103 protein-coding genes and 1 riboswitch (2 of these 104 only partly in view) are annotated in these 114,056 nt (G+C 69.2%); of the genes, 36 read left to right on the top strand and 67 right to left on the bottom strand.

The features are described 5' to 3' along the window. From ABZY89_RS01055 to ABZY89_RS01040, 4 genes are all read right to left on the bottom strand, one after another. On the bottom strand, positions 1-95 hold the beginning of the coding sequence (locus tag ABZY89_RS01055) for a UvrD-helicase domain-containing protein (protein ID WP_355223935.1). Its footprint begins 3,193 nt before the window's first position; 95 of the gene's 3,288 nt are visible here — the first part of the coding sequence; its start codon is at positions 93-95; its stop codon lies off the left edge, out of view. Then, on the bottom strand, positions 95-3,487 hold the full coding sequence (gene recC, locus ABZY89_RS01050) for an exodeoxyribonuclease V subunit gamma (RefSeq protein ID WP_355223934.1): 3,393 nt from the start codon (positions 3,485-3,487) through the stop codon (positions 95-97). The genes ABZY89_RS01055 and recC overlap by 1 nt, the downstream gene beginning before the upstream one ends. Positions 3,488-3,601: 114 nt before the next feature. Beyond that, positions 3,602-4,198, bottom strand: a complete 597-nt coding sequence (locus ABZY89_RS01045; protein WP_355223933.1) for a hypothetical protein — start codon at positions 4,196-4,198, stop codon at positions 3,602-3,604. Positions 4,199-4,254: 56 nt separating this feature from the next. Next, a complete protein-coding gene (locus tag ABZY89_RS01040) occupies positions 4,255-4,818 on the bottom strand; it encodes a hypothetical protein (RefSeq protein WP_355223932.1) in 564 nt (187 codons plus the stop codon). A 141-nt stretch (positions 4,819-4,959) separates the two neighbouring features. On the opposite strand from ABZY89_RS01040, the gene ABZY89_RS01035 reads away from it, so the two are divergent. From ABZY89_RS01035 to ABZY89_RS01025, 3 genes are all read left to right on the top strand, one after another. After that, positions 4,960-5,421 (top strand): hypothetical protein, encoded by a 462-nt coding sequence (locus tag ABZY89_RS01035; protein WP_355223931.1) that lies wholly within the window; start codon positions 4,960-4,962, stop codon positions 5,419-5,421. A 24-nt stretch (positions 5,422-5,445) separates the two neighbouring features. After that, positions 5,446-6,789 carry a hypothetical protein gene (locus tag ABZY89_RS01030; RefSeq protein WP_355223929.1) on the top strand — a complete coding sequence of 448 codons (1,344 nt, stop codon included), beginning with the start codon at positions 5,446-5,448 and terminating at the stop codon, positions 6,787-6,789. A 117-nt stretch (positions 6,790-6,906) separates the two neighbouring features. Further along, positions 6,907-8,805: a DUF5107 domain-containing protein gene (locus ABZY89_RS01025; protein WP_355223927.1), complete on the top strand. Its 1,899-nt coding sequence runs from the start codon at positions 6,907-6,909 to the stop codon at positions 8,803-8,805. Positions 8,806-8,811: 6 nt separating this feature from the next. On the opposite strand, the gene ABZY89_RS01020 is transcribed toward ABZY89_RS01025, so the two are convergent. The 3 genes from ABZY89_RS01020 to ABZY89_RS01010 form a co-directional block, all read right to left on the bottom strand. Then, entirely contained in the window at positions 8,812-9,309 is a 498-nt protein-coding gene (locus tag ABZY89_RS01020; protein WP_355223926.1) for a PGPGW domain-containing protein, read from the bottom strand. A 56-nt stretch (positions 9,310-9,365) separates the two neighbouring features. Next, positions 9,366-9,740, bottom strand: coding sequence for a DUF805 domain-containing protein (locus ABZY89_RS01015; protein ID WP_355223925.1), 375 nt, complete (start codon positions 9,738-9,740; stop codon positions 9,366-9,368). A 166-nt stretch (positions 9,741-9,906) separates the two neighbouring features. Then, positions 9,907-11,748, bottom strand: coding sequence for a phosphoenolpyruvate carboxykinase (GTP) (locus ABZY89_RS01010; RefSeq protein ID WP_355223924.1), 1,842 nt, complete (start codon positions 11,746-11,748; stop codon positions 9,907-9,909). A 332-nt stretch (positions 11,749-12,080) separates the two neighbouring features. Between ABZY89_RS01010 and ABZY89_RS01005 the strand changes: the two genes are divergently transcribed. Together ABZY89_RS01005 and argJ are read left to right on the top strand one after the other, a co-directional pair. Then, positions 12,081-12,542, top strand: coding sequence for a hypothetical protein (locus ABZY89_RS01005; RefSeq protein ID WP_355223922.1), 462 nt, complete (start codon positions 12,081-12,083; stop codon positions 12,540-12,542). 49 nt (positions 12,543-12,591) lie between these two features. Next, entirely contained in the window at positions 12,592-13,740 is a 1,149-nt protein-coding gene (gene argJ / locus ABZY89_RS01000) for a bifunctional glutamate N-acetyltransferase/amino-acid acetyltransferase ArgJ (RefSeq protein WP_355223920.1), read from the top strand. Between the two features lie 18 nt (positions 13,741-13,758). Here the strand turns inward: argJ and ABZY89_RS00995 are convergent, their stop codons facing one another. The 10 genes from ABZY89_RS00995 to ABZY89_RS00950 form a co-directional block, all read right to left on the bottom strand. Further along, positions 13,759-14,433 carry a CbiX/SirB N-terminal domain-containing protein gene (locus ABZY89_RS00995; protein ID WP_355223918.1) on the bottom strand — a complete coding sequence of 225 codons (675 nt, stop codon included), beginning with the start codon at positions 14,431-14,433 and terminating at the stop codon, positions 13,759-13,761. Further along, positions 14,430-15,545: a uroporphyrinogen-III synthase gene (locus tag ABZY89_RS00990; protein WP_355223916.1), complete on the bottom strand. Its 1,116-nt coding sequence runs from the start codon at positions 15,543-15,545 to the stop codon at positions 14,430-14,432. The genes ABZY89_RS00995 and ABZY89_RS00990 overlap by 4 nt, the downstream gene beginning before the upstream one ends. 41 nt (positions 15,546-15,586) lie before the next feature. Next, complete coding sequence (gene nirD / locus ABZY89_RS00985; protein ID WP_355223914.1) at positions 15,587-15,937, bottom strand: nitrite reductase small subunit NirD; 351 nt, start codon at positions 15,935-15,937, stop codon at positions 15,587-15,589. Further along, positions 15,934-18,591: a nitrite reductase large subunit NirB gene (gene nirB, locus ABZY89_RS00980; RefSeq protein ID WP_355223912.1), complete on the bottom strand. Its 2,658-nt coding sequence runs from the start codon at positions 18,589-18,591 to the stop codon at positions 15,934-15,936. Before nirB ends, nirD begins: the two co-directional genes overlap by 4 nt. Beyond that, a complete protein-coding gene (locus ABZY89_RS00975) occupies positions 18,588-20,033 on the bottom strand; it encodes an FAD-dependent oxidoreductase (RefSeq protein WP_355223911.1) in 1,446 nt (481 codons plus the stop codon). The genes nirB and ABZY89_RS00975 overlap by 4 nt, the downstream gene beginning before the upstream one ends. Before the next feature lie 8 nt (positions 20,034-20,041). Next, positions 20,042-22,081, bottom strand: coding sequence for a molybdopterin oxidoreductase family protein (locus tag ABZY89_RS00970; protein WP_355223909.1), 2,040 nt, complete (start codon positions 22,079-22,081; stop codon positions 20,042-20,044). 213 nt (positions 22,082-22,294) lie between these two features. Beyond that, entirely contained in the window at positions 22,295-23,032 is a 738-nt protein-coding gene (locus ABZY89_RS00965) for an ABC transporter permease (protein ID WP_355223907.1), read from the bottom strand. After that, positions 23,029-23,742 (bottom strand): heme ABC exporter ATP-binding protein CcmA, encoded by a 714-nt coding sequence (ccmA, locus tag ABZY89_RS00960; RefSeq protein WP_355223906.1) that lies wholly within the window; start codon positions 23,740-23,742, stop codon positions 23,029-23,031. Before ccmA ends, ABZY89_RS00965 begins: the two co-directional genes overlap by 4 nt. 44 nt (positions 23,743-23,786) lie before the next feature. Further along, complete coding sequence (locus ABZY89_RS00955) at positions 23,787-24,383, bottom strand: TetR family transcriptional regulator (protein ID WP_355223904.1); 597 nt, start codon at positions 24,381-24,383, stop codon at positions 23,787-23,789. Positions 24,384-24,392: 9 nt separating this feature from the next. Then, positions 24,393-25,595: a heparan-alpha-glucosaminide N-acetyltransferase domain-containing protein gene (locus ABZY89_RS00950; RefSeq protein ID WP_355223902.1), complete on the bottom strand. Its 1,203-nt coding sequence runs from the start codon at positions 25,593-25,595 to the stop codon at positions 24,393-24,395. A gap of 74 nt (positions 25,596-25,669) precedes the next feature. Here ABZY89_RS00950 and ABZY89_RS00945 point away from each other — a divergent pair, with 74 nt between their 5' ends. Next, positions 25,670-26,875: an MFS transporter gene (locus tag ABZY89_RS00945; protein ID WP_355223901.1), complete on the top strand. Its 1,206-nt coding sequence runs from the start codon at positions 25,670-25,672 to the stop codon at positions 26,873-26,875. Between the two features lie 144 nt (positions 26,876-27,019). On the opposite strand, the gene ABZY89_RS00940 is transcribed toward ABZY89_RS00945, so the two are convergent. The 5 genes from ABZY89_RS00940 to ABZY89_RS00920 form a co-directional block, all read right to left on the bottom strand. Beyond that, positions 27,020-27,790, bottom strand: a complete 771-nt coding sequence (locus ABZY89_RS00940) for a sugar phosphate isomerase/epimerase (RefSeq protein WP_355223899.1) — start codon at positions 27,788-27,790, stop codon at positions 27,020-27,022. A 10-nt stretch (positions 27,791-27,800) separates the two neighbouring features. Continuing rightward, positions 27,801-28,757 carry a Ppx/GppA phosphatase family protein gene (locus ABZY89_RS00935; RefSeq protein ID WP_355223898.1) on the bottom strand — a complete coding sequence of 319 codons (957 nt, stop codon included), beginning with the start codon at positions 28,755-28,757 and terminating at the stop codon, positions 27,801-27,803. A gap of 59 nt (positions 28,758-28,816) precedes the next feature. Further along, on the bottom strand, positions 28,817-30,079 hold the full coding sequence (locus ABZY89_RS00930; protein ID WP_355223896.1) for an MFS transporter: 1,263 nt from the start codon (positions 30,077-30,079) through the stop codon (positions 28,817-28,819). 162 nt (positions 30,080-30,241) lie between these two features. After that, positions 30,242-30,673 carry a nuclear transport factor 2 family protein gene (locus ABZY89_RS00925; protein WP_355223895.1) on the bottom strand — a complete coding sequence of 144 codons (432 nt, stop codon included), beginning with the start codon at positions 30,671-30,673 and terminating at the stop codon, positions 30,242-30,244. Then, positions 30,670-31,260, bottom strand: coding sequence for an NAD(P)H-dependent oxidoreductase (locus ABZY89_RS00920; RefSeq protein WP_355223893.1), 591 nt, complete (start codon positions 31,258-31,260; stop codon positions 30,670-30,672). The genes ABZY89_RS00925 and ABZY89_RS00920 overlap by 4 nt, the downstream gene beginning before the upstream one ends. Before the next feature lie 134 nt (positions 31,261-31,394). Between ABZY89_RS00920 and sigJ the strand changes: the two genes are divergently transcribed. The 5 genes from sigJ (at position 31,395) to ABZY89_RS00895 (ending at position 35,369) form a co-directional block, all read left to right on the top strand. Continuing rightward, positions 31,395-32,285 (top strand): RNA polymerase sigma factor SigJ, encoded by an 891-nt coding sequence (gene sigJ / locus ABZY89_RS00915; protein WP_355223891.1) that lies wholly within the window; start codon positions 31,395-31,397, stop codon positions 32,283-32,285. A 36-nt stretch (positions 32,286-32,321) separates the two neighbouring features. Further along, positions 32,322-33,083 (top strand): hypothetical protein, encoded by a 762-nt coding sequence (locus ABZY89_RS00910; RefSeq protein ID WP_355223889.1) that lies wholly within the window; start codon positions 32,322-32,324, stop codon positions 33,081-33,083. Between the two features lie 88 nt (positions 33,084-33,171). Beyond that, a complete protein-coding gene (locus ABZY89_RS00905) occupies positions 33,172-33,828 on the top strand; it encodes a VOC family protein (protein ID WP_355017503.1) in 657 nt (218 codons plus the stop codon). 119 nt (positions 33,829-33,947) lie between these two features. Beyond that, on the top strand, positions 33,948-34,538 hold the full coding sequence (locus tag ABZY89_RS00900; protein WP_355223887.1) for a class I SAM-dependent methyltransferase: 591 nt from the start codon (positions 33,948-33,950) through the stop codon (positions 34,536-34,538). A gap of 66 nt (positions 34,539-34,604) precedes the next feature. Next, positions 34,605-35,369 carry a M15 family metallopeptidase gene (locus ABZY89_RS00895; RefSeq protein ID WP_355223885.1) on the top strand — a complete coding sequence of 255 codons (765 nt, stop codon included), beginning with the start codon at positions 34,605-34,607 and terminating at the stop codon, positions 35,367-35,369. A gap of 5 nt (positions 35,370-35,374) precedes the next feature. Here ABZY89_RS00895 and ABZY89_RS00890 read toward each other — a convergent pair whose 3' ends face one another. Then, entirely contained in the window at positions 35,375-36,535 is a 1,161-nt protein-coding gene (locus ABZY89_RS00890; RefSeq protein WP_355223883.1) for an FAD-dependent oxidoreductase, read from the bottom strand. Positions 36,536-36,563: 28 nt separating this feature from the next. After that, the gene (locus ABZY89_RS00885; RefSeq protein WP_084100324.1) at positions 36,564-37,601 is read right to left on the bottom strand and encodes a LacI family DNA-binding transcriptional regulator; all 1,038 of its coding nucleotides are present in this window, start codon (positions 37,599-37,601) and stop codon (positions 36,564-36,566) included. A 223-nt stretch (positions 37,602-37,824) separates the two neighbouring features. Here ABZY89_RS00885 and radA point away from each other — a divergent pair, with 223 nt between their 5' ends. Both radA and disA read left to right on the top strand, forming a co-directional pair. Beyond that, a complete protein-coding gene (gene radA / locus ABZY89_RS00880; protein ID WP_350660180.1) occupies positions 37,825-39,210 on the top strand; it encodes a DNA repair protein RadA in 1,386 nt (461 codons plus the stop codon). An 88-nt stretch (positions 39,211-39,298) separates the two neighbouring features. Continuing rightward, on the top strand, positions 39,299-40,381 hold the full coding sequence (disA, locus tag ABZY89_RS00875; RefSeq protein ID WP_141801687.1) for a DNA integrity scanning diadenylate cyclase DisA: 1,083 nt from the start codon (positions 39,299-39,301) through the stop codon (positions 40,379-40,381). Between the two features lie 101 nt (positions 40,382-40,482). Here the strand turns inward: disA and ABZY89_RS00870 are convergent, their stop codons facing one another. Continuing rightward, the gene (locus ABZY89_RS00870; protein ID WP_355017497.1) at positions 40,483-41,202 is read right to left on the bottom strand and encodes a hypothetical protein; all 720 of its coding nucleotides are present in this window, start codon (positions 41,200-41,202) and stop codon (positions 40,483-40,485) included. Between the two features lie 80 nt (positions 41,203-41,282). On the opposite strand from ABZY89_RS00870, the gene ABZY89_RS00865 reads away from it, so the two are divergent. Further along, entirely contained in the window at positions 41,283-42,149 is an 867-nt protein-coding gene (locus ABZY89_RS00865) for an A/G-specific adenine glycosylase (protein ID WP_355223881.1), read from the top strand. A gap of 137 nt (positions 42,150-42,286) precedes the next feature. On the opposite strand, the gene ABZY89_RS00860 is transcribed toward ABZY89_RS00865, so the two are convergent. From ABZY89_RS00860 to ABZY89_RS00825, 8 genes are all read right to left on the bottom strand, one after another. Further along, positions 42,287-44,875, bottom strand: a complete 2,589-nt coding sequence (locus tag ABZY89_RS00860) for an ATP-dependent Clp protease ATP-binding subunit (RefSeq protein WP_355017495.1) — start codon at positions 44,873-44,875, stop codon at positions 42,287-42,289. A gap of 216 nt (positions 44,876-45,091) precedes the next feature. Further along, positions 45,092-45,442, bottom strand: a complete 351-nt coding sequence (locus ABZY89_RS00855) for an Lsr2 family protein (protein ID WP_355223879.1) — start codon at positions 45,440-45,442, stop codon at positions 45,092-45,094. A gap of 96 nt (positions 45,443-45,538) precedes the next feature. Continuing rightward, positions 45,539-46,321, bottom strand: coding sequence for a type III pantothenate kinase (locus tag ABZY89_RS00850; protein WP_355223877.1), 783 nt, complete (start codon positions 46,319-46,321; stop codon positions 45,539-45,541). Positions 46,322-46,332: 11 nt separating this feature from the next. Further along, positions 46,333-47,262, bottom strand: a complete 930-nt coding sequence (nadC, locus tag ABZY89_RS00845; RefSeq protein WP_355223875.1) for a carboxylating nicotinate-nucleotide diphosphorylase — start codon at positions 47,260-47,262, stop codon at positions 46,333-46,335. Further along, positions 47,262-48,938, bottom strand: a complete 1,677-nt coding sequence (locus tag ABZY89_RS00840; protein ID WP_355223873.1) for an L-aspartate oxidase — start codon at positions 48,936-48,938, stop codon at positions 47,262-47,264. Before ABZY89_RS00840 ends, nadC begins: the two co-directional genes overlap by 1 nt. Before the next feature lie 9 nt (positions 48,939-48,947). Beyond that, positions 48,948-49,373 carry an aspartate 1-decarboxylase gene (panD, locus tag ABZY89_RS00835; RefSeq protein ID WP_008354878.1) on the bottom strand — a complete coding sequence of 142 codons (426 nt, stop codon included), beginning with the start codon at positions 49,371-49,373 and terminating at the stop codon, positions 48,948-48,950. Further along, entirely contained in the window at positions 49,370-50,236 is an 867-nt protein-coding gene (gene panC / locus ABZY89_RS00830) for a pantoate--beta-alanine ligase (protein WP_355223872.1), read from the bottom strand. The genes panD and panC overlap by 4 nt, the downstream gene beginning before the upstream one ends. Beyond that, the gene (locus ABZY89_RS00825) at positions 50,236-51,186 is read right to left on the bottom strand and encodes a DUF2520 domain-containing protein (RefSeq protein ID WP_355223870.1); all 951 of its coding nucleotides are present in this window, start codon (positions 51,184-51,186) and stop codon (positions 50,236-50,238) included. The genes panC and ABZY89_RS00825 overlap by 1 nt, the downstream gene beginning before the upstream one ends. A gap of 332 nt (positions 51,187-51,518) precedes the next feature. On the opposite strand from ABZY89_RS00825, the gene ABZY89_RS00820 reads away from it, so the two are divergent. Genes ABZY89_RS00820 through ABZY89_RS00810 form a run of 3 tightly spaced genes read left to right on the top strand, consistent with a single transcriptional unit; the run spans position 51,519 to position 55,656 of the window. After that, the gene (locus tag ABZY89_RS00820) at positions 51,519-52,934 is read left to right on the top strand and encodes a bifunctional cytidylyltransferase/SDR family oxidoreductase (RefSeq protein WP_355223868.1); all 1,416 of its coding nucleotides are present in this window, start codon (positions 51,519-51,521) and stop codon (positions 52,932-52,934) included. A 4-nt stretch (positions 52,935-52,938) separates the two neighbouring features. Next, positions 52,939-54,072, top strand: a complete 1,134-nt coding sequence (locus ABZY89_RS00815) for an acyltransferase (protein ID WP_355223866.1) — start codon at positions 52,939-52,941, stop codon at positions 54,070-54,072. A 9-nt stretch (positions 54,073-54,081) separates the two neighbouring features. Then, a complete protein-coding gene (locus ABZY89_RS00810; protein WP_355223864.1) occupies positions 54,082-55,656 on the top strand; it encodes a TylF/MycF/NovP-related O-methyltransferase in 1,575 nt (524 codons plus the stop codon). 36 nt (positions 55,657-55,692) lie between these two features. On the opposite strand, the gene ABZY89_RS00805 is transcribed toward ABZY89_RS00810, so the two are convergent. Further along, complete coding sequence (locus tag ABZY89_RS00805) at positions 55,693-57,630, bottom strand: glycosyltransferase (protein ID WP_355223862.1); 1,938 nt, start codon at positions 57,628-57,630, stop codon at positions 55,693-55,695. Positions 57,631-57,777: 147 nt separating this feature from the next. On the opposite strand from ABZY89_RS00805, the gene ABZY89_RS00800 reads away from it, so the two are divergent. Continuing rightward, a complete protein-coding gene (locus ABZY89_RS00800; protein WP_355223861.1) occupies positions 57,778-60,135 on the top strand; it encodes a hypothetical protein in 2,358 nt (785 codons plus the stop codon). Between the two features lie 75 nt (positions 60,136-60,210). On the opposite strand, the gene ABZY89_RS00795 is transcribed toward ABZY89_RS00800, so the two are convergent. The 5 genes from ABZY89_RS00795 to ABZY89_RS00775 are packed head-to-tail and all read right to left on the bottom strand — an operon-like array spanning position 60,211 to position 66,481. Beyond that, the gene (locus ABZY89_RS00795; protein ID WP_355223859.1) at positions 60,211-63,780 is read right to left on the bottom strand and encodes a CDP-glycerol glycerophosphotransferase family protein; all 3,570 of its coding nucleotides are present in this window, start codon (positions 63,778-63,780) and stop codon (positions 60,211-60,213) included. 59 nt (positions 63,781-63,839) lie between these two features. Continuing rightward, on the bottom strand, positions 63,840-64,265 hold the full coding sequence (locus ABZY89_RS00790) for a hypothetical protein (RefSeq protein WP_355223858.1): 426 nt from the start codon (positions 64,263-64,265) through the stop codon (positions 63,840-63,842). Then, on the bottom strand, positions 64,265-65,011 hold the full coding sequence (locus tag ABZY89_RS00785) for an SDR family NAD(P)-dependent oxidoreductase (RefSeq protein WP_355223856.1): 747 nt from the start codon (positions 65,009-65,011) through the stop codon (positions 64,265-64,267). The genes ABZY89_RS00790 and ABZY89_RS00785 overlap by 1 nt, the downstream gene beginning before the upstream one ends. Then, positions 65,004-66,233: an AMP-binding protein gene (locus tag ABZY89_RS00780; RefSeq protein WP_355223854.1), complete on the bottom strand. Its 1,230-nt coding sequence runs from the start codon at positions 66,231-66,233 to the stop codon at positions 65,004-65,006. The genes ABZY89_RS00785 and ABZY89_RS00780 overlap by 8 nt, the downstream gene beginning before the upstream one ends. Beyond that, positions 66,230-66,481 (bottom strand): acyl carrier protein, encoded by a 252-nt coding sequence (locus tag ABZY89_RS00775; protein WP_355223853.1) that lies wholly within the window; start codon positions 66,479-66,481, stop codon positions 66,230-66,232. Before ABZY89_RS00775 ends, ABZY89_RS00780 begins: the two co-directional genes overlap by 4 nt. A 52-nt stretch (positions 66,482-66,533) precedes the next feature. Between ABZY89_RS00775 and ABZY89_RS00770 the strand changes: the two genes are divergently transcribed. Together ABZY89_RS00770 and pseI are read left to right on the top strand one after the other, a co-directional pair. Next, complete coding sequence (locus ABZY89_RS00770) at positions 66,534-67,070, top strand: GNAT family N-acetyltransferase (RefSeq protein ID WP_355223851.1); 537 nt, start codon at positions 66,534-66,536, stop codon at positions 67,068-67,070. 82 nt (positions 67,071-67,152) lie between these two features. Then, positions 67,153-68,208 carry a pseudaminic acid synthase gene (gene pseI / locus ABZY89_RS00765; protein ID WP_355223849.1) on the top strand — a complete coding sequence of 352 codons (1,056 nt, stop codon included), beginning with the start codon at positions 67,153-67,155 and terminating at the stop codon, positions 68,206-68,208. A gap of 13 nt (positions 68,209-68,221) precedes the next feature. Here pseI and ABZY89_RS00760 read toward each other — a convergent pair whose 3' ends face one another. Continuing rightward, positions 68,222-69,280: a spore coat protein gene (locus tag ABZY89_RS00760; protein ID WP_355223848.1), complete on the bottom strand. Its 1,059-nt coding sequence runs from the start codon at positions 69,278-69,280 to the stop codon at positions 68,222-68,224. A 111-nt stretch (positions 69,281-69,391) separates the two neighbouring features. On the opposite strand from ABZY89_RS00760, the gene pseB reads away from it, so the two are divergent. The 4 genes from pseB to ABZY89_RS00740 all read left to right on the top strand — a co-directional run bounded on the left by pseB (position 69,392) and on the right by ABZY89_RS00740 (position 73,487). After that, a complete protein-coding gene (pseB, locus tag ABZY89_RS00755) occupies positions 69,392-70,426 on the top strand; it encodes a UDP-N-acetylglucosamine 4,6-dehydratase (inverting) (protein WP_355223846.1) in 1,035 nt (344 codons plus the stop codon). After that, positions 70,426-71,547, top strand: a complete 1,122-nt coding sequence (locus tag ABZY89_RS00750) for an aminotransferase class I/II-fold pyridoxal phosphate-dependent enzyme (RefSeq protein WP_355223845.1) — start codon at positions 70,426-70,428, stop codon at positions 71,545-71,547. The genes pseB and ABZY89_RS00750 overlap by 1 nt, the downstream gene beginning before the upstream one ends. Further along, positions 71,544-72,266: a glycosyltransferase family protein gene (locus ABZY89_RS00745; protein ID WP_355223843.1), complete on the top strand. Its 723-nt coding sequence runs from the start codon at positions 71,544-71,546 to the stop codon at positions 72,264-72,266. The genes ABZY89_RS00750 and ABZY89_RS00745 overlap by 4 nt, the downstream gene beginning before the upstream one ends. A gap of 75 nt (positions 72,267-72,341) precedes the next feature. Then, positions 72,342-73,487, top strand: coding sequence for a hypothetical protein (locus ABZY89_RS00740; protein WP_355223842.1), 1,146 nt, complete (start codon positions 72,342-72,344; stop codon positions 73,485-73,487). Positions 73,488-73,510: 23 nt separating this feature from the next. Here ABZY89_RS00740 and ABZY89_RS00735 read toward each other — a convergent pair whose 3' ends face one another. Then, positions 73,511-75,823, bottom strand: coding sequence for a hypothetical protein (locus ABZY89_RS00735; RefSeq protein WP_355223841.1), 2,313 nt, complete (start codon positions 75,821-75,823; stop codon positions 73,511-73,513). A gap of 73 nt (positions 75,824-75,896) precedes the next feature. Here ABZY89_RS00735 and ABZY89_RS00730 point away from each other — a divergent pair, with 73 nt between their 5' ends. From ABZY89_RS00730 to ABZY89_RS00710, 5 genes are read left to right on the top strand one after another with little or no spacing between them, the layout of a single operon-like run. Next, entirely contained in the window at positions 75,897-76,895 is a 999-nt protein-coding gene (locus ABZY89_RS00730; protein ID WP_355223839.1) for a glycosyltransferase, read from the top strand. Continuing rightward, positions 76,892-77,896 (top strand): NAD-dependent epimerase/dehydratase family protein, encoded by a 1,005-nt coding sequence (locus ABZY89_RS00725; RefSeq protein WP_355223837.1) that lies wholly within the window; start codon positions 76,892-76,894, stop codon positions 77,894-77,896. Before ABZY89_RS00730 ends, ABZY89_RS00725 begins: the two co-directional genes overlap by 4 nt. Continuing rightward, the gene (locus ABZY89_RS00720) at positions 77,893-78,651 is read left to right on the top strand and encodes a class I SAM-dependent methyltransferase (protein WP_355223835.1); all 759 of its coding nucleotides are present in this window, start codon (positions 77,893-77,895) and stop codon (positions 78,649-78,651) included. The genes ABZY89_RS00725 and ABZY89_RS00720 overlap by 4 nt, the downstream gene beginning before the upstream one ends. 59 nt (positions 78,652-78,710) lie before the next feature. Continuing rightward, entirely contained in the window at positions 78,711-79,550 is an 840-nt protein-coding gene (locus tag ABZY89_RS00715; RefSeq protein ID WP_355223834.1) for a hypothetical protein, read from the top strand. Next, a complete protein-coding gene (locus ABZY89_RS00710; RefSeq protein WP_355223833.1) occupies positions 79,547-81,181 on the top strand; it encodes a hypothetical protein in 1,635 nt (544 codons plus the stop codon). Before ABZY89_RS00715 ends, ABZY89_RS00710 begins: the two co-directional genes overlap by 4 nt. Before the next feature lie 12 nt (positions 81,182-81,193). Here the strand turns inward: ABZY89_RS00710 and ABZY89_RS00705 are convergent, their stop codons facing one another. The 8 genes from ABZY89_RS00705 to folP form a co-directional block, all read right to left on the bottom strand. Continuing rightward, the gene (locus ABZY89_RS00705; RefSeq protein WP_355223832.1) at positions 81,194-83,488 is read right to left on the bottom strand and encodes a glycosyltransferase family 2 protein; all 2,295 of its coding nucleotides are present in this window, start codon (positions 83,486-83,488) and stop codon (positions 81,194-81,196) included. 9 nt (positions 83,489-83,497) lie between these two features. Continuing rightward, positions 83,498-83,866 (bottom strand): hypothetical protein, encoded by a 369-nt coding sequence (locus ABZY89_RS00700; protein ID WP_355223831.1) that lies wholly within the window; start codon positions 83,864-83,866, stop codon positions 83,498-83,500. Next, positions 83,857-84,537, bottom strand: a complete 681-nt coding sequence (locus ABZY89_RS00695; RefSeq protein WP_355223830.1) for a hypothetical protein — start codon at positions 84,535-84,537, stop codon at positions 83,857-83,859. Before ABZY89_RS00695 ends, ABZY89_RS00700 begins: the two co-directional genes overlap by 10 nt. A gap of 225 nt (positions 84,538-84,762) precedes the next feature. Further along, positions 84,763-85,356: a hypothetical protein gene (locus tag ABZY89_RS00690; RefSeq protein ID WP_355223828.1), complete on the bottom strand. Its 594-nt coding sequence runs from the start codon at positions 85,354-85,356 to the stop codon at positions 84,763-84,765. A 15-nt stretch (positions 85,357-85,371) separates the two neighbouring features. Continuing rightward, positions 85,372-85,809: a DUF3180 domain-containing protein gene (locus ABZY89_RS00685; protein WP_355223826.1), complete on the bottom strand. Its 438-nt coding sequence runs from the start codon at positions 85,807-85,809 to the stop codon at positions 85,372-85,374. Between the two features lie 82 nt (positions 85,810-85,891). Next, positions 85,892-86,458: a 2-amino-4-hydroxy-6-hydroxymethyldihydropteridine diphosphokinase gene (gene folK / locus ABZY89_RS00680; protein WP_355223824.1), complete on the bottom strand. Its 567-nt coding sequence runs from the start codon at positions 86,456-86,458 to the stop codon at positions 85,892-85,894. Beyond that, positions 86,455-86,847: a dihydroneopterin aldolase gene (folB, locus tag ABZY89_RS00675; protein ID WP_355223822.1), complete on the bottom strand. Its 393-nt coding sequence runs from the start codon at positions 86,845-86,847 to the stop codon at positions 86,455-86,457. The genes folK and folB overlap by 4 nt, the downstream gene beginning before the upstream one ends. Continuing rightward, on the bottom strand, positions 86,844-87,650 hold the full coding sequence (gene folP / locus ABZY89_RS00670) for a dihydropteroate synthase (protein ID WP_355224078.1): 807 nt from the start codon (positions 87,648-87,650) through the stop codon (positions 86,844-86,846). Before folP ends, folB begins: the two co-directional genes overlap by 4 nt. 105 nt (positions 87,651-87,755) lie before the next feature. Between folP and ABZY89_RS00665 the strand changes: the two genes are divergently transcribed. Then, positions 87,756-89,276 (top strand): polysaccharide pyruvyl transferase family protein, encoded by a 1,521-nt coding sequence (locus ABZY89_RS00665; RefSeq protein ID WP_355223820.1) that lies wholly within the window; start codon positions 87,756-87,758, stop codon positions 89,274-89,276. Here ABZY89_RS00665 and folE read toward each other — a convergent pair. Together folE and ftsH are read right to left on the bottom strand one after the other, a co-directional pair. Next, complete coding sequence (gene folE / locus ABZY89_RS00660) at positions 89,273-89,911, bottom strand: GTP cyclohydrolase I FolE (protein ID WP_201451186.1); 639 nt, start codon at positions 89,909-89,911, stop codon at positions 89,273-89,275. The two genes, ABZY89_RS00665 and folE, sit on opposite strands and share 4 nt — an antisense overlap. Positions 89,912-89,921: 10 nt before the next feature. Beyond that, positions 89,922-91,985 carry an ATP-dependent zinc metalloprotease FtsH gene (gene ftsH / locus ABZY89_RS00655; RefSeq protein ID WP_355223818.1) on the bottom strand — a complete coding sequence of 688 codons (2,064 nt, stop codon included), beginning with the start codon at positions 91,983-91,985 and terminating at the stop codon, positions 89,922-89,924. A 159-nt stretch (positions 91,986-92,144) separates the two neighbouring features. Between ftsH and ABZY89_RS00650 the strand changes: the two genes are divergently transcribed. After that, positions 92,145-92,930, top strand: coding sequence for a hypothetical protein (locus tag ABZY89_RS00650; RefSeq protein WP_355223816.1), 786 nt, complete (start codon positions 92,145-92,147; stop codon positions 92,928-92,930). A gap of 33 nt (positions 92,931-92,963) precedes the next feature. Here ABZY89_RS00650 and hpt read toward each other — a convergent pair whose 3' ends face one another. The 4 genes from hpt to dacB form a co-directional block, all read right to left on the bottom strand. Beyond that, positions 92,964-93,515: a hypoxanthine phosphoribosyltransferase gene (gene hpt / locus ABZY89_RS00645; protein WP_141801736.1), complete on the bottom strand. Its 552-nt coding sequence runs from the start codon at positions 93,513-93,515 to the stop codon at positions 92,964-92,966. A 118-nt stretch (positions 93,516-93,633) separates the two neighbouring features. Continuing rightward, positions 93,634-94,611, bottom strand: coding sequence for a tRNA lysidine(34) synthetase TilS (gene tilS / locus ABZY89_RS00640; protein WP_355223814.1), 978 nt, complete (start codon positions 94,609-94,611; stop codon positions 93,634-93,636). Next, positions 94,608-95,657, bottom strand: a complete 1,050-nt coding sequence (locus ABZY89_RS00635) for a zinc-dependent metalloprotease (RefSeq protein ID WP_355223812.1) — start codon at positions 95,655-95,657, stop codon at positions 94,608-94,610. The genes tilS and ABZY89_RS00635 overlap by 4 nt, the downstream gene beginning before the upstream one ends. 24 nt (positions 95,658-95,681) lie before the next feature. Next, positions 95,682-97,061, bottom strand: a complete 1,380-nt coding sequence (gene dacB, locus ABZY89_RS00630) for a D-alanyl-D-alanine carboxypeptidase/D-alanyl-D-alanine-endopeptidase (RefSeq protein ID WP_355223810.1) — start codon at positions 97,059-97,061, stop codon at positions 95,682-95,684. A gap of 86 nt (positions 97,062-97,147) precedes the next feature. Here dacB and ABZY89_RS00625 point away from each other — a divergent pair, with 86 nt between their 5' ends. Beyond that, positions 97,148-97,639, top strand: coding sequence for an inorganic diphosphatase (locus tag ABZY89_RS00625; protein ID WP_355223808.1), 492 nt, complete (start codon positions 97,148-97,150; stop codon positions 97,637-97,639). A 127-nt stretch (positions 97,640-97,766) separates the two neighbouring features. On the opposite strand, the gene ABZY89_RS00620 is transcribed toward ABZY89_RS00625, so the two are convergent. The 7 genes from ABZY89_RS00620 to ABZY89_RS00590 form a co-directional block, all read right to left on the bottom strand. After that, complete coding sequence (locus ABZY89_RS00620) at positions 97,767-98,318, bottom strand: AAA family ATPase (protein WP_355223806.1); 552 nt, start codon at positions 98,316-98,318, stop codon at positions 97,767-97,769. Positions 98,319-98,344: 26 nt separating this feature from the next. Then, positions 98,345-99,286, bottom strand: coding sequence for a type IV toxin-antitoxin system AbiEi family antitoxin domain-containing protein (locus ABZY89_RS00615; RefSeq protein ID WP_355223804.1), 942 nt, complete (start codon positions 99,284-99,286; stop codon positions 98,345-98,347). Between the two features lie 220 nt (positions 99,287-99,506). After that, positions 99,507-101,420 (bottom strand): acyl-CoA dehydrogenase, encoded by a 1,914-nt coding sequence (locus ABZY89_RS00610; protein WP_355223802.1) that lies wholly within the window; start codon positions 101,418-101,420, stop codon positions 99,507-99,509. A gap of 31 nt (positions 101,421-101,451) precedes the next feature. Continuing rightward, positions 101,452-102,519 carry a phosphatase PAP2 family protein gene (locus ABZY89_RS00605; RefSeq protein WP_355223800.1) on the bottom strand — a complete coding sequence of 356 codons (1,068 nt, stop codon included), beginning with the start codon at positions 102,517-102,519 and terminating at the stop codon, positions 101,452-101,454. Between the two features lie 11 nt (positions 102,520-102,530). Next, the gene (locus ABZY89_RS00600; protein WP_355223798.1) at positions 102,531-103,547 is read right to left on the bottom strand and encodes an ABC transporter ATP-binding protein; all 1,017 of its coding nucleotides are present in this window, start codon (positions 103,545-103,547) and stop codon (positions 102,531-102,533) included. 18 nt (positions 103,548-103,565) lie between these two features. Further along, positions 103,566-105,224: an ABC transporter permease subunit gene (locus ABZY89_RS00595; protein WP_355223796.1), complete on the bottom strand. Its 1,659-nt coding sequence runs from the start codon at positions 105,222-105,224 to the stop codon at positions 103,566-103,568. Further along, the gene (locus ABZY89_RS00590) at positions 105,221-106,282 is read right to left on the bottom strand and encodes a thiamine ABC transporter substrate-binding protein (protein WP_355223794.1); all 1,062 of its coding nucleotides are present in this window, start codon (positions 106,280-106,282) and stop codon (positions 105,221-105,223) included. The genes ABZY89_RS00595 and ABZY89_RS00590 overlap by 4 nt, the downstream gene beginning before the upstream one ends. Further along, positions 106,279-106,387: riboswitch (TPP riboswitch) on the bottom strand. (Overlaps the previous gene by 4 nt.) Positions 106,388-106,417: 30 nt before the next feature. Here ABZY89_RS00590 and ABZY89_RS00585 point away from each other — a divergent pair. Beyond that, entirely contained in the window at positions 106,418-106,849 is a 432-nt protein-coding gene (locus tag ABZY89_RS00585; protein WP_355223792.1) for a GNAT family N-acetyltransferase, read from the top strand. Between the two features lie 578 nt (positions 106,850-107,427). Here the strand turns inward: ABZY89_RS00585 and ABZY89_RS00580 are convergent. The 3 genes from ABZY89_RS00580 to ABZY89_RS00570 are packed head-to-tail and all read right to left on the bottom strand — an operon-like array spanning position 107,428 to position 109,242. Continuing rightward, positions 107,428-108,480, bottom strand: a complete 1,053-nt coding sequence (locus ABZY89_RS00580) for an MBL fold metallo-hydrolase (protein WP_355223790.1) — start codon at positions 108,478-108,480, stop codon at positions 107,428-107,430. After that, entirely contained in the window at positions 108,446-108,889 is a 444-nt protein-coding gene (locus tag ABZY89_RS00575; RefSeq protein ID WP_355223789.1) for a hypothetical protein, read from the bottom strand. Before ABZY89_RS00575 ends, ABZY89_RS00580 begins: the two co-directional genes overlap by 35 nt. Further along, positions 108,886-109,242 (bottom strand): hypothetical protein, encoded by a 357-nt coding sequence (locus tag ABZY89_RS00570; protein ID WP_355223788.1) that lies wholly within the window; start codon positions 109,240-109,242, stop codon positions 108,886-108,888. The genes ABZY89_RS00575 and ABZY89_RS00570 overlap by 4 nt, the downstream gene beginning before the upstream one ends. A gap of 16 nt (positions 109,243-109,258) precedes the next feature. On the opposite strand from ABZY89_RS00570, the gene ABZY89_RS00565 reads away from it, so the two are divergent. Next, the gene (locus ABZY89_RS00565) at positions 109,259-110,032 is read left to right on the top strand and encodes a putative protein N(5)-glutamine methyltransferase (RefSeq protein WP_355223786.1); all 774 of its coding nucleotides are present in this window, start codon (positions 109,259-109,261) and stop codon (positions 110,030-110,032) included. A gap of 229 nt (positions 110,033-110,261) precedes the next feature. Continuing rightward, positions 110,262-110,960, top strand: a complete 699-nt coding sequence (locus ABZY89_RS00560; RefSeq protein WP_355223784.1) for a TIGR02206 family membrane protein — start codon at positions 110,262-110,264, stop codon at positions 110,958-110,960. Here the strand turns inward: ABZY89_RS00560 and ABZY89_RS00555 are convergent. After that, entirely contained in the window at positions 110,924-112,024 is a 1,101-nt protein-coding gene (locus ABZY89_RS00555) for a PLP-dependent cysteine synthase family protein (protein WP_355223782.1), read from the bottom strand. The two genes, ABZY89_RS00560 and ABZY89_RS00555, sit on opposite strands and share 37 nt — an antisense overlap. A 162-nt stretch (positions 112,025-112,186) precedes the next feature. Between ABZY89_RS00555 and mqo the strand changes: the two genes are divergently transcribed. Continuing rightward, the gene (gene mqo, locus ABZY89_RS00550) at positions 112,187-113,650 is read left to right on the top strand and encodes a malate dehydrogenase (quinone) (protein ID WP_355223781.1); all 1,464 of its coding nucleotides are present in this window, start codon (positions 112,187-112,189) and stop codon (positions 113,648-113,650) included. A gap of 158 nt (positions 113,651-113,808) precedes the next feature. On the opposite strand, the gene ABZY89_RS00545 is transcribed toward mqo, so the two are convergent. Beyond that, positions 113,809-114,056: the 3' portion of an FAD-dependent oxidoreductase gene (locus ABZY89_RS00545; protein ID WP_355223779.1), read on the bottom strand. The gene runs 1,102 nt beyond the window's last position; 248 of the gene's 1,350 nt are visible here — the last part of the coding sequence; its start codon lies off the right edge, out of view — the gene reads right to left on this strand; the stop codon is at positions 113,809-113,811.

Here is a 114,056-nt window from a genome sequence, read left to right as displayed (position 1 = left end):
AGGGCGCCGATGGTGAAGGTCTTCCCGGTGCCGGCCGAGGCCTCGATCAGCGTGGTGCCCGTCGGGAGGGGACCGGTCAGGTTGAATCCGTCCATCACCAGCTCCCCTGCTCGGCGGTGAGCAACGGCGACCAGACACGCATCGCGAGCGCGCCGAAGCGGGTCGTCTCCCCGTCGAACTCCTCGCCGGCCTCCGGCGGGTCACCCAGCCCAGGGATCCCGGACCCCTTGCCCCAGGCCCTCACCTGCTCCACATCGGACTCCTCGCCCTCGAACCGTCCGTCGTTCCAGTCCCAGCCGGCCTTGTAGAGCGCGTCGTCGATGCCAGCCTGGGTCCGCCGCTGGCGCGCGTAGGTGAGCGAGGTCTTCAGTGGCAGCGGCAGCGGTGCGGCGAGCCCCCGGTCGCGCAATCGCACCAGGTCACGCAGCACATCGACCGCGGTGTGGTCGAGCGGCCCGAGCTGGGAGAGCCCGTACGGCGTACGCGACCGGGAGTTGCCCGGACGGCCCAGCGTCCAGGCGCTCCAGGCGCGGTCCTCGTCGGAGGCGGCCAGCGCGACCAGCTGCACCCACGACTCGATCCGCTGCTTGGCACCCAGGCGCGAGTACGTCACCGGAGCGAGCCGGTCGCCGTAGACCTGCGGGACGGTGCCGGTCAGGCGTCGACCGTCACCGAGGTCGACCTCGACGTCGACGGCCCGCGCCTGCCCCGTGGAGATGCCCGCCTGCCGCACCCGCAGCGCCTCGGCCGCGATCGGCTTCGCCTTGGTGATCACGTCGGTGAGGATGCGCCAGCCCAGCCACTTCGGAGGCAGTACGCCGCGGCGCCACTCCTGCTGGGTCGCCTGTTCCTCCGACATCCCGGCAAGCAGGTCGTGGAGCAGCCGGTCGCCCACCGACCACTGCCCCAGGCCATCGAGCTCGACCGGTAGACCGTCGGAGAGCGGGTCGTCATCACGCGGCAGCGCGAGGTCCAGCCGGTCGCGGAAGAACGCGCGCACCGGCGCGCGGTAGAAGGCCAGCAGCTCCTCGAGCGTCAGGTCTCCAGCTGTCGCCGGTGTCAGCGGGCCGGGCAGGAACTCCGGCGGCTCGACGCGGTCGGACACCGCGGCGAGAGCGCCGGCCTCGGCGGCCTTGTCGAAGGAGAAGGAGTGTCCGGGGACCAGCACCCCGGGCGTCAGGTTGCGCGGGTCGAACGGCTGCAGCGGGTGCCTGGTCGTCACGACCTCCTTGACCGGCCTGCCATCCGCAGAGACGGCGGTCGCGTCCAGCGTGTCCAGCAGCTCCCCCAGCGGCACCGCGGGCGGCCGGGGCTGGCCCGAGTACTCGTTGGCGCCCGTGTAGGTCACCACCAGCGTCTCGGTCGCCGCCAGCAGCGCGTCGAGGAACAGCTGCCGGTCCTCGCTGCGCAGGTCGCGCTCCCCGGTCTGCGGGTCGCGGGCCAGCAGGTCGTCGCCGTCGGTGATCCCGACCCTCGGGAACACTCCGTCGTCCATGCCGAGCAGGCAGACCACGCGATGGGGCACCGACCGCATCGGCACCAGCGTGGACACCGTCAGCGTGCCGGTGCGGAAGTTCGCCCGCGTCGCGCGGCCGGCCAGTCGTGCCCCCAACAGCGCCCGTACGTCGGGCAGTCGGAGCTCGTCGACCTCCTGCCCTGCGGCAGCGTCGCGCACCCGGGACAGCTCCCTGGTCACCTGGCCCGATTGCCATTCGTCGTTGGTCGAGACCGACGTCAGCGCGGCGACACCCTCCTCGATCACCTTCAGCCAGTGCCTCAGCGGATGCACCCCGGCCAGCTCGTCGGTCACCTGCTCCAGCCGATCGACGAGCTCGGCGAACCTCCCGGCCAGCTCGACGCTGCCACTTCCCACGTCGTCCAACGGCAGGGTCGTGTCCAGCCAGGTCGCCGAGTCCTCGGACATCGCGACCCCGGTGAGGATCCGGTCCATCCCGAAGCGCCAGGTGTTCGCGACGTACGACTCCAGCCCGAAGGGCTCGCGGTGCTCCGCGTCGAAGCCCCACCTGATCCCGGCGTCCTTGGCCCAGTCCTCGAGCTGCTCCAGGGCGTCGTCGTTGAGCCCGAACCGGCGTCGCACCGGGTCGAGATGAGCAAGATCGAGTACGTCGCTCACTCCCGCCCGGCCGCCGGCCAGGTCGAGCAGCCGGGTGGCCACGTCCAGCAGTGGGTTCGTACGCGTCAACGACCGGTCCGCCAGCTTCACCCGCAGCCGGTGAGCGGGGTGTCCGGTCTCGCCAGTCATCTCCCCCAGCCCGAACCCGGCCTCGATCAGCGGCGCGAAGGTCTCGATGTCGGGGCACATCACCAGGACGTCCCGCGGCTCCAGCGTCGGGTCGTCCTCGAGCAGCCCCAGCAGCACCTCACGCAGCACCTCCACCTGCCGCGCCTCGCCGTGGCAGGCATGCACCTGGATCGAGCGGTCTTCGGGCTCGATCACCCGTCCGGCATTCTCGCCGACCGTGTTGCCCCGGATGTCCTCCTGCAGCCATCCCAGCAGCCCGCCGTTGGTTGAGCCGCCGGAGCCGCTCAGCGAAGGCGTGTCGAAACCAGCACAGTCGCTCTCAGAAGCGAGCCCCGCCAGACCTCGCTGCAGCTCCCGCGTATCCCGCCCCAGCGTCGCCAGCAACGGATGCCCGACCGCGTCGTGCGACCTGTCCGCCGTCCGCGCGACCGTCCCGTCCAGCCCTGCGAGCGCCTCCCACAGGGCCGCGGAGGGGTGCGGCAGCCACAGGTGCACCTCCCGGTGCTCCCCCAGCGCCGCGACGAGCTCGATGTCGGTCACCGAGAGCCGGGTGTGCCCGAACAACGAGACCCGCTCCGGCAGCTCGAACTCCTGGGGCTTCTGCTTCAGCCGAGCGACCGTCGCCGCCTGCCGCTCCACCGGCGTCGGCCCCCCGACCAGCCCGGCGACGGCCCGCCACAACGGCGGCTGCCACGCCAGATCGTCGGCGATCTTCCCCCCGAGCCCGTCCGTGTCCAGCCCCGCACTCCAGTCGGCGACCACCGCAGGCCGCTGGTCCGCGTACCCAGCGAACAACCGCGCCAGCCGCCGGGCCAATGCCAGCCGCCGCCCCCGCCGACGTACGCCTTCCTCCGTCGTATCCCCGTGCCCCAGGTGCATCGCGAGGGGCTTGGCCCAGGGCTCGTCCAGCGATGCGTCGATCGCCGCCAGCACCGGCCAGGTCAGCGACTCCGGCGCCCAGGGATCCTCATCCCCCGTGCCCGCAACCTCAGCGAACAGCGACCAGGGAGACCGGAAGTCGACCCCCGCACAGATCCCGTCCCCTCGCCCCTCAGCAGCCCCCAGCCGATGCGAGAGCCGCTGCGACAACCACCGCTCCACCCCCCGCGCCGGCACCACCACGACCTCCGTCGCGAACGGATCCCCCAACGGCACCGACAACAGCTCACCGAGCGAGTCGGCGAGCAGATCGGTCCGCGGCGCGCGGTGCAGATGTACGACCACAGACCGCAACCTATCGGGAGGTACCGACAGGGGACCTCACGACTCCACAGAGCCAGACAGGTACTCACCTACTGCGCTCAGGCTGGCCTCGAGTCGCGTCGAGTTGTTGCTGGCTCAGCCTACGAATTTGAAGCTCGGCATCACCTGGTTGATGTACCCGTCGATTTGCTCGCGGGTTGCGAGTTCGGCGTTGAACGCCCACGCGACCGTCACCTCTGAGCCATCGATCACAGTCCCGTACGTGTCGAGAGAGTCGACGCCACCATGAAGCTCGCGAATATGGAAGAACGTCTGTCCACCAAACTTCACGTCCTCGAGACGCTTCGCGTCAGACCCTGCGACCTTGAGTCGCCCCTCGGCTAGCTCCTCGGTGTCCCCGGCGAGTGTGATGTCCGCGTTGAAGGTCCCTGTTCCGTACGAAGTGCCCGAAGAATCCACGGGAGTGTTGAGCGTGGCACGCTCGGTCTTGGACGGAGCCGTCACCTCCCAGTCCGAGGGCACCCGAATGTGAGCTCCGTTCACTTCGATGGCCTGCGGTTCAGCAGCAGGTGACGCGGTTTCGATTGACTCGACCGATGCAGGCCAGGAAGGGTTCGACGAACCCGACGGATCCTTCGCGCTGCCGCAACCGGAGAGGGCGACGACGGTCACCGCGGACACAGCGATGGCAACGAATCGAGCATTGCTGTGACCCGTCCGAGATGGAGTCATGCCTGAAGCGTAGTCATCCCGGCAGGTACTAGGCAGCACCCGAGGGCTGAACTCGTTCAGCCCTCGGACTTGAACGTGGGCATCACCTGGTTGATCCAGGTATCGATCTGCTCGCGGGTAGCCAGATCAGGGTTGAAGGACCAGGCAACGGACACCTCGATGTCGCCAAGGAGGGCGCCGTAGAGGTCGTAGGTCTGCGCCTCGCCAGATCCGCGAATGTGGAAGAACGTGGTCCCGCCGAACTTCACGTCCTGCAACCGCTCAACCTTCGAGTAATCGCCGATGACGCTGTCACGGCTCGTCTCGGCGAGTTCGTCGGTGGAGAGAGCAAGCGCCGAGCCAGCATTGAAGATGCCGCGCCCAGCCCGATAACCAAGCTCATCCTTCGGCGAACTCATGACGTAACTAACGCCATCCTCCAAACTCACGGCCCAGTCCGGTGGCGCCTTGAACTGCATCCCCTCCAGTTCGGCAGTCTTCCAATCCGAGGCGGGCTCGGCTGAGGCGGAATCGCTCGGTGAAGCGGAACCGCTTGCGGTCGGCACAGTGCCGGTTGGTTCGTCGCTGCCGCAGGCTGACAGACCCGCCGCGAGAGCAACAAGAGCAGCAAGAGCGGCCATCGACTTAAACTGGGGGTACGTCCGAGATCGGCTCATGCCGGAGAGCGTATCGGCTCCCGGACGTAGTCCAGTTCCGGTCGACACCCCATGGGGTCTGCTGTTTACTTGGAGCAACATCCGGACACACTCGGGAGGCTTGCGATGACTGGGTCGCGCTCAACCGGGGTCAACAAGCCCCTCGTCAATAAGATCAAACAGGTTCTCATCGACGACACCGTCAAGGTCGACAAGATTCACGTCGACAAACCGGGCGCTGGCGCCTTGGGCGGCAGCCAGACTGGGGAGGCCCTCGAAACTCTCATGAACCTGGCCACGGAGCGAATCAACTCGGCCCTCTCGGAAACGTCGAAGGCCATGGTCGCCTTCGTCGATGGGCTCGATGACGCCGTACGCGCCGTCGAGGACGCCGACGAGGAAGCCAGGACGGCTTTCCAGAACCACATGACAGCTGCGGTAGACCTGATCAGCCAGCCATTCTTCGACAATCTGGCGAGGGATGCCAGGCTGAATCTGCCTGACATCAACCTCCCGTTCTTCCCTGACCTCGGGGCGCTAGAGGAAGCGGCCACGCGGTCGAAGTTCGGCCAGGACGAGGAGGGATGACCTATGGGCCCCAGAGGCAGGATGATGAACATCCTGAAGGAGTACGTTGTCAACGCCAATCCCGAGGAAGTCGAAGCACGGCTGACCGACTGGGAGACTGCAAAGCGCACTTTTGAGGAACTCGCGCGCGACCTCCACCTCGCTGAAAAGCGAGTGCCAGAGGCGTTCGAGGAGACTTCCTATACCGCCACGGCGGCTCAGGACGCGTTCAGGACTGCGGCTACGAAGCTGACGAACAAGGTTCAACAACTCACCGCTGCCATAGATGCTCTCTCTCAGGCGCAGACCACGACACGGAACGCACAGAAGACTCACGAGAAGCTGGAACAGACGCTCTCTTTCGAGCCCGTTTCCGCGCCTGACGCCTCAGCGTCGAAGTACGCGCAGTCCGGCCCCGGCATCGACTCGGTTAAGGCAGTTCAGAACCAGAAGGCCCTGCAGGCCGACCGCAACGCGTACAACGCCCAAGAGGCGACGATCGCCGACGCTGAACAGGCCGCCGCCAAGCAGATCCAAGTTGTCGATCAGCAGAACTACACTTCCCAGCCCCCTGTTCGCGCCCTGACCGAGGAGCCTGGCACTCCAAACGACAGTGCTCCCAAGGCTCCCTCATCCCCTGGTTCGTATAGCGCCATCGCCGCATCCCGCGCCCAGATGGCGAAGTACAACTCCGGCACTCTGTACCCCGATGGCTGGGGGCACGAGCTGATCGCTCAGGAGAAGGCGAACATCGAAGCGCACCAGGCGGAGAACAAGCCTGAGTGGAACGGCACCCAGTGGATCAACGCTGACGGCACTCCCGCGCCCTCGACGTCGTACGCGATGGTCGAGACGGCTGACGGCCTCGCGCCGATGGCGGGTGGAAGCGGCGGGATGACCGCCCTGGCGATCGGTGGCGGCGGGGCTCTGCTCGGTGCTGGTGTGGCCAAGGCGCTTGCCAATAAGTTCGCGTCCGGAGCGGCTGCCAAGGCAGCGACGGCAAGCGCCACGTCGAGGTCCGCATCCGCCAGGGCCGGCGCTGCCGGCGCCCGCGCGGGTGCTGGCGCGGGAGCACGCGGAGCCGGGGCTGGCGCCCGTGGCGCCGGCGCCGGGGCAGGTGCCCGCGGCGCTGGTGGGCGTGGCGCCCGAGGCGGTCCGACGGGAGCGGGCAGCCGTGGCGGACGCGCAGGAGCCGGCGGTGCCGGCGGCCGGGGCGGCAAGAAGGACGACAAGAGGAACGGCCAGGACCAGGACTGGCAGGCCGACTACAGCGACGACTGGACCGAGACGGCCAGCGACGTCCTGGATCCCAACGCGGCCCGCGGCTGGACCCCGAACGCGCCACAGGGTGATGACTCCGGCGCCGACAAGAACGGCCGCAAGCCCTAGCAACACCTGCGCTCGCAGCCGAACCGCCGAGTTCAGCCACGGAACACAAACCGTGGCTGAGGTCGGCGGTTCGCATTGTCCGGGTGGCAGCGTCCTCAGCCTGGTTGGATGGTCGCGATGACCACGCTGAGGATGGATCGGCTCTCGATCGAGGGCGCTGAGGACCCGATCGATGGACCGCTGCCGTTGCTGCACGGCGTACCGCGGCCAGCGTTTGATTCCGGCGCCGCGCCCTATCCAGACATGGCGGCCAACCTCGAGTACGGCCGGCCGAGCACGCTGCTGCCGTACACGGCTCAGGACTCCTACACGCGCCGACGCGAGGCGCGCGATCTGCCGAGTCTGGTGGTGGAGAACGAGCTGCTCTCCGCCACCTTTCTGCCCGGCTACGGCGGGAGGCTGTGGTCGTTGGTGCATCGGCCCTCGGGCCAGGAGCTGCTGCACCGCAACCCCATCCTGCAGCCCGCCAACCTGGCGTTGCGCGACGCCTGGGTGGCAGGCGGGGTGGAGTGGAACCTCGGTGCCACGGGGCACTGGCCACTCACCTGCTCCCCGCTGCACGCGGTGAGCCTGACCGCACCGGACGGGACACCGGTCCTACGGATGTACGAGCTGGAGCGGATGCGGCGGGTCGTGGTCATGATCGACGCCTGGTTGCCCGCCGGATCGCCGGTGCTGCTGGTCCACGTCTCGCTCCACAACCCGGCACCGACCCCGACGCCGGTCTACTGGTGGACGAACATCGCGGTGCCCCAGCGTCCGGACGTACGCGTCGTCGCGCCGGCCGAGCGGGCCTTCCACTTCGACTACGCGGAGCAGCTGAGGCTGATCGACTTTCCGGAGACGGCGGGCGGCGACCAGAGCTATCCGGCGAGGTTCGCCCGGGCAGCCGACTTCTTCATGGACGTTCCCGACGGCGAACGCCGTTGGATCGCCGCGCTCGACGGCGACGGCCGTGGGCTCGTCCAGACCTCCACCGACCGACTCGTCGGCCGCAAGCTCTTCCAGTGGGGCACCGGTGCGGGCGGGCAACGGTGGCAGGAGTGGCTGTCCGGACCGGACGCTGCCTACATCGAGATCCAGGCCGGCCTGGCGCGTACGCAGCTCGAGCACCTCGCGCTGCCCGGAGGAGAGACCTGGGAGTGGACCGAGGCATTCGGCCTACTCGAGGTCGACCCGACACAGGTGCACGGCTCGTGGGAATCGGCCCGGGCGGCCGTGGATGAGGCGGTCGAGATGCTCGTGCCACAGACCGAGCTGGATGACGCGCTCAGCGTGGCCGGGCGCCTCGCGGGACCCGCGGACCTGCTCGCCCACGGGTCCGGGTGGGGCGCGCTCGAGGTCGCGGCCGGCGCTCTGCCGGCGGACCCACTGCGTCCGTTCGCGGCGTGCGGCGAAGATCAGAAGCCCTGGCTCGATCTGCTGGAGCACGGCCGGCTGCCGATCAGCGACCCGCCCGCGGCTCCGGTCATCGGTGCGCACTGGCGAGAGCTGCTGGAGGCCTCGGCCGACGACTGGCATGCGTGGTATCACCTCGGCCTGCTCCTGCTGGCCGACGACGATCGCCCCGGAGCGCGCAAAATCCTGGAACGGTCGGTCGCCGACCACCCCAACCCATGGGCCCTGCGCGCGCTCGCGCATCTCGCAGACCTCGCAGATCCCGCGGACCCGCCTGCTGCGGACCCCCTGCTCGAGGCCCACCGTCTCCGTCCCGACCTGCGCGAACTCACCATCGAGCTGCTCCAGGCGCTGATCGCCTCCGACCGCCCCACCGAAGCGCTCGAGGTGATCGCCGCCCTTGCCGACCCGGAACGTGACCACGGTCGGATCCGACTGTGCACCGCGCAGGCCGCGCTTGCCGTGGGCGACCTCGACGGGGTCCGCCGACTCCTCGACGCGGGCATCACGGTCGACAACCTGCGCGAGGGCGAGACCGCCCTGGACACGCTCTGGCTTGCCGTCCATCCCGGCGAGCCGGTGCCGCCTGCGTACGACTTCCGGATGAGTTCCGACTGACTACCGTCAGGCGACCTTGTTCATCTCGCCGGTGTGCTCGATGTCCTCGTCGAGCTGGTGGCGAGCTTCGGGGTGGCCGTGGAAGCGGTGGTAGGAGTAGCCCAGGATGGCGAGGGCGATGATGCACGACCCCAACAGTGTGACGCCGGTCCACGCGCCACCGAGCAGCCAGAAGGTTGCCTCGAGGGGCCACCAGTGCGGCGCGGGCGGGCTGATCAGGAAGACGACGCCGACAGCACCGATGGAGAGGGCCCCCAGCGTCGAGGCCACGATGCGCGGCCAGGTCTCGACGCCCTCGGCGACACCGCGCATGGCGCGGAGGCGGACCGGCTCGACATAGCGGCGAGCCCAGGCGTACTGGCGGGAGAGCACGGCCAGCCCCCCGAAGAGCATCAGCAGCCCCGGCCCCGGCAACACCATCGCGGCGATACCGGCGACCACGAGCAGCCACCCAACGGTCTCGTAGGCGAGCCGCTTCGCTGCGGCTCCTGCGAGGGACTTCATGCCAATAGCCTGCCATTCGGGGACAACCCCGAGAACCACTAGGGGAATTTTACGCCTCATGCGGCCAGGTCGTACTTGACGCCCTCGGGGCTCGGGAACTTCAGCCACAGCACCGCGAGGACGATGTCACCGATCACCGGTACGACCAGGACCAGCTGCCACCACCCGGAGCGGTTGATGTCGTGCAGCCGCCGCGCACCGAGCGCGATGGTCGGCACGAACGCCACCAGACCGTAGAGACCGATCACGAGGCTCACCACCTCGTCTCGCGCGAGGACGAGGACGATGAGCATCAGAAGGTTCACGAGCATCGGCCAGAGCAGCTCAGTGCGGCTGGCGCGACCCGAGAATGTCGCGTACTTCTTCCAGAACCGTGCGTACGCCTCGGTGATCGAGGCCGCACGGAGCGGCTGGCTCAAGGGGATCGTCACGGGCAGGAACCTTAGGTGCGGGACATCGGCTACGTAAATGTCTGGCCGGGCATCTGTTCCAGATACGAACAAAGTTCATCTTCCCGTAGGAAACGAACGCAGACGGAAACAACAGGGGCGGCGTACGGAAAGAAATTCCGTACGCCGCCCCCGGCTGTGGTCTCGATCAGGCCTGAGCGGCCTCGTCGATGGCAGCAGCGACGCGCTTGTGCGCCTCCCAGATCTCCTCAGGCAGCTTGAACTGCTTGAGGTGCTCCTCGCGGAAGCCCATCTCCTGCTTCCAGCGGTTCAGGTCGAGGGAGAGGATCCGGTCGAGGTCCCTCTGCGGCAGGTCGAGGCCGCGCAGGTCGAGCTCGTCCTCGGTCGGGATGACGCCGACGGGGCTCTGCTGGCCCTTGACCTCACCCTTCTTGAACTGCAGCAGCCACAGCAGCGCGCGCACGTTCTCGCGGTAGCCGGGCCACAGGAAGTGGCCGTCCTCGGAGTCACGCTGGAACCAGTTGACGTGGGCGAAGACCGGCTTGTCGGTGGCCTCGCCGATGATCTTCAGCCAGTGGCGGGCGTAGTCGCCCTCCTCGTAGGCGAGGAACGGACGCATCGACATCGGGTCGTAGCGGAGCACGCCCTCGAGGCCGTCGGCCGCGGCGGTCGCCTCGGCACCCAGGGTGAGACCGTCGTAGACGCCCTCGGCGACGTCGGTGATCGCGCGGATCAGCGGCTCGCGGTCACGGGTGCGGCCACCGAAGATGATCGCGTCGACCGGCACGCCGGCCGGGCTGTCGTAGTCGGGCGCCGCGTTGGGCACCTGCGAGATCGGCGCGGTGAAGCGGGAGTTGGGGTGGGCCCACGGGTCGCCCAGCTCGTCGTCGATCCGGTCGGCGATGCGCTCGCCCTTCCAGTCGATCCAGCCGTCGAGGTCGTCCGGGTGGTGCTTGGTGAGCCCCTCCCACCAGACCTCCTGGGTCTTCTCGTTGTAGGCGACGTTGGTGAAGATCGCACCCGAGCCCGGCAGGATCGCCTTGATGGCGCCCGGGTTGGTCTTCTCGTTGGTGTCCTTGGCGACGCCGAAGACGCCGTTCTCCGGGTTGAAGGCGTAGAGCTTGCCGTCCTCGCCGACCCAGATCCAGGCGATGTCGTCGCCGTAGAAGGTGACCTCGTAACGCTCACCGAGGGCGTCGGGCGAGAGCGTCATCGAGAGGTTGGTCTTGCCGGAGGCGGACGGGAAGCCACCGACGACGTGGAACTCCTCGCCGGTCTCCTTGTCCTTGATGCCCAGCAGCAGGAACTGCTCGGCCAGGAACTTGCCGGAGGCGCGGCCGTCGTAGCAGGCCTGGCGCAGGCCGTGGGCGATCTTGCCCAGCAGCGCGTTGCCGCCGTAGGAGGAGCCGAAGTGGAGGATCGTACGCTGATCGGCGACCGTCGCGAAGAGACGCTGGTCCTTGTCGGTCCCCTGCCCGAGGTTGGGCAGGTCGCCGGTCACGTGCACCGCACGGACGAAGGAGTTCGGGTCCGCGAGGTTGTTGATGTAGTCGATGCCGACGCGGGCCATCCGGATCATCTGCTGCACGACCGGTCGGCTGTCGGTGAGCTCGACACCCGCGGCGTACGCCTCGAGCGGCGAGCCGGCCGGAGCCATCAGGTAGGGGATGACGTACATCGTCTTGCCCGCCGAGGCGCCGGTCATCCGCTCGGTGAGCGTCTTGACGGTCTCGTCGGCCGGCTTCCAGTTGTTGTAGACGCCCTTGTCCTCCGGGTTGGAGGTGGCGACCACGGTGCGCTCCTCGGAGCGCGCGGTGTCCTTGCTGTAGGAACGGCTGTAGTAGCGGCCGCCCGTCACCGGGAGAAGCTCGCCCGCTGCCAGTGACTCCTGGAGGAGCCGCTCGTCGTCGGCTGCGCTGACAACCTCGATCTGCTCGGCTCCGGTCACCCCTGCCCAGTAGGAGACATACTCCCGCACATGAGGATTCGTCAGCCCCGCCTCATCGAGGACCTTGTCCACGTCAACCATTCCGACACCCTTCAAAAGTTTCGCCGATTGCAGGCACGTTACCCCAGTTGAAGAGGGCTCCAACCGGGGTACCGTGCACCAGAGTGGGTCATCGATCACGGGCCTGGACAATTGATCGATCCAACTGCAGGCGATGTTCCGATAGCCGGTCCTGAGACCCTTGTGACCCCCATGTTTAAGTGAGAAACGCCTCATTTCGGCGAGCGGTCCGTAATGTGGATGTGACGCCGATGTCGCATGGTGACACGGATTACATCTAAGGTTTCGCGAGTGATCCCCCAACACAAAGACGTTGAATTGTTTCAATTCCTGAGCGGTCCAGAGGTCGCCTGATGGACCTCATTCTCGGGACCTTCGCCGCCTCCTTCGCCGGAGGACTCTTCCCCGTCATCAACTTCGAGACCTACCTCGCGGTGGCCGCCTCGAACCTGACCTTCTCCGCCCTGGTGCTCGCCCTGGTGGCGGGAATCGGCCAGACCAGCTCCAAGGTCGTCTGGTACTACGCCGGCCACGGCACCACCTCGCTCCCCATCGTCCGCAAGAAGATGTCCTGCGAGAAGTGGCAGAAGCGGATGGAGAAGTGGGAGCGGCGTACGCAGGGCCGGCCCGCCTACGCCGGCGGGCTGCTCGCGGTGGCCGCACTCAGCGGGCTTCCGCCGCTGGCGATCCTGGCGGTGGTCTACGGCACGCTCAAGGCCAACCTGATGCTCTTCGTCGCGATCACGTTCGTGGGCCGCGTACTTCGGTCCTGGATGATCCTGGAAGCCGCCGCGTTCGCGTGGTTGCGGACATAGGACCCGAGACGCGCTGACCCGGAGATCGGGCAGAGCCTAGGCTGTCCGCATGCCTCAACCAGCCGGATTCGTCGGAGTCACCGCCAACCTCGGACTCAAGGAGGGCGCTGACGACTTCGCCGTCGTCGCCGCCCCCTCGGGCCCGGTCACGAGCGCTGCGGTCTTCACCCGATCCCGCTTCGCCGGCGCCTCGGTGCTGCTCTCCCGAGCCTCCGACCTCTCCGCGTACCGCGGCATGGTCACCATCTCGAAGAACGCCAACGTCGCGACCGGGCCGACGGGTGAGGCCAACGCCCTGGAGGTACGCCGCCTGGCCGCCGAGGTCGTCGGCGCCCGCCCCGAGGAGCTGCTGGTCGCGTCGACGGGCGTGATCGGCGTGCAGTACCCGATGGACGTCCTCACGCCCGCGCTCGAGAAGCTCGTCGGGACCGCCGGTGACGCCGACTTCGACGCCGCTGCGGCGGCGATCATGACGACCGACACGATCGCCAAGATCGAGACCCGGTCCGTCGGCAACGCGACGATCACCGGGATCGCGAAGGGCGTCGGGATGCTCGAGCCCGACATGGCCACGATGCTGACCTACTTCTTCACCGACGCCGCGGTGCCCGCAGCCGAGCTCGACGCGGCCTTCCGCCGGGTCGTCGACCGCACCTACAACGCCGTCTCGATCGACACCGACACCTCGACCTCCGACACGGCCGCGATCTTCGCCTCCGGCACGGCCGGGACGGTCGACATGGGTGAGTTCGAGGCCGCGCTCTACGACGCCGCGCTGGCGCTGGTGAAGAAGATCGCCTCCGACGGAGAGGGCGCCTCCAAGCTGATCACGGTCTCGGTCAGCGGCGCCCGCGACGACGCCCAGGCCAAGCGAGTCGGCAAGGCCATCGTCAACTCCCCCCTGGTCAAGACCGCCGTCCACGGTGCAGACCCCAACTGGGGCCGCGTCGCGATGGCCATCGGCAAGCTCCGTGAGGAGACCGACATCTCCCCCGAGCACGTACGCATCGCCTTCGGCGGCACCGAGACCTACCCCGCCCAGGTCTCTGCAAATCTATTGGCAGATTTGTCGACTTATCTGTCTGGCGATGAAGTCTCGATCGAGGTCGACCTCGGCATCGCCTCGGGTGAGTTCACCGTCTACGGCTGCGACCTCACCGACGGCTACATCCGCATCAACGCCGACTACACGACCTGAGCCACCCTCGACCAGCGGTCAACCGGCCTGCGCGGAGCGCTCCTCCGCGAGAAGGGCCGCGGCGCGACGTACGACCAGCTCGATCACGTCGGGATGCGGGCCGATGACGTCGGCGACGATCTCGGCTCCCGCGGCCGAGGCGCGCGAGCGGACGAGGTCGGAGAAGAAGCCGGGGGCGAGCAGGTAGGGCGAGACGGCGTCGCCGGGGCGTACGACGTGGTCGATGGGCGGGGCGCCGGAGCCGGAGACGGTGGCGACCCTGACCGGACCACCCCAGGCCTTCTCCAGCATCAGACCGGCCTCCGCGATGTCGGCCCGGGCAGACGGGTCGTTGGAGCCGGCGGCGACCAGGACGACGGGCTGGCCGGGGACCGCGCCGGCGGCGACCAGCCGGGAGACCTGCGCGGAGGCGAGCAGCGGGTCCGGTCCGAGCGCGCGGCCCATCGCCACCGGCAGCCCCTCGGCGGCCTGCGGCAGGTCGACCTTGATGTGGTAGCCGGTCGAGAGCAGCAGCGGGACCACGACCGACGGCTGAGCGTCGGCCAGGACGTCGGTGAGCAGCGGCTCGCAGAGCTCGACGTACGCAGCCTTCGACTCCATCCCCAGTACGCGACCGGCGCGCTTGGCGATGATCGAGGCGACCGCGTTGCCGAGCAGCTGCCGGGTGCCGTGGGCGACGACGACGAGCCTCATGAGCCCACCGCCAGCCGGTAGCCGCGCTTCACGACGGTCTGGATGGTCTTGGTGCCGAGCGCCGAGCGGAGCCGGGCGACCGCCATCTCGACCGCGTGCTCGGAGCCGGCGGTGCCGGAGGGGAGCATGGCGAGCAGGGCCTGCCGGGAGACGACGATGCCGGGGTTGGCGACGAGAGCGCCCAGGACGGCGGCGGGCGCCGGGGAGAGCTTCACCTCGGCGCCGTCGAGGATCACCGCGTCGCCGTGGAGCAGCAGCTGGTGGCCACCGGCGAGCTCGATGAGGAGGCCCTCGCGCCGCAGCGGCAGCTCGGTCTCGAGCATCTTGACCATGGCCGCGGTGCGGGAGCGCTCGGGGAACATGGTGGGTACGCCCCACATCTCGAAGGCGGCGGCGGTCACCGGACCGACGCAGGCAGCGACCACATCGGCCTGGAACGCCGCCACGACCTCGTCGCGCAGGCCGACCGAGCCGGCGGCCTGCATGAACGCGGCCACAGCCGGCGCGGACGTGAAGGTGACCGCGTCCAGCTCACCGTCGGTCAACGTCTCGACCAGCCGGAACATCGGTTCGGGGTCCGCTGCCGACTCGACCCGGTAGACGACCACGTTGATGACCTCGGCGCCCTGCCGGGTCAGCGCGTGCGCGACCATCGACAGCGACTGCCCGTGCTCCTGCACCACGATCCGCTTGCCGGTCAGGTCGCGGCCGCGCAGGTGCTCCAGGACGTCGTCGAACTCCTCCGACTCCGGCGCCCACAGCTCCCGCAGCCCGCGCCGACGGATCGCCCCGACCGACTTCGGTCCGCGGGCCAGGATCTCGGCGCCGCCGAGCGTCTCCAGGAGACGGTCGAGCAGTCCCCACTCCTCCGCGGCGTCGAACCAGGCGCGGGTCCCGATGCCGGTCGTGGCCAGGAACATGTCGATCTTCTGGCCGATGATCTGCTCGGTCACCGCACGCAGCGCGCCGGCGTCGACCCGGTTGGGGTCGACGGAGAGCGCGGGGGCCCACACCACGTGTGCTCCCCGCCTCTCGAGCAGGTTGATCTGCTCCTCGGCCTTCCGCGCCGCGGTCACGCCGACGCGGAAGCCGCTCAGCGCGCGACTGTCCACATCGGAATCGTAGGTCCCCTGGATCATTTGTGCCGCGTTCGTCATCGCCGGGCGCCGACCCGGATCTCTCCGTCGACGACGTCGACCTCGTAGGTCGCGACCGACACCGACGGATCGTCGAGGCACTGACCGCTCTCGAGCGAGAACGGCTGCTTGAGCAGCGGCGAGGCCACGAACGGCACCTCGCCACGCGTCCCGACGATCCCGCGGGCGAGCACCGAGGCGTGGCCGTACGGGTCGAAGTTCGACAGCGCGAAGACCCGGTCGTCGAGGGTCCGGAAGACGGCGACGGCCTCACCGCGCACCAGCGCGGCGATGCCCGTCTCCGGGTCGATGTCGTCGAGGCGACAGACGGCGATGTACGTCACGGTCTGGGTCTGGGTCTCGGTCATCGCGTCTCCTCAAGGGTGGGCATTCCGACAGGGATCGAGGAACCGAGCGAGACCGGGCCGGTCTGATTGTCTCGGGCTCCGCTTCGACCGACAGCGGCCGGCTCCTCGCCCACCTCCGGGACGATCTGGCCACGGGTGGACCCGAAGGAGATGTTGGGGTCCGGGATGTCCGGGGCGTTGACGAAGGAGACGAACCGCTTCAGCTTCTCCGGGTCCTCGATCGTCGCCTTCCACTCGTCGAAGTAGCCGTCGACGTGCGTGGCCATCGCGGCCTCGAGCTCGGTGCCCAGGCCGAGGACGTCGTCGACCACGACCTCGCGGACCCGGTCCAGGCCGCCGTCGAGGGAGTCGATCCAGGTCGAGGTGCGCTGGAGGCGGTCGGCGGTGCGTACGTAGTACATGAGGAAGCGGTCGAGGTAGCTGACCAGCTCCTCGGTGCTCAGGTCACCGGCGAGCAGCTGGGCGTGGGCCGGGATGGCTCCGCCGTTGCCCCCGACGTACAGGTTCCAGCCCTTCTCGGTGGCGATGACACCGAAGTCCTTGCCGCGGGCCTCCGCGCACTCGCGGGCGCACCCGGAGACGCCACCCTTGAGCTTGTGCGGCGAGCGCAGCCCGCGGTAGCGGGTCTCCAGCATGATCGCGAGGCCGACGGAGTCCTGGACGCCGTAGCGGCACCAGGTCGAACCGACGCAGGACTTCACGGTCCGCAGAGACTTCCCGTACGCGTGGCCCGACTCGAACCCGGCGTCGACCAGTCGCTTCCAGATCGCGGGCAGGTCCTCCATCCGGGCACCGAACATGTCGATGCGCTGGCCGCCGGTGATCTTGGTGTAGAGGCCGAACTCCTTGGCGACCTCACCGATCACGATCAGCCCCTCGGGGGTGATCTCGCCGCCGGGGATGCGCGGGACGACCGAGTAGGAGCCGTTCTTCTGGAGGTTGGCCAGGTAGGCGTCGTTGGTGTCCTGGAGCTTGCGGTTCTCCTTGGCCAGCACGTGCCCGTTGAGCTGGCTCGCCAGGATGCTCGCGACGGCGGGCTTGCACAGGTCGCAGCCGCGGCCGGTGCCGTGGGCCTCGATGATCTGGTCGAAGGTCTTGTAGCCGTGGATCAGGACGACGTCGAAGAGCTCGGCGCGGGTCATCTTGAAGTGCTCGCACAGGCTGGTGTCGACGGTCTTGCCCTGGGCGGTGAAGTAGTCCTCGACGATCTTCTTCACCTGCACCTTGCAGGAACCACAGGTGCTCCCGGCCTTGGTCTCCTTGGTGACGTCCGCCGCGCTCTCGCAGCCGTTGTCGACGGCCGCCTCGATGTCACCGCGGGTGACGTTGTTGCAGGAGCAGATCTGCGCCTCGGGAGGAAGCTGAATTCCTCCCCCACCGCCACTGGACTGGGGGAGGATCAGCTCCTCCGGGTTCTCCGGAAGGACCATGCCTGAGGCGACCATGGGACGCAGCAGGCCGTACGCGGAGGCGTCGCCGACCAGCACGCCGCCGAGGAGGCGGGTGCCGTCCTCGCTGATCACGAGCTTCTTGTAGACGCCGGCAACCGCGTCGGAGTAGGTCAGCTCGAGGCACTCGTCGGTGGTGCCGTGCGCGTCACCGAAGCTCGCGACGTCGACACCGAGCAGCTTGAGCTTGGTCGACATGTCGGCGCCGGTGAAGGTGCCGGCACCGCCGAGCAGCGCGTCGGCGACGACCTCGGCCATGTCGTAGCCGGGGGCCACGAGGCCGTACATCTTGCCGCCGGGCGCGGCGCACTCGCCGACCGCCCACACGTGCGGGTCGGAGGAGCGGCACTGCTCGTCGACCAGGACGCCGCCGCGCTCGGCCAGGTCCAGGCCGGCGGCGCGGGCGAGCGCGTCGCGCGGCCGGATGCCGGCCGAGAAGACGAGCATGTCGATCGGCAGCGGCTCCTCGACGTCCTTGAACTTCAGGGCGCTGACCTTGCCGTCGAGCACGCCGCTCTCGTCCTCGTCCACGACCGAGATCTCAGCGACGGAGTCCGGCGAGATCGATTCCGTCATCACCCCGGTGTGCACGGTGAGGCCGAGCTTCTCGATGTGACGCTTGAGCGTGTTACCGCCGGCGTCGTCGACCTGCACGGCCATCAGCCGAGGCGCGAGCTCGACCACGTGGGTCTCGACGCCGAGCTGGTGCAGCGCGTTGGCGGCCTCCAGCCCGAGCAGGCCACCGCCGATCACGGCTCCGGTCTTCGCGGTCTTCGCGGCCTCGCGGATCGCCTCGAGGTCCTCGATCGTGCGGTAGACGAAGACGTTCCCCAGCTCCGAACCCGGCACCGGCGGCACGAACGGGGCCGCTCCGGTGGCGAGCACCAGCTCGTCGTACGCCATCTCCTCGCCGTCGGCGAGCATCACCGTCTGGGCGGCGGGGTCGATCTCGACGACGCTCGTGCTGGTGCGCAGGGTGACCCGCGGGTCCTCGTAGACGCCGGAGGGCAGGAAGGAGAGTGCCTCGGCGCCGACCTCGAAGAAGCTGGTGAGGGCGACGCGGTCGTACGCCGGACGCGGCTCCTCCCCGAAGACCACGATGTCGTGGGTCTCGGTGAGACCGCGCTCGATCGCGGCGGTCACGAAGCGGTGACCGACCATGCCGTGGCCGACGACGACGACCTTCTTGCGGAGGTGAGGGCTCATGACGTAGTTCCTTCCAGACTGAGCTTCGTTGCATTGAGCTGAGTGCCGCTGGGGCGAGTGGCCAGGAGCTGGCGTACGGTCGGCGCGCAGCCACCGCATCCGGTGGTGGCGCGGGTGGTGTCGCGTACGTCCTCGAGGGACCGGCACGCCCGGATCCGGCCGGCGCTGACACCGGCGCAGGCGCAGACCTCCGCGTCGTCGGGGAGCTCCGGACGGGGACCGTTGGACGGCTCCGGCAGCAGCAGCTGGCCGGCCTCGTGCTCGCCGAGCACCGTCTGCCGGTCGAAGGCCTGGGTGATCAGACCGACCCGGCTCAGGTCACCGACGAGGGCGCCGGCGACGATGCGGCCGTCGCGTACGACCAGCTTGCGGTGCGTGCCCTTGACCGGGTTGGCGATCTCGACCACCTCGCCCGTCTCGTTCTGGGGCTCGCCGAGGACGCAGACGTCGAGGTCGGTGGCGCGCAGCCGGGCGACGACGCGGTGTCCCTGATAGGTCGCGGGGCCGCCGGCCAGGACGTCGGCGAGGACGCCGGCCTGCTCCCACGCGGGCGAGACGAAGCCGGTCACGGTCGCGTTGTGCTCGGCGCAGTCGCCGATCGCGTAGACGTCCGGGTCGTCGACGCTGCGCAGCTGGTCGTCGACGACGATGCCGCGGTTGACGGTGAGCTCGGCGCGGCGGGCCAGGTTGGCGCGCGGCCGGCCGCCGGCGGTGAGCACCACCAGGTCGGTCTCGAGGGTGTAGCCGTTGTCGAGCTTGAGCCCCTCGTCGGTCAGCCTGGTCGCGCGGGCGCCGAGGTAGACCTGGGTGCCGAGCTTGGCCATCGACCGCTTGAGCACCTTGCCGGCCGACGCGTCGACCTGGCTGCTGAGCAGGTGGTCGCGGCCCTCGACGATCTCCGTCTCGATGCCGCGGACCGCCAGGGCGCGGGCGACCTGGAGACCGAGCAGGCCACCGCCGACGATCACGGCGCTGCGCGGGTGGTCGTGGAGGGTGTCCAGCAGGCGCGCGCAGTCGTCGAGACTGCGGAACGCCTGCACCCGCGGGTCCAGCGAGCCGTCCATCCGCACCACGCCGCGGATCGGCGGCAGGGTCGGGATCGCCCCGGTCGCCAGCACGACGGCGTCGTAGGGAACCGTCGTCCGGTCGGCGAGCTCGACCTCGTGGCGGTCACGGTGGATGTCCACGACGAGGCTGTCCAGGCGGAGGTCGACTCCCCTGTCGGCGTACCACTGCTTCTCGCGCAGCGCGAGCGCCCCGGGACGGTGGGTGCCCTCGAGCACGGCGGAGAGAAGGATCCGGTTGTACGGAGCGTGCTGCTCCTCCGCGAGCACGGTCGTCTGCGGGCCGAGGCCGCGCGCGACCAGTCCCTCGACCAGCCGCGCCGCGGCCATGCCGCCACCGATGATGACGATCCGCTTCTCGCTCACGGGCTCACTCACGGGCTCGCTCATGCCGTCACCGCCGCGGCGCAGACCTTGAACTCCGGCATCCGGCTGGAGGGGTCGAGGGCGTCGTTGGTGAGCTTGTTGGCGCCGACCCAGTGGAACGGTACGAAGACCGTGTCCGGGCGGATCGTGGTCACGATCCGCGCGGGCGCCTTCATCTCGCCGCGCGGGGTGCGTACGACGACGGGGTCGCCGTCATGGGCCCCGACCCGGTCGGCCAGCAGCGGGTGGAGCTCGACGAAGGCGCCCTCATCGGGGAGGTCCTTGATCAGTCGGGTCTGGGCACCGGACTGGTACTGCGCGAGCACCCGGCCGGTGGTCAGGTGGAGCGGGTAGTCGGCGCTCGGCTGCTCGGCCGGGCCACGGTGGGCGACGTCGATGAAGCGGGCGCGGCCGTCGGCGTGGAAGAAGGAGTCGGCGAAGAGGCGCGGGGTGCCCTCGCTCTCCTCCGGGCAGGGCCAGAAGACGCCGTCCTCGTCGCGGATGCGGTCGTAGGTGATGCCGCTGTAGTCGGCCTTGCCGCCCTTCGAGGCGGCGCGGAGCTCGGTGAAGATCTCCTCGGGGTCGGTCGACCAGGTCGAAGCGGCACCGAGGCGGGTGGCGAGACCGGTGATGATGTCCAGGTCGTTCTTGACGCCGTCGGGGGCGCTGATCGCCTGGTTGCGCAGGATGACCCGGCCCTCGAGGTTGGTCATGGTGCCGGTCTCCTCGGCCCACTGGGTCACCGGCAGGACCACGTCCGCCAGCGCGGCGGTCTCGCTCATCACCATGTCGGCGACGACCAGCAGGTCGAGGTCCGCCAGTCGCGACGTGACGTGGGTGGCGTTGGGGGCGGAGACGACGATGTTGGAGCCGAAGACGATGAGGCTCTTGGGGCCGTCGGGGGTGCCGAGCGCGTCGAGGAGCTCGTAGGCGGAGCGGCCCTTGCCGGGGAGGGTCTCGGGGTCGATGCCCCAGACCGCGGCGACGTGCGCCCGGGCGGCGGGGTCGTCGATCATCCGGTAGCCGGGAAGCTGGTCGGCCTTCTGGCCGTGCTCGCGGCCACCTTGGCCGTTGCCCTGGCCGGTCAGGCAGCCGTAGCCGGCGTACGCCTTTCCGGGCATGCCGAGCGCGAGGGCCACGTTGAGCCAGGCCAGGACGGTGGCGGTGCCCTGGGCGTGCTGTTCGGCGCCGCGCGCGGTCAGGACCATCACCTTCCCGGCGCCGGCGAGCAGGTCGGCGAGCTCGCGCAGCTGCGCGGCCTCGACGCCGCTGACCCGCTCGACCATCTCCGGCCACCAGGCGGCCACGGAGCGGCGTACGTCCTCGAAGCCTGTGGTCCGCTCGGCGATGTAGTCCTCGTCCACCGCGCCGGCGGCGTCGAGCAGGTGGAGGACCCCGAGCGCGAGGGGCAGGTCGGTGCCGGGGACCGGCTGGAGGAAGAGGTCGGCGCGCTCGCCGGTCGGGGTCAGCCGCGGGTCGATGACGACGACCTTGCCGCCGTTCTCACGCAGCCGGTCGAGGTGGCGGGCCGCCGGCGGCATCGTCTCGGCGAGGTTGGAGCCGACGAGCACACAGACGTCGGTCTTCTCGATGTCGGCCAGCGGGAACGGCAGACCGCGGTCGACACCGAATGCCTGGTTGCCGGCCGAGGCCGCCGAGGACATGCACCAGCGGCCGTTGTAGTCGATCTGGGAGGTGCCGAGGGCGACCCGGGCGAACTTCCCGAGCTGGTACGCCTTCTCGTTGGTCAGCCCGCCGCCACCGAAGACGGCGTTGGCGTCGGCGCCGTGGGTCTCCCGCAGGTCGGCGAGCTTCGATGCGACCAGGTCGAGGGCCTCGTCCCAGGTCGCCGCGCTCCACTCCCCCGTCGCCCGGTCGCGCACCATCGGCGTGGTGAGCCGCTCACGGCTCCCGCGCAGCCCCGCCGCCGTCCACCCCTTGCGGCACAACGCACCCTCGTTCACCGGGAACGATCTCTCACTGACCTCGAGGCGGGGCCCTTTGCGTGAAAGGGTCATCCCGCACTGCAAGCTGCAGTAAGGACAGTGGGTGTCGGTCACGCGTACTCACACCGTTTCGGGTCGGGGACTGGCGACCTCTACATTCCGGTGTCAAGGTTTCGCGCCGATCGGCTCTCCGTACCCCTTCCGTCAACTTCCGCTCACCGCCTCACAACCCGCCGAGGCGTCCCCCGCGTCGGTCGAGTTGGCATCTCGATGCCAACTCGACCGACGGAAGTGACGTCTCGGCCTGCAGAAGTGACGCCTCGGCGGTCAGGGGGTACGCCGCCGCAGCGTCGCCGAGCCGAGGGCGAGGCCGGCCACGACGAACCCGGCGACGACAGCCAGGTCGGCCCAGACCTCGCTGGTGTCGGTGGAGGTGACCAGGTGGGTCATCGCGTCGACGGCGTACGAGAGCGGCAGGAGGTTGGAGATGGCCTCCAGGACCGCCGGCAGCGACTCGCGCGGTACGAGCAGGCCGCAGAGCAGGATCTGCGGGACCACGATCGCCGGCATGAACTGCACGGCCTGGAACTCGGTGGTGGCGAAGGCCGAGACGAGCAGCCCGAGCGCGGTGCCGAGGACGGCGTCGACGATCGCGACGACCACGAGCAGAGCGACCGAGCCGCTGATCTCCAGCCCGAGCAGACCCACGCTGACCCCGACGGCCACGCCGGACTGGACCGCGGCGAGCAACCCGAACGCCAGCGCGTAGCCCAGCAGGAAGTCGCCCTTGCCCAGCGGCATCGCCAGCAGCCTCTCGAGCGTCCCGGAGGAGCGTTCGCGCAGCGTGGTCACCGAGGTGACCAGGAACATCACGATGAACGGGAAGATCGCCAGCAGGGCCGGACCGATCCGGTCGAAGATCGGCGCGGGCGACTCCTCGTACATCCACCACAGCAGGGTCATCAGCAGGGTCGGGAGGATCACCAGCATCACCAGGGTGCGGTGGTCGCGCCGGATCTGGGCGAGGACCCGCCCGGTCACGGCCAGGGTACGTCGCAGGCTCATCGTGCTGCCGCCTTCACCAGGGTCAGGAAGGCGTGCTCGATGTCGTCGGCGCTCGCCTTCTGCTTGATCTCGGCAGGGCTGCCGTCGGCGAGGAAGGCACCGTCGCGCATCAGCAGCAGCCGGTCACAGCGATCGGCCTCGTCCATCACGTGGCTGGAGACGATGACCGCCGCACCCGCGGCCGCCAGATCGCGGAAGGTGCCCCACAGCTGCTCGCGGAGCACCGGATCGAGCCCGACGGTCGGCTCGTCGAGCACCAGCAGGTCCGGCGACCCGAGCAGCGCGGCGGCGAGCCCGACCCGCGAGCGCTGGCCACCGGAGAGATCGCGTACGACCTGGTCCTTGTGGTCGACGAGGTCGACCGTCTCGATGGCTTCGGAGACCGACGACATCGGCGCACCGAGCACCCGGGTGAAGAACCTCAGGTTCTCGGTGACCGTCAGGTCGTCGTAGACGCTGGCCGCCTGGGTGACGTAGCCGATCCGCGGGCGCAGCGCGGCCGAGCCCGCCGGACGGCCGAGGACGGTGAGGGTCCCGGTGACCTTCGCCTGCACACCGACCATGGCCCGCATCAGCGTCGTCTTGCCGCACCCGGACGGCCCGAGCAGCCCGGTGACCTCACCCGCCCGGATGGAGAAGTCGAGGCCATGGAGGACCTCGCGCTTCCCGCGCACGACTCGGAGACCGGATGCCTCCACCACGTTATTCATCACATGATGAAATGTGGCACGACGGGGCGCAGCACGCAAGAGGACTACGGCAAAGGCCCGGTCAGATAGCCCTGGACCACCGGCGCGTATGTCGCCACCAGCGTGTCCACCGGAGCCGAGGCGAGCGGCTCGATCCGAGCGATGTAGCGCAGCGCGACGAGCCCGATCAGCTGCGAGGCCACCAACGTGATCCGCCGCTCGGGTTCATCGAGCTCGAGTGCCTCGCTGACCGGAGCCAGGATCAGCCGGCCGAAGGCATCCGGCACCAGAGCCTTCCCCTCCGGCTCGAAAGCGTTGCGCATCAACGCCATCAGCGGGAGCCGGGACTCCTCGTCGTCCCAGACGCTCAGCAGGAGACGTACGAGCCGCTCCCCCACGCCGTCGCGGCCCCCGGCGGCGACCACGGGCACGACGTCGCGTGGATCGACCCGCAGCTCCAGCGAGGCGACGAAGAGGTCCTCCTTGGTGCCGAAGTAGTGGTGCACCAGCGCAGAGTCGACCCCGGCGGTGGTCGCGATCCCGCGGACGGAGGTCGCGGCGTACCCCTGCTGCGCGAAGCGCTGCCGAGCCGCCGCCAGGATCGCCGCCCGTGTGTCCGGCGAACCGGGCCTGCGCCCTCGCCGCGGTGCCGTGGAGCTCATGGGAGCACGCTAACCCGACGACGGCAGCTCGGGGCGAGGCTCGGTTCGGCGCAACCAGGCCGCGGGACGGCCGACGAGCCATTCGAGCGGACCCGGACGACCCCACGCGGTGACGAGGGCGCCGATCGTCATCACGACGAGCACGTGGAAGACGTACGTGTCGGGCGTCTCCGGCGGCCAGACGGCATCGGTCATCATCACCACGTGCAGCGTGTAGAGGGTGAGGGTCATCGTGCCGGCGCCGAACAGCACCGCCATCCCGGCGCGCCACCGGTCCGGCAGCCGCAGCGCGATCATCTGGCAGGCGCCGATGACGAACATCGAGGTGCCGATCGTCTGCGCCAGGTCGAACGGGGTGGACGAGTGCGGCGCGACGACCAGCAGCCACTGCCAGCCACCGTCGACCGGCGTCTGCCCGTAGAGACCGTGGCTCATCGCGGTCAGCGCCCCGTCGATGTCCAGCTCCGGATACGTACGCAGCAGCACCTCGGCCACCGACGGCAGCCGGGTCAGCCTCCCCGACAGCCAGGTGGCCGAGACGGAGATGATGACTCCGCTGGTCCAGATCATGTCGACCACCAGCCGATTACGGAGATCGACACGGCCGATGGCCATCCCGATCAGCACGTAGGCCAGCCACGGGACGGCCGGGTAGTAACCGGTGAAGAGCAGCTCGGCGAGCAGCCGGCCCGGCTCCAGCAGCTGGCCCGGATCCGGGCTGGAGAACTGCCGCGGGGGCAGCATCGGCCGGATGACCTGCGACAACAGCGGCCCGACGACGATCCAGAGCACACCGAGCAGCCACAACCACCGCGCCCTCAACCCGAGGAACGGGATGGCGAGCAGGAACAGCACTCCGTAGTAGGTCAGGATGATCGCGATGTTGGTGCCGAGCGACCCGAGCACCAGCCCGAGCGCGGCGATCAGCACAGCCCGCGCGACGAGTCCCAGCGACCGGGATGCGAGCACCTGCCCCCGCACCGGCTCCTGACGTCCGGTCATCAGCGCCAGACTGACCCCGGCGAGCACCGCGAAGAGCGCCGCGGACCGGCCACCGGCGACGGCCTGGATCCTGGTCAGCTCCCCGGAGGCGTCGACCGGGTCGAGCACGTGCGTCGCCATCATCCCCAGCAATGCCAGGCACCGCGCCACGTCGACACCGACGAGACGCGTCGAGAGTCGATCGGACAGCCGATCCGTCAGCGCTGACATCGCCCCCAGAGTAGAGATATCTCACGTACGCCGCGGCTTCACCCACCCACAACACCTGCTTTACCGTGAGAACGATGTCCGTCGATGCCTCCCTGACCCGCCCCTGGGTCGGGCACGATGCCAGCAGCAGCGGCTACCGGCGGATATTGATCGGCCTCTTCGCAGCCGGGATCGCGACCTTCGGGCAGATGTACTCCACCCAGGGCATCCTCCCCACCGTCGCGCACGCGCTCGAGGTCAACGAGGCCTCGGCCGCGCTCACCGTCTCCACCGCGACCCTCGGCCTCGCGGTCAGCGTCCTCGGCTGGTCGTGGGTCGCCGATCGCATCGGCCGGGCGCCGGCGATGAAGATCGCGCTCTCGATGTCGCTCGTCCTCGGCCTGCTCACCCCGCTCGCCCCCGGCTTCACCACACTCCTCGTCCTGCGCAGCCTCGAGGGCCTCGCGCTCGGCGGCGTACCCGCCCTCGCGGTCGCCTATCTGGCCGAAGAGATCCACGTACGCCACGTCAGCCTCGCCGCTGCCATCTACATCTCAGGCACCACCGTCGGCGGCCTCCTCGGCCGGGTCATCACCGGCCCGTTCGCCGACCTCGGCGGCTGGCGCCTGGGCGTCACCGCCGGCGGCGTCCTCTCGGCGATCGCCGCGATCATCGCCATCACCCTGATCCCGCGCGCCCAGGGCTGGGTCCGCCCGGTCGGCAAGCCGACCACGTCCGTACGCGAGGGGGTGCTCGCCAACCTCCGCGACCCGGGCATGCTCGTCCTCTACGGGCAGGCGGCGCTGCTGATGGGCGGGTTCGTGGCGACGTACAACTATCTGGGGTTCCGCCTCGAACGCGAGCCCTTCGGGCTCCCGGTGGCGATCTCGAGCCAGATCTTCTTCGCCTATCTCGGCGGCACCGTCTCCTCGTCGGTCGCGGGCCGGCTGGCCGCCACCCACGGGCGGCGAAAGGTCATGCTGACCTGCGTCGTCATCACGATCGTCGGCGTCGCGATGACCTTCCCCGACAACCTCGCGATGGTCCTGACCGGCCTGTTCGTCCTCACCACCGGCTTCTTCGGCGCCCACGGCGTCGCTTCGGGCTGGGTCGGCGCGCGAGCCCGGGTCGGCAAGGCCCAGGCCAGCGCCCTCTACAACCTCTTCTACTACGGCGGCTCGAGCCTCTTCGGCTGGCTGCTCGGCTATGCGTACGTCGTCGGCTGGTGGGGCGTCGCCACCGCCGTCCTCGTCCTCGCCCTGATCTCGCTCACCTGGTCCTGGCTCGCCGCCCACGACTGACCCTCGCCACTGGTCGAGCCGCCGGAGCCGCTAGCCGGAGGCGTGTCGAGACCAACACGGTCCCTTCACTGCTCGACGTGACCCTGTTGGTCTCGAGCCGGATTCGTTCGTCCCTCACGAATCCGGCTCGACCGACGGGTGAAGTCAGACCTGGAAGTGCTTCCGCGCGAACTCGAGCGACTCGCGGAGGGCCGCGACGCGCTCGGCGCGGGAGTGGGCGCGTCGGGTGCTGATCTCGAGGACGATCTCGCCGTCGAACCCCGTGGCAGCCAGATGGCGCAGGAAGCGGTCGGCACCCATCCGGCCCCGCCCGGGCACGAGATGCTCGTCCTTCGCCGAGCCGGTGCCGTCAGTGAGGTGGATGTGCCGCAGCCGCGACCCGAGCCGCTTCGCCATCTCGATCACGTCGTCGCCAGCGATCGCGGCGTGGGAGAGATCGATGGTGGTGTTGGCGTAGTCCTCGGTCGAGGGGTCCCAGTGAGGTAGGTACATCTGCGTGGCGCGCTTGGCCGCCCGCCACGGGTACATGTTCTCCACCGCGAACCGCAGCCCGGTCGAGCGCTCCAGCGTGGCGATCCCGTCCACGAACCCGGCCGCGTACTCGCGCTGCCAGCGGAACGGCGGATGTACGACGACCACTCCCGCACCGACCTCTACGGCCATCTCGGCCGACCGCTCGAGCTTGCCCCAGGGCTCGAAGCCCCAGACCTGCTGGGTGAACAGCAGGGTCGGCGCGTGGATCGCGACGATGGGTAGGCCGTGGTGCTCGGCGAGCTGCTTGACCGCATGGGTCTGCTGCGACAGCGCGTCGATGCCGACCATGACCTCGACCCCGTCGTATCCCACCTCGGCCGCATAGGCGAAGCCGCGGGCGGTCGACTCGGGGTAGGTCGAGGACGTCGACAGCGAGATCATCGCGGGCCTCCTAGTCGGACCTTCCGGAATCAGAACTTCCGATGAAGGACAGGTGGTCGAGTCGGTCGAGGATCAGACCCTCCCGGAGAGCCCACGGACAGATCTCGAAGGCGGGCACGTCGAAGATGTCGAGGCACGCCTCGGCGACCAGCGCGCCAGGCACGATCTGATGGGCCCGCGACGGGCTGACCCCGGGCAGCTCGGAGAGCTCCTCGAGCGACATCTCCAGCAGCTTCGGGATCCAGTCGCGCAGCTCGGCCAGCCGCAGCTCGCGGCGTACCCGCAGCCCCTCACCGCTCGGCGCGGCACCGCAGATGCGTGCCAGCGAGCGGAACGTCTTCGAGGTCGCCACCGCCATGTCCGGCTGACCGTCGCGCAGTATCTTGCCCGCGTCGTCGGCGATCGAGGCCCGGATCGACCGGCGCAGCTCCCGCAGCTCCTCCTCCGTCGGGCGGTCACCGAAGTAGCTGCGCGCGAGCCGGCCGGCGCCCAGCGGCAGCGACCAGGCGACGTTCGGCTGCTCGTCCAGGCCGGCCGCGATCTCCAGCGAACCGCCGCCGATGTCGAAGACGGCGAGCCGTCCGGCGGACCAGCCGAACCAGCGGCGTACGGCCAGGAAGGTCAGCCGCGCCTCGTCGTCGCCGGGAAGGACCTCGATCTCGACCCCGGTCTCGGCATGTACGCGGTCGAGCACCTGCTGCGAGTTGCCGGCATCGCGCACCGCCGAGGTCGCGAACGCCAGCATCTCCGAGACGCCCTTCTCCTCCCCCACCGCCACCGACTCACGGGTGAACGCGGTCAGCGCCTCGATGCCGTCCTCGGTCACCTCGCCGGCCTCGTCGAGGTGCTCAGCCAGCCGCAACGGCTGCTTGAACGAGTACGCCGGTGACGGGGCCGCCCCGCCGTGGGCGTCGACCACGAGCAGGTGTCCCGTGTTCGATCCGATGTCGAGTACGCCCAGACGCATGGGTCTACGCTACTTCGCCGCGCGCAGGCGGTGTTCCAAAGGTTGCCCTCCGACCGAAATCAGCGGTCGGCGGTGGCCACCGCGCGCTCGGGGCTGGGAGCCGCAGCGGGCACAGCCCCCTCCCCGATCCGGGCGTTGACCAGCCCGGCGAGCACGACCACGAGCGCGGCGGCGGCCGGCAGGGCCAGGGCCGCCTCGGTGCCCCAGCGTTCGGCGACGCCGCCGGTGACGGCGGAGGCCAGGGACTGTCCGAGGATGACCGCGGAGCCGAGCATGGTCATCACGGTGGCCGACCGGCCGACCGGGCTGCGGCGGGCGCCGAGGCCGTACTGGGTGACCAGCGTCGGCCCGATTCCGAGACCGATGACGAGCAGTGCGACGACCATCCCGGTCACCGACGACACGCCCAGCAACGCGAGGGCGCCGGCGAGCATCAGGACGCCGAAGACCAGCCAGCGCGCGGCCGAGGTGAAGCCGACCGGGAAGACGGCGACGCCCAGCGCCAGCGCGGCCGAGCCGACGCCCATCGCGGCGTAGACCAGGCCGGCCTCCTCGGGGCGCCCGTGGTCGGCCATGAACGCGGTCAGCGAGGTGAGCATCGAGCCGAAGAAGAGCCCGACGCCGAGGATGCCGACCACGACGACGACCACGCGCGGACGGGCGAGCTCGCGCACGGAGCCGGCAGCCGGCGTACGGCCGGACGAGGCCTGTGCGGTCGCGGCGCTCGGGTGGAGGGCGAAGGCGGAGACGAAGATCAGGGTGAGCACCGCCGCGGCGACGACCGGCGCCCACGGGTCGACCGTCACGGCGAGGACGCCCGCGACGACGGGACCGACGATGAAGACGATCTCGTCGGCCGCCGACTCGTAGGCCATGGTCGAGTTGATCACCCGCACGCGACGTCCAGGGACGATGCACGCGGAGATGATCGCCATCAGCCGGGAACGCGACAGCGGCGCGATCTGCGGGGCGGTCGCACCGACCAGGAAGGCCACCGCCAGCACGGCCGCGTCGGGCAGCGGGCTGTAGACGACCCAGGCCATCGCGGCCAGCATCGCGCTGCTCGCGGCGCCGACCACCAGCAGCACGCGCCGCTGACCGAACCGGTCGACCGCGGCGCCGAGGAGCGGGCCGCACGACGCGGCTCCGATCCCGACCATCGCGGAGTTCAGACCGCCGAGCGCCAGCGAGTCGCGGCCGGCGACGACCAGCGTCAGCACACCGACGACCATCATCGCGTACGGCATCCGCGCGACCAGCGCGAGTGGGAAGTACGTCCCTCCGACGGCGCGCACCAGACTCTGCTCGCCCTGCACTGACATCTCTTTCGAACCTCCCGCTGCGAACCGCGGCTCTGTGCCGCCTTGGTCCGCCGGCGGGGCCAGCGCGAGGTGATACACACAATGGATACGGAGCGGTGGCTCCGTACCTACAAGTTTACGCCGCCAACCCCGGCCACCCGGAATCGCCGAGATGGGCGCCGGTCAGGGCTCGAGATCGACCACGCCCTTGCCGCTGAGGATGTCGAACGGGACCGAGACCTGGTCGTGCGCGATCCTCCAGGTGCCGTCGATCCTGCGCAGCCCGTAGGTGACCCGGACCCACATACCGGCCGTGGCTACGCCGTTCCTCATCGTCCCGCTGAGACGACCGAAGGCATGCCCGTACGCCGCGTCGCCGCCGATGGTGAGCGCCAGGTCCCGCAGCTCGTAGTCCACGGTCTCGAAGACCTCGAAGACCCTCGTCCAGTTGGCGAGCTTCGCCTCGATCCCGACGTGCTGGAGCGGCGGTTCGACGTCGAAGGAGACGACATCGGAGACGTACGGCTCTCGCAGGGCGTCGAGGTCCTTGGCCCGCAGTCCTTCGACGACCTTCTCGATCTGCCGCCGGATCGCGACCTCTTCGTGCGCACTCATGACCGACCTGCCTCGGCCCCGACCAGACTGTCCTCGCGCAGCGGCGCGAGCGCGGCGCTCCACGAGACGACCTGATCCAGCATCGCGGTCAGCGCGGCCGCGTGACGTTCCCCGGGCACGAAGGTGGTGTGGTTCTCGAAGTCGGTGAACAAGGAGAGCTCCACCGGGCGGCTCACGTCGGCCATGCCCAGCGTCCCGCAGACCGTACGCAGCTGGGCGACCGACCGAGCGCCACCGCTGACTCCGTACGAGACGAAGCCGACCGCCTTGTTCGTCCACTCCGCACAGGCGTGGTCGATGGCGTTCTTCAAGACCCCGGGCATACCGCCGTTGTACTCCGGCGTCACGATCACGAACCCGTCGAACGGGGCGATCCGCGCGGCCCAGTCGCGGGTGTGCTGGTTGGCCGACGGCCCGAACATCGGCGGCACCGGCTCGTCCAGGTGCGGGAGCGGGTGGTCAAGCAGATCGATCAGCTCGAAGGTCGCGTCGTCGCGGTGCGATGCCCGATCATGGACCCACTGGGCGACCTGTGGGCCGTTGCGGTTGGGGCGGGTGCTGCCGAGGATGATGCCGATGCTGATCATGTCCGGACTCCTTGTTCTCCGTGATGGGTCTGCTGCCCCTCCGACGAAGGAGACGTACGGAATGTCAGGCGGTCTCACAGATCGGGTCGCTGTTTCGTCGGATCGGTTGTAGACCTGCAGACGAAGGAGCCGCCATGACCGACCCGCACTTCGCCGAGGTGATCAGCGAGCGCCGCCAGCTGATCAATCTCGCCTACCGCCTGCTCGGCTCGCTCGCCGAGGCCGAGGACGTGGCGCAGGAGACCTACACCCGCTGGTACGCCCTGTCCGAGCAGCAACGCGAGGCGATCGCCTCTCCCGGCGCCTGGATGACGACGGTCGCCAGCCGGATCTGCCTGGATCTGCTCGGCTCCGCAAGGGCCCGGCGGGAGCACTACGTGGGCGACTGGATCCCGGAGCCGGTGCCCGGCGGCTGGCTCGACGGCACCGAGTCGGCCCCGGCCGACCCCGCGGACCGGGTCACCCTCGACGAGTCGATCAGCATGGCCTTCCTGGTGGTGCTGGACTCGATGACCCCCGCCGAGCGGGTCTCCTTCGTCCTGCACGACATCTTCCGCTACACGTTCGCCGAGATCGCCGACGTCGTCGGACGCACCCCGGCGGCCTGCCGTCAGCTCGCCTCCAGCGCCCGCCGCCGCATCGACACCTCCCGGGACCCGTCGACCACCGAGCGCGCCGACCTGGTCCGCGGCTTCAAGCAGGCCTGGGAGTCCCGCGACATCGAGGCCCTCGTCGGGCTGCTCGATCCTCAAGCGATCGCCACCGCCGACGGCGGCGGCCTGGCCCTGGCCTTCCTCGAACCGATCAGCGGCGCCGAGCAGATCGCCGGCGCCTGGATGGACATCGCCGCCCGCGGCCCGGCGGTGACCCTGCGCGAATGCTCGGTCAACGGCCAACCCGGCTTGGTCGGAGAGCTGGACGGCGCCACCGTCTCCGTCTACGCCTTCGACGTCGCCGACGGCCGCATCACCCGCATCTGGGCCGTACGCAACCCCGAGAAGCTGCGTCCGTGGAGCGCTCGGTGAAGCGTCGGACATAGATCGACCGCGTAGGCTTGGCAGGTGCCTGAGGTACCCCTGGATTTCCCGCGTGCGTGGGTGGAGTTCGTGAACCCCGACGACCCGGACGAGCGGATGCGCTGCGACCTGACCTGGTTGACGTCGGCGTACTCGTGCATCTTCGGCAACGGCTGCCCGGGGATGTTCAAGAGCTCGCCGGACGTGGGGTGCTGCACGCTGGGGGCGCACTTCGCCGACGAGGAGGACGAGGCCCGGACGGCTGAGTTCGTGCGGAAGCTGACCCCTGACCTGTGGGAGCAGCACCCGGGGCGTGAGGTGAAGACCGACGACTGGGTCGAGCTCGACGACGAAGGCGAGCGGAAGACCCGGGTAACGGAGTTTCGCGGCCAGGAGTCGTGCGTCCTGGCCAACCGACCGGACTTCGCCGGCGGATCGGGGTGCGCGCTCCACATCCTGGCCGCGGCCGAGGGGCGCGAGCACTTCGAGACGAAGCCGGACGTGTGCTGGCAGCTGCCGATCCGGCGTACGTTCCGCGATGTCGAGCTGACCGACGGGACGACCTACACCGAGGTGACGATCACCGAGTACGACCGGCGCGGCTGGGGTCCGGGCGGCCACGACCTGGACTGGTACTGCTCCGGCAACACCGAGGCACACGTCGCCGTCGAGCCCGTCTACCTCACCAACCAGGCCGAGCTGACAGAGCTGATGGGCAAGGCGGCGTACGCCGAGCTCGTCCGTCACTGCGAGGCACACGTCCGGTCGAGGTCCGCGCTGGCGCTCCATCCCGCCAGCCCGCGCTGAGCGGTGCTGAACCCCAGGGTGTATCTCGACATCAAGAGATAGTGACCCTGGATTGGTCTCTCTCTCAGCGAGAGTTCAGAATCGTTACATGCGCCTGGACCATGTTTCGTACGCTGCAGGACCCGATGGCTTGGTACAGACCGCCAAGCAGCTCGGTGAGCTGCTCGGCCAGGAGTTCGTCGACGGCGGCGTCCACCCCCGCTTCGGCACCCGCAACTACATCCTCCCGATGCGCGGCGGCCTCTACCTCGAGGTCGTCGAGGCACTCGAGCACCCGGCCAGCGACAAGGCCCCGTTCGGACAGGCCGTCAAGGCCCGCTCCGCTCTCGGCGGCGGCTGGATCGGCTTCGTGGTCGGCGTCGACGACATGACCCCGATCGAGGAGCGGCTCGGCCGCAAGGCGGTTCCCGGCAACCGTCACCTCCCCGACGGCCGCGAGCTCCACTGGCAGCAGATCGGCATCAACGGCCTGATCGCCGACCCGCAGCTGCCCTACTTCATCAAGTGGGAGACCCCCGACCTCCACCCCGGCAACGCCGGCTCCGACATCACCCTCACGTGCCTGGAGATCTCCGGCGACCCCGAGCGGGTCAAGGACTACCTCGGTGACGAGCTGAAGGAACGCGTCGACCCGTGGACTGGCAAGCCCGCCGAGAACGTCCACATCGACTGGGTCGCCGAGCACGGCACCCCCGGCCTCCTGGCCGCGCAGTTCGTCACCCCCCGCGGCGAGGTCCGGATCTGACCAGGCTCGACCTGCCGGGGGCGACGGGAGCGATCCCGTCCCCCAACATCTGGAACCACACCGCGACGTACGAGATCGAGAACCGTGCGCTCGACCCGCACGGTCGGCTCTGGACGGCCATGGCCGAGACCGGACCCTGGGCGGGGCGCGACGTCCTCGACCTGGGCTGCGGGACCGGTTTCTACCTGCCGAAGTTCGCCGAGACCGCCCGCACCGCCACCGGCATCGAGCCCCATCCGGATCTCGTGACGTTGGCCAGGCGGCGTACGAAGCGACTCTCGAACGTCACCGTCCACAACGGGATCGCGCAGCGGCTGCCGCTGCCGCCGGCATCCGTCGACGTCATGCACGCCCGCTGGGCCTACTTCTTCGGCCCTGGGTCCGAGCCGGGGCTCGGTGAGCTCGACCGGGTGATGCGCCGTGGCGGCGTGGCGATGGTGATCGACAACGACGGCTCCCGGTCGAGCTTCGGTGCGTGGTTCCGCCGCGGCTACCCGAAGGTCCCACCGCCGGAGGAGCAGGAACGGTTCTGGTCGAGGCACGGCTGGACGCGCCTCCCCGTCGACATGGACTGGTCCTTCGGCTCGCGCGCGGACCTGGAGGCGGTCGTACGCATCGAGTTCGACGCCACCACCGCGGCCGCGATCCTGGAAGAACACCAGGGGACGTATGTCGACTACGCGGTGAATCTCTGGTGGAAGCGTTTCTGAATCACCGCACGCGGCCGTGGAAAAAGCGTGACCATTGAGGCTCCCCCCAAGGAAAGGAGTTTCACCATGCACCATTTCCCACGTCTCGGGCGTCGGCTCGGCACGGTCATTGGCACCCTCCTTCTCACGGTCGCGGCGTCCCTCGCCGCGGTCAGCGTCACGGCCGCGCCGGCTCACGCCGACGCCTGCTACACCTGGAGCGGCACCCTGCAGCAGGGGTCCTCGGGCGGCGCGGTCACCCAGCTGCAGATCCGGGTCGCCGGATGGGCAGCCTCCGGCACGGTTTTCTCGATCGACGGGTCCTACGGCCCGGCGACGACGACCGCGGTCCGCAACTTCCAGGCCGCCTACGGGCTCTCCGCCGACGGCGTCGCCGGCGCGAACACGTTCAACAAGATCTACGCGCTCCAGGACGACGACTGCACGCCGGTCCACTTCGCGTGGAGCGAGGTCGACGACGTCTGCTACGGAGGCTGGCCGACGCCGATCTCCGGAGTGACGGTCGCGCAGGTCAAGGCCAACCTGATGCAGGCGATGTGGCGAGCCGAGGCGATCCGGCACCGGCTCGGCGACAACCCGCTGCGGGTGACCTCGGCCTACCGCTCGAGAGCGTGCAACGACGCCGTCGGCGGCGCCTCCAACAGCAATCACCTCTACGGCCGAGCCATGGATCTGGTGCCCGGGAGCAGCGCGACAACCATGTGCGGCATCGCGCGTGCCTCACGCCAGTCGTTCCCGCAGGTGCTCGGGCCGGGCTACCCCGACCACAGCGACCACATCCACCTCGGCATCCAGTCGAGCGTCTTCCACAGCGCCTCGCAGTGCTTCTGATCCTCTCAGGGTGACTCGGTGAGCTGGTCGGGATCGGCATCGGTCCCGACCAGCTCGCGGAGCTTGTCGTTGACGTCCCAGATCCCGACGTTCATCCCGGCGGTCACGGTCGCACCGCGCCGCCAGTAGGCGATGAACTCGTCACCGTCGGTGTTGCCGCGGAGCAGCACCTCGTCCTCGGGCGCGGAGCGGCCGACGTACTCCATCGAGAACTCGAACTGGTCGGTGAAGAAGTAGGGCTGCCAGTCGTAGGCGCCGCCCTTGCCCAGCATCGACCGGGCCGCCAGCCGGCCCTGCCGGATCGCGTTGTCCCAGTGCTCGACCCGCAGCGGGCCGTGCACGGTGTGCTTCGCGAGCGCGGCATCGCCTGCGGCGAAGACCCGAGGATCAGACGTACGCAGCCCCTCGTCGACCGCGATGCCATCACCGACCTCGAGGCCGGCGTCAGCGGCCAGCGCCGTGGCCGGTGCCGCTCCGACGGCGACGAGGATGATGTCGGCGGGGATCTCGCCGGCGCTGGTGCGTACGACTCCCGGCTCGATCGCCTCGACGGTCGTCCCGGTGTGGATCTCGACGCCGTGACGGGTGTGGAGGTCGGCGACGTGCTCGGCGAGCACCGGTCCGAGGACGTTGAGGAGCGGCTGCGCGGCCGCCTCGAGCACGACCGCCTTCCCGCCGAGCGCGGTCACCGACGCCGCGACCTCGAGCCCGATCCAGCCGCCGCCGACCGTGACGACCCTGGTGCCGGGCTCGATCGCGTCCTTGAGGCGGCGGGCGTCGTCGACGGTGCGGAGCGTCGTCGCGTGCTCGATGCCGGGGATCGGCGGCGTCTTCGGCTCGGCGCCGGTGGCCAGGAGCAGAGTGCCGAAGGGCAGCTGCTCGCCGTTGTCGAGCGTGACGGTCCCGTTGTCCAGATCCAGGGCGGTCGCGGTGGTGCCGGTGAGGACGGTGACGTCCTTCTCGGCGTACCACGCCTCGTCGTGGAAGAGCTTGAACTCCTTGGCGCCGGCCAGGAAGTCCTTGGAGAGCTGTGGCCGCTCGTAGGGCAGCTCCGGTTCCTTCCCGACCAGGGTCAGGCGGCCGGCGTACCCCTCGTCACGAAGGGTTTCGATGGCGCTGACCGCTGCGAGACCAGCACCGATGACGACGATGTCCTCAGTTCCCATGACGCCATCGTCGCTCGGAAGCGGTGAACTAAGAAGACCCTCGAACGGTCAGGGCGGGTTTCAGCATCACGCCGGGCGCGGCGTAGGACGGGGTGGCCAGCAGTTCCTCGAGCGCCTTGACCAGCTCGCGCGCGGCCTCCTCCAGCGGAGGACGTACGGAGGTGATGCCCGGCGGCACCGTCTGAGCGACCTGGGAGTCATCGAAGCCGACGACCGCGATGTCCTCCCCGAGCCGCAGCCGCCGCTCGAAGAGCGCGTGGAGCACACCCATCGCGAGCGTGTCGGAGGCGCAGACGAGCGCGGTGGGCTCGGTCTCATCGAGGATCGCGTCGGCGGCGGCCTTGCCCGAGCTGATCGAGTCCTCGGTGCGCGAGGCCAGTCCGGTGGTCGAGAGGCCGTGGGTGTGCATCGCGTGGATCCAGCCGCTTCGTCTCTCCTCACCCAGGAGCGAGTCCTTGTGCCAGCCGATCCAGGCGATCTTGGAGTGACCGCGCTCGATCAGGTGCTCGGTGGCGATCTCGGCACCGTAGGCGAGGTCGACGTCGACCCAGGGATGCTTCGCGTCGGGCTGGGTCCACGGGCGCCCGAAGGAGACGAAACGCGCCCGGCGCGACTGCAGCCAGGTCGTCTGCTGACCGCCGAGGTGGGTGTCGGTCACGACGAACGCGTCGACCGCGGTCGACCTGAGCAGCTCGTCGTAGCCGTCGAGCGGGTCGGCGGGGTCACCGTAGAAGAGGAGCACGTGGTAGCCGGTCTCGGCCGCGGCCTCGACGAAGCTGTGCACGAACCGGTCCATCATCGCGTTGGCCGTGCCCTCCTGGAGGGCTGGCATCCGCAGGCCGATCAGGTGGCTCGCTCGCGTGCGCAGGCTGCGCGCGGCGCGGTTGGGCTGATAGCCGAGCTTGTCGATCGCGTCCTGCACCCTGGCCAGGGTGTCGGCGCGCAGCAGATCGGGGTTGTTGACCGCGTTGGAGACCGTCTGCCGGGACACGCCGGCCAGCTCCGCGACGTCCGCCAGGGTCGGCGGAGCGGCCGAGATATGACCGCCGGAACGCGGCACCGCCACGCTCTGCCTCCCTTGATGCCGATGTGGAACTCTGGATCGTTCCAAGCCATGGTAACGAAGGCTGACCCGTCCCGATGCGTTCGCCCCTATGTCGGTCTCGACCCGCTTCGCGGGTTCGCAAGCTCACCCGCTGCGCTCGCTCGACCTTCTCGCGTTGCGCCGCCGCTCGTACCTCGCGGCGACGCAGGCTCGAATGTCGGTGGTGTGCTCTAAGTTGCTGGGCATGGCTACCGCTCGCTCGTCCAAACGCGCCACCTACCGCTGCTCCGAGTGTGGCTGGGAGACCGCGAAGTGGGTCGGTCGCTGCGGCGAGTGCCAGGCATGGGGGTCGGTCGCCGAGGCGGCCGCCCCGATCGGACGTACGCAGGCGACCCCCGTCTCAACCGCGGCGGTGCCGATCGGGACGGTGTCGGTGACCGAGTCGGAGCGGCGTACGTCGGGAGTGCCGGAGCTCGACCGGGTCCTCGGCGGCGGGCTGGTGCCGGGCGCCGCGATCCTGCTGGCCGGCGAGCCGGGCGTCGGGAAGTCGACGCTGCTGCTCGAGGTGGCGGCGCAGACGGCGCGCTACGGACGCCGCGCGCTGTACGTGACCGGTGAGGAGTCCGCCTCGCAGGTGCGGCTGCGGGCCGACCGGACCAACGCGATCCAGGACGAGCTCTACCTCGCCGCCGAGACCGATCTCGGTGCCGTGCTGACCCACATCGAGGAGAGCCGGCCCGAGCTGATCGTTGTCGACTCGGTGCAGACCATCGGCGCCTCCGGGGTCGAGGGCGTTCCCGGTGGGGTGACCCAGGTGCGCGAGGTGGCGGCGGCCCTGATCCGGGTGGCCAAGACCCGCAACATCACGACCGTCGTGGTCGGCCACGTGACGAAGGACGGAGCGATCGCCGGACCGCGGGTGCTGGAGCATCTGGTCGACGTGGTCCTCCACTTCGAGGGCGCGCGCGACTCACGGTTCCGGATGGTGCGGGCGATGAAGAACCGCTTCGGCCCGGTCGACGAGGTGGGCTGCTTCGACCTGTCCTCGGAAGGCATCGTGGCGGTCACCGACCCGTCCGGCCTGTTCGTGGAGACCCATCACGTCTCGGTCCCCGGCACGTGCGTCACCGTGACGATGGAGGGTCGCCGGCCGCTGCTCGCCGAGATCCAGGCGCTGACCGTGCTGGGCGCGGAGGAGCGGGCGAAGCGTACGACCTCCGGGTTGGACGGCTCCCGACTCGCGATGATCCTCGCCGTCCTGCAGCGCCACGCGAGGGTCGGTCTCTCCGGTCGCGACGTGTTCGCCTCGACCGTCGGCGGGGCCCGGATCAGCGACCCGGCCGCCGACCTGGCGCTGGCGCTCGCGGTCGCGTCGAGCCACACCGGCACGCCGACGCCGCGCGGAGTGGTGGCGCTCGGCGAGATCGGTCTCGCCGGCGAGCTGCGCCGGGTGCGCGATCTCGACCAGCGGCTCTCCGAAGCGGCACGGCTCGGGTTCACCGTGGCCGTCGTTCCGGCCGATCCTGGAGCGCCGGTGCCCAACCGTCCCAATGAGCGTGAAGTCGACGGGATGCGTGTCTTTGAGGTGCACAGCATCAGTGGTGCGCTGGAATTCCTCCGCTTGGTGTGATCGGCTTGGTGACTCGTGGCCGAACGTTCTCGGCATTACGGTTGGATCCACGGTTAGAATCGCCCCATCCCACTCCGAAAGGAATCTCGTGCCCGCCGACCGCACCGCGGACTCCATCCGACTGCGCGAGACGCTTGCCCTGATCGCGCCCGGGACACCGCTGCGTGACGGGCTCGAGCGCATCCTCCGCGGCCGCACCGGCGCACTGATCGTGCTCGGCTACGACAAGATGGTCGATGGGATATCGACCGGTGGCTTCACGCTCGACGTTCCGTTCACCTCCACCGGCCTGCGTGAGCTCGCCAAGATGGATGGGGCGATCATCGTCGACGACTCGCTGAGCCGCATCGTGCAGGCCGCAGTCCACCTGATGCCCGACCACACCATCCCCTCGACCGAGACCGGCACCCGGCACCGCACCGCCGACCGGGTCGCGAAGCAGACCGGTCACCCGGTGATCTCGGTGTCCCAGTCGATGCAGATCATCGCTGCGTACGTCGGGGAGACCCGCCACGTCCTGGAGGACTCCGGCCAGATCCTCTCCCGCGCCAACCAGGCGCTGGCGACCCTGGAGCGCTACAAGCTGCGCCTCGATGAGGTGGCCTCCACCCTGTCGGCGCTCGAGATCGAGGACCTGGTGACCGTGCGCGACGTGGCCGTCGTGGCCCAGCGCCTGGAGATGGTCACCCGCATCGCCCGCGAGATCGAGGACTACGTGCTCGAGCTCGGCACCGACGGCCGGCTGCTGTCCCTCCAGCTGGAGGAGCTCATCACCGGCGTCGACGCTGAGCGCGAGATGGTCATCCGTGACTACCTCCCCCGCGGCCGCCGCGCCCGCAGCCCCGAGGAGCTGCTGGCCGAGCTCGAGGCGCTCAACTCCGCCGAGCTCGTCGACCCCGCCGCCACCGCCCGGGTCCTGGGCCTGACCACCTCCGACGCGCTCGACGGCGCCGTCGCCCCGCGCGGCTACCGCCTCCTCGCGAAGGTCCCCCGTCTGCCACCCGCCGTCGTCGACCGCCTCGTCGACCACTTCGGCACCCTGCAGAAGCTCCTCTCCGCAAGCGTCGACGACCTCCAGGCCGTCGAGGGCGTCGGCGAGCTCCGCGCCCGCTCCGTACGCGAGGGCCTCTCCCGCCTCGCCGAGTCCACCATCCTCGAACGCTACGTCTGACCCCTCGCCGAGGCGTCACCCGCGTCGGCCGAGGCGTCAGCTACGTCGGCCGAGTCGGCACGCCCGTGCCATCTCGGCCGACGGGAGTGACGCCTCGGCTGTTAGTTGACCGGGGAGTCGGGTTCCGTACGCGACAGGGCGGTGCCCGGCTTGTAGAGGCCGAAGGTGGCCGATGACGGCTCGCCACCGAGTGCGGAGGCGACGATCACGAAGAAGTTCGGCTTCACCCACGGGCCGTGGCCGGTGCACTCGCCGGCGACGACACGGCGGCCGGTCCAGGTCAGGGGCAGCGTGGTGACGACGTCGCGACGTACGACGATCTCCTTGGTCGGCACCGCCTTGGCGCAGTCGACCGTCGACCAGACCAGGTCGCCGCCCTTCTGCGAGATGCGCACCTGCAGCGCGTCCGCGGACAGCTTCCAGGTGCAGGCAGACGCCTTCACGGTGCGCAGCTGCAGCGGGATGGTCACGTTGTCATAGGAGTAGGCGTCGGTGACGGCCGGCTCGACGACGATGTCGGAGGGCGAGCACTCGCCGGTCGGCTCCGGCGGCGCGCTGCTCTTCGGCTTCTTGGGCTTGTTGTTGCCGCCCGCGTTGCCCGCCTTCTTCGACGGCTTCGCACTGGGCGTCGGGGTGACCGTCACGGTCGCCGTGGGCTCGTCGGCCACAGGGGTCGCGGTGTCGTCCGCGCCGTCGGAACCGCTGAGGAAGAACCGCGAGATCCCGACGATCAGGAGCAGGACGATGCTGAGCACCGCCAGCCGCCGGCGCCAGTAGACCGAGGCCGGCAGCCGTCCTCCAGTCCTTCTCGAGCGGGCCATAGGCGACACCGTAATGATCCCGTGCCCAGGTTTCGGGGTGCCACTCCGTGGCAATACCTGTCGCACGGCACAATCTGGGTGTGACAGTTCTCCACGACGCCGTCCTGGACTGGTACGACGCCAACGCCCGCGACCTCCCGTGGCGCTCCGCGACCGCGACACCGTGGTCGGTGATGGTCAGCGAGTTCATGCTCCAGCAGACCCCGGTCTCCCGCGTACTCCCGGTCCACGAGGCCTGGATGGAGCGCTGGCCGACCCCGGCCGACCTCGCCGCGGAGCCGACGGGCGAGGCCGTACGCGCCTGGGGCCGCCTCGGCTACCCCCGTCGGGCGCTGCGGCTGCACGCGGCCGCCACCGCGATCGTCGAGCAGCACGGCGGCGAGGTGCCGGACACGTACGACGAGCTGATCGCGCTCCCGGGCGTCGGCGACTACACCGCGGCGGCGATCGCGACCTTCGCCTACGGCAAGCGCCACGTGGTCCTCGACACGAACGTACGCCGCGTCTTCGCCCGGACGCTGAGCGGCGTCGAGTTCCCCGCGCAGTCGGTCAACAAGGCTGAGCGCGAGCTCGCCGCCGGCGTACTCCCGCAGGACGAGCCGACCGCGGCCACCTGGTCGGTCGCGGTCATGGAGCTCGGCGCCCTCGTCTGCACCGCGGCCAACCCGTCCTGCACCCGCTGTCCGGTGGCGGACCAGTGCGCCTGGCGCGCCGCCGGCCACCCGGCGTACGACGGACCGCCTCGCAAGGTCCAGACCTGGGCCGGCACCGACCGCCAATGCCGCGGCCGCCTGATGGCCGTTCTCCGCGACGCCGACGCCCCCGTCCACCGCAGCCGTCTCGACGTCGTCTGGTCCGACGAAACCCAACGGCAACGGGCTCTGGAAGGCCTCCTGAAAGACAACCTGGCCACCGAGGTGGAAGCAGACTTCTTCGCCCTCCCCTAACCCCGCCGAGAAGTCGATTTCTGACCGCGAAAGGTCACTTTTTGAAGCGCTGGAAGAGAAACGACGCCGAGTGGCCAGAATTCTGACCACTCGGCGTCGATAACTGACTTCTCGACGTCAGAAAGTGACGTCTCGGGTTACTCGCCTTCGGCGGGCTTCGGCTTGTCCACCGTCGTCGGCTCGTCCTGGTCGGGGAGCTCGATATCGGAAACGGTCGCGCCCTCCAGCGGAGGTACGTCCGGGACGACGGAGCGCTTCTGGCCCTTGAAGGTGAACTGCGCGGCAGGACCCTCACCCTCGACGTCGACCAGCACGATCTCGCCGGGGCCGATGTCGCCGTAGAGCATCTTCTCGGCGAGCACGTCCTCGAGCTCGCGCTGGACCGTGCGTCGCAGCGGGCGAGCACCCAGGACCGGGTCGAAGCCGCGCTCGGCGAGCACCTTCTTCGCGGCCGTGGTGAGCTCGATGCCCATGTCGCGGTCCTTGAGACGGATCTCGACGGCGGCGATCATGTTGTCGACCATCGCGACGATCTGCTCCTGCGACAGCGGCGGGAACACGATGACCTCGTCGACACGGTTGAGGAACTCAGGCCGGAAGTGCTGCTTGAGCTCGTCGGAGACCTTGGACTTCATCCGCTCGTAGGAGCCCGCGACGTCGCTGGCCTGGGAGAAGCCCAGGTTGACCGACTTCGCGATGTCCCGCGTGCCGAGGTTGGTGGTCATGATGATGACGGTGTTCTTGAAGTCGACCACCCGGCCCTGGGAGTCGGTCAGGCGACCTTCCTCCAGGATCTGCAGCAGCGAGTTGAAGATGTCCGGGTGAGCCTTCTCGACCTCGTCGAAGAGGACCACGGAGAACGGCTTGCGGCGCACCTTCTCGGTGAGCTGGCCACCCTCCTCGTAGCCGACGTAGCCCGGAGGCGAGCCGAAGAGCCGCGAGACGGTGTGCTTCTCGCCGAACTCCGACATGTCGAGCTGGATCAGCGCGTCCTCGTCACCGAAGAGGAACTCGGCGAGCGTCTTGGACAGCCACGTCTTACCGACACCGGAGGGACCGGCGAAGATGAACGAACCGCCGGGGCGCTTCGGGTCCTTCAGGCCGGCACGGGTGCGTCGGATGGCACGGGACAGCGCCTTGACCGCCTGGTCCTGGCCGATGACGCGCTTGTGGAGCTCGTCCTCCATGCGCAGCAGTCGAGCGGACTCCTCCTCGTTGACCTGCACGATCGGGATGCCGGTCGCGACGGCGAGGACCTCGGCGATGAGCTCCTCATCCACCTCGGCGACCTCGTCCATGTCGCCGGCACGCCAGGCCTTCTCACGCTCGGCCTTCTTGGCGATGAGCTGCTTCTCCTCATCGCGCAGACGGGCCGCGGCCTCGAAGTCCTGGCCGTCGATCGCGGCCTCCTTGCGCTGGCGCACGTCGGCGATCTTGTCGTCGTACTCCCGCAGGTCGGCGGGGGCCGTCATCCGGCGGATGCGCAGGCGCGAGCCGGCCTCGTCGATCAGGTCGATCGCCTTGTCCGGCAGGAACCGGTCGGAGATGTAGCGGTCGGCCATGGTGACCGCAGCGACCAGGGCCTCGTCGGTGATCGTGACCCGGTGGTGGGCCTCGTAACGGTCGCGGATGCCCTTGAGCATCTCGATCGCGACCGCGATCGTCGGCTCCGGCACCTGGATCGGCTGGAAACGACGCTCGAGAGCGGCGTCCTTCTCCAGGTACTTCCGGTATTCGTCCAGCGTCGTCGCACCGATGGTCTGCAGCTCACCACGAGCCAGCATCGGCTTCAGGATGCTCGCCGCGTCGATCGCGCCCTCGGCCGCACCGGCACCGACGAGCGTGTGGATCTCGTCGATGAACAGCACGATGTCGCCGCGGGTCTTGATCTCCTTGAGCACCTTCTTGAGGCGCTCCTCGAAGTCACCGCGGTAACGCGAACCGGCGACGAGCGCGCCCAGGTCGAGCGTGTAGATCTGCTTGTCCTTGAGCGTCTCGGGAACGTTGCCCTTGACGATGTCCTGGGCCAGGCCCTCGACGATCGACGTCTTGCCGACGCCGGGCTCGCCGATGAGGACCGGGTTGTTCTTCGTACGCCGCGACAGCACCTGCATCACGCGCTCGATCTGGCCTTCGCGACCGATGATCGGGTCGAGCTTGCCCTCGCGGGCGTCCTGGGTCAGGTTGCGGCCGAACTGGTCGAGCACGAGGCTGGAGGAGGGCGCCTCGGTCGAGGTCGTGCCGGTCGACGCGGTCGCCCCGGAGGTGCCGGCCTGGCCCTCCTTGCCCTGGAAGCCCGAGAGCAGCTGGATGACCTGCTGGCGGACCCGGTTGAGGTCGGCGCCGAGCTTCTGCAGCACCTGGGCGGCGACGCCCTCGCCCTCACGGATGAGACCGAGCAGGATGTGTTCGGTGCCGATGTAGGAGTGGCCGAGCTGCAGCGCCTCGCGCAGGGACAGCTCGAGCACCTTCTTGGCACGCGGCGTGAACGGGATGTGCCCGGACGGTGCCTGCTGGCCCTGGCCGATGATCTCCTCGACCTGGTTGCGCACCGCCTCGAGCGAGATGTCGAGGGACTCGAGGGCCTTGGCAGCGACGCCTTCTCCCTCGTGGATCAGGCCGAGCAGGATGTGCTCGGTCCCGATGTAGTTGTGGGAGAGCATGCGGGCCTCTTCCTGGGCCAGCACGACCACCCGGCGGGCTCGGTCAGTGAACCGCTCGAACATGTACGCATCTCTCCTAAGAATTCTGGGGCGTCACCAAGATTCAACCCCGCAGACAGCCTACGCGTTCCCGACAACACAACGCGATCCGTGCGCTGAGAGCGAACACGCGTTCCGTACGCCGGACAGACGCCGGGTCACAGCCGACCTCACACAAAGGCGGCTGCCGCGCCCCGGAGGGCGCGACAGCCGGACGTTCGGTGCGGTGAGACCGGTTTGTCAGTGAGCCGCTTCGAAAGCCGCTCGGACGTCAGCCGGAATGCGACCACGGTCGGGAACGGTGTAACCGTTGGCCTTCCCCCACTCGCGCATGACCTTCGGGGTCGAGCCACCGGCGGCGGGCGCCTTCTTGGCGCTGCCGCGACGGCCGCTCACCTTCTGGGCGTGGCCGACGAAGAGCGCGAGAGAATCACGAAGCTTTGCCGCATTGGCATCGCTGAGATCAATCTCGTAGGACGTACCGTCCAGGGCAAAAGACACCGTCTCCGCAGCTTCCGAGCCGTCGATGTCATCCTCGAGGATGATCTGAACCTTCTTAGCCATGTTCCTACCTTCACTGCTCTTCTTCACCCGGAAACGGGCCGAATATCGCCATCGCCGTTAAGCGAGATGCCCATAGCATTACATACGATCCGGATGAATCAACAGGTCGGCATACTGAAAAGACTAACGAACGGCATTTCGCTGGAATATGAGTTCCAGTCCTTGCATCGTCAGCCACGGAGAATGCAACGAGAAGCATTTACTCTCGTCGAGAACGAACTCAGCCAGATAGCCGGTCGCAATCACGGTCACTTCTTCGGCGGAGACACCCAGCTCGGCGATGATCCGAGCGACCAGACCTTCGACCTGCGCGGCGACCCCGAAGACCATTCCGGACTGCAGCGCCTCGACCGTGTTCTTGGCGATCACCGACCGCGGACGGGCGAGCTCGACCTTGCGAAGCTGCGCACCGCGCCGCCCCAGCGCCTCCAGCGACAGCTCGATCCCCGGCAGGATCGCACCACCGACGTACTGTCCCGCGGCGTTGACCACGTCGAAGGTCGTCGCCGTGCCACCGAAGGCGACCACGATCGCGGGGCCGCCGTGGAGAGCCACCGCCGCGACCGCGTTGGCGATCCGGTCGGTGCCGACCTCGCGCGGGTTGTCCATCAGGATCGGGATGCCGGAGCGTACGCCGGGCTCGACCACCACGCTCTCGACCGAGCCGAGATGGCGGGCGATCATCTCGCGCCACTCGTGCAGGACCGAGGGCACCGTCGCGCACACGACCACGCCGTCCACGCTCGCCACCAATGCGTCGCCGAGAATTCCCCGCAGCAGCGCCCACCACTCGTCGGCAGTGCGGTGCTCGAGCGTGGAGACCCGCCAGTCCGCGGACACGACGCCGTCGGCGATCAGCCCGATGACCGTGTGGCTGTTGCCGATGTTGACGGCGAGCAAAGACATGGCGGGACGCCTCAGCCCTCGGACAGGTCGAAGCCGATGTCGAAGACCTTCACCGAGTGGGTCAGCGCACCGACGGAGAGATAGTCGACACCGGTCTCGGCGACCTCGCGGGCCCGGTCCAGGGTGAGCCCGCCGGAGGCCTCGAGCACCGCACGCCCGGCGGTGATCTCGACGGCCTCCTTCATCGTCGCGGTCGACATGTTGTCGAGCATGATCCGGCCGCAACCGGCGTCGAGGAGCGCCTCGAGCTCCTCGAGGGTGGTCACCTCGACCTCGATCGGCACGTCCGGGTAGGCGAACTTCACGGCCTCGTAGGCCTGCACCGCGCCACCCGCGGCGACGATGTGGTTGTCCTTGACCAGCGCCATGTCGGAGAGCGACATCCGGTGGTTGGCGCCGCCACCACAACGTACGGCGTATTTCTCCAGCGCCCGGAAGCCCGGCAGCGTCTTGCGGGTGTCGAGGACCTGCGCGCCGGTCCCTTCCAGCGCCTCGGTCCAGGCCGCGACGCCGGTGGCGACGCCGGAGAGGTGGGAGGCGTAGTTGAGCGCCGTACGCTCCGCGGTCAGCAGCCCGCGGGTCGGCCCGGCGATCCGCATGATGACGTCTCCGGCCTTCACCTTCGAGCCGTCCTTGACGCGCTCGGTGACCGTGACCGAGTCACCCATGACGTACGCGAAGACGAGCTCGGCCACGCCGAGGCCGGCCACGACGCCGTCCTCCCGGGCGGCGAAGACGCCGATCCCGGTCGAGTCGGGGGCGATGGTGGCCACGGACGTTACGTCCTCGCTGGGCATCTCACCGGGAGCGGACGTGGGCAGGTCCTCGTCGAGAGCGAGCTCGACGGCGTCGTAGACCTCGCCGGCGTCGAGGCCGGCGTTGGTCAGCTCGTCGCGCAGCGGCTGCGGGATCTCGTCGAAGGGCACGCGTCGGATGGTCATCAGGCTCCTGCCAAGGTTGACTGGTTTGGTTCGGTCTGGGACGGGTCGGTCGCTGGGGCCGGGGTGAAGATGGCGACAGTCTCGCCGTCCCGGAGTCTCAGGTCGAAGTGGCCGGCGAACTCGGCGTCGTCGCGCTCGGCGAAGTCCTCGCGCCAGTGGGAGCCGCGGGTCTCCTCGCGCAGCAGCGCGGACGTCGCCAGCGCGAGCGAGACGGTCAGCAGGTTGGTCGCCTCCCAGGCGGCCGGGTCGATCTCGGTCGCCGGGGTGCCCCCGAGCTGCTCGAGCTCGTCGATCGCCTCGGCGAGACCGGTCGCGTTGCGGAGGACTCCGACCTTGGTCGTCATCGTCTCCTGCAGCTGCTTGAGCGCGGTGCCGGGGACGAGCGCGCGCCCGGTGCCGGGACCTGGGGCCGGGTTCTCCAGCTGCCGCAGCTCGCCGGGCAGGACCTCGGCGATCCGGCGCGAGAAGACCAGCCCCTCGAGCAGCGAGTTGGAGGCGAGCCGGTTGGCGCCGTGGACACCGCTGCAGGCGACCTCACCGGTGGCGTAGAGCCCGGGGACGTCCGAGCGGCCCCACAGGTCGGTGCGTACGCCGCCCGAGGCGTAGTGGCACGCCGGGGCGACCGGGATCAGGTCGACGGACGGGTCGACGCCGTGCTGCTCGCACGAAGCGAGGATGTTGGGGAACCGCTTCTCCCAGAACTCACGACCGAGGTGACGGGCGTCGAGCCACATGTTGGGGTGTCCGGTCTCCAGCATCCGCTTCATGATCGCCTTGGAGACGATGTCGCGCGGAGCCAGGTCGCCGAGCTCGTGCACGCCCTCCATGAGCCGCTTGCCGTCCCAGTCGACCAGGAAGGCGCCCTCGCCGCGTACGGCCTCGGAGATCAGCGGCTGCTGCCCGCGGGAGTCCTCGCCCAGATACATCACCGTAGGGTGGAACTGGACGAACTCGAGGTCACGCAGGGTCGCCCCGGCCCGCAGCGCGATCGCCATCCCGTCGGCGGTCGCGACGGCCGGGTTGGTGGTCTGCGAGAACACCTGGCCGAGGCCGCCGGAGGCGAGCACGACAGCCCGGGTACGCACGATGCCGACGCCGTCAGCATCGCCCTCGCCCATCACGTGGATGGTCAGGCCGGCGACGCCGCCGTCGGCGGCCGTCAGCAGGTCGACGACCATCGCGTGCTCGAAGACCAGGATCTCGGGAGCGCGGCGTACGGCCTCCATCAGCGCGCGCTGGATCTCGGCACCGGTCGCGTCGCCGTCGGCGTGCGCGATCCGGTCTCGCCGATGGCCGCCCTCACGGGTGAGCGAGAGGTTGCCGGAGGGATCCTTGTCGAACTCGGCACCCCACTCGATCAGCTCACGGACCGCCTCAGCACCCTCACCGACCAGGACGCGTACGGCCTCCAGGTCGCACGCCCCGGCGCCTGCCACGAGCGTGTCGACCTCGTGCTGAGCAGGGGTGTCGCCCTCGCCGAGAGCCGCCGCGATGCCGCCCTGGGCCCACTGCGTCGAGCCGGCCTTGAGCTCGTCCTTGGTGACGACGGCGACCCGCTCGACCTGGTCCTTGAGCCGCAGCGCCGCGGTCAGCCCGGCGATCCCTGAGCCCACCACGATCACGTCTGCCCACTCGGTCCAGCCCGGGTCACGGGCGGAGAGCAGCTCAATGTTCATAGGCGCACGCTACTGCGTGAGAACGAGCGGTCCACGCATCTGGTCGGTCCCTGGAACCGGCTCGCTCCTGTCGGAGCCGAGCGCGACGATGTGGTTGGCCTCGTCGACGTGGACGACGTGCGGCTCGAAAGCCTTCGCCTCCTCGGTGGTCATCTGCGCGTACGCGATGAGGATGACCAGGTCGCCGGGGTGGACCAGGTGGGCGGCGGCGCCGTTGATGCCGAGTACGCCGCTGCCGCGCTCGCCCGCGATCGTGTAGGTCTCCAGGCGGGCACCGTTGGTGATGTCGACGATGGAGACCAGCTCGCCGGGGAGGATGTCCGCGGCGTCGAGGAGGTCGGCGTCGACGGTGACCGAGCCGACGTAGTGCAGGTCTGCCTGGGTGACCGTGGCGCGGTGGATCTTGCCGGTCATCATGGTGCGCAGACGAGTCATCGGGATGCTCCGATCGTGAGGCTCATGTTGTCGATGAGTCGAGTGGTGCCGACGCGGGCGGCGACGAGGATCCGGGCTTCGGTGGCCGGCTCCGGGTTGTCGGGAAGAGGCCCGAGCGCCGGGTCGGTGACCACGAGATAGTCCAGGTCGACGCCCTTCGCCCGGCGCAGCTCGGCGCGGGCCGCCTGGAGCGCGGCCTCGACACCGTGGGCGGCCTCGCGCTGCGCGGCGTAGAGCGCCCGCGACAGCGTCGTCGCCTCCTCCCGCTGCTCGGGCGAGAGGTAGCGGTTGCGCGAGGAGAGGGCCAGGCCGTCAGTCTCGCGCTGCGTCGGCGCACCGACGACGTCGACGCCGAGGCACAGGTCGGCCGACATCCGGCGGATCAGCGCGAGCTGCTGATAGTCCTTCTGACCGAAGACCGCGACATCCGGCTTGACCAGCCCGAACAGCTTCGCGACGACGGTGAGCACACCGCCGAAGTGGCCAGGCCGGGTCTTGCCCTCGAGCACGTCCCCGAGCGCACCGGGGGCGACGGTCACCTGCGGGTCGCCACCCGGGTAGACCTCGTCCACCGACGGCGCGAAGACGACGTCGACGCCCTCACGCTCGCAGACCTCGAGGTCGGCCTCGAGCGTGCGGGGGTAGCGGTCGAGGTCCTCCCCCGCACCGAACTGCAGCGGGTTGACGAAGATCGACACGACGACGGGACCGCCGCCGACCCGCTCGCGGGCGACGCGCATCAGCGACGCGTGGCCCTCGTGGAGCGCGCCCATGGTGGGCACGAACCCGACGGGAGTGCCCTCGCGGCGGGCGGGGTCGAGGAGCTTGGCGAGCTCCTCGCGGGTGGGTGCCAACTCGCTCATCACTGGTTCCAGGTGTGGATCGGACGCGGCAGGGGCTGCACGGCAGCACGATCTTTGGCCGAAGCGGAGCTCGAGGCAATCGGCACAGTGTCGAGCAGGTTCTTGATCTTGAGCGCCCGGATGGGCAGCAGCCGCCCGTCCGAGACGGCCCGGTCGAGCGTGGCCCGCGCCATGGAGACGTACGACGCCAGGGTCTGCGGAGCGTTGGTGCGGATGTCGTCGAGGTGGGCCGCCACCGTGCCGGCGTCGCCGCGGACGATCGGGCCGGTCAACGCGGCGTCGCCGTGGTCCAGGGCGTTGTCGAGGGCGGCCGTCAGCAGCGGCCGCAGCGTGCCCGCGGGGTCGGTGGCGCCGGCGGCGGCGAGGATCTCCATCGCCTCGGTGACCAGGGTGACCAGGTGGTTCGCGCCGTGGGCGAGCCCCGCGTGGTAGAGCGTCCGCATCTCCTCCGGGACCCACATCGGCTTGCCGCCGAGGTCCTGGACCAGCGCCTCGGCGAAGGCCCGGTCGGCGGGAGTGGCAGCGGTCAGGCCGAAGACGCATCCGGTGAGGCGGGCGAGGTCGACCGAGGTGCCGGAGAAGGTCATCGCCGGGTGGACGGCCATCACATGGGCGCCGATCGCGGCGGCCGGCTCGAGGATCGCCAGGCCGTGGCGGCCGGAGGTGTGGGCGACGTACATCCCGGGCCGGATGGCCCCGGCGTCCGTCATCGTCTTGACGACGTTGCCGAGCATGTCGTCGGGGACGGTGAGAAGAAGGAGGTCGCACGCGCGAGCGACAGCTGTCGGCTTCTCGACCGGGACGCCCGGGAGAAGCGAGGCGATGCGTGCGCGAGAGGCGTCTGACTCTCCCGCGACAGCCACGATGGAGTGACCGGCGGACTGCAGCGCGGCTGCAAGGACGGCCCCGACGCGACCCGCGCCGACGACGCCCACCCTGAGTGGGTTCATGGTTGTAGACCTTTCGTTCCAGTCCCTCCGACCACTCCCCCTTGTGAGCGGAGCCGGGATGGGTACCAGACGTTGTGCCTGTCTCCTCGGCCACCGTGACCGAGCAGTAACGCTTCGGTCTTCGCTTCAGCGAAGACGAAACAAAGGTACGCCGCCGGTCACCCTTCCGAAACATCAAGATGCCGTGACTGCGATCACACCAGCGCACGGCCGCCGCGGATCACACGCCCAACCAACGGCTCGGTATCACCTCGCACCCAGCATTGGAGTCATTCCCGCGCATCGTGGAAGAATCCACGGCTCCTCGTCATCTATCAAAGGGTCAGAGTTCAGTGCTTCGTAACGTTGCCGTGCTGCTTGCCGGCGGTGTGGGCTCCCGCGTGGGTCTCGACATCCCGAAGCAGCTCATCAAGATCGCAGGGATGCCGATCATGGAGCACACCCTCGGCGTGCTCGACCGCCACCCGCAGATCGACGAGATCATCATCCTGATGGCTCCCGGCCACCTCGACGCCGTGCACGCAATGACCCGCGACGGCCGCTACCCGAAGGTCTCCAAGATCCTCGAGGGCGCCGACACCCGCAACGAGACGACCAAGCTCGCCCTGGCCGCCCTCCCCGAGGGCGAGGACTGCAACGTACTCCTCCACGACGCCGTACGTCCGCTGCTCAGCGAGGACGTGATCACCGACTGCTTCAAGGCGCTGGTGACCTACCAGGCCGTCGACGTGGCCATCCCGTCCGCGGACACGATCATCGAGCTCAACGACGACAACACGATCTCGCAGATCCCGGACCGCTCGCGGCTGCGCCGCGGCCAGACCCCGCAGGCCTTCCTCGCCTCGACCCTGAAGCGGGCCTACGAGATCGCCGACCAGGACCCTGAGTTCCGGGCGACCGACGACTGCAGCGTGGTGCTGAAGTACCTGCCCGATACCAAGATCTGGGTGGTCGACGGTCACGAGCAGAACATGAAGGTCACCGAGCCGATCGACGTCTACATCGCCGACAAGCTCTTCCAGCTCACCGCTCACCAGCAGTTCCCGCAGAAGGACGAGGCCGACTACCGGGCCGCCCTCGAGGGCAAGAACATGGTCGTCTTCGGCGGCAGCTACGGAATCGGCGCCGACATCGCGGAGCTGGCCGAGTCCTACGGCGCCAACGTCGCCTCCTACAGCCGCTCAGCCACCGGCACCGACGTCGCCAAGCGGGCCGACATCGTCGCCGCGGCGGCCGACGCCGGCAAGCGTTTCGGCTCGATCGACTTCGTGGTCAACACCGCTGGTGTGCTGCCGCGCGGCGAGCTCGCCACGGTCTCGGAGGAGACGATCTACAACGCGACCGAGATCAACTACATCGCGCCGGTCCTGATCGCGCAGGAGTTCTTCCCCTACCTCGCCCGGGCGAAGGGCTCGCTCCTCTTCTTCACCTCGAGCTCCTACACCCGCGGCCGCCGCGGCTACGCGCTCTACTCCTCCGCGAAGGCGGCCACGGTCAACCTGACCCAGGCCCTCGCCGACGAGTGGGCCGACCAGGGCGTACGCGTCAACGCGATCAACCCCGAGCGCACCGGCACCCCCATGCGCACCAAGGCGTTCGGCCAGGAGCCGTCCCACACGCTGCTGGAGTCGAAGGCGGTTGCCCGTGCGTCGCTGGACACCCTGATCGCGTCGAGCACCGGCCACGTCATCGACCTGCGCCGCATCGACCCGATCCAGGAGGCCCTGGACGCTGCGGCGGGGAACTGACCCGATGACCAGCACCCCGACCGCGCCCGCGGACACGGCCCCTGCCGCCGCACCCGCCCCCGAGCCCAAGAAGAAGGCCGTACGCCGCTCCCGGCTCGGCGCGCTCGACGCGCTCCGGTTCATCGCGGCAGCCGTCGTCGTCGGCTACCACCTCACCGGCATCGCGACCCCTTACTGGGGTATCGACCCCCGGGAGGTCTTCCCGACCCTCAACCACGTCACGCGCTACGGCTACCTCGGCGTGGAGCTCTTCTTCATCATCAGCGGCTTCGTGATCCTGATGACCGCGTGGGGCCGCGACCTGCCCCGTTTCGTCTCGTCCCGCGTCGCCCGGCTGTTCCCGGCCTACTGGGTCGCCGTCATCATCACGCTGATCCTCCAGGCCTACTGGAAGGGAGGCCGTGACCAGGGGTTCGTCGGCGGCCTGATCAACATGACGATGACCCAGGACGCCTGGAACGTACTCAGCGCCCAGGGTGCCTTCTGGACGCTCTGGATCGAGCTCAAGTTCTACCTGCTGATCGGCGTCTTCCTGCTCGTCGGGATCACCAAGCAGCGCGTGATCGCGGTCGTGTTCCTGTGGCCGCTGCTGGCCCAGATCGCCCGCGCGACCGACTCCGGCATGCTCAACTCGCTCCTGTTCGCCGAGTACGCCCCGTTCTTCGCGATGGGCATGGCGCTGTTCCTGATCTACCGGTTCGGCAACTCGTTCATCGCCTGGCTCGCGGTGGCCTACAACGTGATCCTGGGCATCCGCCAGGCGACGGAGTACGCCGACCGGGCCACGGAGCTCGTCGGTGCCACCGTCTCACCGGTGATCACCGGCTGGGCGATCGTGGGGTTCGCGGCACTCGTCTGGCTGGTCTCGGCCGGCCCTCTGGGTCGGGTGGAGGCGCGCTTCTTGACGACGCTCGGGGCGCTGACCTACCCGCTCTACCTGATCCACGCGCAGTTCGCGTTCTGGATCATCGACGAGTTCCACGGCCGCTACGACGAGTACGTCGTCCTGGCCGCTGCCGTCTCGACCGCTCTCGTCCTGGCCATCGCGCTCCACTACCTCATCGAGCGCCGCCTCCATGACCCGGTACGCGACGCCGTCCTGCGTGGTTTACGGGAGACTCCGCTTCAACAGCGCTAATGTCTCTCCATGCTGACTCGAGGCCGGCAGAATCGCGGCGCTGCGGTTCAGCCCCGACACATCAATCCCTCCCGAGTGCGTCTCCGCCAGGAGATGGCACGCTTCGCCAAGGGCACCAAGCGTGGCATGCGTGTCCTGGACGCCGGGGCGGGCCGCTCGCCCTACCGGAAGCTGTTCAAGCACGCCCAGTACGAGGCTGCTGACTTCGCTCAGCTGAGCTCGGCGTACGCACCGCTGGACTACGTCTGCGACATCACCGACATCCCGGTCGATGACGGCAGCTTCGACCGGGTGATCTGCAACCAGGTCCTCGAGCACGTGCCCGAGCCGGAGAGGGCCATCGCCGAGCTCTACCGTGTGCTCAAGCCGGGCGGGCGGATCTTCCTCTCCGCGCCCCTCTTCTTCGCCGAGCACCAGAAGCCCTACGACTTCTTCCGCTACACCCAGTTCTCGCTGCGGAAGATGTTCGAGGAGGCAGGCTTCGAGATCGCCAGGATGAACTGGCTCGAGGGCTACTTCGGGACCGTCGCCTACAGCTACCAGATGATGGCGAAGAACCTCCCCACGAGCGTCGGCGAGCTTCGCGGGCGCGGTCTGCGCTGGAAGCTCGCCTACGTCGCCCCGATCGTGCTCCTCAACCGGAAGCTCGCGGTCCGGCTCAGCCGTCTCTACGCGCGGCTGGAGGTCTCCGGCCGCCGCTTCGAGCGCGGGATGCCGAAGAACTACGTCGTGGTCGCGCGCAAGCCCGCCGACGGGACGCCACCCGCATCGAAGCAGCCCGCGCCCGAGACGAAGACCCAGACGAAGGCCGCGCCGACCATGGCGGAGCTCCAGGCCGAGGTCGAGAGGCTGCGGACGGAGACCGTACGCACCCGCGAGTCCCTGCGCGACCCGCTGGTCGACCTCGCGCTTCCGGCCGAGGTCCGCACCGTCCTCGACGGTGTCCGCGCCGAGCACCTGACCTACCTCAAGCCCGAGAACCTGCAGGTGCTCGCCCGCCAGGTGCTCGACGCCGATATCCAGGACCGGCCCGGCCTGATCATCGAGACCGGGGCGGCGCTAGGCGGCTCCGCGATCGTGATGGCCGCGGCGAAGGACCCGAAGCGGCCGATGAGGGTCTACGACGTCTTCGGGATGATCCCGGAGCCGTCCGAGCGCGACGGTGACGACGTGCACAAGCGCTACCAGAAGATCGTCAGCGGCACGTCGAAGGGGATCGGCGGAGAGACCTACTACGGCTATCGCGACAACCTCTACGACGAGGTGAGCGACTCATTCACCAGGCACGGGATCGATCCGGCGCAGCACAACGTCGAGCTGGTGCAGGGCCTGTTCCAGGACACGCTGAAGGTCGACGAGCCGGTCGCCTTCGCCCACCTCGACGGTGACTGGTACGAGTCGACATTGACCTGCCTGGAGCGGATCGTCCCCCACCTGGTCGTGGGGGGACGGATCGTGCTCGACGACTACTTCCACTACAGCGGGTGCCGCGACGCGGTCGACGAGTACTTCAAGGATCGTCCCGGCTTCAGGATGGAGCGGCGTCCGAAGTTACACGTCGTACGTGTAGGAATACCCGGTTAACCGGGTATTCCTACACCCAGATCCTGAGCCGCCAGGTCAGCGTCGCTGCAGGTGAAGGACGTCGTTCGGACCGAACGACACCTCGAAGTTGGGGCGCACCTCGCGGGGCCGGCCGAGCTTGGTCTCCCAGTTCCAGTTGTGGACCGTGAAGCGGAGCCGCAGGTCGAGGTTGCGCGCCTTGTCCGAGAACTCCTCGAAGACCTCCGCGAGGTCGAACCTGGAGGCGAGCCGGAACTCGCCGCGGCCCTCGGGCGAGACCTCGAGCGGCAGCGCGGCGACCTCGCCGGTCTCGTTGCAGACGGCGTCGAGGGTGACGGTGCGGTCCGCCATCACGCCCTTCGGCCACTCGCCCATCACGGTGAGCAGGGCGTCGAAGCGGAGCGTACGAGAGTCACGGAAGGCGGCCGAGCTGGCCTGGGTGCGACCCAGCCGGCTGGCCGGACCCGGCAGCCGGGTGGCGACGCCCTCGGGCATCGGCCGCGCCCAGCCGAGGGCGTGGACGTCGAGCCGGGCACGGGCCTTCTCGATCCGGCCCGGCCGCTGCGCGACGGCGCCCTCGAACGCGACCCGCCAGTCGTCGAGGAAGGCGCGCCAGTCGTGCTTGCTCGCCTTCTCCAGGGCCTTGCGGGACATCTCGGCGACCTTCTCGGGGGCGTCGATCATCTGGATGCAGCGCTCGGCGACCGCGTCCATGTCCTCGGCCTCGACGATGAAGCCGTCGACACCGTCGCTGATCTGCTCACGCGGACCGTAGTTGATGTCGTAGCTGATCACCGGGCAGCCGAAGGAGAGCGACTCGAGGGTCGCCAGCGGGTAGCCCTCGTTGACGCTGGTCATGATGAACCCGGTGGCGTGCAGCAGCGCTTCCTTGGCTCGCGGGTCGTGGCCCATGAGCTGGACGTTCTTGCCGACGTCGAGGGTCTCGATCAGGTCGGCGAGCGGCTTGTAGAGCTTGCCGTCACCGTAGATCTGGAACTTGGCCTCCGGCCGCTTCTCGATCACCTTCGCGAAGGCCTTGATGGCGTGCTCGAGGCGCTTCTGCGGCTCGAGCCGGGCGACGGTGACGAACGTCGCCGGCTCCCGCTGAGGCATCGTCTCGGGCAGCTCCGGCAGCTCGACCGGGTTGGGCACCACGAACCGGTGCGAGGTCGAGCCGTAGCGCATCGCGATGTGCTCGGACTGACGATGGGTCAGGTTCACCAGCGCGTCGTACTCGTGGATGTTGTCGAGCAGCGGGGCGTACTTGCCCGAGAGCTGGGAGTTCCAGCGGCGCTCCTTCACGACATGGTTGTTGTGCATGAGGTGGAGGAAGTAGAAGCGGTCGTCCTGACGGGGCATGACGTCACGCAGTGCGAACCGGGAGTCGGTCACGAAGAAGACCCGCTCGGCGTCGCCGGCGAGCAGCTCGAGCCAGTGCCACAGCCAGCCGCCGACGGTCTCCCACGACCGGATCGGACGCCCCTCGGCGTCGGTGAGGATGTAGGGCACCCGGGACGCGGCCGGGGCACCCGGACCCGGCGCCCGCAGGTAGATCGACCCGTCGGCGCGACGGTAGTCGCGCGCCAGGTCCTTCCCCGACTGCGAGTGGGCGGTGTAGTAGACGGTGCCGTCAGGGTGGAGTACGTCCGAGGTGGTCGTGCCGGCCACCTCACCCAACTGGCCCCCGAGCGCGGCCACGGACTCGTCTGGCGCGTCGGTCGGGGTGTTCAGCCGGTACCACTCGTAGAGGTTGAGGAGGTCCATGCCCTCGACCAGCTGACCGGAGTCGCGCAGCACCTCGCGAACCTCGTCGTAGACGGGCTTCGACTCGGTCGTCAGCAGCGTGGTCGGGATCCCGGTGTGCTGCGTGATCAGGCGGTTGCGCATGATCATCGCCCGCGTCTGTCCGCCGAACTTGGTCGCGATCTCGTTGCACATCGTGAGGTAGCGGCCCTCGGGGAACGCGACCTGCTCGTGGGGGTTGGGGATCGGCATGCGCAGAGATTAGTCGGCGTCTTTGGGGATTGCCGATTCTTCGGGCAGGATATCCGGCCTGGATCATAGGGGGAAACGTGTGAACGGACCGCGAACATCGCGGCTCCGCCCGACGACACTGCGTCGAACCATCAATGAAGGAGTCCCATGGCCAGCCCAGCTCGACGACTCGCTCGCCAGCTGCTCCCCGAGCGCCTGCGTCAGAGCCTGACCGCTCGCGTCCCGTCCATCTCGGAGGGCGCGGCACAGGCTGCGAACGTGGAGGGGAAGCCGGCGCCGATCTCCATCGAGGTCGAGCCGCTCGTCGTCGCCGCTGATCTCGACGGTGCGATCAACGCCGCCGGCGGCGGTTTCTACGAGCGCGCCTGGGCCCTCTTCCAGGGCATCTCGGTCGAGGAGTGGGCCGCCAAGGCCGCCGACGAGTACGTCATGTCCGGCCTCCACGTCGACCCCGACGCGACCCGCGCCACCCTGCGCGAGCTCGCCGAGTCCGGCGCTTCGTACGTCTCGGGCCGCGCGTGGCTCGCGATGACCAGCCGGGTCTTCGGCTTCGGCGACCAGGAGCTGGCCCGCAGCCTCTATGCCCGGCTCGACGAGGCCGTCGGCGACGGCACCAACGGCGACACCAAGTGGGTCGTCGAGAGCCGTGACTGGCTTCGCCCGTGGGTCGCGGCCGACAACGACGAGCCCGACGCCCCGGCCGCACCGGAGGGCACCGTCTCCTACGCCGTCGTCGACTACGGCCACCCCGGCCGCTCCCGCGCCTCGGCCAACATCGGCGACCACGTCCAGACCGTCGCCTCCCTCGGTCACCTGGTCCGTCACCGCGACCTCGAGTTCACCGGCGAGTCCGAGCTCGACGAGATGGCCAACCGGCTGCGCGAACGGGTCCGTCCCGAGCGCGTCCGCGAGGGCCTGTCCGCCAAGGTCCAGCTGATGACCCTCCAGCGCGACGCGTCGATGTACCAGCCGGTCCCGAAGGACACCTGGATGCTCGGCTTCGGGTGGTACATGCACCCGATCTTCGAGATGCGCTACGGGATGCCGTTCCACAAGAACCTGCGCCCGATCTTCGTCTCGTTCCACTGCAGCACCCGCGCCATGATGACCGACGAGACGATCGAGTACCTCAAGAAGTACGCCCCGGTCGGCTGCCGCGACTGGACGACCGTCGACATCCTGCTCTCCGTCGGCGTGCCCGCCTTCTTCTCCGGCTGCCTCACCACCACGGTCTCGACCGTCTTCCCCGACGCCACCGAGCTGCCCGGCCCGGACGCGCCGGTCGGTTATGTCGACGTCTTCGACGGCACCATCCCCGAGGGCGCCCCGACCTACGCCCAGGGCGGCCTCGACGAGGTCCGCTTCCGGCCGTTCGTGAAGAACATCGACGACGCGATCACGATGCTCGAGGGCTACCGTCGCGACCACCGCAAGCTGGTCACCAGCCGCCTGCACTGCTACCTCCCCGGTCGCAGCATCGGCATCGACATCGACTTCCGCCCGAAGAACCTCTCCGACCCGCGCTTCGCCGGCCTCAACCCGCTCACCCCCGCCGAGTTCGACGGCATCCGGGAGAGCATGAACGACCGGCTCGAGACGATCCTCACCAAGATCTTCTCCGGTGCCAGCGTCGAGGAGGTCTACGCCCAGTGGCGCGAGATGAACGCCGCCGAGGTCGAGATCGCCCGTGAGCGCCGGGCCGCCGCCCGCAAGGTGGGCGAGCTGGTCAGCTCGATCGCCGAGGACGTACGCAGCAACCCGGTCAGCACCCCGGAGCAGGTCCCGGCCGACGCGATCCACGTCGCCGTCTCGGCCCGTCCGAAGCAGCGCCCGAAGCTGCGCCGACTGATCAAGTCCATCGCCGCCCACTCGTCCCGTCCGGTCCACCTGTGGGTCCAGACCGGTGGCACCGACCTGCGGCTCGACGAGCTCGCCCGGCCGGGGATCACGCTCAGCGCCCTGGACGTGTCCGGCTTCGACGGGATCAAGCAGCCCGATGGCAGCACGCTCCCGATCGGCCAGGTCGAGCGCCTCGTGGTCGCGGATCTGCTCCCCGACGTCGACAAGCTCGTCATCCTCCCGGTCTCGGCCGTGCTGACCGAGGACATCGCCGGGCTCGCCGACACCGACCTGGAGGGCAACCTGCTGGCTGCCTCCGACGTCGTCGGCACCCGCGCGGTCAGCGGTTTCCAGCAGATCCACGCCGCCGCCAACAAGCAGGCCGAGCGCACCACCGAGGCGGCCGAGCTGCGTCGGGACGGCCACCAGCGGCACGCCTTCGACTTCGACGCCTTCGACATCGACGTGCTCGTCCTCGACGCCGCTCAGTGGCGCACTCAGGACCTGCTCACCTCGCTGGCGCCCTATGTCGAGACGTACGGGATGACCTACCGCAACGTGCTCCTCCTCGAGGTCGGCCCGCACCGCGCGGTCCTGCCCGAGCGCTGGAACGCGATCCCCGGCAAGACCGCCGTGGCCAAGCCGGCGCTCGCCCGGATGCCGTGATCCTGGCCTGAGGCCCTCGAAAGCAGCGATGGCGCGCCCCCGCAAGGGGACGCGCCATCGCTGCTTTTGTGACCGTCAGGCCTTGTCGAAGCTGGCCTTGTCGAAGAAGGCCTCGACGACCCGCTCGGTCGCCTTGCCGTCCTGGGTGTACTGGTACTTGGCGTTGAACTCGGCGATCCGGTCGCGGTGCTCGGCCTCGAGCCGGTCCAGGTCGGACAGGGCAGCGATGACCTCCTCGGCGGTGTCGAGCATCGGCCCGGGGGCGGTGTCGGCGTAGTCGTAGAGGAAGCCGCGGATGCCGCCGGTGTAGTCGGACAGGTCGGGCACCAGGAACACCATCGGCCGCCCGGTGAGGGCGAAGTCGAAGCGCAGGCTGGAGTAGTCGAGCACCGCGGCGTCGGAGGCCAGGATCAGGTCGTTGATCTCCGGGTAGTCGGTGACGTCGATGATCCGGGCGGTGCGCTCGCTCCGCTCGCTCCCCTTGGAGTTGAACCGGTGACCGCGCAGCAGGATGACGTACTCGTCGCCCAGCGCCTCGCTGGCCGCGACCACGTCGAGGTGCTCGACCATCTTCGCCGAGCGGTAGTTGAGCGCCAGGTGGTCCCGCCAGGTCGGAGCGTAGAGGACCACCTTCTGGTGGGAGCCGATGCCGAGCAGGTTGCGCGTACGCTCGCGGTCCTCCGCCGCCGACGGGAGGACCAGCGCGTCGTCGCGCGGATAGCCCTCGCTGTGGATCGGGCCGTCGTAGGCGTACTCCTCGCGGTAGTAGCGGTCCATCTCCGGCGTCGGGGTCAGGATCAGGTCCCACCCGGCGGTCGTACGGTCCAGCTCGGCCTCGCAGCGCAGCGGCGAGAACATCTTCGCGCGCCACATCCGCAGGCCCATCGACTTGGCGGGGTAGCCGTGGAAGGTCTGCAGGAACCGCTGCCCCTCCCGCTTGCGCCACCAGCGGTCGAAGTCGATGTTCTGCACGAGGTATTTCGCGGTGCCGATGACGCGGTACCACTCCGGGCTCTGCAGCACGACCGGGATGCCGCCCTCGGGGACCCGGGAGGCGTGGTCGGCGACGCCCCAGTAGAGGGTGAGGTCCGGCCGGGTGCGACGCAGGTGCTCGTGGATCGCGAGCTGGGAGTCGGTGGCGGTCGAGCCGGCGTAGGTCGAGAGATAGACCGCGGACTCGTCGAGCGGCTCCTCGGCCGCCAGGACGCGCTCGCGGGCGAGGTTGTGGGCGTAGCTGCCGGCGTGGTCGACGGGGATCGGCGGCTGCAGGGTGACTCCTGGGCCGTTGCCGTTGACCGGACGCAGCCGGACCTCGTCGCTGGTCTGGAACTCGGCCTGGTGCTCGAGGAACGCGGTGGTGTGGCGTACGCTGCCGCTGCGCTTGGCTCCGCAGGTGAGCTGGAACTGGTAGATGCCGCTGGGCAGGACGGACTCGCCCAGGCCCCACTCGTCCCAGTGCAGCGTGAAGACGACCTCGAACTCGGCGGCAGCGGTGTCGATCTTGACGGTCTCGCTGTGGCGCGATCCGGCGAGGGTCAGTCGGGCGTGCTTCGGGATCGAGCTGAGCCACTCGCCCCGCACCGTGATCTGGCCGTCGCCGAGCTCGACGCGGTCGATCGCGACGGTGTCGGCCACCTCGATGATCTGGGCGTAGCCGCGGCCGTCTCGCGACGCCAGCACGCTGCCTCCGCGTTCGCCTGTCCACGGCGAGCCGATCGGGTCGGCCCAGACGATCCGGCCGGAGGTCCCGTCCTGGAGAGTGTCCAGCCGCCAGGCGGCCGGCGCCCCGGGCTCGACGGCACCGTGGGCGGGGAGGCTGAGGGTGACCTTGCCGTCCTTGACGGGCGCCTCGATGCGTACGCCGCCACCGATCGCCCGCACGGCCTGCGGCAGCTCGCCGGCAAGGGTCAGGGAGACGGTGCGGCCCTCGACCTCCGCCTTCTCCAGGGAGGTCGCCGTCGTCGGGACGGCGCGGAAGCTGAGCTGGTCCAGGTGGCGGTCGCAAGCCACCGACAGGCCGGCGGAGGTGTGGACCCGCGGCCGGTAGCGCGTCGCCAGGTTGCCCGCGGGGCCGCGGGTGTCGATCTGAACCTCGCTGGTGGTGCGGACGACGCCGTCGACGCCGACGGTGACCTCGAGGTGCCAGCGCCCGGCGGTGAGCCGGGTGAGGTCGATCTCGGTGCGGCACCCAGCGGCGCGGTAGTCCTGGTACTTGTGGCCGATGGTCATGTTGGCCTGCGCGTCGCGCCGTGGCGTGACGGTCAGGTCGATCGGGTCGGGCAGCGCCGTGTCGGGGTCGCTCGCCGCGCCGTCCTCGTCGGCGGTGGCGACCATGTCGGGCACCAGCCGGGCGGTGAAGAACGGGGTCGTCTCGGCGAGGTCGACGAGCTCGATCCGCGCCACCAGGTCGACCACGACCCGGTCGGAGTCGAGCGGACGTACGTCCCGCACCAGCACCCGCGCCGGCGTCTCGTGCTCGTTGAGCGTGGTCACGGCCTCGGGCAGGTCCGTGTCGGGGAAGATCCCACGCACCTGGCCACCGACGACCCGGGTGCGCAGGTTGCCGCGCTCGAACCAGCGCGACGCGACGAACGCGGTCAGCTCCTCGCGTTGATCGGCGATGAGGTAGGTCAGCCGGGCCCGCACCTCGACCGGGAGCTTGAGCCACACCTCCGGAGAGACGTCGCGCTCGATCTCGACGATGAGGTCACGCAGGGCGGTCCACTGCTCGGCGCTCATCCGCTCGACGTCACCGAGGATGGTGTTGGCGCGGCCGGCGAGCCCGCCGAGCGCCCAGTGGTCGCGCAGGTCGGAGGCCAGCTCGCCGATCGCGACCCAGGTCGAACGGGTCTGCGCGATCCACTCCTCCATCCCCAGGGTCTGGTCGTGGAGCTGCTCGACCGGAGTGCCGTCGGCGCGGTCCATGTCCACGCACACCGGCGCGGTGACCACGTCGAAGCGGTTGGCCTTCAGGTAGCCGTCGAAGCCGACCGCATCGGCACCGCCACGGCCGCCGAAGCTGAAGCCCTGCTGACGCCAGAACGAGGTGCGGAAGAGCCGGTTGCTCACCCCGACATCGCTCAGCGCCTCCGGGAACTCGTCGAGCGTGAGGCCGGAACGGTTCTCCGCGTGCACAAGGTCGTAGGCGGGCACCACCGGCGGGGAGAGCCGCTGGCGGCTCTCGATGCGACCGACCGCGAGATCGGACCCGCTCTCCTCCAGGGAGGTCACCAGCGTACGCATCGCGTTCTGGGTGAGGAGGTCGGCGGCGAGCAGGAAGCACACGTAGGCTCCGCGCGCCGCGCGACCACCACGGTCGCGGGCCTCGGCCTGCGTCGCGGAGCTGTCCAGCAGCCGCAGGCGGTAGTCGTCGGGGAGGTCGGCGAGGATCTGGTCGCTCACCACGCTGGCCTGGCCGTAGGGTGCGATCAGGATCTCGAGGGTCGTGTGGGTCTGCTCTCGCACGGAGAGCAGCGACTCGGCCAGGTACTGCTTGTCCTGGTCGGTCACCGTCACCACGACCGAGACGAGCGGACCGCGCTCGTGGCCGAGAACGCGATGCCCGGCGTCACGAGCCAGTCGACGGACACCCTGAGGCATCCTTCGTTCGGCGCGACGCAAGACGTCGACGATTCCCTGACCCATGCACAGTCCCTCTCGGTTGGAGCGCGTCCCGAATGACGCTCCCGCGAATCTGATCGAACTCAGAGGTTACAGGCGAACGAACAGTCTTCCGCACTCCGGCCGATACCCCTCAGGGAACCTTCGTCAGGGAGTCTGCCGATCGAGACCACGATGTCGCCCGGCAGACGTACGGTGCTCAGGGACACCTCGGGACCGGTTCGGTCGTCCCGATCAGGGTCGTCGGCCATCAGGGCCACGATGTCGACGACGCCGCGGCCGGTGAGCTTCACGACGCACTCCGCCCGGGTCCATCGTTCCCAGAACCCGTCGGTGCCGAACCGCCTGGCGAGGGCCGCCGGGACCGTACGCTCCACCTCGGCGTCGACCGCCACCGGGACATCGTAGGAGCCCACCCAGGCGACCACTCGGCCGTCGTGGAGGTGGCTGCGGGCGCGGAATCCGGCGAGCTCGGCATCGCTGCCGACACGGAGCCGGCCACGGGACATCAGATCGAGCCGCCTCCGTCGATGACGATCGACTGACCGTTGATGTTGGTCTGCTCGAGCAGCAGCATCCGCACGGTCGGCACGACGTCCTCGGGGGTGGTCATCGCACCCGAGGGCGTACGCCGCGCGATCGACTCGAGCTGGTTCGCACCGAGCACCGCGGACATCTCCGAGGCGAAGAACCCGGGAGCGACCGAGTTGACCAGCACCCGGCCACCGAGCTCGCGGGCCAGCGAGCGGGTCGCCGCGTCGAGACCGCCCTTGGTGGCCGAGTAGGCGACCAGGCCCTGATAGCCACGCTGGCCACAGATCGAGGTCACGTTGACGACCCGGCCCTTCAGGCCCTTGCCGATCAGGCGCCGCAGCACGAACCGGGTCAGCACCAGGGGCGCGGTCAGGTTGGTCTCGATGATCTGCGCGATCCGGTCGGAGGAGGTGTGTACGTGCAGCGAGTCCTGCCCGATCGCGGCGTTGTTGACCAGCCCGTCGATGACGCCGAGCGTCGCCTCGACCTCCTTGACGAACGCCTGGGCAGCCTTCTCGTCGGTCACGTCGACCGAGCCGAAGTGGGTGTCCTCGGGGTACTTCGAGGCCAGCGCCTCGAGCTCGGAGGTCACCGTGCGCGCGAAGGCGGCGACCTTCACCCCGCGCTCGAGCAGGTCGGTGACGATGGCGAGACCGAGGCCGCGCGAGGCGCCGGAGACCAGCACGACAGAAGCGGGCGGGACAGGTTGGAAATCAGACATCGCTCTTCAGTGTCTCCTTGGCCGGGATCTCGGCGAGCATCTTGATGCGCCGCGGCACGGCGTACTCGGGCAGCCGTTCGGCGGCCCAACGGGTCAGGTCGTCGGCGGTCACGCCCGAGTCCTGGTCGGCGACCACGTCGGCGACGACCATGGTGCCGACCAGAGGCGCCTTCCGGCCGCGTACGGCCGCCCAGGCGATCGCTGGGTGGGACTGCAGCAGGTCGCGTACGGCACCGGCCGACACCTTGGAGCCGCCGACGTTGAGCTCGTCGTGGTCCAGGCGACCGGTGACCAGGACCCGGCCGTCCTCGATGCGGGCGGCATCGCCGGTGCGTACGGCCCCGGCCAGCTCGGCGCCCGAGGCGTCGGTGCCGTGGTGCGGCGAGGTGATCACCAGCTCGCCGTCGACCACCGACAGCCGCGGACGGCCAGGAATGTCGCGATCCAGCCACTCGGTCGGGAAGCCCGCGCGACCGTCGTGGACGACGATCGAGGCGCCCACCTCGGAGGAGGCGTAGATCCAGGAGACGCGCGCGTCCGGGAAGGCCTCACTGAGCTGCGACAGCACCGCCTGGTCGACCGGCTCGCCACCGAGCGTGACCTGCTCGAGCGACAGCTTCTGCAGCTCGGCGCCGTGGCGCATCAGCGTACGTCGCCAGAACGTCGGGGTCCCGGACACGGCGGTGACGCCGTGCTCGAGCGCAGGCGCCACCCAGTCGTCCAGGTCGGCCGGGTCGACGAGCACCAGGTCCTGACCGGGCACGCCCAGCCCGAGGGTGATCACCTGCCACCACGCGTAGGTGCCGGGCGAGTAGGGGCACAGCCAGGTGCGCGGAGACAGCTCGCCGGTCACGGTCGAGAGCGTCTCCAGGGTGTGACCGACCCGCTTCGGCCGGCCGGTCGACCCGGAGGTGAGCAACCAGACGCGGCCGTCCTCGGCAGCACGGGGGCTGGTGGCCTCCTGCACGCCGCCGGACGGCTCGACGAGGTCGAACCCGGCCTCGCGAAGCTCTGTCGCAAGGGACTCGTCGAGCCGTCCGGCGGCGACGACGAGCAGCTCGCCGCCGTCGTTCAGACCGGCGACCGCCGGCAGCGCATCGACGCTGTGCTCCACGACGTGGGCCGTCGGCGCCGGCCGCGAGGCGACATGCTGCTGGACTAGCTCACCCCAGGTCGCGCGCCTCCCCGTCCGGGCGTCGACGACGAGGTTGTCGGCGATCACTGCCCCTGGATCTCCACGAGCAGATCGAGCACGTCTCCGATCGTCTCGATCGAGCGAAGTCCGGCCGCCTCGAAGTTGAGCTCGTCGTCGATCTCGTCCTCGACCCGGAGCGCGAGCTCGGAGAAGTCGAGGGAGCGGAAGCCGATGTCGGCCAGCTTCGCGGTGTCGTCAGCAGGCAGGGTCTTTCCCTGCACGGCCAGCACCTCGCCCATGAGCTTGCGGACCGCCGGTCGGTCAAGAGTCTCCATGGCCTCGGACCATATAACGTGACGGCGCATCCCCTGATGTCTGAGGAGACCGATGTTACGACGGGCGACCGACGCCGACCTGCCGAGCATGCTGGCGTGGCGCAACCAAGAGGCAAACCGGTCGGTGAGCATCAACCAGCATGTGATCACCGCCGAGGAGCACGCCGCCTGGTGGTCCCGGGTCAGCCAGGACCCGACCCGCCGGGTGCTCATGTTCGAGTACGCCGGCCGCCCGCTCGGCGTGGTGAGCTTCTTCGACCACGTTCCCGTCGCCAGGTCGGCCTCCTGGGGGTTCTTTCTCGACCATGACGGCACCACCGCCGACGGCACCGCGCTGCTGGCGTGGACCAAGGTGATGCGCGAGGCTGTGGCGTACGCCTTCGCCCCCGAGCCCGACGGTCTCGACATCGACCTCCTCGAGGGCGAGGTGCTCCCCCACAACGAATCCGTACGCGCCATGAATCGCCGGCTCGGGTTCACCGAGGGCGAGCCCTACGAGCAGACCACCGAGGACGGCGTGGTGACCGCCATCCCGGTCAGCCTGCACCGCGACGACCGACCGACCCGACGTTCCGGCAAGGAGCAGTAATGAGCGAGCGTCAGCGAGCGACCATCAGATCTTCCATCGGGCCGCGTCCGTACTCTGGCGCTCGCGCTACGGAGGTGGCCCGATGACCCACCACGAGATCACCGTCGGGGACCGCACGATCGGTCCCGGCCACGAGCCGTTCGTGATCGCGGAGATGTCCGGCAACCACGCTGGTGACCTGGAGCGGGCGCTCGACATCGTGCGCGCCGCGGGCGAGGCCGGCGCGCACGCGCTCAAGATCCAGACCTACACCGCCGACACCATCACCCTCGACGTCGACACCCCCGCCTTCCGGCTCTCGGCCGACCACCCGCTGTGGCCCAACCGCCGCCTTCACGAGCTCTACGAGGAGGCGCACACGCCGTGGGAGTGGCACGAGCCGATCTTCTCCCTGGCCAGCGAGCTCGGGATGGTGCCGTTCAGCGCCGCGTTCGACCCGACCGCGGTCGACTTCCTGGTCGGGCTCGGGGTCCCGATGCTGAAGTCGGCCTCCTCCGAGATCACCGACCTGCCGCTGGTCCGCGCGATCGCGGAGACCGGGCTGCCGACGATCATCTCCACCGGCACGGCGACGCTGGCCGAGATCGACGCGGCGGTGCGTACGGCACGAGCGACCGGCAACGACGACCTCGTCGTCCTGGCCTGCACCGCCTCCTACCCGGCTCCTCCGGAGGCCTCCAACCTCCGCGGGATCCCGGTGCTGCGCGACGGGCTCGACGTCGCCGTCGGCCTCTCCGACCACACGCTCGGCATCGGCGCCTCGGTCGCGGCCGTCGCCCTCGGCGCCTGCGTGATCGAGAAGCACATCACGCTCTCGCGTGAGGACGGCGCCGTCGACTCCGACTTCTCCCTGGAGCCGGACGAGTTCGCCTCGCTGGTCAGCGAGACGAGGATCGCCTGGCAGGCGCTCGGCGAGGCCCGGATCGGCCCGAAGTCGGCCGAGCGCGAGGGCCTGCGGTTCCGCCGCTCGCTCTTCGTCACCCGCGACGTGCGTGCCGGGGAGAAGGTCGGTCCGGACAACGTACGCTCCGTCCGCCCCGCCGACGGGCTGCCGCCGGGTGACGTCGACATCGTCTTCGGCCGCACCTTCACCAAGGACGCCCCGGCCGGCACACCGCTCAGCTGGGACCTGGTCTAGACCTGATCGCGGACTAGACCTGATCGCGGTCGAGGGCGAGGAGCGCGTCGGCGACGCGCTCCGGCCCTCGGCCGTCGACCATGGCCCAGCAGGCGGCGCGGAGCCGCTCCCGCAGACGTACGTCACCCAGGAGGTCACGCATCCGGGCCACAGCGTCCGCGGAGTCGCCCTCGAGGTCGGCCAGGGCGGCGATCCCGACGGCCAGCCGGTCCTGATCCATCCGGACGTACGCGTCCTTCTGGTTGTCGGCGACGCAGACGAACCCGACCGCCGCGCCGAGGCAGAAGAGCTCCCAGGCCGAGGTGCCGGCGGCGCTGAGCACCACGTCCGAGTCGGCGACGAGCTCGGCCAGGGTGTCGGTCGGCCCGATCACGTGGACGGTCTGGCCCGGCGCCGGCACGATGCCGGCGATCTCCTCGGCCAGCTCCGGAGTGGCGGCGACGGCGGTCAGCTCCACGGCGATCCCCGCCCGTGCGACCAGGCGCACGACGCGTGGTGAGACCCCGAAGGCGTCCGTCCCGCCGAAGAAGGCCAGCACCCGCAGGGGCGTGTGCTCGTCGGCGGCGGCCTTGGGCGCGCTCGGGCGCTGCCGGACGATCTCACGTCGCTGCTGGGCGTAGTCGAGCCCACCGAGATGCCTCGCCCCCTCGGGGAGGGCCCACGCGGAGGCCTCCGCGCCGAGGTTCTGGTCCAGGTAGAGGTCGGCGACCCGTCCGCGCGGGTCACCGTCGGTGAGCACCAGCAGCGGCCAGCGTTCCCTCAGGTCGGCGTAGACCGAAGCCGGGAGGAGATAGGAGTCCACGACCACCGACGACGGCTCGAGGCGGGTGAGAACGCCGCGGACATCGCCAACATCGCCCGGCGACGCGATCTCGATCCCCCGCCGCCGCACCTGCTCCGCAGCCCACGGCACCCGGTCCAGGTCCGCGACCATCACGACGCGTACGCCTCGGGCGACGAGCTCCTCCCCCAGGGCCAGGCAGCGCATGACGTGCCCGATCCCGACATCGGGACCGGCATCGCACACCATGGCCACGCAAAGACCCTCGGCCTCGACCGATCCCACGGACATGTATGCGCAACCTCTCGGATTCGTCCGTTTCGACGGACGGCACGGCATGTGTCACCTTTTGCGCGCCGTGTCGTTGGCGCACCAGTGAGGCCCAGAGTAGAGAGCATCCCTGTGACCGTGCCCAATTCGGACGTTCGAGAGTCCGACGCCCCGAACGACCATCCTCTCGATGGCGCCAGCATCCTGGTCACCGGCGGGACGGGTTCGTTCGGGAAGGCGTTCATCCGCCATCTCCTGGACAACCTCAACCCGCGACGCGTGATCGTCTTCTCGCGCGATGAGCTGAAGCAGTACGAGTGCCGCCAGCTGTTCGGCAATGACCCGAGGCTCCGCTGGTTCATCGGCGACATCCGCGACCGCGACCGGCTGCACCGGGCGCTCCACGGCGTCGACTACGTCGTGCACGCCGCTGCGCTCAAGCAGGTCGACACCGGGGAGTACAACCCCTTCGAGTTCATCAAGACCAACGTCCTGGGCTCGCAGAACGTCGTCGAGGCGTCCATTGACGCCGGCGTCAAGAAGGTCGTCGCCCTCTCGACGGACAAGGCCTCCTCGCCGATCAACCTCTACGGCGCGACCAAGCTGACGGCCGACAAGATCTTCATCCTCGGCAACAACTACGCCTCGTCCTACGAGACCCGGTTCTCCGTGGTGCGCTACGGCAACGTGACCGGCTCGCGCGGTTCGATCATCCCGAAGTGGAAGGCGATGGCCGAGCGCGGCGAGGCACTCGGCATCACCGACATGCGATGCACCCGGTTCCTGATCACGCTGCCGCAAGCGGTGCAGATGGTGCTCGACACCTTCGAGATCATGCAGGGCGGCGAGCTGCTCGTCCCGCACATCCCCTCCCACAAGGTCGTCGACCTGGCGGAGGCGGTCGCACCCGGCGCGAAGCTCGTCGACATCGGGCTCCGCCCCGGCGAGAAGCTCCACGAGGAGATGATCAGCCCGGAAGAGGGCCGCCGCGCGGTCAGCATCCGCGACGGGAAGTACTACGTGATCGAGCCCGAGAACCCGCAGTGGGGCTACAAGCCGATCATGGACGCCGTGCCGGTCCCCGACGGCTTCCACTGCGCCTCGGACAAGAACGACATCTGGTACGACGCCGAGGACCTCCGCAAGGTTCTGGAGTCGGGGATCTAGTGCTGCCCTACGGCCGCCAGTCGGTCTCCGAGCAGGACATCGAGGCTGTCACGGCGATCCTGCGTGGCGACTGGCTCACCACCGGGCCGACGGTCGCCGCGTTCGAGCAGGCGCTCTCCGACCTGGTCGGTGGGCACCGGACAGTCTCGTGCACCTCCGGCACCGCTGCCCTCCACATCGCCTACGCCGCCGCCGGCGTGGGTGCCGGTGACGAGGTCGTCACCACGCCGATGACGTTCGTCGCGACCGCGTCGGGGGCCTCGCTGCTCGGCGCGAAGGTCGTCTTCGCCGACGTGGAGGAGGACACCGCCCTCCTCGACCCGGCCGCCGTCGAAGCGCTCGTCACCGACCGCACCAAGGTGATCGCCGCCGTCGACTACGCGGGCCATCCGGCCGACTACGCCGCGCTCCAGCCCATCGCCGACCGGGTCGGCGCGCTCACCCTCGGAGACGCGGCCCATTCGATCGGTGGCTTCTCCGGCGGGTGCCCGGTCGGAGACCTGGCCGACCTGACCACGCTCTCGTTCTTCCCGACCAAGAACCTCACGACCGCCGAGGGTGGGGCTGTCGTCGCCAAGGACGCTGCCATCGCGCAGCGTGCCCACGAGTTCCACTTCGTGGGGCTGATGCGTGATGCCGACCGGTTCCGGATCAAGGACGAGGGGCCGTGGCACCAGGAGGTCCACGAGTTCGGGCTCAACTACCGGCTCACCGATCTGCAGTGCGCCTTCGGGCTCTCCCAGCTCGCCCGGCTGGCCGGGTTCAAGCAGCGGCGCGCGGAGATCACCGCCCGCTACAACGCCGCGCTCGCCGGCGTCGACGGACTGCGGCTGCCGGTCCAGCGCGAGGGCGTCGACCCGGCGTGGCACCTCTATCCGGTGCGCATCCTCGATGACCGTCGGCGCGAGGTGTTCGAGAAGATGCGGGCGGCCGGCATCGGCGTACAGGTCAACTACATCCCGGTCTACTGGCACCCGGTCTACGCGGACCTGGGCTACCAGCGCGGGATGTGCCCGAACGCGGAGGCGTTCTACGCCGAGGAGCTCTCCCTGCCGCTGTACCCCGACCTGACCGACGACCAGGTCGACCAGGTCGTCGAGACCCTGATCGGAACCCTGTGAAGACCGCGGTCATCACCCAGGCGCGCATGACCAGCACCCGCCTCCCCGGCAAGGTGCTTCGGGAGGCAGCCGGCATCACCATGCTCGAGCACCACCTTGCCCGGCTCACCGCGGCCGGCCTCCCGGTGATCGTCGCGACGACCACCAACATCGACGACGACCCGGTCGCCGTCCTGGCCGACAAGCTCGGCGCCGGGGTGGTCCGTGGCAGCGAGCCCGACGTGCTGTCGCGCTTCGCGCTGGCGGTGCGGGAGTTCCAGCCCGACGTCGTGGTCCGGGTGACCAGCGACTGCCCCCTGATCGACGGCGAGGTCGTACGCCGCGGCATCGACGCCTGGGCCGCCGCCGACGACCCCACGCTCTATGCCAGCAACGCCCTGGAGCGCACCTATCCGCGAGGGCTCGACTTCGAGGTCTTCTCCGCGGCGGCGCTGCTGGAGGCCGACCGGCTCGCGACCGAGGCGCCCCACCGCGAGCACGTCACCCCGTGGCTCTACACCGACGACACCCGGCCCAAGCTCAATCTGCCGTGGGAGCGGGACGCCTCGGCGTACCGGATCACTCTCGACACCCCCGAGGACCTGCGGCTACTGCAGATCCTCATCGAGGACCACGACGCCCATCGTCTCGACACCAGCGGCCTCGTCTCCCTCCTGGAGACCCACCCCGAACTGGTCGAGATCAACGCTCAGATCGAGCAGAAGAAGCTCGGCCAATAAGCCCCGGCGGGTAAGATTCGTGCACGCGGGACGTCGCGCCGCACCTCATCCCAGCAGCGACATTTGGAGCGGTGCATGCAGAAGACTCTGATCGTCCATTCCGGCACTTTCAAGACCGGGAGCACGGCGATCCAGACCTTCCTTGCCCGCGCAAGCCGCGAGGGAAATCTCCCTCCCGAGGTCGCCTACCCGACGATCGGCCGAGGCACGCACAGCGTCCAGCACCAGAACCTCTACTCCCAGCTCCTCGGCGAGGTGCTCTTCACGCCCGCACTCGGCACCTGGGAGCAGCTCGTCGAGTCGATCGCCTCCGGCAGCGCCGAGACCACGGTGATCTCGTGCGAGTCGTTCTCGCTGCTCAAGCCCGAGCACATCAGCGCGATCGGCGACTACGCCCGCCAAGCGGGCGCGAAGGTCCGCTGGGTCCACTACGTGCGCGACCAGGCCACGTTCTACAACGCCTTCTACGTCGAGCGGCTGATGGTGATGAGGCCCGAGCACGCCGAGCTGGTCGATCTCCCCTTCGAGGAGTTCCGCGAGTGGTCACCGCTCGACATGAGCTTCCTGCGCTACGGAGAGTTCGCGGACACCATCACCACCGCCATCCCCGACGTCGACCTGCGGCTGCGCCCCTTCATCCGCAAGGAGCTGCGCCACGGGAACGCCGTCGCGGACTTCCTCAGCACGTGCGAGCTCCCGATCCAGGGCGAGGGGGCGGGGTCGAGCAACGTCGGATCCGGCTGGCGGACTGTCGAGACCGCGCGGCACCTGGCTCCGATCGTGGCCGCCGCACCGATGCGTGGCCGGCTCCGCGGCGTCGACTCCTGGAAGGCCACTCGTCTGAAGTGGATCCAGATCCTTCGTGGCGAGTTCGTCACCAAGGCCACCCAGCTCGGCTGGAACGACACCAGCGCGGTCTACATGACCTCCGAGTTCCGCCAGGAGCTGCTCGACGACTATCGCGACGACAACCTCCTCATCGGCAAGCTCGGCGGCTTCTCGTTCACCGACATGATCGAGCAGAGCAACTTCCCCGAATACAACATCGGCGACTACGCCACGATCCCCGGCGACGAGGTGATGGCGGTCGTGAAGCTGGTCATGCAGGGCCTGCACACGATTCCGGAGGAGATCCAGCAAGAGGTCGAGGACGCCCGCGCCCGTCGACGGGAAGCGGAAGCCTCACAGCGGGGCCGGCTCCGCCGCCTCCTGCGTCGTTGACCGTAGCGTGATCGGTCCGCGTGCTAGCGCAGGTCGAACACGGAGTACAGGCCGCCCTTGAAGCGCGGCTGGCCGAGCTCGCGGCGCAGGCCGGGGAGGTCGGCGCGATAGCGGCGATCGACGACGAGCCAGTCGACCTCGTGCTCGTCGCGCAGTGTTCCGAGCGTCGCCGGAGACGGGCGCCTGATGGCCGCATCGTTGGCCTCGAGCAGCTCTGGGTCCCAGAACGGCAGATAGGCCGAGTTGTTGAGATCCGTGGACGGCAGCCCGACCACGAGCGGGTCGATGTAGGCCCATCCTTCGACCAGGACCCGGCGCTCGGCGTACGCCGCGATCCAGAAGTTCCGGCGATCGCAGTCGGGCACGGGCAGACCGATGCAATGGGCGTTCGTCGCGATCAGATCATCGGTCTGCGAGTGCTCGCGTACGAACCGTGCGGCGGCGACCCCACCCGGGCCGATGATGTCTGTGTCAGGAGCCCGGGGAAGCGCGGGGCCGACCGTTGCCAGAGCGATGGTCTGCGGCGCCCCGGCGAGCACGACCCCCAGCATCAGCACCACGACAGCCGGGAGGGCCGCGATCGTCGAGCGCTTGGCGTACACGAGCACGACAGCGAGTGCGACAGCGAGCACCAGCAGCCCGATGACGAGCTGGGTCAGCAACGTCGAGGTGAAGACCGAGCCGTCTTCCGGCATGTCGTCGCCCACCAACAGTCTCACGGCCACGAGGGCGAGGCAGCCGAGAGCGGCGCAGCCGACGATCCGTACGCCGTCACGCCACGACAGGTCCACGGGAATGATCTCCGAGAGCGAGACAGCCATGACGACGGCGATGAACCCGCTGGCGCCCAGGAGGAAGTACGCCTGGCTCAGCGCCGGATGGCTCAGGACCATCATCGCGCCGGCGCCGGCGGCCCAGGTGCCCGCCAGGAACAGCAGCTCGGGCCGTCGCCAGCCGCCACGCACCAAGCCGATGATCACCGGCACGGCGACGAGGACGAACCCGACCGTGAAGGTGACCCAGATCGACAACGGCGCGGAACCAGGGAGGGTCTCACCCTCAGGCAGCATCAGGATGCCCAGGCGTTGGACGGTGCTCCCGTTGAGGTCGATCCCTGTTGCCCGGGTGCCGCCGCCGTAGAACAGCTGCTGCGCGACCAGAAAGACCGCGACAGCCGAACCGAGCAGGGCGCCGAGGATGCCGGCCATCCGCTTGCGGCGCAGCACGGCCGAGACCACGAGCGCGAGCAGCAGGCCGGCGATGATCGTCGGCAGGGCGGAGGACTTCGCACCGGCCACGGCGACCATGACGACCACCGTCAGCAACCACGGCCGCCACTGCCACCGCTCCCGCCGGATCATCTCGACGACCAGCACCATCAGGACCATCTGGAGCGGCATCACGAAGGCGTGCGTCGGGCTGTAGAACGCGCGGGTGACGGAGTCGAAGGCCAGCTGCGCGGGGCTGACCAGGCTCGTCCAGCCGAAGAAGTCCGGAGTGGCACCCGTGGCGAAGACGAGAGCGGCGACGAACCCGGGCCATTTCCGTCCGGTGAGGCGGGTGGCCGCTGCGTACGCCCCGCCGACAGCAAGCAGGACGAGCAGCGCGATCGACAGGCTGCGCATCAGCACGATGAGCTCGATGTGAGTGACCGTCGCTGCCGACGCCAGGTGGACGTAGACCAGCCAGTGGTAGAAGAGCGGGGTGCCCTCCACCCACGGCATCTGGGCGGGAAAGTGGTGCAGCAGATCGCCGGCGATCGCGAGGTGGAAGGGCTCGTCGACGTACGGCGCCCGCAACGCGTCGATCGGCCGGTATGACCACATCTGGTTCGTGACCAGAAGAATCTGTACGAACGCCACCGCCGCACCTGCCCACGACCACAGGCTCGCCCGTCCGATCACCACCGGACCGACCCGTCGTCGGCGCCAGAGGACGACCAGCACGCCGGCGAGCACCGCCACCGGATAGCCGTAGATCAGCTGGGTGAGATCGAAGAGCCGCAGCAGCACGTAGAGCGGCGCCTCGAGGACGAGCCCGAGGATGGTGCCGAGGATCAGATCGTTGCCGAGGCTCGGTCCCGGCTTGGCGACCGCTCGCCACACCACAGTGCCCGGGAAGGTGAGGAACGCCAGGACGTACCCGGTGAAGAGCAGCGCGTCGCCGAGGTCGACTCCGGCGACGCGGACCGCGAGCACGAGCGTCGCGCCCACGACCAGTACGCCCGGGAGCAGCCCGGACCAGGACCCTCCCGGGAAGACGCGGTCCGAGAGCTTGCGGTCCGAGGAGGGCTTTGCGTCAGGTGCGGCGCCCACGGTTGCCGGGTCTGCAGTCACCCGGGCGATCATGCCAACAAAATGACTACACGGAGTACACCGAAGCCCCTCCGGATGCGCTATTTTCCTAGCGATGTCCCTCACCCACACCGTCTCCGTCGTCATCCCGGTCTACCGCGGTGCCGAGACGCTTCCGGAAGTGGTGAGCGAGGTCGTCGACCTCGCCGAACCCTTCGTCACCCCGAACGGGCACCAGGGACGCATCACCGAGATCCTCCTGGTCCACGACCACGGCCCGGACACCTCTGATCTCGCCATGCGACAGCTCGCCGAGAAGTACGACATCGTTCGCCCGATCTGGCTGAGCCGCAACTTCGGCCAGCACGCCGCGACCCTTGCCGGCCTGGCCTCGTCGGGATCGGACTGGATCGTCACGATGGACGAGGACGGACAGCACGACCCGGCGTACATCCTGCCGATGCTCGACACCGCGCTCAGGGACCGGGCCGCCCTCGTCTACGCCCGCCCCACCAACGCGGCGCCCCATGGTCCGCTGCGCAACCTGACGTCGCGCGGCTCGAAGGTCGTCATCGACCGCCTCATGCCCGGCGGCAGCGCCCGGCAGTTCAACAGCTTCCGGCTGATCCTGGGCGAGTACGGCCGGAGCGTGTCCGCCTACGCCGCCAACGGCGTCTACCTCGACGTCGCGCTGAGCTGGGTGATCTCGGATGTGGCGACGTGCCCGGTGGAGCTGCGCGAGGAGGGTGAGCGGCCCTCCGGCTACAACTACCGCTCCTTGATGTCGCACTTCTGGCGCATGGTGCTCACCGGCGGCACCCGTCTGCTGAGAGCGGTCAGCATCTGCGGAGCCCTGCTCGCCGCCTCCGGCATCGTCCTCGCCGTCGTGCTGGTCGTCGCTCGTCTTGCCGGCGGGGTCCCGGTCCAGGGCTGGACCTCGTTGATGGCGGCCGTGCTGGTCTGCTCCGGCGCCATCATGCTCACCCTCGGAGTGATCGCCGAATATCTCGGCGTATCCGTCAACATGGCGATGGGCAAGCCGCTCTACGTCATCGTCAGCGACCCCGCGAACGGCCCGCTTCGCGAGTCGCCCCTGCGGGGTCATCCCGAGTGACCGGCGCTCAGCGCCCATCCCGACCGCCCACGCTCGTCGTCGGTGGCGGCGGTCTGCTCGGCCGCCACGTACGCAGCGCTCTCGAGCGCTCCGGGGCGTCCGTGCGGACGACGAACGTGCCCTGGCACGACCCGGTCGCGGCCCGCGCCGTCCTGAGGTCCGAGCTCACCTCCTTCGTCGGCTCGTCGCCGGACGGCCACGTCAACATCGCCTGGTGCGCGGGCGCGGGCGTGGTGTCCACCCCGGCAGACGAGCTCGAGACCGAGGTGTCGCTCTTCCGCGACGTACTCGATGACCTGCGTGCAGCACTGCGGCCCACCACCCGGCTCGCGTTCTTCTTCGCATCCTCCGTCGGTGGCGTCTACGCCGGTTCGGCCGATCCCCCGTTCACCGAGCTCTCCGAGCCTCGTCCGCTGGTGGCGTACGGCAGGGCCAAGCTGGCCATGGAGGAGGCACTGACCGCATTCTGCGCCGAGACCGGATCGGTGGCGCTCATCGGCCGGATCACCAATCTCTACGGGCCCGGCCAGAAACTCTCGAAGCCCCAGGGCCTCGTCTCTCAGCTGTGTCTGGCCCAGCTGCGCGGCACGCCGCTGCCGGTCTGGGTCTCCTTCGACACCATCCGGGACTATCTCTACGTCGGCGACTGCGCCGAGATGGTCGTCGACGCCCTCGACGGGCTCCACGAGCACGTCCGCGGTGCCGGATCCAACGCCGTCGTCAAGATCCTGGCCACCGGCACCGGAGCGACCCTCTCGGCCGTCATCGGAGAGACCAACCGGGTCTTCAGGCGGCGGACCAGGCTGCGCATCCCGGGAGCCGGCACGCCCGGCCAGGCACGCGACCTGCGGGTCCGCAGCGTCGTCTGGCCGGAGCTCGACAAACGGACACAAACGCCTTTCTCCGTTGGCGTGCGTCGCATCGCCGATGAGATCGCACTGGCCTACGCTGCTGGTACCTCCGCACTTCCGACGCACGTGAGCGAGATCTCCATCCGATGACCGAAACGGGCATGCTGCTGGGCACCACGACGGGCGGCTCTCCCTCGATCGCCCAGAGCGACTACTGGTGGTACCGAGCGCGCACCCGGATCCTCGAGACCGTCATGAAGCCGTACGTCGGGACGCCACGCCGCCTCCTCGACGTCGGCAGCGCCGACGGGCCCAGCGTGACCTGGCTCGAGGGCACCGCCGAGCACCACGTCTCGCTGGATGTCGACCCGCGTGGCCTCGCCGCCGGCGGCGTGTGCGGCTCCGCGATCAGGCTTCCGTTCGCCGACGGCTCCTTCGACGTGGTCGCGGCCTTCGACGTCATCGAGCACTGCGAGCCCGAGGCCGCTGCCCTCGCCGAGATCGAGCGCGTCCTAGCCCCCGGCGGCCGGTTCCTCATGTCGGTTCCGGCGTACAACTGGGCCTGGACCCGCCACGACGACCACAACCATCACCATCGGCGCTACACCCTGCGGCGGGCGGTGGCGGCGATCAGGGCGGCCGGGCTCTCGCCCGTGCGAGCGACGTACGGCTTCACCGGCACGTTTCCGATGTTCGCCGCTCAACGCCTGGTCACCCGGGTCAAGGAGCGCGGCACGGCCAGCGCCCGGCAGCTTCCCGACGGCGGCGTCGCACCGCTGCCCGAGGTCTCGCCTGCGATCGAGAAGGTCCTGCTCGGCGCCACCCGCATCGACCAGCGGCTGCTGACCCGACTCGATCTGCCGTTCGGGTCCTCGGTGCTGGTCGCCGCGGTCAAGGCCAGCTGAAAATGCATACACTTCAATGGCGGGACGGTCGCCGTTCACCAGACCGTGGAGACTGAGACTTGGACACGAGCAATCACTGGTACGGGCACGCCCACATCCTCTCGGAGTATTGCGGACTTCCGTTCGAGCAGCCGCGCCCGATCTGGGGCGTGCTCCAGCACGGCTGGAACCTTCTTCACGGCTTCGGCCCGGGCCACGAGCCGCCGTACGGCTTCCCCAAGTTCGTCTGGTCCCACGCGAACCTGCGCCGCGGCCAGGCGGTCGGCTGGCGCGACTATGCCGTGATCGGCGCTCCGTGGAACTACCTGCTCGAGCTCAAGAAGGAAGTCGAGCCCGTACCCCCGGCTGATGAGCGCGAGGGAACGATCTTCTACCCGTTCCACACCTGGGACCACGGCGAGGTCAGCGGCGATCACGACCGGCTGATCGCGGAGATCCGGGACACCGAGGAGGGTCCGGTGACCGTCTGCCTCTACTGGATCGAGTTCGACATGCCGGAGATCCGTCGCCGCTATGAGGACGCCGGCTTCCGGGTCATCTGCCACGGCAAGCGGGGCACGTTTCGTCAGGGCACCGACATCCGCTTCCTCCACAAGCAGTACGCGGAGCAGATCCGCCACCGTCGGGTCGCCTCGAACCGCCTGACCACGGCGATCTTCTACGGCGCCTCGGTCGGCTCCGAGGTAGCGGTCTACGGCGACCCGATGACCTTCGCCGACGTCAGGGACGCCAGCGTGAGGGACGGGAACGAGCAGGCCAAACGGTTGTTCCCCGAGTTCCACGGGGTGGAGACCGACGCAGAGGAAGTACGCGCCACGACCGTGCGCGAGCTCGGGCTAGATGCCATGGCGTCGCCTGCTGAGCTGCGCGCGCTCTTCGGATGGGAGATCACTGCATGAACGACACCGACACGCCTTCGAAGGTCGCCGCGTACAGCGTCGTCTCGGGAGACATGTACGACTGGTCCGACCTGGCCGACGGCCAGGCGCTCCCTGGCGGCCCGGTCCTGACCCGATTCGCCGTTGCGGCGGCAACCGGCGCCTCCCACCTGATCGTTGTCGGCCCGCACGACCTCGACCTGCTCGATGCGGTCGTCGACCGCGCCGCGACGACGACCATCGTCCTCCGCACCCACTCCGACGCCGAGCTCGTCTCTGCGCGGTACGCCCACAGGGCTGTCGACGTCGTCTGCGGTGACCTGCGTGCCTGGACCCCTGATCGGCCGGCCGACGCCGTGCTCGCGCTGGACGGGTTCGGACGGGTCGCATCGATCGACACGGACCCGGCGGACTGGCACGCGATCGCCGAGCACCTCGCCGGCCACACGAGCGGCGACACTCGGCTGGCGCTGGTCGTTCCGAACCCGGGATCCCCGCTCGCACAGCTCAGGGCAGTCAACCCAGAAGCATCCAACGAGAACGCTGACTGGTCGTTCCCCGTCCACGATCGTGCGAACCCGCGAAGCCTCGCGGACGCGAGCGCACGGTTCGGCGGTCGCGGCTACACGCTGTGGCCCGACGTCGGGTCTCCGACCCTGGCCGCAGCTCCCGAAGCCTGTTCGGTGGCGCTCGCGGTCGCTCACGGCCGCCCCTCCGACACCCCCACGCTGCGCGAGGTCCAGCCTGCGCTGGGCCAGGCGCTGGACACGTTGGGAGCCGCGGGAGCGGCAGGCGGTTGGCTGGTCACGCGCGGCCTCCACCCGATCTCATCGGTCGTCGGTGTCGATCGGACCGGTGACGAGACGTCCTGGACCGCTGCCGAGCGGTCCTGGCTGATCGAAGCCATGCACGACTCGGCACGCCGCGACGCTTCGGGCCTTCGCCACCACGTACGCCGACTGCGCGACGCGGTCGCCGACGCACCCGAGCGCTGGTGCGGTATTCAGGTCGACGAGATCGGCCTCGACGCCGGCCACGTCGTCCCGGTCCACGAGTCGACGGTGAAGCTCGGCGAGTCCGCCGACGAGATCCTCCTGGGGCTGCTGGACGAGCTGGCTGCGTACCTCTGCGTGACGGGGTGGCGCCACCCCTGGCCCGCCGGTCGCGGCCGGGACGAGCTCACAGTCCTGCTCGCGGCGACCGTCGATGTCGCGGCCACTCCGGCGGACGTCCACCAGGTACGCCGACGGCGCGAGTCCGCGCTCTCCTCGACCGGCATGACCCCCGTGGTCGCAGGACGGCAGGCGCCGCAGGACGCCGATCCGAGCGAGCTCCGGAAGCTGATGGACGAGAACGAGGCACTGCGTGGCCAGGTGGCCTGGTTCAAGCAGCAGATGCGTCAGCGTCAGACGATGACCCACGAGGTACGCACGGCGGCGCGACGCGACGTTGCGGCACTGAACGATCGCATCAAGGAGCTGGAGGATCAGCTGAGCGCTCGGCAGGCCCCGACCGTCAACCGAGTCGCCAAGCGCGCATCGTCCGTCCCCGGGCGGGCGCGTTCCGGCTTCGGACGCGTACCCGGGGCCCGCCGCGCGGCCCGCCTGCTCCGAAGGGTTCTCCGCGCGATCCGACGCGTGGCCAAGCGTTAGGGCCTCAGCCGGTCACGCTTCGGTGGGCGTGGCCGGCGCGAGCCGCAGGTGGATCTCGTCCGACCAGCCGAACTCGAGCTTCGCCGCCTCCGCAGCGGTCGGCTGAGGCACCCGTTCAGAGAGCTCACGGGCCACGACGATCGGCTTGTGCTCGCGGCCGTCCAGCAACGACCACTGCGACGTCTCGCACGCATCGTGCTCGACCGCGGTGCTGCGCAGAGCGCCCACAGGCACGGTGATCAGGAAGACCCCGTCACGGTCGGCCACGTCCAGGGAGACGTCGAGGGGCCTCTCCGGGGTCGGCCAGGTCCGGAGCACCGCTCCCGTGGACTCCAACCGGGGACCGTCCGGGCCACGCAGGATCAGGTCCTCACCCTGCCACCAGGCGTCGTGAACGACGGGGCGGTCGGGCGTCGCGGTGATGACGAAGGAACCGTTCGGGTCGCGGGTGGCGTTCACCGCGCGCCCCTTCATCAGCGATCGAGACCCGAGGAAGTCCGGGTGCACCGGCAGCGGAGACGTACGTCCCTTCCGGGACAGCTTCACCCGGGTCGGCACGATCTCCTCCATGGGCATGTCCAGGCCGGACTTCTCGAGGACAGCCTCGACCGGCACCGTCAACCGCCACGGGGTGATGCCCTTCTCGCCCCGCTCGCCGATCGTCAACGGGTGAGTCACCACCGAACCGCTGCGGTCGGTGAGGGTCAGCTCCGCATGCTCGGGAGGAGCGCCCCGGAACGCGCCCTTGATCTCGATCTCGTCGCCGAGATCGGTGGTGTGATCCACCCAGGCGTCCGGAAGATCGCGAACGGTGACGCCGAAGCCGCCTGGCAGGCGTCCTGGGCGGCACCAGCGGTTGCCGATGCGCCGCCAGCCCTGCCACCGCTCGCGTCCGTCTCCCGACGTCGTCACCTGGATCACGTCGCGGACGTCGCGGTTGCGGATGCTGATCATGAGGCGCCATTGGCGATCGCCCGCCAGTCGTGACGGGTCGATGCTCAGCTCGAGCGTGGACCTGTCCACCTGGCCGAACGGGATCGCCCGCAAACGGGCGACATGATCCACCCGCACCCGGCCTCCGGCGGGGCTCTCCAGCCACACCTTGAAACGTGTCCGTGGCGCCAGTGCGAGGGTGTTGATGCCGATGTTGACCCGGACCGCGACCCGGGATCCGTCCCACCAGGCCTCGGTCGCGACTGCCTTGGCCTTCATGTACGCCGGGGCCAGACGGAACACCGAGTCGGGGACACCGACCGCGGCGTCCTCGAAGGACGGGAGCTTGGCGTACCAGCCGTCCCTTCGGCGGGCCAGCGGCGCCTGGGTCCCGAATTCGCCCCGGTAGCGGGTCAGTGTGGTGAGCGCGTCACGTTGCCGGCGCTTCAGCAGGTCGAACACGAGTCGCTCGAACGGTCCCTGACGATTGAGGATCGCGTCGTCGACGCGCGCCAGGTAACGCTCCGCCAAGTCGAAGATGCGTCCGGACTCGTCGGCCGGATGGTCCTCGATCGACCGGGCGAGCACCTGGACATCCGTCGCCGCGAGATGCGACTTGACCAGGTCGGACAGGTAGGGAGCCTGCTCCTCGACCATGTCGAACAGCATCTCGGCCGAACGTACGCGGTCGCCGAGGTTGTCGAGGTTCCAGTGGCTCTGCGTGATCGAGGCCTCGCCACCGTCGCGGTGCCGCCAGTAGTAGATCGGCTCGGCGAGAATGTCGACCTGGCGGGCGCGGATGTGCGCGGCGAGGGCGACCGGGTAGTCCTCGTAGAGCATGTCCGGGTAGCTGAGGCCGGCGGAGTCCCAGAAGTCGCGCCGGTAGACCTTGTTCCAGATGTAGCGATCGATGCCCAGGATGTGGGTCCGGCTGCAGTGCGTGGCGATGCGGGTGGTGACGAACGGGCGCCGGTGGGACCACGACTGCCAGACCGAGACCGAGTCGAAACGGCGGGCGTTGCCGGCGACGAAGTCGGAGCCCGAGCGCGCCAACGTGTCCGTCATGAGCTGGTAGGCGTACTCCGGGACGTAGTCGTCGGCGTCGACGAACGCGAGCAGGTCACCCCTGCTCGCTTCGATGCCGATGTTTCGGGCCACCCCGACACCGACCTTCTCCGAGGAGACCACCCGGAATCGCGAGTCGCTCGACGCGAACCGGTCGGCGACTGTTGCGGACCCGTCGGTGGACGCGTCGTCGACCATGACCACCTCGAAATCCGAGAAGGTCTGGGCGCGAAGCGACTCCAGGCACGTCTGAAGGAAGGGCTCCACGTTGTGGAACGGGATGACGACGCTCAGAGCGGGATGCGGCACATTCTCACCTTAAGTCGCTCCGTCCTCGAGCCTTCGCAACCGCTCCTCGAAACGCGTGGCCGCGGTGATGCGGGCGCGCACCTGCTCCTGCTGACGCTGGATCTCGGCCCAGATCGAGGAGGCGTCGACGTGGCCGTCCGACGGCGCTCCGGCTGCGAGGTTGCCGCGCTCGACGGTGTCACGCAGGGTCTCCAGACGCGCCTCGAGGGCCGCGACCTGCGGGCTGACCCGAGCGAGCTCGCGCTCGAGGTCACCGATACGGACGCGCTGCCGGTCCGTGATGGCACGCAGCTCCTCGATGGTGGCTCGAGCCTCGTCCAGGTCGGCTGCGGAGCCGGCCTTTCTGATGACCTTGTCGCGCAGTCGGTTCATCGCCATAGGGTTACGCGCTCCTCCTCGAGCCAGTCGGTCATGACGCGCGCCTCCGCCTCGATCCGATGCTCCGGCGCCACGGGCGAGGAGCCGCCGGCCTGGTAGGTCCACTCCGTCTGCCCGGGGTTGTCGACGAACGAGAACCCGGACAGCAGGATGTCGGAGTCCGGGAACAGGTTGACCGCCAGCCATGCGGCGGTGAAGCCCGTGGTCGGCGCCAGCTTCTCGGTCCGCCAGGGGATGTCGAGGTCGGCCCCGGTGCCGGTGAGCAGCTCCCCGTTCGGGATGGGTACGAAGCCCAGATCGGGCGGCCAGGACATCGGCCACACCTCGAGGCGGCCATGGAAGCGCATCGGTTCGGCGAGGAGGTAGAGCCGCTCGCGGTAGCGGTCGAAGGTGAATCGCGTCGGGCGGGTGATCCGGTTCCAGATCACCACGTCGGCCCGTGATCCCTGGGCGCGCGGTCCACCTGGGACGTCCAGCACGAAGCTGTTGACCCGGATCACCAGATCCGAGTCGTCGATGGCCTGCGCCCGGTCGTCGCTGGGCCCCAGCGGAGCATTCCCGAGCACCGCGACCGACCTCACCGGCGCTCGCCTGGCGTACGTGGTCATCAGGTCGCGTAGGTAGGCGAAGCCTTCAGTGACCGTGACTGCCCGTTCGGCGATCAACGTCACCGGCTTCCCCTTTCCAACGACCCTTGTCGCAGCGTCGTCACAGATCGCACGGACGCGGCAGGCGCGTTACCCGTTCGGAAAAATCATAACGAGCCAGACCTCCGTCAGTTACCCGCCCGAGTATCGATTTGAGCGCCGCAGCGCGTTTTCACGCGTGCCGACGCAAAGTGCCATGACGCTGTTGGCGCCTCGTCACCATCCATACATCTGCGCGTCGTTCGCTGGTCAGGCGGACTGGGCCCCGGTCCAGCTCGTACGCTCGGCCTCGAGCTCGGCACGTACGGCGTCCAGCTCGGACTCCAGCTCGGCGACCCGGATGGCCGCCTCGGCAGCGTCTGCCTCGACGGCCTGGAGCCTCGCCTCGAGCTGCTCGCCGCGCATCTCGGCCTGGGCGGCCCGGCGGGCCTCCTCGCCACGGCGACGGACAGCCTCGGCGGCACGCTGATGAGCGGCGGCCAGAGCGGACTCGAGCTCCTCGACAGCCTGGACGCGCTCGGCGAGCTTGGCATCCATGTGCTCGCGGAACTCGGCGTTCTCCTCGGCCCGCTTCTCGGAGTCGACGCGGTAGGCCTGGGCCTGCTCGGCCCGGTCACGCGCCCAGTCGCGGCGGGTCTGGAGAAGCTCGGAGTGAGTGATCTTGGTTGCGGCAGCGCCACAGGCGAGCCCGAGAACGGCTGCGAGCACGACAACCAGCCAGGACCCGGAGGCCACCGCAGCGGTGATCGTGATGGCGGCCAGCGCCAGCAGGGCTACAGCAACCGTCAGGCGTGTGCTGCGCTGACGCCTGCGTGTGACTGGAGTTGCGGATGGGGAAGGCATGCTTCCACGGTACGGCTAGTTTTCATCGCGTTTGCGGACCCGGCACGCGTGTTCGAGGAGTCGAGCGGCGATGAGGATGGCGGTTCCGGCCACGGCCGCGAGGGCCGAACGGACCAGCCGCTCCCCCGCCGCGGTGTTGGCGTCGTAGCCCAGCCAGCTCACCGCGTAGCCCAGATAGCCGCCGGCGAGGAGCGCGCCGACCAGGGTGCAGGCGCGGGCGAGCACCAGCCGGTTGACCGCCTGATGAGCCTCGATGCGCTCGCCGCGTACCTGCAGCTGGCGGTGGGTGATCCAGGCGGTCACGCCCAGTGCCGCCGCGATCAGCAGCAGCACCACCGGCTGCGCCCAGGTGACGACCGGGGCCACCCCGCGCCAGGACTCCAGCACGGGGTGAGCCAGCCAGCCACCTACGATCCCGATGACGGCCCACGCCGTGATGGCTCCGCCCGACATCGGGTGGAGCCGGCGCTCGTCGTCGGCGGGGTCCTTCTCAGGACCCTGGTCGGGGTCCTCGGGTGCTGTGCTCAGATCCGGCTCAGAGCTCGAGGCTGAGGTCGTCGCGGCGGGTGATGCCGGACTGGTCGGACTGCTCCAGCAGCTCGGCGATCGGACCCACGCCGGGAAGATCGGCGCTCGGCTCCAGGTCGAGCCACGGCTTGAGCACGAAGGCCCGCTGGTGCGCCCGCGGGTGCGGCAGCGTCAGCGACTCCTCCTCGAGGATCTTGTCGCCGACCGAGATGACGTCGATGTCGAGCGTACGCGGCTCGTTGAAGATGCCGCTGCGCGAGCGTCCGTAGGCGTCCTCGATGGTGAGCGCACGCTCGAGCAGTCGCGTCGGGGTGAGGGTGGTGTCGGCGAGGACGATGGCGTTGAGATAGAGCTCAGCACCCTCGGGCGAGTCGACCGGCTCGGTCTCGTAGACCGGCGAGATCGTCGTCACCCAGACATCCGGGGTCTCGGCGAGGGTGTTCAACGCGTCCTGCAGATTTGCCAACCGGTCCCCGAGATTGGAGCCCAACGACAGCACCGCCCGTCGGATCGGCCGCATCTCCCCGGTGAGCGTGTCGGCGTCGATGATGTACGGGTTGGGTACCTCTGTCACGTGCTCTGCCTCCGGGTGATCGTCAGGGTGACGTCTTTGAACGTCGCTTCGATAGGCGCCCCCGGTTTGTGAACCGTAACACGTACCCAAAGTGCGCGGATGTCTGCAAGGCAAATGTCCGCGATCCGCTGGGCAAGCGTTTCGATGAGGTCCACCGGGTCGCGCTCAACATTGGTTTTGACCGCCATCGCGAGACTTCCGTAATCCACGGTGTCTTGCAAGTCGTCCGTTTCCGCGGCCTTGCGGGAGTCGGTGCCGATGACCAGGTCGATGATGAACTTCTGCCCCTCGCGGCGCTCGAAGTCGAAGACTCCGTGATGGCCGTAGCACTCCAGACCGAGGATCTGGATTTCGTCCGCGGGTTCCACACTGTTCATCGAGTGGTTCATCCAATTGTCTCCAACTTCGCTGCCGCCGCGAGGGTGTCCCTGGCGGCACGTACGTCATGAACACGCGTGGCCCACACACCGCGTTGCGCGAGAAAGACGGTGATCGCATCGTGGGCATTCTCACGCTCGGTCACCGGACGCAGGGTGCCGTCGGGGGCGGCCAGCAGGCGGCCGAGGAAGGTCTTGCGGCTGGCACCGATGAGCACCGGGAAGCCGAGCTTGTGGAACTCCTCCACGCCCGCCAGCAGCCGCCAGTTGTCGTCGGCCGTCTTGGAGAAGCCGAGCCCGGGGTCGACCACGATGTTGTCGTCCTGGATCCCGGCGGCTCGCGCCGACTCGATCCGCTGCTCCAGCTCGGCCTTGACCGTGGCGACCACGCCGTCGGCGTAGACGAGATGGTCCTGGTGCTGCATCTCCGCGCCGTGCGCGCGCCAGTGCATCACGACGTACGTCGCACCGTGGTCGGCCGCGACCTCGAGGATCCCCGGGTCGGCCAGGCCGCCCGAGACGTCGTTGATGATCTTCGCCCCGGCCTTCAGGGCCGCCTCGGCGACCTCGGGACGCATCGTGTCGACCGAGAGGGTCGCGCCCTCTTCGGCCAGCGTCTCGATGACCGGCACCACCCGGGCCAGCTCATCGGCCACCAGCGGTCTGGTCGCGCCCGGGCGGGTCGACTCGCCGCCGATGTCGAGCAGGTCGGCTCCCTGCTCCAGGAGCGCGTGACCGTGAGCCACCGCGTCATCGGTCGCCAAGAAACGTCCGCCGTCGCTGAACGAGTCGGGCGTGACGTTGACGATTCCCATGACCTGCACGCCACGACCCTATCCGGCGACGCCGGAAGGGCAGACTTGACCAGGCGGGCCCGCTCAGCCAGGCTGCCCGGCATCTCATTTACCCAGGGAGGCATCGTGGCCAAGATCCTGCTCCGCTCAGCAAGGGACCCGTTCGAGGTGATCGAGGCGGGCGACCCGCGTGCATGGGGCATCGGGTTCTACGGCACGAACGTCGGCAACCTCCTCTTCGCCGACTCGACACACCGGCTCCTCAGCGTGCCCGGAACCGAGATCGTCGCGAACCGCTTCGTCCATGAGCGGCGCGCGTTCACCGCCGACGAGGTCGCGGCGACCAACGACGAGTACGACCACTTCGTGGTGCCGCTGGCCAACGCCCTCCGGCCGGAGTTCACCCGCCCGTTGACCCGGCTGACCGCCTTCATCGAGCAGCTCTCGATCCCGACCACGATCGTCGGCATCGGCGCGCAGCTCTCGCTCGACGACCTCGACACCGCTCCCGGCGACGAGCTGGCCGCCCTCCACCGCCGATTCATGAACAGCGTCCTCGAACGATCCTCGAAGGTCGGCGTACGCGGCGAGATCACCGCCGCCTACCTGCGGCGGCTCGGCTACGGCGACGAGCACGTCGAGATCATCGGCTGTCCGTCGATCTACCTCAACGGCCCCGACCTCACCGTCCGCGACGATCGCTCCACCCCGATCGCCGACGAGGACCCGATCGCCGTCTCGATGAGCCCGCTGACCGCGCCCTGGTTCGAGGCGTACGTCGACGCCTTCGCCGACCGGCATCCGCAGATGACGTACGTCGGCCAGACCCACCACGACTTCGCGATGCTCCAGTGGGGACGGCACCGTCAGCCCGAGATGGGTATCGACCGCGACCACCGGCTCTACACCGAGGACCGGACCCGGATGTTCCTCGACGCCGGCTCCTGGATGCGGTTCCTGGCAACCCAGCGGTTCGCCTTCGGCACGCGCATCCACGGCAACGTCGCCGCGGTGCTCGCCGGGACCCCGGCCATGGTCGTCGCTCACGACTCACGCGTGCTGGAGCTGTGCGACTACCACGGCCTGCCCTACACGATGCTCGACTCGATCACGCTCGAGACCACGGTCGACGAGCTGTACCAGGCAGCCGATTTCACCAGCTTCCACAACCGCCTCGCCGACGGCTGGAAGCGGCTGACCGCGTTCCTGGACGACGCCGGCCTGGCGAACGTCGCGCAGCCCGGCCAGACGAGTGCGGCGTACGACGCCGAGCTCGCCGCGCTGGAGCCGGCGGCGCCTGTCGCCACGCTCCGCGGATCGGGCGATGACGCCATCCGGCGCATCGAGGATCGGATCCACGCGCTCAAGATCGCCTCCGAGCACTCCGACACCGCCGCCAAGCGTCGCGAGCGGGAGCTCGAGAAGAAGCTGACCGCGTCGGCCAAGAGCCAGGCCAAGCGGATCGCAGCCCTCGAGGCGACCACGCGCAAGCAGCAGACCCGGATCGAACGGCAGGCCGGTCGCCTCGACCGCCAGCGAGCCCTGATCGACGAGCTGCGCGCAGACCTCGCTCGCCACCAGGAACGAGCGGGCCTGCGCGGCTTCGTCCGACGGGTTCGTCGCCGGTTGCGTCGCTCCGCTAGCTAGCGGGTCCCGCCCCGGATCAGGGCCATGGCCTCGGCCCGGGTGGTGGCGTTGGAGCGCATCGTGCCGCGTACAGCACTGGTGATCGTGCGGGCGCCGGCCTTCTTGACGCCGCGCATCGTCATGCACAGGTGCTCGGCCTCGACCACCACGATGACGCCGCGCGCCTCGAGGAGCTCCATGAGCGCGTCGGCCACCTGGGTGGTGAGCCGCTCCTGCACCTGCGGGCGCTTAGCGTAGACGTCGACCAGCCGGGCGAGCTTGGACAGGCCGGTGATCTTGCCGGAGGAGGCCGGGATGTAGCCGACGTGGGCGACACCGGTGAACGGCACCAGGTGGTGCTCGCACATCGACCAGAGCTCGATGTCACGGACTAGGACCATCTCGTCGTGGCCGAGGTCGAAGGTCGTGGTGAGCACTTCCTCGGGCGTCTGGTGCAGCCCGCGGGTCACCTCCTGGTAGGCCCGAGCGACGCGGGCGGGAGTCTCGAGCAGCCCTTCACGATCGGGATCCTCCCCGATCGCATAGAGCAGCTCGCGCACGGCCGCCTCGGCCCGCTTCTGGTCGAACACCGGTACGTCCGCCACGTCCCGCTCGGGGACATGGACGGGCGCTACGTCATCGAAGTTGTCGGACATGTCTTCAGTATCAGGCGGGCGGGGTGCCCTCGGGCGAGCCGGCCTCGGCCGGCTTGGCGACGTCGACACCGTTGGCGGACTGGGGGCCGGACTGGGCGCCCGACTGCTTCCCGGCGGCGCGGATCGCCTTGGCGAGGTTCTCCTTGTCGCGCTCGACGATCCACCGCGGGATCTCGACCGCCGGGCGGTCGGAGGGGCGGCGGGTGTCGGAGCCGGTCCAGGCCGGACGCGGGTCGCGGCGACGCAGCGGCTCGAAGATCTCGGCGACCTCGTGCTTGGAGAGCGTCTCCTTCTCGAGGAGCTCCAGGACCAGGGTGTCGAGGACGTCCCGGTTCTCCTCGAGGATGTCGAAGGCCTCCTGGTGCGCGGTGGCGAGGAGCTTCTTGGTCTCGTCGTCGACGACGGCGGCGACCTCCTCGGAGTAGTTGCGCTGGTGACCGATGTCGCGGCCCAGGAACGGCTCCCCGTTGGACTCGCCGAGCTTGATCGCACCGAGGCGCTCGGTCATACCGAACTGGGTGACCATCGCGCGGGCGAGGTTGGTCGCCTTCTCGATGTCGTTGCCGGCGCCCGTGGTCGGGTCGTGGAAGATGAGCTCCTCCGCGGCGCGGCCGCCGAGCATGTAGGACAGCTTGTTGAGCATCGCCGATCGCGTCTGGCTGTACTGGTCGTCGTCGGGCATCACCAGGTTGTAGCCCAGCGCCTTGCCGCGCGGCAGGATCGTGATCTTCTGGACCACGTCCGGGCCCGGCAGGGCCGCGGCGACCAGCGCGTGGCCACCCTCGTGGTAGGCGGTGATGAGCTTCTCCTGCTCGCTCATCAGACGCGTGCGCTTCTGCGGGCCGGCGATGACCCGGTCGATGGCCTCGTCGAGCGCCTTGTTGGTGATCAGCTTCTGGTCGCTGCGAGCGGTCAGCAGCGCGGCCTCGTTGAGCACGTTGGCCAGGTCGGCACCGGAGAACCCGGGGGTCCGGCGGGCGACCGAGTCGAGGTCGATGTCGCCGGCCAGCGGCTTGCCGCGGGCGTGGACCTGCAGGATCTTCTCGCGACCGGCGAGGTCGGGAGCGTCCACCTGGATCTGGCGGTCGAAGCGGCCCGGGCGCAGCAGCGCCGGGTCGAGCACGTCGGGACGGTTGGTCGCCGCGATCAGGATGACCCCGCCGCGTACGTCGAAGCCGTCCATCTCCACGAGGAGCTGGTTGAGCGTCTGCTCACGCTCATCGTGGCCACCGCCCATGCCGGCGCCGCGGTGACGGCCGACGGCGTCGATCTCGTCGATGAAGACGATGGCGGGAGCGTTCTCCTTGGCCTGCTCGAACAGGTCGCGGACCCGGCTCGCACCGACACCGACGAACATCTCGACGAAGTCCGAGCCGGAGATCGAGTAGAACGGCACGCCGGCCTCGCCCGCGACGGCGCGCGCGAGCAGGGTCTTACCGGTGCCTGGCTGGCCGTAGAGCAGCACGCCCTTGGGGATCTTGGCGCCGACGGCCTGGAACTTCGCGGGCTCCTGCAGGAACTCCTTGATCTCCTGGAGCTCCTCGACCGCCTCGTCAGCACCGGCGACGTCGGCGAACGTCGTCTTCGGCATGTCCTTGGTGATCAGCTTCGCCTTGGACTTGGCGAACTGCATGACCCCGCGACCGCCACCGCCCTGGACAGAGTTCATCAGGAACAGGAACAGCACGATGATCAGCACGAACGGCAGAGCGAAGCTCAGGATCGAGCCGAGCACCGAGGGCTTGGCGACCTCGGAGTTGAACTTCTTGAGGTTCTCACCCTCGGCCTGGGTCTTGCGCACCATCTCGATGAGCGCTTCTTGGTCACCGTCGACCCAGGAGGTCGTGACCTCGGAGCCGCCATCGCGGGTGCCCTTGACCAAGGTCGCCTTGATCTCCTGGTCGCCGTCGACGAACGTGATCTCCTTGACCTTGTCGTCCTGGATGTACGACGTCAGCTGGCTGGTGGTGATCTCGTCGCCGCCGTTGCGGGGGGCCAGATACTGCAGCGCCAGGATCACACCGAGCACTGCCACGATGATCCACAGCCAGGGACCTTTGAATATGCGCTTCACAGGCTTCTTTCAACCGTTTACGGGGTCAGACATACACGCAGGGCAGCGCGCATGTCATTTAGAACGACGGTACACGCCAAATCGTGCCCGAACCCACCTGAGCGGTTCCGCCGTCAGCGAAAGCACGGGTCCGGCCGAGCGTTGACCTAGGGTGTGGACATGACCCAGATCGGGACGGGTACGCCTGCTGCCGGGAGCAGCTCCAACAGCCGGGTTGCCTGGTTGATCATCGGGGTGCTGCTCTTCCTCGTGTTCGCCCTCATCATCGCCGCTGGCGTGGTCGCCTGGCGGCTGGTGGCGCAGGAGCCCGGTGGCGTACCTGCTCCTCCGACGGGATCGCCGACCGCGTCGGCCCCCGCGTCGGCCCCCGCGTCGGCCCCCGCGTCGGTCGCCCCCGCGCCGGTCCCGGACGGCGCTTGGAAGCCGGTGACCTCGGCCAAGGACGGGATGACCTACGACGTACCTCCGGACTGGGAGCCGGGCCCGGACACGCTCGCCGGGTTCGAGTCGCCCGCAGGCGAGGTCACGGCTCTCATGCACGGCATCGCGACCTATGGCGACGACTGGTGCGACGACAACTGGCACACCCTGGTCGGCTTCGTCACTCCGGGCTCGATCTCCGACAAGGGTTCGATCGAGGCCACCGCGATGCACTGGGCCCAGGCGGCCGCTCAGGACGACGGCGGCAGCAACCCGACCGGATCCCTCGGTGAGCGGCGACAGGTCAAGGTCGACGGTGGCCGGACGACCGCGACCGCCGTGACCGCCACCGCCACACCGCTCAGCCAGAAGTGTCCGGTGCCCGCCATCGAAGTGACCGTGGTGTCGATCCCCAAACCCTCGGGCCAGGCGCTCTTCGTGGTCGTCGCCGACCGTGGGGCGGAGGGCTCGAACCCGGACGCAGCGCTCGCGAAGGTGATCGCCAGCGTGCGTCCGGCCGAGTGAGGCTCAGCTGCGCATATTGCTTCGGGCTCCGCTTCAGCTGTAGATGTGCGGCGCGAGGGTCGAGATGTCGCGCAGGTTGCGGTACTTCTCGTTGAAGTCGAGGCCGTAGCCGACCACGAACTCGTCGGGGATGTCCCAGCCGACGTACTTCACGTCGACCGGCATGCTGACCGCCTCGGGCTTGCGGAGCAGGGTGGCGATCTCGATGCTCGCCGGGCCGCGGCTGGTGAGGTTGGATGTCAGCCAGGTCAGGGTCAGGCCGGAGTCGATGATCTCGTCCACGACCAGCACGTGCTTGCCGGTGACGTCGGTGTCGAGGTCCTTCAGGATCCTCACCACACCGGACGACTTGGTGCCGGAGCCGTAGGAGGAGACGGCCATCCAGTCCATCTCGACGTGGCGGTTCAGGGCGCGCGCGAGGTCGGCCATGATCATCACCGCACCACGTAGGACGCCGACGATCAGCAGCTCCTGACCCTCGTAGTCCTTCTCGATCCGGCGGGCCAGCTCTTCGACCTTCGCCTGGATCTCGTCGTGGGTGAACAGGGTCTTCACGAGGTCGTCGCCGACGTACTCGGTGTCCATGTCCGTCACTCTAGATGGTGGTGACGCATGCGGCGGAATACCCGGTTCACCGGGTATCCCTGCACTTCTCAGGCGTTGCAATGCCAGAGAAGTGCAGGAATACCCTGAGAAGTCCGCCTTACGACGCGCTCGACGCAGGCCGGATGTGGATCGAGCCGTCACGACGTACGGCCTGACGGTGTCCGGGAAGGTCGATCCAGCGCTGGCCGCGCCAGTCAGTGACCAACCGGTCGATCGCCAAGACGTGCTCACGGGTCAGCTCCGCGGGCGGGCAGCCGGCTTCGATCGCGGCGATCCGGAGGACCCTGGTCCGGACGGCGGAGGGATACCCGGCAAGGGTCTCGACCGGGAGGGATCCGCCGAGCTCGCGGTGCATCGCCTCGGCGATGTCGTCGATGAAGTCGGCGTCCTCACGTAGCTGCTCGGCCGTGCGAGCCAGCGCATCGGCGACCCCAGGGCCGAGGTCCTCCTCGAGCGTGGGCAGGACGCGGTGGCGGATGCGCGCGCGGGTGTAGGCGAAGTCGCGGTTGTGCGGGTCCTGCCAGACGTCGAGGCCCTCGACCTGGCAGGCAGTCTCCGTGTCGATCCTGGTCGTCGCGAGGAGCGGCCGTCGATAGCGGTCGAACGCCGCGCGCATCCCGGAGAGGCTGCGCGCGCCCGAGCCCCTGGTCAGGCCCAGAAGCACGGTCTCGGCCTGGTCGTCGCGGGTGTGGCCGAGCAGGATCACGCTTGCGCCGAGGCGCTCGGCGAGCTGGTCGAGGACCGCGTAGCGGGCCTGGCGCGCCGCGGCCTCGGGCCCCTCACCGTCGGCCTTGACCTCCACCGTCGCGGTCACGGTCTCGTCGACGCCCATCTGGGCTAGCTGGCCGACGACCTTCGCGGCCTGCGCCTGGCTGCCGTCCTGCAGCCCGTGGTCGACGGTCGTGCCGATGATGTGCAGCCCGAGCTTGTGACCCTCGAAGACCGCGGCCGAGGCCAGCGCCAACGAGTCCGCTCCCCCGGAGCAGGCGACGATCACCTTCTCGCCCGGCTCGAGCCGCTCCAGCGTGGCGCGGACAGGGCGGCGTACCGCAGCAACCGAAGGGTGCAGGCTCACAGGACCCGGGTCACCCAGGCGTCCGGCTCGACGATCTCGGCCTTGGTCGGGAGGTTCTCGGGGCCGGCGAAGACGGCGTTGAACTCCTCCATGCCGACCCGGTCGACCACGTGGCGTACGAACTTCGCGCCGTCGCGGTACTGGGCCATCTTGGCCTCCAGCCCGAGCAGGCGGCGCAGCAGGCGGTCGAGTACGCCGATGCCCTGGCGGCGCTTGTTGAAGGCCTTGCGGATCGTGGTGACGCTCGGGATCACGCCGGGGCCGACGTCGTCCATGACCACGTCGGCGTGGCCCTCGAGCAGCGACATCATCCCGGTGACCCGGTCGATGATCTCCTTCTGCTCGGGCTTGGCGAACGCGTCCACGATGCTGCCGTTGCCCTTGAGCGCCTCGGTGACCCGCTGCAGACCGCCGTCGAAGATCGAGGCCGGGTCCATCGCTTCGGAGAGGCCCTCGATCTGCGCGAAGAGGTGGTCGCGCATCCAGGGGCTGGCGGTGAACTGGACCCGGTGGGTCTCCTCGTGGAGGCAGACCCACAGCCGGAAGTCGGTCGGGTCCAGCCCGAGCTCGCGCTCGACGTGGACGGCGTTGGGCGCGACCAGCAGCAGCCGCCCCGACGGCCCGTAGAACGGGTCGAACTGGCCGAGGATCTTCGAGGACATGAAGCCGAGCAGGCCGCCGACCTCGGCCGCGCTGATCTTGGAGCCGACCGCCTGGGTGAGGGCTCCCGGGGTGCGCTTCGCGGTGATCCGGTCGACCACCGGCGAGATCACGTGGGCGAAGGTGTCGGCGTTGGCCTGGATCCAGCCCCTTCTGTCGACGACCAGGACCGGCGCGGTGTCGCGGGGCGCGTCCAGGCCGGTGAAGGCGCGGACGAACTCGGTCGCCTTGGCGGCGTCCGCGCGCAGCTCCTCGACGGCGTGCTGGGCCTCGCTGCGCGAGACGATCGGGCCATCTCCGGCGACCTTCGCGCCGAGGCGTACGGCCAGGTCCCAGTCGACCATGGCGGCTCCGGACGGGGCGGGGTCCTCAGCACGATGGGTCATGCGTACGACCGTATCCGACCGGACCTATGCCGAGCATCGACACGTCGCGACCGCCGTCATCGCGTCATCGAGGGCGTCGCGTACGTCCAAGGTCTGTGCTGGCTTGAACCCGTCGGCCATGAGTACGACGACGAACGGCGTGCCGCGGGCGTCGACCGCGATGCCGGAGAGCCCGGAGACGCCGGTGAGGGTGCCGGTCTTCGCACGGACGCGGCCGCGACCCGGCTCGGCGTCGAAGTTGAACCGCCGCGAGAGGGAGCCGACCCAGCCGGCCACCGGGAGTCCCGTCATCGCCGGCGCGAGCTCGGGACGGTTGGGGCTGGCGGCCGTCTGGAGCGTGCTCACCAGCAGCGTCGGCGGGATCAGGTTCTGCCGGGAGAGGCCGGAGCCGTCGCGGAGGACCAGGCCGGTGGTGTCGATGCCGAGGTCCTTCAGGGTGGCCGTGATCGCCGCGGTGGAGCCGTCGAACGTCGGGGTGCCCGCCGCGAGCCCGACCTGTCGGGCGAGCACCTCGGCGAGCTGGTTGTCGCTGTACTGCAGTGTGTATTCGACGATCTCGCGCAGGGTGTCGCCCTGCCGTACGGCCAGCTGGGTGCCTGCCTTCGTCCCCCGCGCGGGCTCCCCGTTGACCCTGATCCCGTGCTTGACCAGGGCCTTCTTGAACTGCTCGGCGGCCTGCATGGACGGATCCCGGCTGTAGCCCGACGACTGGGAGCCGCCGTGGTCGACCAGCAGCGCGGTGATCCCGCCGACCTCCTCACCCAGATAGGTGCGTCGCCAGGTAGGACTCAGGGTCGGGCCGGCGAAGAGGCTGTCGTCGTAGGCGAGGGTCACCGACTTGGTGGTGCCGAGCTCCCGCGCCGTCTCCGCGGCGAGGTCGTCGAGGTCGCTGGTGCTGAGAGATGCGTCACCTCCACCGACGAGGGTGACGGTGCTCCCCTGGAGCGTGGTGCTGGTCTCGAACCGGCGCTCCGGGCCGTACGCCTCCAGCACCGCCACGCTGGTCAGCACCTTCGTGACGCTCGCCGGGGTCGCGGCCCCGGCGCCGTGGCGCACCAGCGGAGCGCCCTCGAGCGGCGCGATCGCCGCCTTGAGGTGCTTCCCGAGCCGCTTGTCGCCGACCATCTCCCGCATCACCTGCTCCAGCGCGGCCTGATCAGGCTTTCCCGGGGCTCTGGTCTGCTCGCCCGCAACCGCGGCGGGGCTGACGGCGGCGATGCTCAGCGGGGCCGGCGGAGGGGTCGGCGCGACGTTGCCGCGCGCATAGCGGACCCACCCCAAGGCGTACGCAGCAGCCGCGACTCCGACCAGCAGCGCGAGCACCAGCGGCAGCACGACCACGAGCTTTCCGCGGCCCTCCTCCGGCTCCTCGGAAGGCCACTTCGGCGCGCTTTGGGGCTCCACGGATATCCTCCTCGATGCCGGATCCGACGCCGATCGGTGTCAGACTGTCCGGCATTCCGTTTTTGGGTTTGTCTGGAGGCAGAGAAGTGACGCAGGAGTTCGACGTACTGATCGAGGTCCCCAAGGGATCCCGCAACAAGTACGAGGTGGACCACGAGTCGAACCGGCTTCGACTCGACCGCGTGCTGTTCACCTCCATGATGTACCCCGCAGACTACGGCTACATCGAGGACACCCTCGGTGGGGATGGTGACCCGCTCGACGCGCTGGTGCTCACCCCCTACCCGCTCTTCCCGGGTGTGCTGGTCGAGGCCCGCCCGGTCGCGATGTACGTCATGGAGGACGAGCAGGGCCAGGACGAGAAGGTCCTCTGCGTCCCCTGCGACCCCCGCTTCGACCACATCCAGGACCTCGCGGATGTCGACGAGTGGACGCTCAACGAGATCAAGCACTTCTTCGAGCACTACAAGGACCTCGAGCCCGGCAAGTCCGTCAAGGGCTCGGACTGGGTCGGCAGGGCTGCCGCGGAGTCGGAGATCGCCGCGTCCATCGACCGGTTCAAGAACACCGCTCACTGAGGCGTCGCCTGCTGACCGAGGTAACTCGGTCGGGGTGCGCGCGAATGTTGACCGAGGTAACTCGGTCGAGTGTCACTTCCTTCGTGGACTTCCACGAGGGAAGTGGTCGTTTACCGCGGTAACTCGGTCAGCATTCACCCAGCGCGGCGCACAAGGAGTCGTAGGTCGCGTCCACCTCGCCCGCGACGGTCGAGACGACCTTGGTCGCGGGGCGTTGGGCCACCAGCTCGGCGAGGTTGGCGGCGTACGCACGGAGGTGCTCGTCGCCACCGGACTCCGCCACGATTTCTCTCACGATCGGATGCCAGGGGTCGCTGCCGTCATCGCGTCCGTGGAAACGGCGTAGCGCGTCGTCCTCGACAGTCTCGAGCATGACCTCGACGAACTCGGCGCCGACGTCGTGCGCCGCCGTCTCGAAACGTCGGAGCTCGCTGACCCTGGCGAACAGCTGTGGAAGCACGACGTCGCCGGACTCGCTGAGGTAACCGCGGATCAGCCCCAGCGCCGCGGGCCTGATCCGTGCGCCGGCGCCGATGAAGTCGTCCCTCCACCCGCTGATGAACGTACGCAGCAGATCGATGTCACACACCAGTGTGCCGGGGTGGTCGGCCGCGAAGCGCCTGGCGAGCGTCGACTTTCCTACTCCGGGCATTCCGTTGATGAGGATCAGCCTGGCCACGCGGCAAGTCAACCACCCGTCGTTGTTCAGCTGGCGACCCGCATCCGGGACTCGACCCGAGCCAACGTTTGCCGGGGACTGTCCAGGTCGTCCCAGGTGAAGCGCACGAAACGGTAGTCGGTGATCTCTCGGATCTCGTCCTCGCGCCGCTTCTCCTCGAACAGCGCATCGCTGGGTGACTGGCCGGGCCTGAGCAGCTTTCCGTACTTGACCTTTCCGTCGAACTCGCCGAACAACCGGAACTGGGGCCAGGCCCAGTCGACGATGCCGACCAGCGAACCGTCAGCGCGGTAGACCGGCACCTGCAGCTCCGGGCGTGGCAGACCTCCGACGCGGAACAGCCACAGGCATCGCGACTCCCCGATCGATCCCGACAGCGGATCAGCGTGTGCGACAGCGGCTCCGAGCTGATGGCTGAAGGGCCACTGGTTCATCCGCCTGTATTCGGCGATCAGCTCCTCCTTCGTGAATGCCTTCGCTCGAAGGCCGGCATCGAGAAGGCACTGAGTGACCTCATCGTTGGCCTGGAGGCTCGTCTCCAGCGCGCATCGCACCGCAGGCAGCGTACGCAGCCCGTCGCGCGTCTCGATCTCGTCCTCCCTGACGACACCCAGGTGATGGACGACGTCTCCCTCGAGCGGTCGTCCTGCACCATCGAGCCTGGTCACATGCACCTTGGCGAGGTCCACACCCCAGAGGTCGATCCCGTGAGCGACCATGCCGGACACGTGGCTGAGAGCGATCTTGGCGCCCAGCGAACGCTGCACGGCTCGGGCACGCACGCGATGTCGTCCAACCGGGTCGAGCGCTGCCCATTCGTCGGCGAACACGTATGCCCCGCGCCGGATGCGGTGCCATGCGCCCTGACGGACGACCCCGGTGATCTCGCGGTCTGCGTAGCCGGCGTTCTTGGCCTCGCGGCGGGTGAAGAAGCCTTCGGTGGCGGTGATGATTCGTAGTGGGTCCATGCGTCCCAGGGTTCGTCCCCACACCGATGTTTCCGACCCGATATCGGCTGGCTGTGGATAACCCGGGCCCCAACGTCACCTGTGGATAGTCAGCGGCCCGCCATCGCACGACGCGGCGGTGGATGCTCACCGAGGTAACTCAGTAGCCGCCCGCTTACCTCGCGGAGCTCCACGAAGTAAGCGACAGCCGACCGAGTTACCTCGGTGAGCATCCGCCCCCTCAGCCGATCAGGTCCTCCGACCGCAGCAGCTCCTCCGGCACACCGAAGCCGTCGACGAGCAACCTTGCATCCGGGCGCAGCTCGCGGCAGAGGCGGTTGACCTCGGAGGTGATGGCCTTGGAGCGCTCGGAGGAGAGGCGGCCGTGCTCCATGAACCAGGCGCGGTCGGCCTCGATGACCGAGAGGGCGCTGAGGTCGCAGAGGAGGTTCATCAGGTCGCGTACGGGACCATCGGGGAGCACACGGACCTTCTCCCGGAACGCCTCGTGGATCAGCCGCTCCACGTGCGCGTGAGCGACGCCGATGACGTGGTCCTGCACGGTCGAGAAGACCGCCCCGGGCTCACGCCCGGCCTTGACACCCGACTGCAGGCGCCGGGCGACACCGGCCAGCATGTGCTCCTCCCGGAAGCGCAGCATGGCCAGGTGGTAGTCGGAGTCGAGGATGTCCGGCTCGCGCTCGCCCGCGACCGGAACGACGTCGCGGACCCGCTCGAGCAGCTTGTGCACGGCGGTCCGCTCCAGGACCGTCTCGACGGCGAGACCGGCGACGAAGCGTACGAGATCCAGCTGGTCCATCTCCTCGAACTCGCTGGAGTAGCCGGTGAGCAGCCCCTTGGCGACCAGCTGCAGCAGCACCGTGTTGTCGCCCTCGAAGGTCGTGAAGACGTCGGTGTCGGCCTTCAGGGCAGCGAACCGGTTGGCGGCCAGATAGCCGGCCCCGCCGCACGCCTCCCGGCACTCCTGGATCGTCCGGGTCGCGTGCCAGGTCGCCAGGGCCTTGGTTCCGGCCGCTCGGGACTCGAGCTCGCGCCGGGCGTGCTCGGAGGTCGTCATACCGGAGAAGACGTCGTGCAGATCGTCGCGTACGACCTCCTGCGCGAAGCGCAGCGCATAGGTCCGCGCGACCAGCGGCAGCAGCCGGCGCTGGTGCTGGCCGTAGTCGAGGAGCAGCGACTCCTCGGCGTCCGCCGACGTCTCGAACTGCCGGCGCCGCAGCGCGTAGCGGACAGCGATCGTCAGTGCGACCTCCGATGCCCGGATCGCGGCCCCGCCGACCGAGACGCGTCCCTGCACGAGCGTGCCGAGCATGGTGAAGAAGCGCCGTCCGGCCGACTCGATCTCGGAGACGTACTCGCCGGCCTCGGTGACGTCGGCGAAGCGGTTCAGGAGGGACGTACGCGGCACCCGCACGCCCGTGAACCACAGTCGTCCGTTGTCGACGCCGTTGAGCCCCATCTTGGGTCCGTCGTCCTCGATCCGTACGCCGGGAGCAGGCGCGCCGTCCACCCGGATCGGCACCACAAGAGCATGGACGCCGCGCTCCTCGCCGCCGACCACGAGCTGGGCGAAGACGACCGCGAGCTCACCGTGGGCCGCGGCGTTGCCGATGTAGTCCTTGTACGCATCCTCCCGGGTCGTCTCGATGACGAACTCCCGCGCATCCGGGTCGTAGGTGGCCACGGTCCCCACGGCGGCCACGTTGGACCCGTGGCGATGCTCGGTCATCGCGAAGCAGCCGAGCAGGCGCCCGGAGACGATGTCGGCGAGATAGCGATCGTGGTGCCGGGCGGTGCCGAGCTGCAGGATCGCACCGCCGAAGAGCCCGAACTGCACGCCCGATTTCACCAGCAGCGACAGGTCGCCGCCGGCCATCTCCTCGAAGGCGGCGATGGAGGCGCCGACGTCACCACCCCCGCCGTACTCGTTCGGGAACCCGAGCCCGGTCAGACCGGTCGCAGAGACGTCGAGGAGCACCTCCCGTACGCGTTCGCGATACTCGGGCCGGGACAGTTCCTCGACCTCGTCGAGGAAGTCGGCGCGCTCGATCAGGGACTTGCGTACGTCCTCCCGGACTCCCGCGTATCGCCCGTCGAGAAGTGCGGTCAATGAGGCTGCATCGATGGCGGTCACACCGCCACCTTAAGCCTCGATCAAGCCCGGATCAGGTCAGCTCGTGGGCGACCTTCGACTCGCGGTCGGCGATCTCGTCGGACTCCGCGACGAGCCGCCGCACGCCCTTGCGTTGGAACTTCTGACCGGCCGCCAGGCCGCCGAAGTAGTAGGCGACGAGCGCGATCATGCAGCCCGCGATGTCGTCGGCGAGATAGTGCCAGCCGAAGTACACGGTCGCGACGACGGTGATCCCGAAGTTGATCCAGCCGGCCCAGCGGGCGATCTTGTTCTTGACCGTGGCCTGGATCATCAGCGCCACCAGCAGGGTGATGCCGCAGTGCAGGGAGGCGAAGCCACCGACCGACTGCACCACGTTGGCGTCGACGTCGAAGAGGACGTGTTGCCTGGTGAAGACCAGCGACTCCATCAGTGTGCTCGCCGGTGTCTCGGGCAGGTCGGCGTAGAGATAGGGGTACTGCAGGCCCGGACCGACCGTCGGCAGGCAGTAGTAGGAGACCGTGCCGAGGATCCAGGCGATGCACTGCGAGCTCACGAACCAGTAGCCGTAGGCGAGGTTGCGCGACCACACCAGCCAGCCGGCGACGGCGAACGGCACCAGCGGCAGGAACCACATGTAGATGTAGGAGAGGAACCAGGCCGCCCAGCCGGTGCCGAGGAGGTCGTGGAGCACGATCGCCGGGTCGGCGCCGAAGAGCACCGCCTTGTCGATCAGGTGCAGCTCGTGGTCGAACTCATAGGTCTCCGGCACCACGAACGGCAGGAACGACTTGAGGTTCCGATAGCAGACGTAGACCAGGTAGAAGCAGACGATGCCCAACGCCACCAGCGTCAGTCGCTCACGGGTCCAGTGGGTGCGGACCCGATCCTTGAAGATCGGGCCCATGTCCTTCCACTTGAACTTCGACTTCCACAGCGTGCGTGGCACGAGGTCGACGAGGAGCGCAGCTCCGACGAGGAGGGGAAGGCGGAGCCAGGACGGTCCGAGGAAGCCCTCCGGGTCGAGCATGCGCTTGTCGACGATCTGCGCGGTCACGACTGCGATCAGGCCGAAGATCAGCGCGCTACTGACGAGGAAGATCTGAGCGCGACGATACATAGCCGTTAAGTTTAAATGGCGGGTGGCCGCTCTGCCGATTCGGGGACAACAGATTCTGGGACGGCCAGCCGATTCGGCTCGACCCTCAGCCTGACCGACTCCCCCGGAGCCGGCGCCGAGTCGGCGACGGCGTCGACCTCACCGACATCGTCGAGACGTACGACGAGCCGGTGCAGCTCCGGCGTGGCCCTCGCCGAGACCACGGTGCCGGTGAGCGGTCCTGCCGGATCGGCGACGAAGGCGGAGCGGCGCAGCGCCACCGCGCCGGCCGGCGCCATCCCGGCGGCCTTCAGGATCGTGTACGCCGCCGGCCCCTCGAGCACGCGGGCGTAGCCCAGGAACAGGGCGGCCCAGGTGTCCGTCGGTCTCGCCCACACCTCCCGCAGGGTCCCCGCCTGCACCAGGTGACCGTCGCGCAGGAGCGCGATCCGGTCGGCGACCGCGAAGGCCTCCTCCTGGTCGTGGGTGACCATCAGCGCGGTGGTGCCCGCCTCGTGCAGGATCCGTCGCAGGTCGCCCGCGAGCCGTTCCCGCAGCCCGGCGTCGAGAGCGGAGAGCGGCTCGTCGAGGAGCAGCAGCCGCGGTTCGACGGCGAGAGCCCGCGCGAGCGCGACCCGCTGCCGCTCGCCACCGCTCAGCGTGCCCGGGAGGCGGTCCTGGTAGCCGCCCAGGCCGACGAGCTCCAGCAGGTCGGCGACCTTCCTCGTACGGTCGGCGGCCGGGATCCGGCGCAACCGCATCGCGTACGCGACGTTGTTCGCGACGCTGAGGTGCGAGAACAGCTGCCCGTCCTGGAACATCAGCGCGAAGCCACGCTTGTGCGTCGGCACCCCGCGCAGCGGGCGCCCGTCCCAGCTGATCTCGCCCGTCGCCGGCTCCAGCCCGGCCACGGCCCGCAGCAGCGTCGACTTGCCCGACCCCGACGGCCCGAGCAGCGCCAGCACCTCCCCGTCCGCCAACTCCAGGCTGACGTCCGAGACGGCCGCCTTCCCGTCGTACGCCACCGACACCTCACGCAGCGACAGCATCGCAACCTCGATCCTGGTTCACAGTGCTCCGATCGACGGTACGCGGAGACGCTCGACGAGGAGCATCACGACGGCGGTGGTGGCGGCGAGGACGCAGGCGGCGGCGAGGGCCATGCCGTAGTTGTCGGACCCCGGACGGGACAGCAGTCGCAGGATGACGACGGGGAGGGTGGGGCGCTCCTCGCGGACGAGGAAGGACGTCGCGCCGAACTCCCCCAGCGACGCCGCGAACGCGAACCCGGAGGAGGCGAGGAGCGGCTTCCAGATGGCAGGTACGTCCACGGTCATGACCGCGCGCAACGGCCCGGCCCCGAGCCCGGCGGCGGCCTGACGGAGACGGTCGTCGACCGATCCCAGGACCGGCACCAACGTCCTCACCACCAGGGGCAACGCCACCAGAGCCTGCGCCAGCGGCACCAGCCACGGCTCGTCGCGGAAGTCGAGAGGGGCCGAGCCGAGGGTCAGGTAGAGCCCGAGCCCCAACGTGACGGCGCTGACCCCGAGCGGCACCATGAAGAGCCCGTCCAGGACGGAACGCACCCGCCGCTCGGCCACCGACCGGGACCGGCGCGTCACCGCGAACGCCACCAGCAGACCGAGGGTCAGCGCGACCAACGACGCCTGCACCGCGACCGCCAGCGAGGTCATCAGCGCGGTCGTGGCCGGAACCGGCAGCGGAGGGTCGAACCCGGGAGTCTGCAGGGCCGTGTAGTTCCGGAGGCTCCACCGGTCATCGTCTCGCAGCGACCCGAGCAGCAGGGCGAGCAGCGGCCCGGCGACCAGCAGAACCAGCACCGACGTCGACAACAGGGCCGGGATGTCCCGCATCGAGACCCGCCGGCGGCGTACGACGACCCGGGACTGCGCCGGATCCGGCACCGATCGCAGCCGGCCGGCCACGACCAGCAGCCCGATGACGACCACCAGCTGGAGCACCGACAGCACCGCCGCACCGGGAAGGTCGAACAGGGTGAAGGTCAGCTTGTAGATCTCGGTCTCGATGCTGTTGTAGCGCACCCCGCCGAGGGTGAGCACGATCCCGAACGCGGTCGCGCAGAAGAGGAAGACCACCGACGCCGCGGAGACGATCGCGGGGCGCAGCGCCGGCAGCGTGATCGTCAGCAGGACCCGCGCCGGCGAGGCACCCAGCGCGGCAGCGGCCTCCCCGGGACGCGGGTCGAGCGACTCCCAGGCCGCACCGACCGCACGGATCACCACCGAGGCGTTGAAGAACACCAGCCCGAGGATGATCGCGGTCGGCGTCCCGTCGAGCCCCAACCCGGCCAACAGCCCGGCCTCGCCGATGAGCTCGCGGAAGGCGACCCCGACGACGACCGTGGGGAGCACGAACGGCACCAGCAGCCCCGCCCGGATGATCCGCTGCATCGGAAAGCTCAGCCGATAGAGCGCGAACGCGGCCGGCAGCCCGAGCGCGACGCTCAGCACCGTCGCCAGCCCCGAGGACCACAGCGTGAACCAGAGCGCCCGCTGGATCTCCGGGCGCCCGAGGATCCTGGTCACGACCGAAGGATCGAAGGATCCCTCGAAGAACAGGCCGCGCTGCACCATCCCGATGACCGGCAGGACGAAGAAGACCGCCAGCACGGCCACCGGGAGAGCGGCGAGCGCGACCAGGGTCCCGATTCGCCGGGTCACAGCACGACGGGTGGAGCTCACTGCGCGATCGTGTCACTCCAGGTCGCCAGCCACGCTTCCCGGTTCTCGTCGATCTCCTCAGGCTCGACCGAGAGCGGCGAGGTCGGCTGCTGCGCGAACTTCGCCCAGTCGGCGGGCAGCTCGACGCCGGAGGAGACGGGGAACACGTACATGCTCTCCGGCAGCGCCCCCTGCACGCTGTCGGAGAGCATGAAGTCGATCAGCGCCTTGGCGCCCTCGGGGTGGTCGGCGCCCACGAGCACGCCGGCGTACTCGACCTGTCGGAAGCACGTGTCCAGCAGCGCCTTGGTCGTCGTCTTGCCGTCCTTGACGGTGAAGGCCGGCGAGGAGTCGTACGACACGACGATCGGTCGCGTCCCCTTGCCGCCGCCCTGGGTGAAGTCGGAGTAGTAGGCCTGGTCCCAGCCGTCGACGACCTTGGTGCCGTTGTCCATCAGCTTGCCCCAGTAGTCGGCCCAGCCGTCCTCGCCGTACTCGGCGACGGTCGCCAGCAGGAACGCCATCCCCGGCGTCGACGTCGCCGCGCCGGGGGTCACGAAGAGATCCTTGTACGCAGGCTCGGCCAGGTCGTCGAGCGACTCCGGCGGCGCCAGCTTCTTGGCCGCGAACCACTCGGTGTCGATGTTGACGCACACGCTGCCGTTGTCGACCGGGGTGAGGAAGTGCTTGTCGTCTCCCGGGAGGTTGAACTCGTCGACCCCGGCCGGGACCGTCTTCGGCGTGTAGGCCTCCAGTGCGCCCTGGTCGATCGCGCGGCTGGCGAAGGTGTTGTCGACGCCGAAGACCGCGTCACCGTCGGGGTTGCCGGTGTCCATGGCGATCTTGGTGGTCAGCTCGCCACCGTCGCCCGCATGCCGGATCTCGGCCGTGTAGCCGGTCTTCTCGGTGAACTCGGCCAGCACCTCCTTCGGCAGCGTGAAGCTGTCGTGGGTCAGCAGCACGACCGACTTGTCGTCGGAACCGCTCGACGGCTCGGCGTCCGGCTCGGCGGGGCTGCCCCCGCATGCGGACAGCAGCAGCGCCGAGATAGCAGTGGCAGCGATGGCAGGCGTACGCATGCGCATTCCTGACTCCCTTCGCCGGTATCAACCGGAGCAGGTTCGGAGGGTCTGCGGCGCTGTTCGCCGCACTCTCAGGCCTTCCGGCCTCCCCTGTCTGTTCCCGCCAACACTACTGGTTGCGAGAATCCACCCATGACCGACGTCGCCATCTCGTCCTTCGACGACCTTTCCCCGAAGACCGCGTACGCCCTGTGGCGGCTGCGCCAGGAGGTCTTCATCGTCGAGCAGGACTGCCCCTACCTCGATCTGGACGGTCGCGACCTCGAGCCCGGGACGCGTCACGTGGTGCTGAGCGACGGCGACCAGCTCGCCGGCACCGCCCGCATCCTCGACGACGGCGACGTGTGGCGGATCGGCCGCGTCGTCCTCGCCCCGACGCACCGCGGCAGGGGCCTGGCCGACGTGATCATGAAGGCCGCCGTCGAGGCCGTCACCGACCGCGACGTCGTCCTCGACGCTCAGACGCCGCTGGCCGGCTGGTACGCCAAGTTCGGGTTCGTGAAGGACGGCGAGGAGTTCCTCGAGGACGGCATCCCGCACACCCCGATGCGGCACAGGGGCTGAACAATCAAGACAAGATCACAGGCGCGCCCGCCCTGACCTAACTGGGTCGCGAAGAACTCGGTCAGCCTTGGCGAAGGGGAAACCTTGATCCAAGATCTCGCAGCAAGACACTGTCCTCACGAAGGCGCGTAACCGCGCTGGATCCCTCGTCTTCAATTCGAAGGTAAACACTTCCATTTCCCAACGCGTACGCGTCATACACGTACGGCGCCACAGAAGCGAAGCTCGCCCATGAGCGTTCGTCATCCATATCCAGATCTCCCGTGGTGCCATATCCGTCTCGGTCAATCTTCGTCGCGGGGAGGCTACGAAGATATTCGACATCCGGTAGCACAGCATCGGGGTATGCGACGGTGGAAGGAATATCACAGGCATACGTATGCACGTACGGAAAGTGCGCCAGGACGAATGCAGTGATTCGCTCGCGACGTTCAGCATCGGAGATGCCGTCGGGAATATTGAGAGCATACGTTCGCCGGCGATGCCGTTTACGCGAGAACAGTGTCACGCGATAAGCCGCTCATCAGAGATTTTTTGTCGGACTAGGAACCACCACCGGCGGGACAACTGCCGTCCCCTCACCTGTCGACCGGAGCGAACAGGACGCTGGTCTCGGTCTCCTCACGGGTGGCCTGACCGCGGGCGGCCAACAGCTCGAGGTGGGCCTTGGTCTCCATGACCGCGAGGCCGGCGTTGAAGAAGTCGAGCTCGGCGAAGGCGCGCTCGTGGCGGGTCCAGCCGAGGTCGTTGGCGACCTCGAGCGCGGAGCGCCGACCGGCCTTCAGGGACGCCAGCGACTGGGCGAGCCGCGACTCGTGATGGGCCAGGAGCTCGTCGACGCGGGCGTGCGAGGACGGGGCGACCGGCCCATGGGCGGGGAGAAGTCGCAGGTCGGGCAGGGTGCGGACCTTGGTCAGCGAGGCCATGAAGTCGCCCAGCGGGTCGATGACCGGCACCGGCTCGAAGCCGATGGACGGCGTGATCGTGGGCAGCACGTGGTCGCCGGCGAACAGGACCGAGCCGGCCAGATCGGCAAAGACGTAATGGCCCTGGGTGTGCCCGGGGGTGTGCACGGCGTCGAGGTCGCGGCCGGCCACGTCGAGGCGTACGTCGCCCTCGAGCCATCGGTCGGGCATCCGCCAGTGGGACAGGTCGGGCATGGGCGGCGGGTTCGCCGCCCACTCCGCGGCCAGCTCGTGCGCACCGGCGTGGGCGAGCAGCCGGTCGGTCGAGACCCAGCCGTCGAGGTCGCCGTTGGTGAGCTCGAGGGTGGGCCGGTCGCCGGCGCCGAGCAGTACGTCCGCGCCGAACTCCTGACCGAGCACCGAGGCGAGCGTGTAGTGGTCGCGGTGCACGTGGGTGACCAGGAAGCGCCGGATGTCGCCGAACTCGAAGCCGAGCTTCTTCAGCCCGGACTCGAGCGCCGTACGTCCCTCGGTGATCGCCCAGCCACCGTCGACGAGCGAGAGCCCGTCGTCGCCCTCGAGGACGTAGATGTTGACCGCCTTGAGCCCGTCCATCGGCAGCGGCAGCGGGATCCGGTGCACGCCGTCGGCGACCGTCCACGCTCCCGGAGCCGACCAGTGCTCCCCCGAGTCAGGCGAGATCGCGGTGGCTGTCGACTGACTCATCCGTCTCCTTCGGGTTGACCTTCCAGAGCCAGAGCAGGCCCAGGATCGGCAACAGGGCAGGAACGAAACCGTATCCGCTCCCGAACTTGGACCATACCGAGTCATCCGGGAACCAGGACGGCACGGCCAGGGACAGGACACCGACGACGATGACGCCGGCAAGCTCGATCCACAGCATGATCTTCGCGAAGCCCGCCGACCCGGCGGCCGCCCGGCGGATCGCGAACCAGCCCGCGACGTACGTCGCCGCAGCGACGACCGAGAGCGAGTAGGCGATCGGAGCCTCGTCGAAGTCGGTGAAGACCTGCACCAGCGAACGGGCTCCCGCGGCGAGCGCGAAGATCGCGTAGACGGTCAGCAGCACCAGGTGCGGACCGGAGCGAGTCTTGCTGGGAGAGGTCGCGGTCACCGGACCATCATGACGCGTACGGCCACGACGCCCGTCGCCAGGGCAGCCGCCGCGATCACGCCCGAGGACCACGTCGAGCGGTCCGTACGCATCGTCTGCAGAGCGAGCGGCATCAGGCACACCAGCGCGCCGAGGTAGCCCAGGAAGGTCGACAGCGACTCCGGCTTGCGTCCGCCCGACCAGGCCGCCAGCGCACCGATCGCGAGCACGACCGCCAGGATCTCCAGCATCCACGCCACCTGGTCCAGCCACTTCGGCCGCGGCGCATTCAGCACCACGCCGAGCACGGCCGCGATCGTCACGAACGCGGCATACCCGGCCACGATAAATCCGATCAGGGTCACGGCGTCCACGTGCCAATCTTCTCCAATGGTCTCCACATCGCCCGATCCGGGGCTCGTCGCCCGCCTCCGCGCCGCCGGCTGCGTCTTCGCCGAGGACGAGGCGGCGCTGCTCGAGTCCGCCCCGGTGTCCGCCCAGGAGCGGGAGGAGATGGTCGTACGCCGCGTGGCCGGCGAGCCGCTGGAGCTCATCCTGGGCTGGGCCGAGTTCTGCGGGCTCCGGATCCGGGTCGCACCGGGGGTGTTCGTGCCCCGGCAGCGCTCGGCGCTGATGGTCGAGCTCGCCTGTCGGACGGCCGAGCGAGGCACGGCACGGAAGGTGCTCGATCTCGGCTGCGGGACCGGCGCGCTGGGCGCCGCCATCGCGGTGCGTCTTCCGGACGCGGAGGTCTGGGCCACCGACATCGACCCGGCGGCGGTCGGGTGCGCTCGGGAGAATCTGCCGCCGAACCGGGTGCTCCTCGGTGACCTGTACGACCCGCTCCCCCACGACCTCGAGCTCGACGTGATCGTGGCCAACGCTCCTTATGTGCCGAGCGACCAGATCCGGAACATGCCGCCCGAGGCGCGCGACCACGAGCACCACGTCGCCCTCGACGGCGGCGCGGACGGGCTCGACGTCCAGCGCCGTGTGATCGAGCAGGCTCCGAAGCATTTGGCCCCCGGCGGCGTACTCGTCATCGAGTCCGGCCAGGAGCAGGCGCCCGTCACCGCGAGCCTGATGCGGAAGCAGGGGCTCGTCGCGGAGATCCATCACGACGAGGACCTCTACGCGACCGCGGTGACCGGAACGGCCCCCTGAGAGCACCCAAAAGCGAGGCGTCCCTCTGATTGCACACCACCCCCGCAGTGTGCATTCAGAGGGACCGCCACCTGGCTGATGAATCCCCCGGATCAGTCACCAACCTTGGTGTTGAGAGGTCGTCCACCCCCCACCGGTGGACGACCTTCTCGCCGATGAAACGGGCCACCCGCGGACCCATGACGCGGGTTGGGAAGAATTTTTTCGAGAATCCCGTCAGACTTCCGTCATGCAGGCTTACGGTCTGGCCCACCTGGTGCCGTTGTCCCTGCTCACAGCGGGGATCGTGGCTGTCGTCTGGCTGGGCAGACAGCAGCGGGCCGACACGAAGCCGTCGAGATTCTCACGAGGATTCGCGCTCGCGATCCCGCTGACGACGATCCCGCTGCAGGCCCACGAGTGGGTCACCGACTTCGATCTCTTCATCGATCTGCCGATCCACCTGTGCGACCTGGCGTGGGTCGCGGCGGCGTTCGCGCTGTGGACCCACCATCCCTACCCGACCGCGCTGACCTGCTTCTGGGGCCTCACGCTGACCACGCAGGGCGTCTTCACCCCGGACGTGATGGACTTCCCGGACGTCAGCTACTTCACCTTCTGGGGCCAGCATCTGATGATCGTGACCGCCGCGGTCTACCTGGTCTTCGGGCTCAAGCTGCTACCCAGGTGGCGCGAATACGGCTGGACGGTCGCGACCACGGCGGCGTGGGCCGCCGTGGCGTACGTCCTCAACCTCATCCTCGACGCCAACTACGGCTACCTGCGCTACAAGCCGGAGTCGGGCTCGATGCTCGACCTGCTCGGGCCGTGGCCGGTCTACGTCCTCAACGAGATCCTGATCGTCGCCGGCGTGTGGGCGCTGATCACGCTGGGACTGCGGATCTGGGCCCATCAGGACGGGTCGACGAGGACGCCGGTGCGCTCGTAGTCGGCGAGAGCCGAGGCGTACGGCGCCAGGTCGATGCCCTTCTCGCTCACCCAGCCGTCGTCGTAGTAGGACGAGCGGTAGCGCTCCCCGGAGTCGCACAGCAGCGAGACGACGCTGCCCTCGGTGCCGGCCTCGGACATCTCGCGTACGACACCCAGCGATGCCCACACGTTCGTGCCCGTCGAGGGGCCGACCGAGCGGCCCATCCGGGCCGAGAGCCAACGCATCGTCGCGATCGACGCCGCGTCGGGGACCTGGACCATGTCGTCGACGACCCCGCCGACGAAGGACGGCTCGACGCGCGGCCGGCCGATCCCCTCGATGCGCGACGGCATGCCGGTGGCGTAGTCGGAGGTGTCCGTCTCCCAGCCGCCGTAGAAGGCTGAGTTCTCCGGGTCGGCGACCATCAGCCTGGTGGGGTGGCGGCGGTAGTGGAGGTAGCGGCCGATCGTCGCCGAGGTGCCGCCGGTGCCGGCCGAGACCACGATCCAGGTCGGCACCGGGTGCCGCTCCTGCGACATCTGGTCGAAGATCGACTCGGCGATGTTGTTGTTGCCGCGCCAGTCGGTGGCCCGCTCGGCGTAGGTGAACTGGTCCATGTAGTGCCCACCGCACTCGCGGGCGAGGCGCTCGGCCTCTGCGTACATGTCGGGAGCGCGGTCGACGAAGTGGCAGCGGCCGCCGTGCCACTCGATCAGGCGCACCTTCTCCTCCGAGGTCGAGCGTGGCATCACCGCGACGAACGGCAGCCCGAGAAGCCCGGCGAAGTAGGCCTCCGAGACCGCGGTGGATCCGGAGGATGCCTCGACGACCGTCGAGCCCTCGTGGAGCCAGCCGTTGCAGACCGCGTAGAGGAACAGCGACCGGGCCAGACGGTGCTTCAACGAGCCGGTGGGATGGACCGACTCGTCCTTCAGATAGAGGTCGACACCGCCGCTCGCACCGTCGCGGACGGGGAGCGGAACGACGTGCAGATGGGTGTCGGCCGAGCGCTGCGCGTCGGCCTCGACGCGGCGTACGGCTTCGTCGATCCAGGCGCGATGAGAGTCAGAGAGGCGGGGCACCGGCCGAGCGTAACTCCACCCTGATCTGTCCCCGGCATGTGCGGTGAGCCACAATGACAGGCAGAAACGCGATCGGGTCCGGGCAGTGAAGTTGCCCACAAGTTAGACCGATCTAAGGACCCCGATTAACCATTGCGGCCCCAAAAGCGAGACAAAAGACCTGTGGACGAACCTCTTGACGTAGTGCTGATCGGCGGCGGCATCATGAGCGCCACCCTGGGCGTGCTCCTCCAGGAGCTGGAGCCCAGCTGGTCCATCAAGCTGATCGAGCGGCTCGACGCACCTGCCGCCGAGTCCTCCGGCCCGTGGAACAACGCCGGCACGGGTCACTCCGCGCTGTGCGAGCTCAACTACAGCCCGCAGAACGCCGACGGCTCGGTCGACATCTCCAAGGCCGTCAACGTCAACGAGCAGTTCCAGCTCTCCCGTCAGCTGTGGTCCTTCCTGGTCGAGAACGGCCGCATCCCGGACCCGGACAAGTTCATCCACACCGTGCCGCACATGTCCTTCGTGTGGGGCGCCGAGAACGTCGACTACCTGCGCAAGCGCTACGAGGCGCTCTCGGTCCACCCGCTCTTCAGCGGGATGGAGTTCAGCGAGGACCCCGAGGTCATCAAGGGCTGGGCGCCGCTGCTGCTCGAGGGCCGCTCGGCCAAGTCGCTCGCCGACGAGCCGATCGCGGCCACCTGGACCAACGCCGGCACCGACGTCGACTTCGGCTCGCTCACCTCGATCCTGACCCGCACCCTGGTGGACAAGGGCGCTGACCTCGAGACCGGGTCCGAGATCACCGACCTGCACCAGACCATGGACGGCTTCTGGCACATCTACGGCCGCAACGAGACCGGGAAGTACCACCTGCGTTCCCGCTTCGTCTTCGTCGGCGCCGGCGGCTACGCGCTGCCGCTGCTGCAGAAGGCCGCGATCCGGGAGATCCGCGGCTTCGGCGGCTTCCCCGTCTCGGGTGAGTTCCTGCGTACGTCCAAGCCGGAGCTCGTCGCCCAGCACCGCGCCAAGGCCTACGGCAAGGCGGCCGTCGGCGCTCCGCCGATGTCGGTTCCCCACCTCGACACCCGCTACGTCGAGGGCAAGACCCACCTGATGTTCGGCCCGTACGCCGGGTGGAGCCCGCGCTTCCTCAAGACCGGCTCGCTCAGCGACCTGTTCCTCTCGGTGCGGCCCCACAACCTGCTGCCGATGCTGCGGGCCGGGCTGACCAACATGGATCTCACCGTCTACCTGGTCAAGGAGCTGCTGCGCTCGCCGCGCAAGAAGTTCGACGACCTTCTCGACTTCTTCCCCGCCGCCGACCGCAAGGACTGGGACCGGGTCATCGCCGGCCAGCGGGTGCAGGTCATCCGCCCCGACGGCGTACTCCAGTTCGGCACCGAGGTCATCACCGCCGAGGACGGCACCATCGCCGGCCTGCTCGGCGCCTCCCCCGGTGCCTCGACCGCCCCGGCGATCATGCTCAACGTCCTGCGCCGCTGCTTCCCCGACCGCTGGGACGGCTGGCAGCCCCAGCTCAAGACGATGATCCCGGCCACCGGTCCCGAGCTCAGCGCCGACCCCGAGCTCGCCGCCGAGACCTTCGCGCGTACGGACCGCCAGCTCCACCTCGGCTAACCAGCGCCTCCGCTGGTCGAGCCGCGAGGCCGCCTGCGGCCGAGCGTGTCGAGACCAACACAGTCGCTATCGAGCGCCGATAGGGCCGTGTTGGTCTCGACACGCCTCCGCCTAGCGGCTCCGGCGGCTCGACCAGCGGGGCCAGCGGGCGCGGGCGGTCAGCTCGTCAGGTGGGCTGCGACCGCTGCTGCTTGGCCTCGGATCTCGGGGATGGCGGTGGCCTCGTAGAGCGCGCCCTTGCAGGGCGGGCCGACGGTCAGAAGATTGGGTACGACGCTGCCGTCTGCTCCGATGACGTGGCCGTCCTCGGTGACGTCGATGCCGAGGCGGAGGGGGTCGGGGGCGATCAGGCCGCGCTTCTGGAGCGCGAGCAGGAGGGGGTTGTCGGTGCGGGTGATGTCGGGTG

This window comes from Nocardioides sp. NPDC006303 (assembly GCF_040613175.1).
Lineage (GTDB): Bacteria > Actinomycetota > Actinomycetes > Propionibacteriales > Nocardioidaceae > Nocardioides.
The sequence above is the reverse complement of the archived record's forward strand: the minus strand, read 5'-3'. Positions and strand labels throughout refer to the sequence as shown.

What these genes read in the sequence shown, in the direction of transcription:
- ABZY89_RS01045 (WP_355223933.1), bottom strand. Translation starts at nt 4,198, where the DNA reads ATGACTCCATCTCGGACGGGTCACAGCAATGCTCGATTCGTTGCCATC.
- ABZY89_RS01040 (WP_355223932.1), bottom strand. Translation starts at nt 4,818, where the DNA reads ATGGCCGCTCTTGCTGCTCTTGTTGCTCTCGCGGCGGGTCTGTCAGCC.
- ABZY89_RS01035 (WP_355223931.1), top strand. Translation starts at nt 4,960, where the DNA reads ATGACTGGGTCGCGCTCAACCGGGGTCAACAAGCCCCTCGTCAATAAG.
- ABZY89_RS01030 (WP_355223929.1), top strand. Translation starts at nt 5,446, where the DNA reads ATGAACATCCTGAAGGAGTACGTTGTCAACGCCAATCCCGAGGAAGTC.
- ABZY89_RS01025 (WP_355223927.1), top strand. Translation starts at nt 6,907, where the DNA reads ATGACCACGCTGAGGATGGATCGGCTCTCGATCGAGGGCGCTGAGGAC.
- ABZY89_RS01020 (WP_355223926.1), bottom strand. Translation starts at nt 9,309, where the DNA reads ATGAAGTCCCTCGCAGGAGCCGCAGCGAAGCGGCTCGCCTACGAGACC.
- ABZY89_RS01010 (WP_355223924.1), bottom strand. Translation starts at nt 11,748, where the DNA reads ATGGTTGACGTGGACAAGGTCCTCGATGAGGCGGGGCTGACGAATCCT.
- ABZY89_RS01005 (WP_355223922.1), top strand. Translation starts at nt 12,081, where the DNA reads ATGGACCTCATTCTCGGGACCTTCGCCGCCTCCTTCGCCGGAGGACTC.
- argJ (WP_355223920.1), top strand. Translation starts at nt 12,592, where the DNA reads ATGCCTCAACCAGCCGGATTCGTCGGAGTCACCGCCAACCTCGGACTC.
- ABZY89_RS00995 (WP_355223918.1), bottom strand. Translation starts at nt 14,433, where the DNA reads ATGAGGCTCGTCGTCGTCGCCCACGGCACCCGGCAGCTGCTCGGCAAC.
- nirD (WP_355223914.1), bottom strand. Translation starts at nt 15,937, where the DNA reads ATGACCGAGACCCAGACCCAGACCGTGACGTACATCGCCGTCTGTCGC.
- nirB (WP_355223912.1), bottom strand. Translation starts at nt 18,591, where the DNA reads ATGAGCCCTCACCTCCGCAAGAAGGTCGTCGTCGTCGGCCACGGCATG.
- ABZY89_RS00965 (WP_355223907.1), bottom strand. Translation starts at nt 23,032, where the DNA reads ATGAGCCTGCGACGTACCCTGGCCGTGACCGGGCGGGTCCTCGCCCAG.
- ccmA (WP_355223906.1), bottom strand. Translation starts at nt 23,742, where the DNA reads ATGAATAACGTGGTGGAGGCATCCGGTCTCCGAGTCGTGCGCGGGAAG.
- ABZY89_RS00955 (WP_355223904.1), bottom strand. Translation starts at nt 24,383, where the DNA reads ATGAGCTCCACGGCACCGCGGCGAGGGCGCAGGCCCGGTTCGCCGGAC.
- ABZY89_RS00950 (WP_355223902.1), bottom strand. Translation starts at nt 25,595, where the DNA reads ATGTCAGCGCTGACGGATCGGCTGTCCGATCGACTCTCGACGCGTCTC.
- ABZY89_RS00945 (WP_355223901.1), top strand. Translation starts at nt 25,670, where the DNA reads ATGTCCGTCGATGCCTCCCTGACCCGCCCCTGGGTCGGGCACGATGCC.
- ABZY89_RS00940 (WP_355223899.1), bottom strand. Translation starts at nt 27,790, where the DNA reads ATGATCTCGCTGTCGACGTCCTCGACCTACCCCGAGTCGACCGCCCGC.
- ABZY89_RS00935 (WP_355223898.1), bottom strand. Translation starts at nt 28,757, where the DNA reads ATGCGTCTGGGCGTACTCGACATCGGATCGAACACGGGACACCTGCTC.
- ABZY89_RS00930 (WP_355223896.1), bottom strand. Translation starts at nt 30,079, where the DNA reads ATGTCAGTGCAGGGCGAGCAGAGTCTGGTGCGCGCCGTCGGAGGGACG.
- ABZY89_RS00925 (WP_355223895.1), bottom strand. Translation starts at nt 30,673, where the DNA reads ATGAGTGCGCACGAAGAGGTCGCGATCCGGCGGCAGATCGAGAAGGTC.
- ABZY89_RS00920 (WP_355223893.1), bottom strand. Translation starts at nt 31,260, where the DNA reads ATGATCAGCATCGGCATCATCCTCGGCAGCACCCGCCCCAACCGCAAC.
- sigJ (WP_355223891.1), top strand. Translation starts at nt 31,395, where the DNA reads ATGACCGACCCGCACTTCGCCGAGGTGATCAGCGAGCGCCGCCAGCTG.
- ABZY89_RS00905 (WP_355017503.1), top strand. Translation starts at nt 33,172, where the DNA reads ATGCGCCTGGACCATGTTTCGTACGCTGCAGGACCCGATGGCTTGGTA.
- ABZY89_RS00900 (WP_355223887.1), top strand. Translation starts at nt 33,948, where the DNA reads ATGGCCGAGACCGGACCCTGGGCGGGGCGCGACGTCCTCGACCTGGGC.
- ABZY89_RS00895 (WP_355223885.1), top strand. Translation starts at nt 34,605, where the DNA reads ATGCACCATTTCCCACGTCTCGGGCGTCGGCTCGGCACGGTCATTGGC.
- ABZY89_RS00890 (WP_355223883.1), bottom strand. Translation starts at nt 36,535, where the DNA reads ATGGGAACTGAGGACATCGTCGTCATCGGTGCTGGTCTCGCAGCGGTC.
- radA (WP_350660180.1), top strand. Translation starts at nt 37,825, where the DNA reads ATGGCTACCGCTCGCTCGTCCAAACGCGCCACCTACCGCTGCTCCGAG.
- ABZY89_RS00870 (WP_355017497.1), bottom strand. Translation starts at nt 41,202, where the DNA reads ATGGCCCGCTCGAGAAGGACTGGAGGACGGCTGCCGGCCTCGGTCTAC.
- ABZY89_RS00860 (WP_355017495.1), bottom strand. Translation starts at nt 44,875, where the DNA reads ATGTTCGAGCGGTTCACTGACCGAGCCCGCCGGGTGGTCGTGCTGGCC.
- ABZY89_RS00850 (WP_355223877.1), bottom strand. Translation starts at nt 46,321, where the DNA reads ATGTCTTTGCTCGCCGTCAACATCGGCAACAGCCACACGGTCATCGGG.
- nadC (WP_355223875.1), bottom strand. Translation starts at nt 47,262, where the DNA reads ATGACCATCCGACGCGTGCCCTTCGACGAGATCCCGCAGCCGCTGCGC.
- ABZY89_RS00840 (WP_355223873.1), bottom strand. Translation starts at nt 48,938, where the DNA reads ATGAACATTGAGCTGCTCTCCGCCCGTGACCCGGGCTGGACCGAGTGG.
- panD (WP_008354878.1), bottom strand. Translation starts at nt 49,373, where the DNA reads ATGACTCGTCTGCGCACCATGATGACCGGCAAGATCCACCGCGCCACG.
- panC (WP_355223872.1), bottom strand. Translation starts at nt 50,236, where the DNA reads ATGAGCGAGTTGGCACCCACCCGCGAGGAGCTCGCCAAGCTCCTCGAC.
- ABZY89_RS00825 (WP_355223870.1), bottom strand. Translation starts at nt 51,186, where the DNA reads ATGAACCCACTCAGGGTGGGCGTCGTCGGCGCGGGTCGCGTCGGGGCC.
- ABZY89_RS00815 (WP_355223866.1), top strand. Translation starts at nt 52,939, where the DNA reads ATGACCAGCACCCCGACCGCGCCCGCGGACACGGCCCCTGCCGCCGCA.
- ABZY89_RS00810 (WP_355223864.1), top strand. Translation starts at nt 54,082, where the DNA reads ATGCTGACTCGAGGCCGGCAGAATCGCGGCGCTGCGGTTCAGCCCCGA.
- ABZY89_RS00805 (WP_355223862.1), bottom strand. Translation starts at nt 57,630, where the DNA reads ATGCCGATCCCCAACCCCCACGAGCAGGTCGCGTTCCCCGAGGGCCGC.
- ABZY89_RS00800 (WP_355223861.1), top strand. Translation starts at nt 57,778, where the DNA reads ATGGCCAGCCCAGCTCGACGACTCGCTCGCCAGCTGCTCCCCGAGCGC.
- ABZY89_RS00795 (WP_355223859.1), bottom strand. Translation starts at nt 63,780, where the DNA reads ATGGGTCAGGGAATCGTCGACGTCTTGCGTCGCGCCGAACGAAGGATG.
- ABZY89_RS00790 (WP_355223858.1), bottom strand. Translation starts at nt 64,265, where the DNA reads ATGTCCCGTGGCCGGCTCCGTGTCGGCAGCGATGCCGAGCTCGCCGGA.
- ABZY89_RS00785 (WP_355223856.1), bottom strand. Translation starts at nt 65,011, where the DNA reads ATGTCTGATTTCCAACCTGTCCCGCCCGCTTCTGTCGTGCTGGTCTCC.
- ABZY89_RS00775 (WP_355223853.1), bottom strand. Translation starts at nt 66,481, where the DNA reads ATGGAGACTCTTGACCGACCGGCGGTCCGCAAGCTCATGGGCGAGGTG.
- ABZY89_RS00770 (WP_355223851.1), top strand. Translation starts at nt 66,534, where the DNA reads ATGTTACGACGGGCGACCGACGCCGACCTGCCGAGCATGCTGGCGTGG.
- pseI (WP_355223849.1), top strand. Translation starts at nt 67,153, where the DNA reads ATGACCCACCACGAGATCACCGTCGGGGACCGCACGATCGGTCCCGGC.
- ABZY89_RS00760 (WP_355223848.1), bottom strand. Translation starts at nt 69,280, where the DNA reads ATGTCCGTGGGATCGGTCGAGGCCGAGGGTCTTTGCGTGGCCATGGTG.
- ABZY89_RS00740 (WP_355223842.1), top strand. Translation starts at nt 72,342, where the DNA reads ATGCAGAAGACTCTGATCGTCCATTCCGGCACTTTCAAGACCGGGAGC.
- ABZY89_RS00730 (WP_355223839.1), top strand. Translation starts at nt 75,897, where the DNA reads ATGTCCCTCACCCACACCGTCTCCGTCGTCATCCCGGTCTACCGCGGT.
- ABZY89_RS00720 (WP_355223835.1), top strand. Translation starts at nt 77,893, where the DNA reads ATGACCGAAACGGGCATGCTGCTGGGCACCACGACGGGCGGCTCTCCC.
- ABZY89_RS00710 (WP_355223833.1), top strand. Translation starts at nt 79,547, where the DNA reads ATGAACGACACCGACACGCCTTCGAAGGTCGCCGCGTACAGCGTCGTC.
- ABZY89_RS00700 (WP_355223831.1), bottom strand. Translation starts at nt 83,866, where the DNA reads ATGGCGATGAACCGACTGCGCGACAAGGTCATCAGAAAGGCCGGCTCC.
- ABZY89_RS00690 (WP_355223828.1), bottom strand. Translation starts at nt 85,356, where the DNA reads ATGCCTTCCCCATCCGCAACTCCAGTCACACGCAGGCGTCAGCGCAGC.
- ABZY89_RS00685 (WP_355223826.1), bottom strand. Translation starts at nt 85,809, where the DNA reads ATGTCGGGCGGAGCCATCACGGCGTGGGCCGTCATCGGGATCGTAGGT.
- folB (WP_355223822.1), bottom strand. Translation starts at nt 86,847, where the DNA reads ATGAACCACTCGATGAACAGTGTGGAACCCGCGGACGAAATCCAGATC.
- folP (WP_355224078.1), bottom strand. Translation starts at nt 87,650, where the DNA reads ATGGGAATCGTCAACGTCACGCCCGACTCGTTCAGCGACGGCGGACGT.
- folE (WP_201451186.1), bottom strand. Translation starts at nt 89,911, where the DNA reads ATGTCCGACAACTTCGATGACGTAGCGCCCGTCCATGTCCCCGAGCGG.
- ABZY89_RS00650 (WP_355223816.1), top strand. Translation starts at nt 92,145, where the DNA reads ATGACCCAGATCGGGACGGGTACGCCTGCTGCCGGGAGCAGCTCCAAC.
- hpt (WP_141801736.1), bottom strand. Translation starts at nt 93,515, where the DNA reads ATGGACACCGAGTACGTCGGCGACGACCTCGTGAAGACCCTGTTCACC.
- ABZY89_RS00635 (WP_355223812.1), bottom strand. Translation starts at nt 95,657, where the DNA reads ATGACCCATCGTGCTGAGGACCCCGCCCCGTCCGGAGCCGCCATGGTC.
- ABZY89_RS00615 (WP_355223804.1), bottom strand. Translation starts at nt 99,286, where the DNA reads ATGGACCCACTACGAATCATCACCGCCACCGAAGGCTTCTTCACCCGC.
- ABZY89_RS00605 (WP_355223800.1), bottom strand. Translation starts at nt 102,519, where the DNA reads ATGTATCGTCGCGCTCAGATCTTCCTCGTCAGTAGCGCGCTGATCTTC.
- ABZY89_RS00600 (WP_355223798.1), bottom strand. Translation starts at nt 103,547, where the DNA reads ATGCTGTCGCTGCGTGAGGTGTCGGTGGCGTACGACGGGAAGGCGGCC.
- ABZY89_RS00590 (WP_355223794.1), bottom strand. Translation starts at nt 106,282, where the DNA reads ATGCGTACGCCTGCCATCGCTGCCACTGCTATCTCGGCGCTGCTGCTG.
- ABZY89_RS00585 (WP_355223792.1), top strand. Translation starts at nt 106,418, where the DNA reads ATGACCGACGTCGCCATCTCGTCCTTCGACGACCTTTCCCCGAAGACC.
- ABZY89_RS00580 (WP_355223790.1), bottom strand. Translation starts at nt 108,480, where the DNA reads ATGAGTCAGTCGACAGCCACCGCGATCTCGCCTGACTCGGGGGAGCAC.
- ABZY89_RS00565 (WP_355223786.1), top strand. Translation starts at nt 109,259, where the DNA reads ATGGTCTCCACATCGCCCGATCCGGGGCTCGTCGCCCGCCTCCGCGCC.
- ABZY89_RS00560 (WP_355223784.1), top strand. Translation starts at nt 110,262, where the DNA reads ATGCAGGCTTACGGTCTGGCCCACCTGGTGCCGTTGTCCCTGCTCACA.